Origin of the sequence: Cupriavidus sp. Met-2, assembly GCF_049843575.1 — a bacterium.
GTDB lineage: Bacteria > Pseudomonadota > Gammaproteobacteria > Burkholderiales > Burkholderiaceae > Cupriavidus > Cupriavidus metallidurans.
Window position 1 is genome coordinate 57,194 of the sequence record NZ_JBBHZL010000004.1, and the last position, 115,343, is coordinate 172,536.

The window sequence follows — 115,343 nt, forward strand, 5'->3', positions numbered from 1 at the left end:
CTGGACTGGACGCTGGATCTGGTGGGCAAGGCCGAGTCGGTGGTGATGATCCACCGCCGCGATGGTTTCCGTGCCGCACCGGCATCGGTGGCCAAGATGCGCGAGCTGTGCGAACAGATGGAAATGCAATTCATGGTCGGCCAGATCGGCGGCTATGAAGAGAAGGATGGCGTGCTCACCGAGATCAAGGTGACCGGCGCCGACGGCGTGACCCGCCGTATGCCCGTCGACGACATCCTCGTGTTCTTCGGCCTTTCGCCGAAGCTCGGCCCGATCGCCGAATGGGGCCTGGACCTCGAGCGCAAGCAGATCAAGGTGGACACCGAGAAGTTCGAGACGAACATCCCGGGCATCTTCGCGGTTGGCGACATCAACACCTACCCGGGCAAGAAGAAGCTGATCCTGTCGGGCTTCCACGAAGCCGCGCTGGCTGCTTTCGGCGCCGCGCCGTACATCTTCCCGGACAAGAAGATCCACATGCAGTACACGACGACCTCGCCGAAGCTGCACAAGGTGCTTGGCGTGGAGACGCCGGTTTTCGACTGAGATCGGAACCGAAACAAAAAAGCCGCCTCCGGGCGGTTTTTTTGTTTGCATAAATCGAAAAGCTGGCTATAATGCGGCCTCGCTGCTAAACACGGCAACGCTGCAAAAGGTGGAAACGCCCACTGCAAGCCGGTTTCGAGGCGAACCAGAGTTCTGGCAACAACTTCTAGCGAAAACAAAACGTTAAAAAGTTGTTGACGAAACGAAGAGAAGCTGGTTATAATTTCTTTCTCAGCTGTTCCCCGATAGCTCAGTCGGTAGAGCGCCGGACTGTTAATCCGTAGGTCCCTGGTTCGAGCCCAGGTCGGGGAGCCAACCGATAGAAGAGGAAGGCCGATGCGAAAGCATCGGCCTTTTTCTTTTTGCGCGTCCGACACCCCTCCCCTGCACAAACGTTCCAGAGCCTTCGCATCAGACTGTATAAGATGCCCGCTCAAGGAACCGAAACGCAAAAATCGCTGTGAGCCCCCAAAGCTGGATCGATCTCAGGCAGGATGCCAGCACTGGCATCGAGACGATTCGCGCCCATTTCACTGGCCACGCCTACGATCCTCACTGGCATGACAGCTACCTGGTCGGATACACCGAGCAGGGCATTCAGCAGTTCCACTGTCGCCGCGAAGTCCAGCGCAGCACCCCCGGCAAGGTGTTCACGCTGGAGCCTGGCGAGATCCATGATGGCTACGCGGTGGCGCCGGAAGGCTTCACCTACTCGATGCTCTATCTCGACGCACAGTGGATGGAGCGCGAGCTACGCGCCGTATTCGAGGACGCCCCAGCGCACTGCCAACCCGGCTTTGCTCAGACCCTGAGAGAAGACCCTGCGCTGATCTCGGCCATCGGTAGCGCCTATACGGTCCTGCAGCAGCCCGAATTGCGCATCGTCCGTCAGTCGGCACTCGATGCGCTGCTCGCCCAACTGACAGCGCATCTGCATTGGCGCGCGCATCACGCATTCGACCCGCGCTTGCCCCTGGTGGCACAGCGGGCGCGCGACTATCTCCACGACCACCTTGATCACGATATCGGGCTCGATGACCTGGCTGCGATCAGCGGCGTGGATCGCTATCGACTGACACGCGCATTCAAAGCGGCATTCGGCATCGCGCCGCATGCCTATCTGGTGCAGATGCGTCTGGCGCGCGCACGACACCTCCTGGCCCGAGGCGCAACGCCAGCCGATGTCGCCGTCGCGCTCGGCTTTGCCGACCAGAGCCATCTGGGACGCTGGTTCCGGCGCGCCTATGGCCTGACACCCGCGCACTACCGCAAGCGCTGCTCAAATCTTCCAGACGCGTGAGACATCGGCCGCAACAATGGCCACATGCTCGACACGCTCCCTTTCCTTCCTTTCCTGCTTTTCGCGATCGTTGCGTCGATCACGCCCGGCCCGACCAACGTCATCGTACTGAGCCACAGCGCCCGCCGCGGAATCGTGGCAACGCTGCCAATCATCATAGGCGGCTGTGGCGGCGCAGCCTTGCTGGTACTGGCCGTCGGCATCGGCATTGGCGATGCCTTGACTGACCATCCGCAGGTCCAACGCGTGATGGCCTGGAGCGGCGTGCTCTGGCTCTCCTGGCTGGCGTGGCAGATCTGGAGCAGCCCGGCGGCAAGTGTCGAGGTCGATAGCAAAGACAAACGGTCACTCGGCCTCGCAGGCGCGGCCGCCTTGCAGCTCGTGAATCCGAAGACCTGGATGATGGCGCTGGCCGTGGTAAGTGTTTTCGCGGGCCACAGATCAGACCAGTCGCATCAGGTGATCCTGCTGTCACTCACCTTCTTTGTCGTCTCGCTGCCCTGCATGGGCGTATGGGCGGCCCTCGGCGCGGGTGCCACCCGCTTCATCCGATCGCCCGCCATGATGAAGCGCTTTGACCGCCTCATGGCGCTTGTACTACTGATCTCGGCATGGTGCAGCCTGTTGCAGTAACGCCAATCCCTCGTTTGGCGGTCCTCGCGCACATTTCCTGGTGTATGATCTCAGATTACCCAAGTTTACTTGACTCACCCCCGGTATACCTGTAAAAGCTTACCGGCGTATTTCTTGCGCAATATTCACGGAAACAGGTAGACCGCCAAGTTTTTACCTAGCTAGGAAAATTTGGCCCATCACCCCTGACACAGGCAGTACGGATTTCGGTCCACAGCAGGTTCTAGGGGCGCACCACGGCATTCGCCGCTGTGTGCAATACCACCGTCGCGAAAGGCTCCGGAGCCTGACATGACACGTTTCCCCCTATGAACCCACCGCCCCAGGCGGTAATTTCCGAAGGACTGAATTGACTAAGATCGTTCTGAAACCGGGCGAGCCCGTTGAAGTTGCAATGCGTCGTTTCCGTCGCGCCATTCTGCAGACTGGCCTGATCGTGGAACTGAAGAGCCGCACCGCCTACGAAAAGCCGACGACCGAGCGCAAGCGCAAGAAGAAGGCTGCCGAGGCCCGTCTGCGCAAGCGTCTGCGTATGCAAATGCTGCCGAAGAAGCTCTACTGATTCGCGCATTGCCAAAAAAAACCGCCAGCAAGCTGGCGGTTTTTTTTCGTCCCTGCGGCACCGCCTAGGAACGCGTGGCGATCAGCGCGCCCGCCCCAATCAGCGTAATGCCGCCGGCACGCTGCATATTGGCCTGCGCCCGTCGCGTGGTCAGCCGAGTCGCCAGCGAACGCGCCAGCAGCGCATAAACCGTGGCATTGGCACTCGCCAGCACAACGAAGGTCGGGATCAGCACCACGGCCTGCGACCAGAATGCCAACTTCGCATCCATGAACTGCGGCACAAAGGCCACGAAGAACACGATGCTCTTCGGGTTCAGCGCCGTGACCAACCATGCCTTGGCAAAGCGCTGGGCACCGCTGCCGGACTGCGGCGCCACCTCGAGTTCCCGGGCCTGATTCGCGGTACGCAGCGCCTGCACACCGAGATAGACCAGATAGGCCGCCCCAACCCACTTGAGGGCCGTGAAAAGCGTGGCAGAGGCCGCCAGCACCGCTCCCAGGCCGGCCATCGACAGCGTGAAGGCCGTCAGGTCGCCACAAGCCACACCAGCCACCGTGGCATAGGCGCTGCGGCCGCGGTGCGCGAGCGCATCGCCGATCACAAGGAGGATCGTCGGCCCTGGAATGATCAGCAGGATCACGCTGGTCAACACGAACGTAATCCAGTGTTCGAAAGTCATCACGGCTCCTTTGAAGTCCGGCTTCGGAAATATTAAGAGTAAGCCGAACGTCGCGCGTTAGCCAACCTACACTCCGGCAAATGGAATTGTCTCGCCGTGATTCGCGCAACAATGCGCCGAGCGATGCCCTGCATAATGGCAGATATCGCATCCTCGGGACCTCGCCTTGACCGCAATCCTCCAGATGCGCAATGTGCGCAAACTCTATGGCGACCACGTCGTGGTCGACAACCTGGACCTGGAAGTCCAGCCCGGCCAGTGCTTCGGCCTGCTCGGCCCGAATGGCGCCGGCAAGACCACCACACTGCGGATGTTGCTGGGCCTGACTACGCCAGCATCCGGCACGCTGATGCTTTGCGGTGAACCGATTCCGCAACGCGCCCCACAGGCGCGGATGCGCGTGGGCGTAGTGCCGCAATTCGACAATCTCGATCCCGACTTCTCCGTCATCGAAAATCTGCGCATCTTCGGGCGCTACTTTGGCCTATCCTCCGCCCAGATCGCGGAGCGAGTGCCGAAGCTGCTCGAGTTCGCGCGACTGGAAAGTCGTGCAGACGCGCAGGTACGCGATCTCTCTGGCGGCATGCGGCGGCGCCTGACCGTGGCGCGAGCGCTGATCAACGACCCTGACCTGCTGATCATGGACGAGCCGACCACGGGCCTCGACCCGCAGGCCCGACACCTGATCTGGGAGCGACTCAAATCACTGCTCTCGGCCGGCAAGACGATTCTGCTGACCACCCACTTCATGGAGGAAGCCGAACGGCTCTGCAACCACCTGTGCGTCATCGACGCGGGTCGCAAGATCGCTGAAGGCAAGCCACATGAACTGATCGACAGCGAGATCGGCTGCGATGTGGTGGAAGTCTACGGCGATGAGCTCGAACCGCTGCGCGACACGCTGACGCCGCTGGCTGAACGCACCGAAATGCGCGGCGAAACGCTGTTCTTCTACGTGCGAGAGCCGGCTCCGCTGCTGGCCGCCCTGCATGGCAAGGGCGGCGTGCGCTACCTGCATCGGCCCGCCAACCTCGAGGACGTGTTCCTCAAGTTGACCGGCCGCGAGATGAGGGATTGAAATGAGCGAACTGGATCCACCACGAAGCACTGACGCGATCGTCGCCGGCGCGCCGCCCGTCGTGCAAACCCACCAGCGCTACCCTCAGCCGCTGCTGCCACGCAACGCGCGCAACTGGATGATGGTCTGGTACCGCAACTACATGGTCTGGAAGAAGCTGGCCGTGCCGTCATTGATCGGCAACCTGGCGGATCCGATGATCTACCTGTTCGGCCTGGGTCTCGGGCTTGGGTTGCTGGTCGGCAATGTGCATGGCGTGTCGTATATCGCGTTTCTCGCGGCAGGCACGACGGCGTCGAGCGTGATGATGTCCGCTAGCTTCGAGTCGATGTATTCGGCATTCTCGCGCATGCATGTGCAGCGCACTTGGGAAGCGATCATGCACGCTCCGCTGACGCTGGGCGACGTGGTGCTGGGCGAGGTGCTATGGGCAGCCAGCAAGGCCGTGCTGTCCGGGGTGGCGATCATGCTGGTGGCCGGTCTTCTGGGCTATGCGCAGTTTCCGAGCGCGCTCGGGGCGCTACCGGTCATCGTGCTGGCGGGTGTGACGTTCGCCAGTCTGGCAATGATCGTGACCGCGCTGGCACCGAGCTACGACTTCTTCATGTTCTACCAGACGCTGGTCATGACGCCGATGCTGCTGCTATCGGGCGTGTTCTTTCCGCTCGAACAGTTGCCGGAAGGCGCGCAGGCCGCCACGCAGGTGTTACCGCTGGCGCACGCGGTGGCATTGATTCGCCCGTTGATGTTGGGGCGGCCGGTGGAGAATGTCGCGCTGCACGTCGGTGTGCTCGCGGCGTATGCAGTCGTGGCGCTGACGGTGGCGCTGGTGCTGCTGAGGAAGAGGATGCTGCGGTGAAGCCCCCCTCGCCCAGTCATGGGCAAGGGGAGAAAAACCAACCGCTTACTGGCCCAGGCCGCGCAGCAGATCGGCCTTGAGATCCTCCACGGACTCCAGGCCAACGGCCAGTCGGATCAGCCCTTCGCTGATGCCGGCGGCGGCCTTGGCTTCAGGCGCCACGCGACCGTGGGTGGTGGTGTACGGATGGGTGATCGTCGTGCGCGTGTCGCCGAGATTGCCGGTGATCGAGCACAGCTTCGTGCTGTCGATCACGCGCCACGCAGCAGCACGCATGGCTTCGGGGCTATCGCCCTTCAACTCGAACGACACGATCGCGCCGCCCCCGCTCTGCTGGCGTTGGGCGATCTCGTACTGCGGATGCGACTTCAGCGCCGGGTGGAACACACGATTCACGGCCGGATGTGACTCGAGGAACTCGGCAATCGCCAACGCGCTCTGCGAGTGACGCTCCATGCGGATCGCCAGCGTTTCCATGCCCTTGAGCATCACCCACGCGTTGAACGCCGACAGCGTCGGGCCCGCCGTACGCACGAACGGGAACACCTTGCCCATGATGAAATCGTGCTTGCCGACCACCGCGCCGCCAAGCACGCGGCCCTGGCCATCGATGTGCTTGGTGGCCGAATGCACCACCACATCGGCACCGAACTTGATCGGCTGCTGCAAAGCCGGTGAGCAGAAGCAGTTGTCGACCACGAACAGCGCGCCGGCATTGTGCGCAATATCGGCAACTGCCGCGATATCGGACACCTCGGTCAGCGGGTTCGACGGCGTCTCCAGGAAGAACAGCTTCGTGTTCGGCTTCACAGCGGCACGCCAGGCAGCCAGATCGGTGCCGTCGACGTAGGTCGTCTCCACACCGAACTTGGCCAGGATCGAGTTGAACAGCGTCATCGTCGAGCCGAAGATCGAACGCGAGCTGACCAGGTGATCGCCGGCCTGCAGCGTGGCGAGCGCCACCGACAGAATCGCGCTCATGCCCGAAGCCGTGGCCATGCAGGCCTCCGCGCCTTCCAGCGCGGCCAGGCGCGACTGGAACATCGACACGGTCGGATTCGTAAAGCGCGAGTAGGTGTAACCCTCTTCCGAGTTGGCGAAGCGTGCGGCGGCTTCGGCTGCACTGTTGAAGCAGAAGCTCGAGGTCAGGTACATCGCCTCGGAGTGCTCCATGAATTCGCCAGTGCGCAGCGTGCCGGCGCGCACGCCGAGGGTATCAATGCCGTAGGCGTCAGGGTTGAACGGTTCGCTCATGCTGCTTTGCTGCCTTCCGAAGATTCTTGTCTCTTGTTATTCGTTGCCGCCCGAGCGCTGCAGATGCAGCTGCGAACGTTCGGTTTCACCGCCGTTGGTGCCTTCACGATCGGCCAGGCTACGCGCGGTCTCGAGGCGCTCCAGATAGGCGTCGTCGATATCGCCGGTAACGTACTTGCCGTCGAAGCACGACGCATCAAAGTCACGCAGGTTCGGGTTGATGTCGCGCACAGCCTGCTTCATCGCTTCCACGTCCTGGTAGACGAGCTGGTCGGCGCCGATCATGCGCGCCACTTCTTCGTCCGTGCGACCATAGGCCACCAGTTCGGCACGCGTGGGCATGTCGATACCGTAGACGTTCGGGAACTTCACCGGCGGCGCTGCCGACGCGAAGATCACCTTCTTCGCACCTGCGTCACGCGCCATCTGCACGATCTCGAGCGACGTGGTACCACGGACGATCGAATCGTCGACGATCAGCACGTTCTTGCCCTTGAACTCGACACCCATCGCATTGAGCTTCTGGCGCACCGACTTCTTGCGCACTGCCTGGCCCGGCATGATGAACGTACGGCCCACGTAGCGGTTCTTGAAGAAGCCCTCGCGGTACTGCACGCCGAGCGCATTGGCCACCTGCATGGCGGCCGGGCGGCTCGAATCGGGAATCGGCATGACCACGTCAATATCGCCAGCCGGCACTTCGCGGCGGATCTTTTCGGCCAGGTAGTCGCCCATGCGCAGGCGGGCATCGTAGACCGGCACGCCGTCAATGCACGAATCCGGACGGGCCAGATAGACATACTCGAAGATGCATGGCGTCAGCACCGGATTATCCGCGCACTGCTTGCTGTGGAACGAGCCGTCCAGGTCGATGAAAATCGCCTCGCCCGGCGCCACATCGCGCTCCATCTGGTAGCCGATGCCTTCCAGGGCCACGGATTCCGAGGCGATGAGGTATTCCTTGCCGGTCGGGGTGTCGACGCTGCCAATACACAGCGGGCGGATGCCGAACGGATCGCGTACGGCCAGCAGGCCGTAGCCGGCGATCTGCGCGGTGATCGCATAGGCACCCTTGACGCGGCGATGCATGCCCGCGACGGCCTTGAAGATTGTCTCCGGGTCCAGTTCGTTGCCGCTGCTGGCGCGTTGCAGTTCGTCGGCCAGCACGTTCAGCAGCACTTCGGAGTCCGAATGCGTGTTGATGTGGCGGCGATCGCGACGGAACATTTCCTCGCGCAACTGTTCCGAGTTGGTCAGGTTGCCGTTGTGGGCGAGGATGACCCCGTACGGCGCGTTCACATAGAACGGCTGTGCTTCTTCTTCGCTCGACGCGGAACCGGCGGTCGGGTAGCGCACCTGGCCGATGCCCGACGTGCCCGGCAGGCTGCGCATGTTGCGCGTGCGGAACACGTCACGCACCATGCCGTTGGCCTTGTGCATGTGAAAGGTGCTGCCATTGGCCGTGGCGATGCCGGCTGCATCCTGTCCGCGGTGTTGCAACAGCAGCAGGCTGTCATAGATGAGTTGATTGACAGGGCTGGTGGAAACCGCACCGACGATACCGCACATGCCGAACTCCCAGGAAAGGCAAATGATTCAGGGGCGCAATCCCGTCAAGGGAGAACGGGATCTGCGTTTTCACTGTCGCCGCGGGTGCGCTCTGTCGAGCAACGCCCGCAGGCGCTCACGTCTTCACATATTTGGCCAGGTCCGGCGGCAGCCAGTGCCGCAGCTCGTCCATGGCCTGCATCACATAGGGGCGCGACACCGCGTCACGCCAGAATGGCTCTTCTGGCAGCCTGGTGAGGCCCGCCAGCACGACGACCAGCATCACGATCAGCGCGCCACGCGCCAGCCCGAACAACAGCCCCAGGCCGCGATCCGCCGGCTTCAGCCCGGTGGATTCCAGTAACTGGCCCAGAATCGCCCCCGCCAACGCGGCGACGATCCACGTACCAAAGAATACGGCGAGAAAGCCCAGCGCGCTGCGCGTCAGTTCGCCGCCAGGCAGCGACTCCGGCATCCATTGTGCGGCCATGCCGCCGAAATGGTATGCCAGCACGAAAGCCACGACCCAGCCCACCAGCGCGAGCACTTCGCGCACCAGGCCACGCAGTATGCCAACCAGGCCCGAGGCCACCACGATGAAGGCCACCGCGTAATCGAAAAAAGTAAAAGCCATGCGTCCTGGGCGGTCCGATGCGTTCCTGTCAGATGGGGGCAGACTGCCGGATTGCGATACGTCGCGGCACACCACGTGCCCACTCGCCGACGCATCGGCTTAGAGGCGCTATCAAAATGACGCTGGCGTCGTTGCGCGGCCTTGGCCAGTCCACTTGTACTGTCTGCGTCCGCGCGGCTAGCCAGCACCGCTTCGCTTCATGTTGAAAGCGCCTCTTACTGCTCCACGATCTTCGAAGTGAGTCCGATCGCCTTGACCTTCTTCTCCGCCGCCTCGGCGGCGTCGCGACTGGTGAACGGACCCGCCCGCAGCAGGTTCCGCTCGCCATCGGCCAGCGTCTTCTTTTCCACATAGGCCGGCACCTTGCTCTCCTTGAGCTTGGCCAGCCAGTTCTTCGCGCGTTCTTCCGACGAGAACGCGCCAATCATAATCAGGTACTTCGTGCCGGCAGCGGCAGGCTTGTCCGCCGGCTTGCTATCGGCAACCTTGGTGTCAGGCTTCGCGTCAGCCTTCGGCTTGTCGGATTTGTCGGACTTATCCGAAGCGGGTGCGGTGACGATCTCCTCGCCCGCGTCTAGCGCCGCATCGTTGCGATTGGCATTGGCGGATGGTGGCAGCGGCTCGGCCTTGCGTGCCTCGACCTTCGGCTTTTGCGTGGCGCCCTGCCCGTTGGCCACGCTGACGGCCACATCCTCCGAAACCGGACGCGGCTTGTGCTCGAACATGATCGGCAACACGATGATCGCGGCCGCGAGCAGCACCACGGCACCGATCAGACGACGCCGCGCGCGTTGCTTCTGGGGAAAATCGGGGTCAAGGGTATCGTCAGCGTATTCGTCCGCCGTCCGACGCGACGCGCCGATGCCAGCGCTCGATTCCGCGCGCGTGCGGCGACCGCGTTCGGGTGCCGGGTCAGTGCCCTTACGGGACGAGAACAGCGAAAGCAGGCCCATAGATGCCCAAAGTATGGTGTTCGGTGCGATGCCGTTCCGGCTCAGTTGGCCTGCGTGGCACGATATGCCATCACGCCGGCCACTGTGTAGAACGACCCGAAGACCAGGATTCTATCATTCTCGGTAGCGCGCTCGACAGCATCGCGATACGCAAGTTCGGGGCTGGAAAAACATGCAACGGTGTTGTCCGGGCCCTCACGGAAGCCAGTTGCCTCAAGCTTCTCGCGCAATTCCGCGGCAGTAGCGGCCCGGTCGGTCGGCAGGTCGCACAGGCACCAGTGGTCCACCTTGTCGGCCACGTGTTGCAGCACGCCGGCGATGTCCTTGTCGTGCATGGCGCCGAACACCGCATAGGTGTAACGGAAGAACCCCATATTCTCAAGGTTCTGTCCAAGCGTCGCTGCGGCATGGGGGTTGTGCGCGACATCGAGGATCACGGCCGGTCGGCCCGGCAGCACCTGGAACCGTCCCGGCAACTCCACGAACGCCAGGCCGTTGCGCACTTCCTGCGCGCTCACAGGCAGGCGCGAACGCATGGCCTGCAGCGCGGCCAGCGCCGCAGATGCGTTGAGCAGCTGGTTGGCGCCACGCAATGCCGGGTAGCCCAGGCCATTCAGCTTGCGGTCGCGGCTGGCCCAGTCCCATTGCTGGCGTTCCTGGCCCTGCGCGGCCTGGTGGCGGAAATCGCGTCCCACGAGCCAGAGTTCGGCGCCGATCGCCTCGGCGTGATCGATCACCGACTGCGGTGGCAAGGGATCGCCGACGATCGCCGGCACGTGCGGGCGGAAGATGCCGGCCTTCTCGTAGCCGATCTTCTCACGTGTGTCGCCAAGGTACTGGGTGTGGTCGATATCCACACTCGTGATGATCGCGCAGTCCGTATCAATCACATTGACCGCATCCAGGCGGCCACCGAGACCGACTTCCAGAATGATCGCGTCGAGTCCGGCTTCGGCAAACATGTGGATGATCGCCAGCGTCGTGAACTCGAAATACGTCAGGCTGACCGGATCGGCAAAGCTCGTGCGTGCGCGCTCGACGGCCTCGAAATGCGGCAGAAGCTGGGCGTTCGTCGCCTGCTCGCCATTGAGGCGGGCACGCTCGTTGAACTGGATCAGGTGCGGCGAGGTATGCAGGCCCACCTTGTAGCCCGCTTCGAGCAGGATGCGCTCCAGGATCGCGCAGGTGGATCCCTTGCCGTTGGTACCGCCCACCGTGAAGACCACGGCGTCGATACGCAGGCCCAGCGCTTCCTTGACCCGCGTGATGCGGCTCAGGCCCATGTCGATGCCCACGGGGTGAGCGGTTTCAAGATGTGCGAGCCAGTCGGGGAGATTGTGGAAGATGGGCATACGGATTCAGAACTACAAAAGCAAAATGGCGCGGGTATTCGGCACCCGCGCCATTGTCCTGCAAATTTGCTTGCCGCGTCAGGCTACCGCGTCAGCCGGCTGCTTCTGCAGCAGCGCCAGCAGTTGCGCCAGTTCGGCGCGCAGGCGGCGGCGGTCCACGATCATGTCGATCGCGCCCTTCTGCATCAGGAACTCGGCACGCTGGAAGCCTTCCGGCAGCTTTTCGCGCACGGTCTGCTCGATCACACGCGGGCCGGCAAAACCGATCAGCGCCTTCGGCTCGGCGATGACCACATCGCCCAAGAACGCGAAGCTTGCCGAAACACCACCCATCGTCGGATCGGTCAGCACGCTGATGAACGGCAGCTTGGCATTCGAAAGCAGGTTCAGCATGGCCGTGGTCTTGGCCATCTGCATTAGCGACAGCAGGCTTTCCTGCATCCGCGCCCCACCAGTGGCGGTTACGCAGATGAACGGCACCTTCTGCTCCAGCGCCGCCTGGGCGCCACGGGCAAAACGCTCGCCCACCACCGAGCCCATCGAACCACCCATGAACTCGAACTCGAAGCAGGCCACGACCACGGGAATGGTGTGGATCGCGCCACCCATCACCACCATCGCGTCGGTCTCGCCGGTGTCATCCATGGCGGCCTTGATACGGTCCGGGTACTTCTTGGTGTCCTTGAACTTCAGGGCGTCCACCGGCACGATTTCCTGGCCGATTTCATAGCGGCCTTCGGCGTCGAGCAGCTTGTCCAGGCGCTCGCGCGAACCGATGCGCATATGGTGGTCGCACTTCGGGCAGACGTGAAGATTGGCCTCGACGTCGGTACGGTACAGCGTGGCCTCGCACGACGGGCACTTGACCCACAGCCCTTCCGGAATGCCCTTGCGGGTGGAGGGGTCGGTCTGTTGAATCTTGGGAGGCAGGAGTTTATCCAACCAGCTCATGAAAGCTCCTTTCGGATAACTGCCGTCCGCACGCAGGCCTCCTTCGGGAGGGGCGAATACAGGAACGGCAGGGAATCAGGCCGCGAATTTACCATGCCCGGGCCATCGGACCGAAGCAAAACGCGCCATTTGTGCAGCAAGAATCATAAATGGCGCGATTTTCTCAGCGGTACGTCAAGCGTTGGACCAGAAATCAGGCGTCCAGTGCCTGACGGATGTCGGCGATAAAGGCACGCAGGGAGTCCACGGCCTTCTCGCGCGGCGCATCCTCAAGCAACTGCACCAGGCGGCTGCCAATCACCACGGCGTCGGCCACGCTGCCGATGGCACGTGCGGTTTGCGCATCACGGATACCGAAACCCACGCCCACGGGCAGGTTCGCGTGCTGCTTGATCAGCGGCAGACGCGCAGCCACGCTCTCGAGGTCGAGCGTGGCCGAGCCGGTCACGCCCGTGAGCGACACGTAGTACAGATAGCCACTGGCCACCTTCGCCACCGCGGCGATACGGTCGTCGGTCGAGGTCGGCGCCAGCAGGAAGATCGGGTCCATCTGGTTCGCGCGCATCAGCGCGGCGAAAGACTCGCACTCTTCGGGCGGGTAGTCGACCACGAGCACGCCGTCCACGCCGGCCGCGCTGGCCGCCTTGGCGAAGATTTCCTCACCCATGCGCTCGATCGGGTTGGCGTAGCCCATCAGCACTACCGGCGTGGTCGCGTTCGTCTTGCGGAACTCGGTCACCCAGGCCAGCACCTGCGTCAGCGAAACGCCCTGGGCCAGCGCGCGCTCGGAGGCGCGTTGAATCACGGGGCCGTCGGCCATCGGGTCCGAAAACGGCACGCCAAGCTCGATCACGTCGGCGCCGCCAGCCACGAGGGCGTGCATCAGGTCGACGGTCAACGCGGGAGCCGGATCGCCGGCGGTGATGAACGGAATCAGGCCCTTCTTCTGCTGCGCGGCCAGTGCCGCGAAAGTCTTCTGGATACGGGACATGTCAGTGGCAATCAGATAAGGCGTTGCACGGGCGATGCCGCTTCATTGGCATCGTCATTGGCGGCGTCGGCGGTATCGGCGACATCGGACGCTTGCGGCTTGAGCGGCGCATACACGGGCTGCGCGGCGGTCACGCGCTCGCGCACCAGGCCGGCGTACTCCGGATTCATCTCGAATCCGACGAAACTGCGGCCGTGCCGGACGCAAGCCACGGCGGTCGTGCCGCTGCCCGTGAATGGGTCGAGCACGATGCCGCCCGGCGGACAGCTGGACAGCACCATGCGCTCGACGATCTCGAGCGGCTTCTGCGTCGGATGGTCGGCCCGCTCCGGGTCCTGGCGGTGAATGCGCGGCACGCTCCACAGGTCCTTCGGGTTGTACCCCACCTCGAGCCATTTCTTGCCCTCGAAGCGCGGCCGGCTGCGCGCCTTCTTGGTCTCGGCGTCGTACGGAATCCGTACCGGATCGAGATCGAAGAAGTAGTCGCGCTGACGAGCGAAGAAACCGATGTTGTCGTGCACCGACGAGAACTTTCGCGTGGTGCCGCCCATGCTCGGCACGCGGCGATCCCAGATGATCTCGTTGATCATCGTCATGCGCCGCTTGAGCATGACGAACAGCTCGGGCGAGTACTGCCAGGTGCAGAACAGGTACAGCGTGCCGCGTGGCGCGATCTTGGGCACGATCGCGTCCATCCAGCGCTCCGACCACTCGAGATAGGCATCGCCCGACAGCAGGTCGGAATCGTTGCCGTAGTCCTTGCCAAGGCCATAGGGCGGGTCCGCCACGACCAGGTCGATCGAGCCGTCGGGGATACGCTTGATCCCTTCGAGCACGTCTTCCTGATAGAGGCGCATGGTTGCCGTATCGAGAATATCGAACGGTTCCGAGCCCGCCCCACCCGCTTCGGACTGGGGCAGCGTCGTATTGGGAGGCAGCGTACGCATCAGAGCTTCAACCCCGCGCGTTCGGCCACGGTATGCATGTCCTTGTCGCCACGCCCGGACAGGTTCACGAGCAGCAGCTTGTCGCGGCCCAGCGTCGGCGCCAGCTTGCACGCATAGGCGATCGCATGGCTCGATTCGAGCGCTGGGATGATGCCTTCGATGCGGCAGCAGTCGTGAAACGCCTTGAGGGCCTCTTCGTCGGTGATCGGCACGTACTGCGCGCGGCCCATGTCCTTCAGCCACGCGTGCTCGGGGCCGACGCCGGGGTAGTCCAGGCCTGCCGACACCGAGTGCGTCTCGATGATCTGGCCGTTGGCGTCCTGCAGCAGATAGGTACGGTTGCCGTGCAGCACGCCCGGGGAACCGCCGATCAGCGCAGCAGCGTGGCGACCCGAATCCAGGCCATCACCGGCCGCTTCCACGCCGATCAACTGCACATCCTTGTGTTCGATATACGGATAGAAGATGCCCATCGCGTTCGAACCGCCGCCGACGCACGCGATCACGGCGTCGGGCTGGCGACCCGCGAGTTCGGGCATCTGCACCTTGGCTTCCTCGCCGATCACGCACTGGAAATCGCGCACCATCATCGGGTAGGGGTGCGGGCCGGCCACGGTGCCGATGATGTAGAACGTGGTCTCGACGTTGGTCACCCAGTCGCGCATCGCTTCATTGAGCGCGTCCTTGAGCGTGCGCGAGCCGCTTTCCACAGGCACCACGGTGGCGCCCAGCAGCTTCATGCGATAGACATTGGCCGCCTGGCGGCGCACGTCCTCGGAGCCCATGTAGACCACGCACTCCATGCCAAAGCGCGCCGCGATCGTGGCCGTGGCCACGCCATGCTGGCCCGCGCCGGTTTCGGCAATCACACGCTTCTTGCCCATGCGCTTGGCAAGCAGCGCCTGGCCGATCACGTTGTTGATCTTGTGCGCGCCAGTGTGGTTCAGGTCTTCGCGCTTGAGGTAGATCTGCGCGCCACCGAGCGTCTCGCTCCAGCGTTGCGCGTGATAGATCGGCGACGGGCGGCCAACGAAGTGCTTCAGTTCGCGGCGATACTCGGCGTCGAAATCAGGGTCCTTCTGGTATCGCGCGTAGGCGTCGCGCAACTCGTCCAGCGCGTGAACCAGGGTTTCGGAAACGAAGGTACCGCCATAGGGGCCAAAGTGGCCACGGGAATCGGGCAGGTCGTACATGTCCAGGCTCTCAGGAAGCGCGTCAGCCATGGGATGACGCGCGGGGTATCGGGGTCGGCGCGGCCGTGAGCCACGGAAGGCGGAGGGAATTATCCTGCGGATCGCCCTGCGTCGGCCTGTCGAACGGCGCGCACGAATGCGGCAATACGGGCGTGGTCTTTCACACCCTTGCTGGCCTCCACGCCGCTGCTGACATCCACAGCGTAGGGCCGCACGCGCTCAATCGCTCCAGCGACGTTTTGCGCGTTCAATCCACCACTCAAAACGATGCGAGGAGCGTCGTTTGCGCAGGGATTGGCAGGATTGGGCGGAAGCCATTGGGCAGGAATCAGGGTCCAGTCGAAAACGTGGCCGCCACCGCCATAGCCTTCCACGAAGGCATCGAGCAGCAGGCCGGAAGCGTCACGATATTGATTTGCGAATTCTACCAAATCGAGCCCCGGGCGGACACGTGCGGCACGCATGAATGGCAGCCGGCAGCGCCGGGCGATCTCGGTGCACTGCTGGGGCGTCTCGTCGCCGTGAAACTGAAGCAACGTCAACGGCACACGCTCGGCCACATGGGCCACCTCTTCGGCATCTGCATTGACGAACAGGCCAACCACGGACACGAACGGCGGCACCAACTCGGCCAGGGCCGCGGCGTGGGCCACATCCACGTGGCGTGGGCTCTTGGCGTAGAAGACCAGACCGATCGCATCGGCACCGGCGTCCACGGCGGCGCGCACGTCCTCTTCGCGCGTCAGGCCGCAGATCTTGATGCGCGTGCGGGGCTCAAGCGCCATCGTGGCTGTCATCGACAAATACTCCGTGGAAGAAGCTGGCGGCCGGGTCCGCCTTGGGCAACTGGTATGGCTCAGGATACTTCACGTCGACCAGATAGAGCCCGTCCGGCATGAAGGTTGGCGCGGCCTTCTGGCGATTGCGCCCTTCCAGCACTTCCGCCATCCACTCGGCAGGATATCGGCCACGCCCCACCGCCACGAGGCAGCCCATCAGGTTACGCACCATGTGGTGCAGGAAAGCGCTGGCCCGGAAGCGCAGGAACACCCAGTTGCCATCCGCCTCGATCGTCACGTCGTACATCGTCTTGACGGGCGACTTGGCCTGGCATTCGGCGGCGCGAAACGCCGAGAAATCATGTTCGCCGAGCAGACATGCCGACGCCCGGCGCATCGCCTCGGTATCGAGCCGCTGCCCGTGCGGCAGCATCAGGTAACCGGCACGGCCGTGAATCATCGGTGCGCGATGCGGCCCCGTGTACAGCGCGTAGTAATACATGCGCTCGTAGGCCAGGAAGCGCGCGTGGAAGTTCTCGTCGACGGGCTCCGCCCACTGCAGCGCGATCGACGGAGGCAGGAAGGCGTTGACGCCGCGAACCCATGAAAAGCGGTCGCGGTCGAGTTCGGTGTCGAGGTGGATGACCTGCCCCAGCGCGTGCACACCTGCATCCGTCCGCCCGGCTACCGTGGTCAGCAGTCGCACGCCTGCGAAGCGCTCGATCGCGTCCTCGAGGTGGTCCTGCACGGTATTGCGATGGGGCTGCGACTGCCAGCCGGAGTAGGCCGAGCCGTCATAGTGGAGGCCGATGGCGATGCGGTTCACAGGCAAGAAACAGTTTCCTGATGGCACAAAAACAAAATGCGCCGGAAGGGACGCTTCCGGCGCATCGCTTCGGGTTGCGGCAAGGCATCTGCCGCAAACCCTGCATCATACCGACCTTTAGGGCTGCCCCTCGGCCGTCTGTCGCAATGGATCAGGCCACCTCGCGCAGCAACGAGCGGGCTTCCTCCTGCAGGGAATCTTGCGATTGATCGACCACCTCCTGCAGCAGTTCGCGGGCACCTTCCTTGTCGCCGATCTCGATATAGGCGCGCGCCAGATCGAGCTTGATCTGCATATCGCGGCTGCCATCCATCGTGGTGACCGACAACGTGCTGGCGGACATGCCATTCGAATCGCCGTGCCTCCCCTCCGACGTCACGCGCGACAGATCGATCGGCTCGACGAGCTTGCCGCCCTGGAGCATCGTCGGCGCGGGCAGTGGCACCGTGGATTCGTCCAGTGACTGCGCCATACCGGACAGCGGCTTGGCGGAGTCCTGCTCCAGTTTTTCCGGATTCAGGTCCAGCGACAGGCTCGACATATCGAACTCAAGCGGACGCGAACGGGTCGGCGTATCGAGCGCCGGCACGCCAGCATCGTGACGTTCGTCGAGTGCGTCGTCGAGACGCACAGGCTCCGACTCGAGATCGTTACCGAATACCAGCGAAGCGGATTCGGGCGCCACGATGGGCTCCCCCGCCGCCGGTGCCGGGAAGGCATCGAGCGGCAAGGCCAAGTCCGGCATGGCCGGCGGTTGCGTCAAGTTCGCGGCGGGATCCTGCGTGCGCCATTGATCGGCCACCGGGGTGGTCGTATCCGCCTCGACCGACGTATCCGGCGCGACGGACAGGTACAACGCGTTGCTCGGATCCAGCTTGCGGCCCATTTCGGCGGCCTGTAGCCAGTCCGCGCCGTGCCCACCCGTCTGGGCGAACATTTCTTCTGCGATCACTCGGAAACCTTCCACATCCTGACGAGTGCTGTAAATCTCCATGAGCTTCAGGCGAATGGCCTGGCGCTCCGGATTCTGCTGCAACGCTTCGCGCAGGATTTCCTCCGCCTGCACGTCGCGCCCATAGGCGATGTAAACCTCGGCCTCGGCGATCGGATCGACTTCCGTCGCCTCGGGCGAGTTGTTGCCAATGCGGAAGTCCGCGCCAAACACGCTGTGCTGCGACGTATCGACGCTCTGTCCACCGGCAGTGCCGAACAGCGAGTGGCCACCGGCCATCACCGTGCTTTCCTGCGACAGGATACTGTCGCCAAAGCCAGTGTTCTCGCCAGACTTCTGCTTCTGGCGGCGGCGATAGTACGCATATCCGCCCAGCAGCACAACCATCAGTGCAGCACCCGGCAGCAGCATCGGGTTGGCCAGCAGACCGTCGAGCAGCGAAGGCTGCGGCAACGGCTCGGGCTTGGGCAGGGCAACGGGCTTCTTCGCGGCAGCCGGGGCCGAAGCTGCGGCGGCCGCAGTTGCTGCCTTCGGAGCCGATGCCGCGGCAGCGGCGGTAGCGGGAGCAGCGGCCTGAGCATCCGAAGCCGATGCAGCCTGGGCTTGCGGTGCCGATGCGGCTGCCGTGGCTGCCGGAGCAGGCTCGGGCGTGGCGGTGCTCGGGGCCGCTGCGGTCGTCGTGGCTGCCGCCTTGGCCGGCTCTGCCGGCACCACGGCCGGCGCGGGAGCCGATTCGGCCGCCTTGCCAGCCGGCGCAGGCGCCTTGGCTGCCTGATTGGCCTGATTCAGCTTCGCGATCTCCGCGTTCTTCAGCTCCATCAGGCGCTGCATGTCGGAGATGTTCTTCTCCAGGTCAGCCACGCGCGACTCGGCTTCCTTGAGCTTGCGCTGGCTGGCCACGTCGGCTTCGGCCTGCGCCTGGGCTTTGCCCTGCGCGCCACGGTCCGCCTTGGAGAGCTTCAGTTCGTCACGTGGGCCCGCTGCGGGCACGGTGGTGTCCTGCACGCGCGCCGTCACATTGCCGGACTGCTCGCGGCCTGAACCGGGCTCCACCGATTTGGCGGCGGCGGCAGCGGCCAGACGGCTGCGATAGCTGTCGAAACCCTGCGTGCGGGCGACCACTTCACGGCGGGCCTCACGCGGGCTGACGGCCTGTGCCTGCTGGGCGCTCGGCACCTTCAGCACTGCACCCGACTTGACCCGGTTGATATTGCCGCCGATGAATGCGTTGGGATTGTTGCGATACAGCGCCAACAGCATCTGGTCGAGCGACACGGAATCCTGCGTCTGGACCGCATCGCCGGCGATGGAAGAGAGCGTGTCGCCACGCTGCACCGTATAGGAACCATTGGCGGCGGCACCTGCGTTCGCCACCGGAGCCGCGGCGGGCCGTGGCTGTTGCTGGGCGCGAGGCTGAGTCGACGCCGCAGGAGCCGGACGCGCGGCCTCGGGGGCGGCTGCCACCGGTGCCGGCGCGGGCGCCGACCGGGCTGGAGCTGGCGCTGGAGCCGGAGCCGGTGTTGCATCGGGCGTGGCCGCCTGCACCACCGTGGTCGGGGAAAAAGTCTGGTTGGACGGCTTGGCACCGGCCGGATCCAGCAGGAACGTGTACGCCCGCGTGACCTTGCCGCTGGACCAGCTCATGTCGACCAGAATGTCCACGAACGGCTCGCTGAGCGGCTGGTTCGAGCGGACGGTCGCAACATAGCTGCCGTTCGGGCGTTGCTGCACATCGAGCTTGACGCTCGAGATGGCTGGCAGGTACGTCAGCCCTGCGCGCGCATAGGCGGACGACGGGGCAAGCTTGACAGTCAAACTGCCCGCTTCCTCGGCCGACACACCGGTGATATCGATTTCGGCCTGGAGCGGCTGCCCCAAGTTGGACTGTACCCGTAGTTGCCCGAACCCCGCGGCATACGCGGCCGGCTGGACAAGCAGCAGGCCGAGAGCCGTGACGGCCAGCGTTGACCAGCGCTGACGGACATTAGGCGCATCTTTCCGGCGATGTAGGCTCACACTCACCTCGTGCTCCGTTATGTTTTTAGTAGCAAAAGTTAACCCGACCCCAAAACGCATGGCAGGCAGCGCGGTACCGGTTCCAATCGAATATCTACCCGGACGCACATCACTTCTCGTCACCTCGCATCCCGGACGCTGGGTGACGCTGACCCCGTTGGCCTAGCTCATGCCGGCTGTATTGTGACGCAACCCCGGGGAAAATAGCCACCCGGATGCAACAACGCCGCGCTGTGGCGCGGCGTTGCAGGCAAAGCAGCAGATTCTGTTGCCTCGCTGCAACGATGCGGCGAGGCAAGTTCGGGAATCAACCCTCGATGAGAATGCGCAGCATACGACGCAGCGGCTCGGCGGCGCCCCAGAGCAACTGGTCGCCAACGGTGAACGCCGAGAGGTATTCGCCGCCCATCTGCATCTTGCGCAGGCGACCGACCGGAATCGTCAGCGTGCCGGTCACGGCGGCCGGCGTCAGGTCCTTCATGCTGGCCTCACGCGTATTCGGCACCACCTTGGCCCATTGGTTGTTGGCGGCCAGCATGCCTTCGATCTCGTCCAGCGGCACGTCCTTGCGGAGCTTGATCGTCAGTGCCTGCGAGTGGCAGCGCATCGCGCCGATCCGCACGCACAGGCCATCCACGGCGATCGGGCTGGCGCCGGTGGCGCCCAGGAAGCCTTCGCCACGACCCAGAATCTTGTTGGTCTCGGCGCCGCCCTTCCATTCCTCGCGCGACACGCCGTTACCGAGGTCCTTGTCGATCCAGGGGATCAGGTTCCCGGCCAGCGGCACGCCGAACTGCTTGGTTTCGTCGGCAGACAGGCCGTGCTGGGTCGACAGGATCTGACGGTCGATCTCCAGGATGGCCGAGGCCGGGTTGTCCAGCAGCGGCTTGACCGCGGCGTTCAGCGTGCCGAACTGGGTCAGCAGCTCGCGCATATGCTGGGCGCCACCGCCCGAAGCGGCCTGGTACGTCATCGAGGTCATCCACTCGACCAAGTCATGCTCGAACAGGCCACCCAGACCCATCAGCATGCAACTCACGGTGCAATTGCCACCGATGAAATTCTTGACGCCCTTCTTCAGCGCGTCCTTGATCACACCCATGTTCACCGGATCGAGCACGATGATCGCGTCGTCCTTCATGCGAAGCGACGATGCGGCGTCGATCCAGTAGCCATTCCAGCCGGCTGCGCGCAGTCGCGGGAAGACGTCGTTGGTGTAGTCGCCGCCCTGGGCGGTGAGCACCACGTCGCACTTCTTCAGCGCTTCGATGTCATTCGCGTCCTTCAGCGTGGTTTCATTCTTGGCCATGGCCGGAGCCTTGCCACCCGCGTTGGACGTGCTGAAGAAAATGGGTTCGAAGTGGTCGAAATCACCTTCTTCCTGCATGCGCTGCATCAGGACGCTGCCGACCATTCCTCGCCAACCGACGAGACCTACAATCATGACTTACCTCGGATGTGATGTGAACTTCCCCGCCATTTTCCTCGCCCGGCGTGGCTGCGCGGGGAAGACGGGCAGGCACGACGAACGATCTAGGGGATCGTTTTGGTAATAGTTTTAATCGTCGTGGTGGTCAGGCCGAACGAATCCACGCCAATCGAGCCGCGCTTGGCGGTACGAGCAGCGAATGCAGTCAGAAGGGACTGGTGGAATCGGGCCATAGCGGGACAGTCTACACGAATTTGCGGCAGCGCCGCAGGGGAAATAATGGGTGTTTTGTAGCTTCTGGAGGGCTTTCTCCTCTCTCCCACACGTGGGAGAGAGGTCGGGGAAGACGGTAATCGGCAACAAATTGCGAATTCGCATCTTGCACCGCCCGGCCGTCCCCCGCTGCCCCGCTCCCGCCTTGCGGGAAAGGGGAAGCAAACCACTCGGCGCCTGGCCTTACAGCGCCGCCAGCACCGCCTCGCCCATCTCGCGCGTGCCAACCTGCTTGCAGCCCGGCGTCACGATGTCAGCCGTGCGATAGCCTTGGGCCAGCACCTTCTTGACAGCGTTCTCGATGCGGTCAGCCTGTTCGGCGCGGTTCAGCGAATAGCGCAGCATCATCGCGGCGGAGAGGATCGTGGCCAGCGGATTCGCCACGCCCTTGCCGGCGATGTCAGGCGCCGAGCCGTGCGACGGCTCATACAGACCCTTGTTGTTGGCATCGAGCGACGCCGACGGCAGCATGCCGATCGAACCGGTCAGCATCGCAGCCTCGTCGGACAGGATGTCACCGAACATGTTGCCGGTGACGATCACGTCGAAGCTCTTCGGCGCCTTGACCAGCTGCATCGCGGCGTTGTCCACGTACATGTGCGACAGCTCGACGTCCGGGTACTCCTTGCTGACGTCGATCACGATGTCTTTCCAGAACTGGAAAGTCTCGAGCACGTTGGCCTTATCGACGCTGCACAGCTTCTTGCCGCGCTTTGCAGCGGCCTGGAACGCCACATGCGCGATGCGGCGGACTTCCGGCTCGCTGTAGCGCATTGTGTCGAAGCCTTCGCGGGCACCCTTGAACAGGCCATCCGGCGCCTCGCGCACGCCGCGCGGCTGGCCGAAGTAGATGTCGCCGTTCAGCTCGCGCACGATCAGGATATCCAGGCCAGCCACCAGTTCGGGCTTCAGGCTCGATGCGCCGGTCAGTTCCGGGTAGCAAATGGCCGGACGGAAGTTGGCGAACAGCTGCAGATGCTTGCGCAGGCCGAGAATGGCCTGCTCGGGACGCAGCGGGCGATCCAGGCTGTCGTACTTCCAGTCGCCCACGGCGCCGAACAGGATGGCGTCGGCTTCCTTGGCCAGCTTCAGCGTGTTGTCCGGCAGCGGATGGCCTTCGGCCTCGTAGCCAGCGCCGCCGACCGGCGCGGTTTCCATCTCGAATTTCTCGTCCAGTGCGTTGAGCACCTTGACGGCTTCAGCAACGATCTCGGGGCCGATGCCATCGCCCGGCAGAACTGCAATCTTCATCTTTCTGATCCTGTAGTTTGTCTTGCCTCAGCCAACCACGCGGTTGCCCAGCCACGGCATCTTCGTGAGGCGCTCGGCCTCGTATGCCTTGATCTTGTCCTTGTGACGCAGCGTCAGGCCAATATCGTCGAAGCCGTTCAACATGCAGTACTTGCGGAACGGGGCGATATCGAACGAGTAGTTGTCGCCGCCCGGCGTGACCACCACCTGGCGATCCAGATCGATCGTCAGCTTGTATCCAGGGAACGCGTTGGTCTCGTTGAACAGGTGGTCGACCTGAAGGTCCGTCAGCACCACCGGCAGCAGGCCGTTCTTGTAGCAGTTGTTGAAGAAGATATCGGCGAAGCTCGGCGCGATGACGGCACGGAAGCCGTATTGCGTGAGTGCCCACGGTGCGTGCTCGCGCGAGCTACCGCAACCGAAGTTGCTGCGCGCCAGCAGGATCGAAGCCCCCTGGTAGCGCGGCTGATTCAGCACGAAGTCCGGGTTCAGCGGACGCTTGCTGTTGTCCTGCCCCGGCTCGCCGACGTCCTTGTAGCGCCACTCGTCGAACAGGTTCGGGCCAAAGCCCGTGCGCTTGATCGACTTCAGGAACTGCTTCGGAATGATCGCGTCGGTATCGACGTTTTCACGATCGAGCGGCGCCACAAGGCCGCTATGTACGGTGAACTTTTCCATGTGATGTCCTTACTTCTTCGTCGCCGCGCTCTCGAGCGAACGGCCCGCGGCCTGCGTGTCCTTGCCCAGGCCGGCCATGGTGTTGCAGCCGGCGATTTGCAGCATGCCCAGACATGCCAGCAGCGTGATCACGAACTTTTTCATATGTCTCAATGCCGATCGGCGCAGGCTCAACCGAGCTTGCGAATATCGACGAAGTGCCCCTCGATCGCGGCCGCGGCAGCCATCGCCGGGCTCACCAGGTGCGTGCGGCCACCGGCGCCCTGACGGCCTTCGAAGTTGCGATTCGACGTCGACGCGCAGCGCTCGCCCGGATCCAGGCGGTCAGCGTTCATCGCCAGGCACATCGAGCACCCCGGCTCGCGCCATTCGAAGCCGGCAGCCTTGAAGATCTTGTCCAGGCCTTCGCGCTCGGCCTGTTCCTTCACCAGACCCGATCCCGGCACCACCATCGCCAGCTTCACGTTCGACGCGACCTTGCGGCCCAGCTTCTGAACGACCCACGCGGCGGCACGCATATCTTCGATGCGGCTGTTGGTGCAGGACCCGATGAACACCTTGTCGATGTTGATCGACTCCATCGGCACGTTCGGCTGCAGGCCCATGTACTCGAGCGCGCGCTCCATCGCGTTGCGCTTGTTCGAGTCCTTTTCCTTCTCCGGATCCGGAACGCGGTCCTCGATGCTGATGACCATTTCGGGCGACGTGCCCCAGGTCACCTGCGGACGGACTTCTTCGGCACGCAGCTCCACAACCTTGTCGAAGTGGGCGCCGGCATCCGAATGCAGCGTGCGCCAGTACGCCACGGCCTGGTCCCACTCCACGCCTTGCGGCGCGAATGGACGGTTCTTGACGTATTCGAGCGTGACATCGTCCACGGCCACCAGGCCGGCACGCGCGCCGGCTTCGATTGCCATGTTGCAGACGGTCATGCGGCCTTCCATCGTCAGGTCGCGAATGGCCGAGCCGGCGAACTCCATCGTGTAGCCCGTGCCGCCCGCCGTGCCGATCTTGCCGATGACGGCCAGCACGATGTCCTTGGCGGTGCACCCGCGGGGCAGCTTGCCTTCCACCTTGATCAGCATGTTCTTGGCCTTCTTGCCCAGCAGCGTCTGGGTGGCCAGCACATGCTCCACTTCCGACGTGCCGATGCCGTGGGCCAGCGCACCGAACGCGCCGTGCGTGCTGGTGTGCGAGTCACCGCAGACCACGGTCATGCCGGGCAGCGTGGCGCCCTGCTCCGGCCCGATCACGTGAACGATGCCCTGGCGGTGATCGTTCATCTTGAACTGGGTGATGCCATAGGCATCGCAGTTCAGGTCGAGCGTGTCCACCTGGAGCTTCGAAATCGGGTCTGCGATGCCTTGCGAGCGGTCGGTGGTCGGCACGTTGTGATCCGACACAGCCAGGTTGGCGCTGATGCGCCAGACCGGACGCTCCGCCAGCTTTAGTCCTTCGAACGCCTGCGGGCTGGTCACTTCGTGAAGCAGGTGGCGATCGATGTAGAGCAGCGTGGTGCCGTCTTCCTCGACGTGGACGGTGTGGTCATCCCAGAGTTTGTCGTAGAGCGTCTTGGCCATGATGCGAGTGGCGAACCGTCCGTACTGCCCATCCTGGGCAGCAGCGGCGCGTGTCCGCGCATTGGTTTGCAGGGGAATTGTTTTCCGGATGCCTTCGCGGGCAAGCAGGTATTTTGCTGCGATTCCGGCGAGGCCGGGGATTGCTTGACATCGCAATCGATTATGCCATGTGGGCCGGCCGCCAGCGGGTCGGAGAGACCGCCCGGGCGGCGGTCATTGGCGAAAGGGGGATTTCGCGGATGGCGAAGGGGCCTTTGACGTGGGCCAGTCTGCCTCCCCTCTCGCGCGGACGAGAGAGGGGAGAAATCGGCACCTTACCCGCCCAGATACGCCGCGCGGATGCGGTCGTTGGCCAGCAGGTTCTGTCCGGTATCGGCCAGCACCACCTTGCCGGTTTCCAGCACATAGCCCCGGTCGGCCACCTGCAGCGCCTTGTTGGCGTTCTGCTCGACCAGGAACACGGTGACGCCCTCGTCACGAATCGTGCGAATAATGTCGAAGATCTGCGCGATGATCAGCGGGGCCAGGCCAAGCGTCGGCTCGTCCAGCAACAGCAGGCGCGGCTTGCTCATCAGCGCGCGGCCGATCGCCAGCATCTGCTGTTCGCCGCCCGACATCGTGCCAGCGCGCTGGCTAGCGCGCTGATTCAGACGCGGGAACAGCTTGAACACGTGCTCGATGCCTTCCTCGATCTCGTGACGGCTGGCGAAGAACGCCCCCATCTTGAGGTTCTCCAGCACGGTCAGGCTCGGGAAGACACGGCGGCCTTCCGGCGAGATGGCCATGCCCATGCGCATGATCTCGTGCGTGTTGCGCCGCGTGATGTCCTGGCCCTCGAACGACACCCGGCCGCTGGACGCGCGCGGCGTGCCGCACACCGTCATCATCAGCGTGGTCTTGCCGGCCCCGTTGCTACCGATCAGCGTGACGATCTCGCCCTTGTTGACCTCGATCGACACACCCGACAGCGCCTCGACCGCGCCGTAGTGGGTATGGACGTTTTCCAGCTTCAGCATCAGTCCTCTCCCAGATAGGCCTTGATCACGCGCGGGTCGTTGCGCACTTCCTCGGGCTTGCCAACCATGATCGGCTTGCCATGCTCCATCACCAGAATACGATCGGACACGCCCATCACCAGGCTCATGTCGTGCTCGATCAGCAGCACCGAGATATTGAACTCGCGACGCAGCTTGTCGATCAGCTGCTGCAGTTCGATCTTCTCCTGCGGATTCAGGCCAGCGGCCGGCTCGTCGAGCATCAGCAAGCGGGGCTTCGTGATCATGCAGCGTGCGATCTCAAGCCGGCGCTGATGGCCATATGACAACGTGCCCGCCTCGCGGTTGGCCACGCTCGTGAGACCCATGCGCTCCAGCCATTCGGCGGCACGGCCCAGCGCCGCGCGCTCGGCGTGGCGATAGGCTGGCGTGGCCAGCAGGCCATGCAGCAAACCTGCCTTCACCTGCAGGTGCTGCGCGACCATGAGGTTCTCCACCACGGTCAGCTGCTTGAACAGGCGAATGTTCTGGAATGTGCGCACCAGACCGCGGCGTGCAACCTGATGGCTCGGCAAACGCGCGATCGAGTGGCCGTCGAGCATGATCTCGCCGGCCGTGGGCTTGTAGAAACCGCCCACGCAGTTGAACACGGTGGTCTTGCCCGCGCCGTTCGGGCCGATGATGGCGAAGACCTCGTCACGACGCACATCGAACTCGATACCGTCGACGGCCAGCAGACCGCCGAAGCGCATCTGCAGGCCGGATACTTTCAGCATTTCTGCGCTCATCGCGGCAACTCCACGTGGGGACGGCTTGCGGGCAGCAGGCCCTGCGGACGCCACATCATCATCAGCACCATCACCAGGCCGAAAATCAGCATCCGGTACTCGGCAAAGTCACGCGCCACCTCGGGCAGCACGATCAGCAGGATGGCAGCCAGGATCACGCCAAGCTGCGAACCCATGCCACCGAGCACGACCACGGCCAGGATCAGCGCGGACTCGATGAACGTGAAGGATTCCGGAGTGACCAGCCCCTGGCGCGCCGCGAAGAACGCGCCGGCCAGACCGGCGAACGATGCGCCCAGCGTGAACGCGGACAGCTTGATGCGCGTGGGATTCAGGCCCAGCGAGCGGCACGCGATCTCGTCCTCGCGCAGTGCCTCCCAGGCACGGCCCATCGGCATCCGGATCAGACGACTGGTTACGAACAGCGTGAAGCCCACCAGCAGCAGCCCGAGCAGGTACAGGAAGATCACCATGTGCTGGCCGGTATAGGGAATACCGATCAGGTCATTGAACGTCTTCGCCCCTTCCACGCTGGCGCTGCGTGCCAGTTCGATACCGAACACGGTCGGCTTCGGAATACCCGAGACGCCATCCGGACCGCCGGTCAGGCTGGTCAGGTTGTTCAGCAGCAGGCGAATGATTTCGCCGAAGCCCAGCGTCACGATGGCCAGGTAGTCACCACGCAGCCGGAGCACCGGGAAACCGAGCACGAAGCCGAACGTCGCGGCCAGACCAGCGGCCAGCGGCAGGCACTCCCAGAACGTCAGGCCGAAGTACTGGTTCAGCAGCGCGTAGGTGTAGCCACCCACGGCGTAGAAGCCCACATAGCCCAGGTCGAGCAGACCGGCAAAGCCCACCACGATGTTCAGGCCCAGGCCCAGGATCACGTAGATCAGCGCCAGCGTGGCCACGTCCACCGCGCCGCGCGAGCCGAGGAACGGAAACACCAGCCCCACGGCCAGCAGCAGCCACACCGCCCTGCGCTGCCGCTGCGCGCCCATCGCGGGCAGCGCCGGCAGCTTCACGGCGCCGCGCGCGCGCGTCAGCATCGGCTTGAACAACTGGAAGATGAACACCACGGCCACGGCGATCCATACCGGACGCCAGTGCGGCTCGAGCACCACCTTGTAGCCATCGAGCTTCAGTTGCAGCCCGAGCAGCGGCACGCTCAGGATGGCCGTCAGCACGGCGGCCGTCACCGCGTTCTTCAGCGTGTCGGAGACCGACGTTTGCGGGACGGACGCCCGCGAAATCGAAGTCGCTTGAGTCATGTCGTCCTCCCCTTAGACCTTTTCCACGTCGGGCTTGCCGAGCAGGCCCGTGGGACGGAAGAGCAGCACCAGGACCAGCAGGCCGAACGCCACCACGTCCTTGTACTCGGCCGGCATGTAGCCGGAAGCGAAGGTTTCGGCCAGACCCAGCAGCACGCCGCCGAGCATGGCGCCCGGGATGCTGCCGATGCCGCCAAGCACCGCCGCCGTGAAGGCCTTGATGCCAGCGATGAAGCCGATGAACGGATTAAGCTTGCCGATCGTCAGACCAATCAGCACGCCACCCACGGCGGCCAGCATCGCGCCGAGCACGAACGTGAACGAGATCACGCGGTTCGTGTCGATGCCGAGCAGGTTAGCCATGCGCATGTCTTCCGCGCAGGCGCGGCAGGCGCGGCCCATGCGGGAGTGGCCGATGAACAGCGTCAGCACGATCATCAGCACTAGCGTCACGCCCACGATGAGCAGCCGCGAATACGGCACGGTCACCGTGAAGTCTCCGCCCATCTGGAATTCGATCGCGCCAGAAATCAGGATGGGCACCGACACGTCGCGCGCGCCCTGCCCGATCTGGACATAGTTCTGCAGGAAGATGGACATGCCGATCGCCGAGATCAACGGCACCAGGCGCGGCCCGCCACGCAGGGGGCGATACGCCACGCGCTCGACGGCATAGCCGTAGCAGCCTGTCACGGCGACGGAGACGATCAGTGCCGCACCAAGCACCAGCGGCAGCGGATAACCCGCCTGCGCGCCAATGGCGGTCAGCGTCACGAGACCCACGTACGCGCCGATCATGTAGATCTCGCCGTGGGCAAAGTTGATCATGCCGATGATGCCGTAGACCATCGTGTAGCCGATGGCGATCAACGCATAGATCGCACCCAGCGTCAGGCCGTTGACCAGCTGCTGAGTGAACTGTGGAAGAAATTCGTTCATGCGAGGGACCTTGTGGATCGGGAAGCCCGATGCGGGGAGTTGACCGCCGTCATGTGGCGATCTATCAACATCGAACCGATACCAAAACGCCCCGCTCACCGGGTCGGGAGCGGGGCGTCTCGCCAGAATGGCGCCGGGATTTAGTTGGCGGCGGTCTTCGTGGCGTCCTTGTGCCACGTGTAGACGACGAACTTGAACGACTTCAGGTCGCCCTTCGCGTCATATTCAACCTTGCCGATCGGCGTGTTGAACGCGTTCTTGTGCATGTAGGCGGCAACCTTCGTCGGGTCCGTGCTCTTGGCGCCCGTGATGGCATCGCCAATGATCTTCACGGCGGCATACGCAGGCATCTGGAACGGACCGTTCGGGTCACGCTTCTTGTCGGCGAAAGCCTTCACCAGGGCCGCGTTGGCCGGATCGGCCGAGAAGTCGGCCGGCAGCGTCACCAGCATGCCTTCCGATGCCGGACCGGCGATGGCCGTCACGTCCTTGTTGCCAACGCCCTCGGGACCCATGAAGGTCGCCTTGACGCCCTGCTCACGCGCCTGGCGCAGCAGCAGGCCCATTTCCGGGTGATAGCCACCGAAATAGACGAAGTCCACGCCTTGCGACTTCAGCTTGGTGATGACAGCGGAGTAGTCGGAATCGCCGGCGTTGATGCCTTCGAAGACCGCCACGGGAATCTTGGCCGCTTCGAGGTCCTTCTTCACCGAGCTGGCGATGCCCTGGCCGTACGACTGCTTGTCGTGCAGCACGGCAACCTTCTTCGGCTTGACCTTGTTGATGATGTACTGGGCGGCTGCGGGACCTTGCTGGTCATCACGGCCGATCGTACGGAAGATGAAGTTGCGCTTCTTCGTTTCGGTCAGCTGCGGCGCGGTAGCCGACGGCGTGACCATCACGATGCCTTCGTTCTCGTAGATATCCGATGCCGGGATCGTCGAACCCGAGCACACGTGACCAATCACGTAGTGGATGCCCTGGCTCACGATCTTGTTGGCCACGGCCACAGCCTGCTTCGGTTCGCAAGCGTCGTCCATCATGACGGCTTCGAACTTGTTGCCGTTGGCGCCGCCGGCGGCATTGATCTGTTCGATGGCGGTCAGGGCACCTGCCTTGACCATGTCGCCGTACTGGGCGACCGAGCCGCTCATCGGGCCGGCAATGGCGATCTTGATGGTTTCGGCGTTGGCCGAAGTAAAGGCAGCGAGGCCGGCAGTGGCAAGCACGGCGGCCATGGCAGTGGACGTGAGACGGGACAACGTCATCAGGAGCTCCTCGATTATGTATTGGTCATCCGGGCAGAGTCGGCATGACCGGCGCAATCGAACAACACCCGCGGGAATGCGCCGCCTGACGTGGCGAACGGTACGGCCCAGAGCGGAAGTCGGGCCTGCGGTGAAGAGTTGATGCTTGTGCGGGGCCCGGCATGTGTCGGCGCCCGCCAGACGACGGTCGCCAAAAGTTCGGAAAGACAACGTTGATGCGTTCTCTATTGCGCAAGCGCTTCGCCTGCCCCGCTTTCCAACACGGCTGGCCGGAAGGGTGGCCCGGCTGCCGGTCGGTAAAGCAGCCCGCATTATAAAGGGAAAGTTGCAACCAGATAGAGTGAAGTTCTTCGAATTTGGGGAAAACCCGACAACTAATGAAGACCGTTGCAACCCGCCGACGGCAGGATTCGCCGCCAAAAGCTGATTTCACAACAATTGTGCACAGCGGCATCTGTGGCGTGCCGGTGGCATTGGGCCACCTATGGCAACCGCAGGGCCAGCGCCCCCTACCAGGACATGAGATCACGCGAGTCAATGATCGGCGCCTGCCTCAGGCTTAGCAGCCGCGCTGCCCCGCTCTCGCCAGTGCGGCGCAACACACAAAGCAAAAAAAAACGCCCCGGCGGACCGGGGCGTTCTTCAGCTTGCGTGGCAGCAACCAGATCAGCGCTTGGCCAGATCCGGCACTTCGCGTGCGGCGGCGCCGTTGAACAGCTGGCGCGGACGACCGATCTTGTATTCCGGATCGGTGATCATCTCTTCCCACTGCGAGATCCAGCCCGGCGTGCGTGCCAGGGCGAAGATGCAGGTGAACAGCGAGGTCGGGATGCCCAGCGCGCGCTGCACGATACCCGAGTAGAAGTCCACGTTCGGGTACAGCTTGCGGCTGACGAAGTACTCGTCTTCCAGCGCGATCTTCTCGAGCTCCATGGCCAGCTTGAACAGCGGGTCGTTGTGCAGACCCAGTTCGTTCAGCACTTCATAGCAGGTCTCGCGCATCAGCTTGGCGCGCGGGTCGTAGTTCTTGTACACGCGGTGGCCAAAGCCCATCAGGCGCACGCCCGAGTTCTTGTCCTTGACCTGCTTGATGAACTCGCCAATGTTGTCGACGCTGCCGATTTCTTCCAGCATCTTCAGCGCGGCTTCGTTCGCGCCGCCGTGAGCCGGACCCCACAGGCAGGCCACGCCAGCGGCGATGGCTGCGAACGGGTTCGTGCCCGACGAACCGGCCAGACGCACGGTCGAGGTCGACGCGTTCTGCTCGTGGTCGGCGTGCAGGATGAAGATGCGGTCCAGCGCGCGCTCGAGCACCGGGTTCACGGTGTACGGGGCGCACGGCGTGGCGAACATCATGCGCATGAAGTTGCCCGAGTAGGACAGGTCGTTCTGCGGGTAGATGTACGGCTGACCCATGGTGTACTTGTACGCCATGGCGACCAGGGTCGGCATCTTGGCGATCAGGCGGATGGCCGAGATCTCGCGCTGATGCGGATCATCGATGTCCATCGCGTCGTGGTAGAACGCGCTCATCGCGCCAACCAGGCCCGTCAGGACGGCCATCGGGTGCGCGTCACGGCGGAAGCCGCGCAGGAAGAACTGGAGCTGCTCGTGGACCATCGTGTGGTTCATCACCGAGTTCACGAACTCTTCCTTCTGCTTGGCGTTCGGCAGCTCGCCCTTCAGCAGCAGGTAGCAGGTCTCGAGGTGATCGCACTTCTGTGCCAGTTGCTCGATCGGGTAGCCACGGTACAGCAGTTCGCCCTTGTCACCGTCAATGTAGGTGATCTTGGAGTTGCACGAAGCGGTCGACATGAACCCCGGGTCATAGGTGAACTTGCCGGTTTGTCCGTACAGCTTGCGAATGTCGATCACATCCGGGCCAACGGTGCCCTTGTAGATCGGCAGCTCAACGCTGGGGGAACCATCGGAAAACGATAGCGTGGCTTTCACATCGGACGGCGTCATGTCGGTTCCTTCAAATACTGTGAATAATAGTGTTGACCAAACTCAGACCGAACGCAGCAGGCTTATAAGCCGTTGCATCGGGGGCGTGTCGAGCTCACCGTCCAGCTCCTTGCGGGCAAGCAGCAGGTCCATCAACTCGTTGTCGCTAAGCTCGAACAGATCGCTCAGCGATGCCACGTCCTCGTCGGACAGGCTCTCCTCGTAACGGTTGAAAAAACGTTCGACGATGATGTCGTTCTCCAGAAGGCCGCGGCGGGCGCGCCAGCGTAGACGGGCACGTTTGTGCGGATCGGCCTGATGGGAGAAAGTGGTGGAAAGACTCATGGTCAGCCTTCTTGCGACCGGCGCGCCACCCGATTGATACCGCATCGGGCTGACGCGCCGCTTACTTCAACTACAGACTGTCTGTGTTCGTACGGATTCCGCCCGGTACGCACAAGGCAGTTTATACCGGCAGATTAAACAGCGCGGCGAACCATCAATTCCTTGATCTTGCCAATCGCCTTCGTCGGGTTGAGGCCCTTCGGGCACACATCGACGCAGTTCATGATGCTATGGCAACGGAACAGACGGTACGGGTCGTTCAGGTTGTCCAGCCGCTCGCTGGTGGCCTGGTCACGGCTGTCCGCGATAAAGCGGTAGGCCTGCAGCAGACCGGCCGGGCCAACGAACTTGTCCGGGTTCCACCAGAACGACGGGCACGACGTCGAGCAGCTTGCGCACAAGATGCACTCGTACAGGCCGTCCAGCTCGTCACGTTCCTGCGGCGATTGCAGACGCTCCTTCTCGGGCGGCGGCTCGTCGTTGATCAGGAACGGCTTGATCGAGTTGTACTGCTTGAAGAAGTTCGTCATGTCGACGATCAGGTCGCGCACCACGGGCAGGCCGGGCAGCGGACGCAGCACGATGCGGTCCGGCAGTTCGCGCATGTTCGTCAGACAGGCCAGGCCGTTCTTGCCGTTGATGTTCATCGCGTCCGAACCGCACACGCCTTCACGGCACGAGCGACGGAACGAGATCGTCTCATCGAGCTTCTTCAGCTTGACCAGCGCATCCAGCAGCATGCGCTCGTGACCGTCGAGTTCCACCTCGTAGGTCTGCATGCGGGGCGCGGCGTCCTTGTCCGGATCGTAGCGGTAGACTTCGAAAATACGCTTCATTTCTGTGGGTCCTGTTTTCTCTACGACGCGGGTATCAGAACGTACGGGCCTTCGGCGGAACTGATTCCACCGTCAGCGGTTGCATCTTCACCGGCTTGTAGTCGAGGCGGTTGCCTTCGCTGTAGAACAGCGTGTGCTTGAGCCAGTTCTCGTCGTCGCGATTCGGGAAGTCGCTATGGGCATGGGCGCCACGCGATTCCTTGCGGGCTGCGGCCGAGATCATCGTTGCCTTGGCCACTTCCACCAGGTTCGACACTTCCAGGGCTTCCACCAGTGCGGTGTTGAAGACCTTCGACTTGTCCTTCAGGTGGATGTTGTTGGCGCGCTCGGCCACTTCCAGGATGCGCTCGACGCCTTCGTCCATCAGCTTCTGCGTACGGAACACGCCGGCGTGCGATTGCATGTTGCGGCGGATATCGTTGGCCACGTCCTGGGTGTATTCACCCGAGGTCGTGCCCTGCAGCTTGGCCAGACGGGCCATGGCTCGGTCGGCGGCATCTGCCGGCAGCGGCTTGTGTTCCTTCTGCTTCATCGCGTTGGCGACGATGTGGTTACCGGCCGCACGGCCGAACACCACGAGGTCGAGCAGCGAGTTCGTGCCCAGGCGGTTGGCGCCGTGCACCGACACGCATGAGCATTCGCCGATGGCGTAGAAGCCGTTGACCACTTCGTTCGGGTTGCCGTTCTTCGGCACCACGACCTGACCGTGGAAGTTCGTCGGAATGCCACCCATCTGGTAGTGGATGGTCGGCACCACGGGGATCGGTTCCTTGATCGCGTCGACGTTGGCGAACTTCATGCCGATTTCGCGGATCGACGGCAGACGCTTCATGATCGTCTCGGCGCCGACGTGCGTCAGGTCGAGCAACACGTAGTCGCCATTCGGACCGCAGCCGCGGCCTTCCTTGATTTCCTGGTCCATCGAACGCGACACGAAGTCACGCGGAGCCAGATCCTTCAGCGTCGGGGCATAGCGCTCCATGAAGCGCTCGCCATCCTTGTTACGCAGGATACCGCCCTCGCCGCGCACGCCTTCCGTGATCAGCACGCCCGCGCCGGCCACGCCGGTCGGGTGGAACTGCCAGAACTCCATGTCTTCCAGCGGGACGCCGGCACGTGCCGCCATGCCCAGGCCATCACCGGTGTTGATGAAGGCATTGGTGGAAGCCGCGTAGATACGGCCGGCACCGCCGGTCGCGAACAGCGTGGTCTTGGCTTCGAGGATATAGACTTCGCCGGTTTCCATTTCCAGCGCGGTCACGCCCAGCACGTCGCCGTCCTCGTCGCGGATCAGATCCAGCGCCATCCATTCGACGAAGAAGTGGGTCTTGGCGCGAACGTTGCGCTGGTACAGCGTGTGCAGCAGCGCGTGACCGGTACGGTCAGCGGCCGCGCAAGCGCGTTGCACCGGCTTTTCGCCGTAGTTGGCGGTGTGGCCGCCGAACGGACGCTGGTAAATCGTGCCATCGGCGTTACGGTCGAACGGCATGCCGAAGTGTTCGAGTTCGTACACGACCTTCGGTGCTTCACGGCACATGAACTCGATGGCATCCTGGTCACCCAGCCAGTCCGAGCCCTTGATGGTGTCGTAGAAGTGATAGTGCCAGTTGTCTTCGCTCATGTTGCCGAGCGAAGCACCGATACCGCCCTGCGCCGCCACGGTGTGCGAGCGCGTCGGGAAAACCTTCGACAGCACGGCCACGTTCAGGCCGGCTTCCGCGAGCTGGAGGGATGCGCGCATCCCGGCGCCGCCCGCCCCGACGATGACCACGTCAAATTTGCGACGCGGCAATCCAGTCTTGACTGCGACCATTTATTACACCCTCCAGAGAATCTGAGCAGCGTAGCCCGCGCAACCGACGAGCCACAGAATCGTTAGAACTTGCAGCACGAGGCGCACGGCCATCGGCTTCACGTAGTCCATCCAGATATCGCGCACGCCGATCCACGCATGGAACAGCAGGGACAGGATGGTCAGGAACGTCAGGATCTTCATCCACTGATTGGCGAAGAGACCCGACCAGCCTTCGTACGAAGGGTTGCCGAAGGCGAGATACACGGCGGCGAGCACCACGGTGAACACCACCATGATGACCGCGGTAACGCGTTGCGCGAGCCAGTCTTTCAGACCGTAGTGCGCACCGACAACCAGACGCTTGGGACCGATATTATTGTTTGCCACCTTGATTCTCCTCAGAACAGACCGAACAGCTTCAGACCGAAGATCAGGGTGAGCAGCAGGCTGACCACCAGCACCGTGACAGCCGACTTGGCCGAGGCAGGCTTGGTTACGCCAACGTGCACATCGAGCAGCAGGAATCGGATGCCGGCACAGAAGTGATGCAGGTAACCCCAGATCAGGGCCAGGATCACAACTTTGATAAAGCCGTTGGACAGCAGGGCCGAGAACTTGGCGAAGCTCAGTTCGGAGGTGACGCTCTGCTCAAACAGGTACAGAACGAAAGGAAGGAGGAGGAACATCATTGCGCCGCTTACGCGATGCAGGATGGATACCTTGCCGGCCCAGGGCAACCGGTAGCGCGAGATTTGCGCGATACCGATGTTCCGGAACTCCGGCCTGGCTTGTTTGACGGCTTCAGCCATGCGAGACCCCATTTGCGGTGAAAAGAAAACAGCAAAAGTACGACACTGCCATTGCTCCCGATTGCATTGGCGCGCCACAGCGGGTACCGTGGCTGCACCGGATTGCATCAAGCGTGTGGGTGACACTGGATGCAAATGAATGCAGTGGAGCAAATCCAGATGATTTTAGCGCCTTTGTTGCGCGGCGCACCAATAATTTTCGCCTATCGCGCACCAACACGGCGTGCCCGACAATCGCACGCGACAGTGTTTGTACCGTTTCAGGCGGGAAAAATCTGGCCATTCCATTCACGCTCGACAATGGTTGAAGCAGGTCCCATACACGCGCCACAATAATCGACGCCCTGGACCGCTCTCCCATCGCCATCGCGCATTAACTCAAGTCGTTTTGGTAATAGTGCCGCGTCGTGACATACAGACCGCGGCGGACTTCCACCGGGCGGTCACCATATGTGAATGAGACACGCTCCACCGATAGCAGCGGTGAGCCCGGTGCCACCGACAGCAATTCCGCCGCCGTATCATCGGCAACCACCGCACGGATCTTCTCCGTGGCGCGGATCATCCGCGTACCGAACTCGCCCTCGAAGAGCGCGTACATCGGGCCCTTCCACTCGTTGAGCTTTTCGGCCGTCAGGCCCTTGAAGTTGGCGCCCAGCAGCCAGATCTCGTCCAGCACCGTGGCTTCATTCGAGAAAGTCAGCACGCGGCGGATCTGCACCACGCTATCGCCAGTGCGAATATCGAGCAGGCGGGCGATCTCGGCAGGCGCACGCAACCGCTTGCATTCGAGCACGCGGCTGGAGCCGTAATGGGGTTCGCCCTCGTCGGGTACCAGACGGAGGAAGCGGAATTTAACCACGTCCTCATAATGGGTAGTCACGAACGTGCCCTTGCCCTGACGACGCGCCACCAGATTCTCGGCGGCCAGTTCGTCGATGGCCTTGCGCACGGTGCCTTGGCTCACCTTGTAGCGGGCAGCCAGATCCATCTCGCTCGGAATCATTTCGCCCGGCTTCCACTCGCCCGTCTGCAGGCTTTGCATGATCAGGGCCTTGATCTGCTGGTAAAGTGGGCTGAAAGTCGGCGACGGCGCGGCCGTCGGGGGGGCGACTGCAGCGCCCGGCGCGTTCGTGGACGGCTGCGTCCCGGCGCCGCTTTGGGGGGCGCCCGATTCCGGCGCGCCATTGGCGGCGGCTGCGGGCAGGGACGTAGGCAGGGATGACATAGCCCGGATTCAACCACAAAAGCGAGAATCACGTCCAGCACGCTATGAAATGTCTTATGTCTTATATAAGACATATGAATTGACATCAATCAGGGCTCACCCTACACTCGCGCAGGTCCGTGCCGTTGCTCCCGAATACCCCTTTGCGGGATGCGACGCACCACTCAGCAGTAGTAGACTTACGCCTTGTCGCCCACGACGCCTGCACCTGGCCGGAAGCGCACTCTCGTTGCCCGGTCACGCGCGAATGCCCGCGGGTTCCGCGGCGGACGCCCGCCTGCCTTCGTGGCGACACGCGACCAGCACCCGGTGACGCGCCGGGCCGCTCCATACCCTGGAGACCCAAGCGCCACCGACCGGTTACCCCCTCTTTTCGTTTGGAGACTTACTCATGGCTAAAGCCCCAATGCGCGTCGCAGTCACCGGCGCCGCTGGCCAGATCGGCTATTCCCTGCTGTTCCGCATCGCCAATGGCGACATGCTCGGCAAAGACCAGCCGGTCATCCTCCAACTGCTCGATCTCCCGCAAGCCCAGGCCGCCGTCAAGGGCGTGGTGATGGAACTGGAAGACTGCGCGTTCCCGCTGCTGGCCGGCGTGGTCATTACCGACGACCCCAAGGTCGCCTTCAAGGATGCCGACGTTGCCCTGCTGGTGGGCGCGCGTCCGCGTAGCAAGGGCATGGAACGCAAGGACCTGCTCGAAGCCAACGCCCAGATCTTCACGGTGCAGGGCAAGGCCCTGGACGAAGTGGCCAGCCGCGACGTCAAGGTGCTGGTGGTCGGCAACCCGGCCAACACCAACGCCTACATCGCCATGAAGTCGGCGCCGAACCTGAAGCGCGAGAACTTCACCGCCATGCTGCGCCTGGACCACAACCGTGCCCTGTCGCAAATCGCCGCCAAGACTGGCAAGCCGGTGTCGTCGATCGAGAAGATGTTCGTCTGGGGCAACCACAGCCCGACGATGTACGCCGACTACCGCTATGCCACCGTCGACGGCAAGAGCGTCAAGGACATGATCAACGATCCGGTGTGGAACAACGACGTGTTCCTGCCGACCGTTGGCAAGCGCGGCGCCGCCATCATCGAGGCCCGTGGCCTGTCGTCGGCCGCTTCGGCTGCCAACGCCGCCATCGACCACGTGCACGACTGGGTGCTGGGCTCGAACGGCAAGGTCGTTACGATGGGCATCCCGTCGAACGGTGAATACGGTATTCCGAACGATGTGATGTTCGGCTACCCGGTCACCACGGCCAACGGCAAATACGAAATCGTCAAGGGTCTGGAAATTGACGCGTACAGCCAGGAGAAGATCAACATCACGCTCAAGGAACTGGAAGAAGAGCGTGCCGGCGTGCAACACCTGCTGGGCTGATCCTCCGCGAGCCAACCCGCTCATGAAAGACCGGGGTTCCGCATCGATTCTCGAAAATCGGCGCGGACCCCGGTTTTTCTTTTGGGCGCGTAAATCCCACTTTTGAATAACCCTACATTTTCTCCGTATTTAACGTGCATCCATCCGAGGTCTTGTTCCAGGGCGAAGCCATTCCGGTGCAACTGCCGGTATGTGACCACTATGCCGGTAGCGAAAAGCTCATGCGCAAATCGCTTGCCCTGCAGCAAGCGCTCGGGCCCGTGTTCGATATCACGTTCGACTGCGAGGACGGCGCGGCGGTCGGGCTCGAACGCGAGCACGCCACGCTGTGCGCGCAACTGATCAACAGCGCCGAAAATGCGCACAACCGTGTGGGCGTGCGCATCCACGATCCGGCGCACCCGTGCTGGCGCGAAGACGTCGACATCCTGGTGAGGACCGCCGGGGCCCGACTGGCCTATGTCGTGGTCCCGAAAGTAACCGACGTGGTGGAAGTGGCCCGTGTGACCGATCACGTGAACCAGGTAGCGCGCGCGTCCGGCATCGCCCGCCACATCCCAATACACGTGCTGATTGAGACACATTCGGCGCTCGAGCAAGTCTTCGACATCGCCTCGCTCGTGCAGGTGGAGTGCCTGAGCTTCGGGCTGATGGATTTTGTCTCGGCGCACCACGGCGCGATTCCGGGCGAGGCCATGCGCTCGCCCGAACAGTTCGAGCATCCGCTGATCCGCCGGGCCATGCTCGAGATTTCGGCAGCCTGCCACCGCCATGGCAAAGTACCGTCACACAATGTCAGCACCGATGTGCAGAACCCCCAACGCTCGGGCGACGACGCATACCGGGCGCGCGCCGAGTTCGGCTATCTGCGTAAATGGAGCATCCATCCGGGCCAGATCGAGCCGATTGTGTCGGCCTTCCGCCCCGGGGACAGCGAAATCGGCGCAGCAAGCCAGATCCTGCTTGCGGCGCACGAGAACAACTGGGCGCCGATCCGCCACGACGGCCAGCTCCATGATCGCGCAAGCTATCGCTATTACTGGTCGCTGCTGCAGCGTGCCCATGCCACCGGCACGAAACTGCCCTCGCCGGTGACGGAGTTGTTCTTCGACTGACACCAGTCCGAAGCACGCGGACTGCTCATTTTTACCTTGAAGTGGCCGATGACAAACCGTCCGCGAACAATTGTGTAACCAATGACTGACGGGCTTCGCCCCGTGGGGCAAATCGTAGAGAATAGCGGCGGAAAGTTGTAGCCGGAGCGCCCCCCGGTGCTCCCCAGCGGACCGTACGACAAATAGCCGCTTTTGATTATTCAGAAAACCGGAAGGAAGACACAATGAAACACATCGTGCTGGCCGCCTGCCTTGGCGCCCTGACCCTGACATCCGCCGGCGCCGCGCTGGCCCAGGAACCGGCCAAGAAGCCGGCCGCTACCAAGAAGACGGCCTCGAAGAAGACCACCAAGAAGACCGAGGCAGCCGCCCCGGTTGAAGCTCCGGCCGGCGAAAAGTGGCAATGCGAACTGGGCCATGCGCTCTACATCACCGGCAACATGCAGCGTGACGAGGTGATCGGCGTGAACTGGGAAGGCAAGGTCTACCGCCTGCCGCGCCAGAACACCGTGACCGGCGCCGACCGCTACTTCGACCAGCGCACCGGCATGGACCTGGTAGTGATCCCGAGCAAGGCCATGCTGTTCAACCGGAACCTCGGTCAGCGTCTGGCGGACGAATGCCAGACGGCAGACATGCAGGCCGGCGGCTCCGCGCCGACCGTTGCCGGCGCACTGCGCGCCCCGGTGACCACGCCGCTGCTGGTGGCTCCGTCGCAACCGGCCCAGCCGGCAGATGCGCAACCCGCATCCGCACAATCCGCACCGAAGCAATAATTCCGCAGTAAAGTCCTGTTTTACCTTTGCCTGACCCGCTCGGGGTCAGGCCGAGTCGTGGTAACGGTGCGCGTCCGGTCCCGCCGGCCGCGCCGCTTGCATGGCGGCGGAACCCAATCGCGCACCGGGGTCTTAAGAATAAGAATGTTCAAAAGCGTCCCGCGTCACCCTTCGATTGGAGTCAGGCAATGCCCCACAATCTCAATAACACCCTGAAAGAATTCAAGCTCGGCACTGGCGGCCGCGGTCAGTACTATTCCCTGCCCCAGCTGGGCAAGGCCCTGGGCGTGAAGATCGAACGCCTGCCGGTGTCGATTCGTGTGGTCCTGGAATCCGTGCTGCGCAACTGCGACGGCAAGAAGGTGACCGAGGAACACGTCCGCCAACTGGCTAACTGGAAGCCGAACGCCGAGCGCGTGGATGAAATCCCGTTCGTCGTGGCCCGCGTGGTGCTGCAGGACTTCACGGGCGTGCCGCTGCTGGCCGACCTGGCTGCCATGCGCAACGTGGCCGAGAAGATGGGCAAGAACCCGAAGAAGATCGAGCCACTGGTTCCCGTGGACCTGGTGGTCGACCACTCGGTGCAGATCGACCACTTCCGCGAAAAGAACGCCCTGGACCTGAACATGCAACTGGAGTTCAAGCGCAATAACGAGCGCTACCAGTTCATGAAGTGGGGGATGCAGGCATTCGACACCTTTGGCGTGGTGCAGCCCGGCTTCGGCATCGTGCACCAGGTCAACCTGGAATACCTGGCGCGCGGCGTGCACAAGAAGGATGGCGTCTATTATCCGGACACCCTCGTCGGCACCGATTCCCACACCACGATGATCAACGGCATTGGCGTGGTCGGCTGGGGCGTGGGCGGTATCGAAGCCGAAGCCGGCATGCTGGGCCAGCCGGTCTACTTCCTGACCCCGGACGTGGTGGGCGTGGAACTGAAGGGCCGGTTGCGCGAAGGCGTGACCGCCACCGATCTGGTGCTGACCATCACCGAGATGCTGCGTCGCGAAAAGGTCGTCGGCAAGTTCGTGGAATTCTTCGGCGAAGGCACGGCCAGCCTGACCACGCCGGACCGCGCCACTATCGGCAACATGGCGCCCGAGTACGGCGCGACGATGGGCTTCTTCCCGGTCGACGAGAAGACGATCGACTATTTCCGTGGCACAGGCCGCACCGACGAGGAAATCGCCGCGTTCGAGGGCTACTTCCGCGCCCAGGGAATGTTCGGCGTTCCGCGCGCTGGCGAGATCGACTACAGCAAGACGTTGACGCTGGACCTGGGCACCGTGGCCCCGTCACTGGCCGGCCCGAAGCGCCCGCAGGACCGTATCGAGATCGGTCACGTCAAGGAAACGTTCAAGTCGCTGTTTGCCAAGCCAGTGGCCGAGAACGGCTTCAACAAGGACGTCGCCGACCTGGACCGCGAGTACACGAACGCCGACGGCGTGAAGGTGCACAACGGCGATGTGCTGATTGCCGCGATCACGTCGTGCACGAACACGTCGAACCCCAGCGTGCTGCTGGCCGCCGGCCTGCTGGCCAAGAAGGCCGTGGAAGCCGGCCTGAAGGTCGCGCCCCACATCAAGACGTCGCTGGCCCCTGGCAGCCGCGTGGTCACGGAATACCTGAAGGCCGCCGGCCTGCTGCCGTACCTGGACAAGCTCGGCTTCGGCGTCACCGCGTACGGCTGCACCACCTGTATCGGTAACGCCGGCGACCTGACCCAGGCGCTCAACGACACGATCGTGCAGAACGACATCGTGGCCGCCGCCGTGCTGTCGGGCAACCGCAACTTCGAAGCCCGGATCCACCCGAACATCCGCGCCAACTTCCTGGCATCGCCGCCGCTGGTGGTGGCTTACGCCATCGCCGGCAACGTCACGCGCGACCTGATGACCGAGCCGGTGGGCAAGGGCAAGGGTGGCAAGGACATCTGGCTGGGCGACATCTGGCCGACGTCGGAAGAAATCCATGCGCTGCTGAAGTACGCGATGGACGCCAAGACGTTCAAGGGCAACTACGAGCAGGTCAGGAAGCCGAGCAAGCTGTGGGCAGCGATCAAGGGCACGAAGGGCCAGGTCTACGACTGGCCGAAATCGACCTACATCGCCGAGCCGCCGTTCTTCCAGGACTTCGCGCTCGAGCCGAGCGGCGAGGCCGTGACCGTCCGTGGCGCCCGCGCCCTGGGTGTGTTCGGCGACTCCGTGACGACCGACCATATCTCCCCGGCCGGTTCGATCAAGGACACCTCCCCTGCCGGCAAGTACCTGCTGTCGCATGGCGTGCTCAAGGCCGACTTCAACAGCTACGGCTCGCGCCGCGGCAACCATGAGGTGATGATGCGCGGCACGTTCGCCAACGTGCGCATCAAGAACCTGATGATCCCGGCCAAGGCCGACGGCTCCCGCGTGGAAGGTGGCATCACGCTGCACCAGCCCACCGGTGAAGAATTGTCGATCTATGACGCCGCGATGATGTACATCGCCGAAGGCACGCCCACAGTGGTGTTCGGTGGCGAAGAGTACGGCACGGGCTCGTCGCGCGACTGGGCGGCCAAGGGCACCCAGCTGCTGGGCGTGAAGGCCGTGATCGCACGCAGCTTCGAGCGTATCCACCGTTCGAACCTGGTGGGCATGGGCGTGCTGCCGCTGCAGTTCAAGGGCAACGACAGCGTGCAGTCGCTCGGCATCGTCGGCAACGAAACCTTCGACGTGGAAGGCATCGAAGGCGACCTGAAGCCGCAGCAGGACGTGACGCTGGTTATCCACCGCGCCAACGGCGACACGCAACGCGTGCCGGTGCTGCTCCGCATCGACACGCCGATCGAGGTCGACTACTACAACCACGGCGGCATCCTGCCGTTCGTGCTGCGTCAACTGCTCGCCGCCTGATTCGCCAGCTGCTGACCGAAACCGCCGCCCCGGCTTGCAAAGCGGGGCGGCGGTTTTGTTTTTGCGGGTAATCCCCACCCCGTCGCGTAAGTTTTGCGCAAGCCTGCACTGCCAGACTCGCCCCACACGGATTCAGCGTGACTTATACCAAGACAAAGACGGAGACATCACATGGTGAAGATTCTGATCGCTTTTGTAGTCGTGGCGGGCGCCTGCCTGTACTTGCTGACCAAGGGCGGCGGCGAGGTTTCGATGGCTGGCGAGTCGCACAGCACCGAATCGCACGCACCGGCGGCTCAAAAGTAATCCAACAATTCAAACAACAGCCTGATTGAGGGTTCGCGAGGACTGCACCCGCCTGCGCAACGAGTAGAATACCGTTTTACGAAAAACGGACGTTCTCTACATATATGGCAGGTTTTCGCCCCAAGTCTTCCGCCAGACTCTCTCCTGACGCCGAACGGCTGGTGGCCGACGCGCTCGCCCTGGATGCATCGGGCAGCCGCATGGAGGACGGGTATTGGGAGCGTCGGCTGTCGCAGCGGCTCCATCGCCTGCTGAAAAACGGCAGCCAGACCGCGCTCGACGCCGCGCTCGAACACCTGTTCAAGCACAACGCCGATGCGTCCGACGTGCTGGCCGAACAGGCCGAAACCTTGGCCGAATCGGCCACTATCGAAGTCGACGGCGCCAAGCTGGATGTGCTGCTGATCGCGGCACCGATCCTGGCCCATACACGCTACGCAATTCCGTCGGGCGCGCTGAAGCCGGAACTGGCCCAGACGCTGGCCGTGCATCTGCAGGCGCATGTGCTGGCCACCGGCACCAAGGTGGCGCTGTCGCCGTACCTCTACAGCATCGACCAGCTGCCGCGCAGCCATAGCGACACCTTCGCGCTGACCCACAAGCTGGCTACTGCCGCACTGGCCGGGACCATGCCGAAGGTGGACCTGCGCGATCTGCCCGAAACCGCGCCGATCCTGGCCGACCCGCGCTACCTGCTGGCCGTGGTGGTGGCCCCGCACGAAGGTGCGCTGTTCCGCTGGCAAGAGGATGCCAAGGAGCACCACGCCGAGCGTTCGGTCTGCCTGGAACAGTGGCGCCAGCAGGTGCAGCCGACCGTCGCGCTCCTGCTGCCCGGCTGCGAGTTCGAACTGTTGCTGCCGGATGCCTTCTTCCTGTCGTGCCGCGAATCGGACAAGAGCATCCGTCCGCTGACCGTGCGCGCCGCCGTGAACTACCTGTGCGGCACGCTCGATGTGCCGGCCGGCCAACTGGCTGCCGTGGTGGCCGGGTTCGGCGAGGAAGTGGTTGAGGAATATCGCGTCGGCTTCACGATGCGTGGCGAGAAGGAAGTGATCTACGGCATCGTCTGGCCTGTCTATGGCCGCGAATCTGGCGAGGCCGATGCCGAGGAAAAGGGCAATCCGGTCGAGCAGATCTGCGAGGAGCTGCGCAACGCCGGTGTCGAGGACATCTTCCGCCATGCGGCGCTGTTCGATCCGGAATATTGCGAGGATTGCGGCACCCCGCTCTACGCGGACCGCTCCGGCGAAATCGTCCACGCGGAACTGCCCGAGGACGCGCCGACGCAACAGCCGCTGTTCCACTGACCGCGCAGTCCGAAAATGAAAAACCCGCCAGATCTGGCGGGTTTTTCATTTCATCCGACGCTCATCGAACGCTCACGCAGCGCCACAAGCCATGCCCTGACGCCGCGTACTTGCGCTCGAACGGCGTCATTGATGCCTCCGGCTGCCACGATTCGGTTTGCGTCGGACGCCCCACCATCGTCAGCGCGGCCGCGAACTCGTCGATGTAGATCTTCCAGTTGCTGCGGCATTCGAGATAGTCACCGCACGCCGCCAGTGCGGGAAATACGGCGTGTCCATGCCAGCGCCGGCTCAAATGGCCAATCTTGGGCCACGGGTTCGGATACAGCACATAGTGCCGCGTGACCCGCACACCCGTGCTCTGCACCAACCGCCAGAAATCGACCAGATCCGCGCGCGCCCAATGAAAGTTCTCGGGCAGGGGCCCATCCCACCAGTCCTTGCCGGCCGTCAGGCGCTTTTCCGATTGATCCACACCGATGACATAGTGATCCGGAAATGCCGTAGCGAGACGCAACGTGCTTTCCCCGACACCGCAGCCCGCATCGAGAATCAGCGGCGCGCTGCCCGCCCGCTGCCATGCGTCGATGGCCGCGTCGAACGCGTGCTGGCTCGGCGCGCCAATCGGCTTGCGGAATGGCTCGGCCAGATGACGCTCCACCAGCGTGGCCAGATGCTCATGGATATCGGACTGTGCCGACGAAATCGTGCGGGAATTGGCAAACATGGCCGCGATTGTACTGGGTCTGCAACGATGTATAGTTACCGGCACAATATGGCCGAACACCGTACGAGGAGCCCACCGATGATCCGCCGCACGCTGCTGCAAGCATCCCTTTCGATTGCGTTGAGCGCCACCGCGCTCACGCTGTTGCCCGCCCAGGCGGCTCATGCCGAAGACCTGCGCATCGGCCTGGCCGCCGACGTGACGTCCATGGACCCGCACTGGAACAACTCGGGCCCGAACAACGCCATCGCACTCCATATCTTCGAGTCGCTCGTGTTCATGGACAAGAACGCGCGCTACATTCCCGGCCTCGCGCTATCGTGGAAGCCGCTCAATGCGATCACGTGGGAGATCAAGCTTCGCCCGAACGTGAAATGGCATGACGGCTCGCCGTTCACGAGCGAGGACGTCAAGGCGTCACTGGAGCGCCCCGAAAAGCTGACCAACGCGCCGGGGTCGTTCACCAGCTACACCAAGCCGATCGCCCGCATCGACACGCCCGACCCGCTGACCGTGCGCCTGACCATGAGCGTGCCGAATTATGCGAACCTGGCCAATGATCTGAACAGCGTGCCGATCATGCCGAAGAAGATTGCCGCGAATCTGACCCAGGCCGATTTCGATTCGGGCAAGGCGATGATCGGCACGGGTCCGTTCAAGTTCGTGCGCTTCGCGCGCGGCCAGGAAATCGTGATGGCGAAGAATCCCGACTACTGGGGGCCAAAGCCCGAATGGGACCGCGCAATCTTCCGGATCCTCACCGACAACGGCGCGCGCTCGGCCGCCCTGCTTGCCGGCGATGTGGACGTGATCGAAAGCGTGCCATCCGCCGACGTGGCGAAGCTCAAGCAGAACCCGAAGTTCAAGATTGAGCAGACGGTGTCGTGGCGCACGATCTTCTGGCAGATGGACCAGTCACGCGACAACCCGCCGTTCGTCACGGACAAGGCAGGCAAGCCGCTCGGCAAGAATCCTTTCAAGGACGCGCGCGTGCGCGCGGCGATCAGCAAGGCCCTCAACCGCGACGCCATTGTCAGCCGCATCATGGAAGGCTTGGCGGTGCCGGCCTCGTCGATCGTCTCGCCGCAGATCTTCGGCCATCCTGGCACCAAGCCGGACGCCTATGACGTGGAAGGTGCGAAGAAGCTGCTGGCCGCCGCAGGCTATCCGGACGGCTTCGGCCTGACGCTGCACGCCACGAACAATCGCTATCTGAATGACGCCCAGGTGGCGCAGGCCACGGCCGGGATGCTGACGCGTATCGGCATCCAGACCAAGGTTGAGACGCTGCCCGTTGCCACGTACTTCACGCGCGCGCGCCAGGGGGACTTTGCATTCGAGATGCTAGGCTGGGGATCGGCCGCTGCCGACGTGGCGCTGCGCTCGATCACGGGCACCCCGAACCCGAAGACCGGCTACGGCACGTGGAACTGGGGCAAGTACAGCAATCCGCAGCTCGATCAGCTGATCGAGAAATCGCTGACGACGATCTCCAGCGACAAGGCCCGCGAGGAGAATGCCCGCGCGGCGGCCAAGTTCGCGCTGGCCGACCACGCGATCATCCCGTCGCACAGCCAGCTTGCAATGTGGGCGATGCGCAAGGGCCTGCGCTATGAGGCGCGCACCGACGAGTGGTCGCTGGCGCAGTTCTTCCATAAGGAATGATGCTGGCCTGGCTCCCCTCTCCCACCTGGTGGGAGAGGGGATAAAGCGCGACGTCAGATCGCCAGCCGCTCTTCCTGCCGCGCATTCGCCGCGCGCAGCTTCTTCACCCAGTCCTTCGCCGGCAGCTTCGTGGTGGACTCCACCACTTCCGCCCTCGCCTCCAGCGTTTCCCAAGACACGTCGATCGCCGGCCCGTTGAACGCCAGCGCGATGATGTTGCCGTCATGCACTTCGGGAAACACCAGCACGCGATTGTCGAACGCGTCGCAGATACGCACGATGTTCTTCGGGAAACTCTCGTGGTCTCCGAACAGGTTGATCGTCATCACGCCAGGCGCCTTGAGCACGCGACGGCAGGCACGATAGAACGCCGTGGTATCGAGGACCGGGCCACGCGCGGTGGCGTCGTACAGGTCGACCTGCAACGCGTCGATCGACGCTGTCTGCGCGCCATCCATCACGAAGTCCCATGCATCCTGCTCGCGCACGGACAGGCGCGCATCGTCCTCGCGCAGGCCGAACATGCTGCGGCCGGCCACGATCACGGCGGGATTCAACTCGACGGCCGTTACCTTCGCACGGGCGAATTGGCGATGGCAGAACTTGGTCAGCGCGGCGGCGCCCAGGCCCAGTTGCGCCACGTGGAAATCCGCAGCCGACGGCGACAGGAACAGCAGCCAGGCCATCATCTGCTGGGCGTACTCGAGTTCGATGGCATCGGGCTTGCGCAGGCGCATCGCGCCCTGCACCCACTCGGTGCCGAAATGGAGATAGCGCACGCCATCCATTTCCGAGAACGTCACCGGCGCGAAGCGCGGCGTCATGCGCTTCTCGCCGGCATTGTCGACATCGCCGGCGTCGCCGGACAGCTTCCTGCGCGAGGTTTCACGTTCGCCGCGCGCGGGGCGGCGCGAGGCCACGGCCTCGATAGATTTGCGTTTCAAAAGCGTCATGGAGGAATACAACGCGCTCAAGGCGCGGATCATTGGCCCAGCGCGACCTGCGCGCGCTGGAGCCATTCGCGATTGTGCTCGCGGGCGTGACGCGGCCAGTGGCGCGCGTCGTGAACAATTTCCGAGTACAGCGACTTGGCGCGCTCACGGTCGGCTGCATCACCCTGGCGGGAAAGCCAGTCGGCATACAGACAGCGCGGCGCGGCATCGCTGGCGCAGGTCAGCGAGCGCTCGAAGGCGTCGCGCGTGCCGGGCGCATCGAGCGCGGACAGCGCACGCGCGTAAAGCAATGCGGGTTCGGCCTGGTCCCGCGCCTGCGGATGCGCGGCAAACAGCTTCTCAAGCGTGGCCTGCGCATCGGCATGGCGGCCCGTGGCAACCTGGGCGCGCGCCAGCCCCTCAAGCAATGCCGGATCGGACGCAAACGGGCCGTTGGCCGCGGCCTGATAGTGCTCGAGCGCCTCGGCCGCGTTGCCCACTTCCAGCAAGGCAGCACCCAGGCGCATGCGGTGATCGACAGTCGGCGCCCGGTCGAATGCCTCGCGCGCTTCGCGTACGGCCCGGTTCGGATCGACGATCTGCTTGATCGCCCGCGACGCTGCCCGCGCCCCGCGCGAGTCGCGCAGGCTAGGCAAATAAACTGCGAAGAAATAGACGATGCTGCCCAGGCCCGGGAACAGGAATAGCAGCAGCAACCAGTACATGTTCTGGTGGGTGCGAACGGCGTGCACGGCGAAGAAAATCGCCACGATCACGTGCAGGCCGATGCCGCCGATACCGAGATTGGACATATCAAATCAATCCTGAAGAAGAACGACCAGAAGAATGCATGGCCGCGATTGTGACAGATGCCGAAGGAAGCCAGTAGGACAGCGGCGATGGCACTAAAGTTTTGCCAGCGCCGGCCGATCAACGGATTGGCTCTCTTCCGATCGGAAACCAGAACATGACGTCCATCACCAGCGTTACACCACAAGTCTTCACCGCCAGTGGCGCCGCAGTCACCACTTCGGCGTCGCAGGACGGCACGGACAGCACGGGCAAGGCCAGCGCACAGGATTCCAGCGCGTCGGCAAACGGCCGGGTAAACGGCGCCGCATTCAGCGGCAAGGCTGGCGGCGCCGGCGGCGCTGCGGCTGCCGGCGGCACGGACAGCTCCAGCAGCAGCGACACCGAATCGGCGGTCATCAAGGCGATCAAGCAGCAGATCGAAACGCTTCAGAAACTGCTGGCCACCCAGATGCAGCAACTCCAGGCCGCGCAGAACGCCAAGACCGACGAAAGGACCAAGGCGAGCACCGTCGCTACCCTGCAGGGCGCCGTGTCCTCCACCAACGCCGCGCTGTCGCAGGCGTACGCCAAGCTGGCCGAGGCCATGCAACAAGAGAGTGGCTCGAGCACCGGCGGTGTGGTCAATACGACGGCCTGAGGGGTTCTTGCGCCTTGGAAAGTTAGTTCGGCCGGCTGGACCGTTAAGGGCCAGCCAGGCCATCTCCGCCCGCGTCAAGAAAGTGCATTAAGCGCATCACGCAGCCTACTGGAGAACTGGGAGTCCGATCCGTGTGTCATCACAAGCTGTCGGGTTGCCCGGGTCATAGCCACGTAGAGCAGGCGAGCCTCTTCCTCCGTCGATTCGTTCTTCTTGTGAGGCGCTCCGATAGCGGGGATGCAAACCAATGGAAACTCGAGCCCCTTGCTGCTGTGCATGGTCACCACCTTCACGCTATCCGCACTGGGCACGAAGCGCTTGGTCAGTTGCGGACACTCGAAAGGAATGCCCTCGCGCCTTAGCGTGTCGGTAATTTGTGCCATGACATCCCAATGCCGATAGAGCACGGCCATCTCTGACCAACGCGTGCCGGACCGATGCTCGTCCAGCAGAACTTCGGCAATGCGTGTGGCCTCCGCACTCAACGTCGGCAGTTCGACCAGCAAAGGTCGCGGGCCCTTTCGTCCCGCCGCCACCGGGTGGACGGTAGGCGCCTCATCCTCATCCGCCACCCGTTCCACCAGCAGATCATCAGCCAGCGCACGCGCGACCGCCAGGATCTCTCGCGTATTCCGGTAATTCAACTTCAGAACGGTGGTTCGGCCTTGTGCCTTGATGCCGACACTGGCGAAACTGAACTTCCGCTTCTTGTTTCCGCCGTAGATGGATTGCGCGTCATCGTAGAGAACCAGCAGAGCATTGCTATCAGGATTGACCATCTGCACGACCAGCTTGAACCACTCAGGCTGGAAATCATGGCCTTCGTCGATCAGCACTGCGTCGTATTGGCCTGACGGTATTGCCTTTCGCTCAACACCGCGCACAACACGCTCGACCATCTCATTGAACAGCACTTCATTCGGCAAGCCCTTGGGACGGTCGATGCTGTAGGCATCGAGTTGGCGCCCGCACCAGGCATGGAAGTTCAGGACATGCACCTTATCGGCGATCCCCTTCTCTCCCATGGTCGCGGCAAGCACTGACGCGAGTGTCTTGTTGAAGCAAAGCACCAGGATGGGCTTCGCTGACGTACGCGCCAGGTACTCGGCGCGATAGCCCAGGATCATGGTCTTGCCCGACCCCGCCACGCCGTGAATCACGCGATGCCCGTCACCGAGGCTACGTGCCAGTTGCTCCTGTTGCAGGTCCATGACGCGCAGGATGTCGGGGATGTCCTCGGCTCCCGCAGCGGCATCCGCAAATAGTGATCGCTGCTCCGGCATCCGGATCTTAGGGAACAGGTGCCAGCGCACGCGATCGATCTGCGGCAGTGAGAGCTTGTGGGTGAACTTGATCGGAAACATCTCCCAAAGGCGCTTTTGAAACGCTTCGGGATCCACACTCTCGAACATCTCATCCTGGCAGATGACCAGGTGAGCCGGCAGTACCTCTCCAAGGTCCCCCTTTTCGAAAGCCGCGCGGGAGATATTGGTCAGCACCACTCCATGACCATAGGGAAAGAACACCTTGCCCTTGAGTGAACCGGTTGGCCAGACGAGCTGCGGGTCCCGTTGCAACAGGTCGGTCACATGGAACATGTACTGACGCGCCTGCACCAGCGGATTCGTGTCAGCCACGAGTCCGCGGTTGGTCATCAGCAACACATCCTGCTTGTCGATCTGGCGAATGGTGTCGAGGTTCCAGTCCTTGACCTCCAGTACCAGCAAGCCGCGGCTTGGATGAAATACGACGAAATCCGGATGGCGGCTTTTCTCGCCGATCGAAACGTCGTACCAGCACAGGTAGTCGTCCTCGAGCTTCGCCTCGAGCCTTTGCGCGAACCGTCTCTCCCCCGAAGTCATGCGAGACGAGACAGAGCCCATTGCAGGAATCAACGTCGCCATGTTCCTTCTTCCTTTCCTTCAAGAATCGCCGGTGTGCACATCGCCTCGGCAGCTTGCTCGCGGCGTTGGCGCGGCATCATTTTTAGCATTAATTGTAATCCCGACGTCGCACATCACCCACCCGACAGCCAGCCCACCGCAGTTGTAACAGCCCTTGAACTTCATTTAACCAATGAGTTAAATGAGCGCATGTCCAATTCCAACGACCCGCTCTCCTCGGTTTTCGCCGCCCTGGCCGACCCCACCCGTCGCGCGATTCTTGCGCGGCTGGCGGAAGGTGAAGCCCCTGTGAGCGAACTCGCCCGTCCGTTCGACATGTCGGCCCCGGCCATCTCCAAGCACCTGCGTGTGCTGGCCGATGCCGGGCTGATCGAGCGGGAAGTCAACGCGCGTTGGCGCATCTGTCACTTGCGCCCCGGTGCGCTTCGCGACGCGCATGGCTGGCTGGAAACGTATCGGCGGCATTGGGAGGACAACCTCGACAGGCTCGTCGCCTTTGTCGAGCAGGCGCATACAGTCACCGATGACAAGGGGTTCAAGTCATGACCGAAGCAGCTACGTTTCATCTGGAGATGACCCGCCAGATTCGCGCGCCGCGCGAACGGGTCTTCGATGCGTTCACGGACCAGGCGGCGCTCGCGGCCTGGCATTGCCCGCGCGGCATGCGCGTGCTGGAAGCCAGCGCCGATGCACGGGTCGGCGGGCGCTATCGGCTTGTGATGGGCAGCCGTGACGGGTCGCAACACATGGTCGGCGGCGAGTACCAGAAGATCGACCGCGCCAATTTCCTGGCCTACACCTGGCAGTGGGAAGGTGGCGAGTTGCCCGAAGGCACCCGCACGCTGATCGAGGTGACCCTGACGGACAAGGACGGCGGCACGCTCCTGCATATGCGTCACAGCGGCTTCCCGGACACTGCCACACGCGATGCACACACCAGCGGCTGGCAATCGGTATTCAACCGCCTGAGCGACTATGTGGATGCCGAAGGCAGCGCGGGTACCGTCACCGTCTATGGCGATGGCCGCAGCACCTATGTCCGCACCGTGCGCATGGCGCTGGCGGAGAAGGGCATTGCGTACAAGCTCGATCCTCTGACGCCGCGGGACCCCGAATTGCTGAAGCACAACCCGTTCGGCCGCATTCCGGCCTTCACCGACGGTCCGCTGGAGTTCTTCGAGACACGCGCCATCCTGAGCTATATCGAGGAAGCATTCGATGGCCCAAGCCTGATCTCGCAGGCCGGCCCCACGGCCCGCGCACGCTGCGAGCAATGGATCAGCCTCATCAACTGCCACGCGTATGACGCCATGGTGCGCCGCTACGTGCTGCAGTACGTCTTCCCGAGTGGCGAGAACGGCCAGCCTGACCGCAAGACGATCGACGCCGCCCTGCCCGACATCGCCAAACAGCTCGATGCGCTCGAGCATGCCTATGGCGGTCGCGATTTCCTGGCGGGCAACACGCTGACGATGGCCGATCTGTTCTTCGCCCCGATCGTGGAGTACCTGGGACGCTTTCCGGAAAGTGCCGCGATGCTGGAATCACGCCCGAACATCCGGCGGGCTCACGCAGCAATGCGGGCACGGCCCAGCTACGCGGCCACACAGCCGAACTTCGGCTAACCAGAGCCCCGACAGCGGGCAGCGGGAGGCGCCGGCCTCCCGCTACCCCCGTTCGTCAGTTGTTCTCAGGCCGTTTTGGCTGAGACGCTGCGCCAACTGACTTGCGCACCTTCGCCACCTGCTCCGCGCTTACCGGCGGCGCCTGATTCCCCCAACTCGTCCGCACGAACGTCAGCACATCGGCGATATCCCGATCCGTCAGACGCTTGGCAAATCCGGGCATCCCGTAGTGCGTCGGGCCGGTCTTCGTCCACGGCATCTCGCCACCCATCAGGACGATGTGGATCAGCGACGTCGGATCGTTGCTATTCACGGTTGAGCTGAGCGCGATCCTCGGGAACGTACTCTCGTAGCCACTGCCGCTCGTGCGGTGGCACGCGGCGCAGTTGTCGACGAAAGTCAGCGCGCCGTTGCTGCGATCCGTTCCGGCACGCAGCTTGTCCGTCGCACTGGCGTTAGCCGTCAACACGGCCGCACTGGGATTCACTGGCGTCAGCGTCTTCAGGTATGCCGCAATCGCCGTCAGGTCAGCATCGTTCACGTGCTGCATGCTGTTCTCGACCACTTCCGACATGCCACCGAATGCCGCCGAATGCTTAGTGCGCCCGCTCTTCAGAAACGCGAAGATCTCGTCCTGCGTCCACGTGCCGAGACCATCCTTCCGGTCGCCACGTAGGTTCTTCGCCAGGAAGTTATCGATCACGCCCCCCGAGAGATAGGTCTTGCCGTCATCGCTCAGTGCCTTCTCCTGCAATCCCCAGCCACGAGGCGTGTGACAAGCGCCGCAGTGCGCGAGCCCCTCCACCAGATAGCGGCCGCGCGCCACCGGGTCATTGGATACCGGTGGGTCGTCGGTGGCCACCTCCGGGGCGAAAGCCATGCGCCAGAAACGCAGTGGCCAGCGCATCGACAGCGGCCACGGAATATCGGTCGCCTTGTTGGCCCGCTCGATTGGCTGCACGCCATGCATGAAGTACGCGTATAGCGCCTGCATGTCGGACGGCTTGACCTTCGCATACGAGGCATAGGGCATGGCCGGGTACAGCGTGGAGCCGTCCCTGGCGATGCCGTGGCGCACGGCGCGATCGAAATCGTCGTAGCTGAACTTGCCGATGCCGGAGCTTTTGTCCGGCGTGATATTGGTCGAATAGATCCGGCCAATCGGCGATTCGATGCCAAGACCGCCTGCGAACGGCTTCCCGTTCTTCGCCGTGTGACACGCCGCGCAGTCGGCCACCGTCGCGAGATAGCGGCCTCGCTCGACCAGTTGCGCATCGGCGCCCGATGCTTGCACGGCAGTCGCCGAATCGCCCTGCCGGTCATCGGCGAACGCACCGATGGTCCACGCCGACGCCGCCAGCAGCGCCGACGCCGCCACCATCATTGTTGCTTTCTTGCTTGCTTTCATGGCCATCACCTCAAGCCTGAACCAGCGGCGCCGGGTGCTTCAAGTACTGCTCGCGGATAGCCTTCGCGGAGTGATAGGCAAGCGCGACTACCAGACCGGTCGGGTTGTAGCCCATGTTCTGCGGGAACGCCGAGGCACCCATGACGAACACGTTGTGTACATCCCAGCTCTGCAGATACTTGTTGACCACGCTGGTCTCGGGCGACGATCCCATCACGGCGCCGCCTGTCGTGTGCGTGGACTGATAGACGCGCGTGTCGTAGTGCTGGCCCTTCTTGCGGATGGCCTTGTAGTACGCCTCGGGCTTCATCGCCTTGGCCACCTCTTCCATGCGGGTGCCCATGTAATCCAGCATGGCGTACTCGTTGTCGTGCCAGTCGAAGGTCATGCGCATCAGCGGCAGGCCGTTGGCGTCGCGGTACGTCGGATCGAGATCGAGGTACGCATCGCGATACGGCATGACCGAGCCCGAAATGCCGATCGTCATATAGCGCTGGTACGCATCGACCACTCCCGCCTTCCACTTGCTGCCCCACGCTGGCGTGCCGGGGACAGTCGGCGTCTGCTTGATGGGCCGGCCGCCATAACGTATATGGCGAATACTCGCCCCGCCGAGAAAGCCGAGCGGACCATGATCGAACTGGTCGCCATTCAGGTCATCCAGCCCTACCCCGCCGGCACCCGTCCCGATGAACGGATTGAGCAGCGTGCCCTTGGGCAGCATCACGTTGACCGCGCCGTTCATCTGATACGCGTAGTTGCGGCCAACGACGCCCTTGCCGGTTTTCGGGTCATACGGCGTGCCGATGCCGGAGAGCAACAGCAGACGCACGTTGTGCAACTGGTACGCCGCGACGATCACGAGATCGGCGGGTTGCTCGACCTCTCGCCCCTGGGCATCGATATACAGCACGCCAGTCGCACGCTTCTTGTCGGAATCGAGCAGGATCCTGGTGACTTGCGCCTTCGTGCGCAACTCGAAGTTGGGCTTCTTCAGCAGGACCGGCAGGATCGTCGTCTGCGGTGACGCCTTCGAATACATGTAGCAGCCGAAGTCCTCGCAGAAGCCGCAGAAATTGCACGGCCCAAGGCGCACGCCGTAGGGGTTCGTATAGGGCTCGGACGTATTCGCCGCCGGTGCCGGGTACGGGTGGAAGCCCGCCTCGCGCGCGGCCTTTTCGAACAATTGCGCGCCGAGCGAATTCTTCAGCGCCGGGGTCGGGTACTCGCTCGACCGGTGGCCTTCGAGCGGATTGCCGCCCGGCTGGATCTTGCCATTCAGGTTACCGGCCGTCCCCGACGTGCCGAACACCTTCTCGGCAAAGTCGAAGTGTGGCTCGAGTTCGTCGTACGTGACACCGAAGTCCTGTACCTGCATCCCTTCGGGAATGAACTTCTTGCCATAGCGATCCACGTAGCGGCTGCGCAACTGCAGTTCTTCCGGCAGGACGCGATAGTGCATCCCGTTCCAGTGAAAGCCCGCGCCACCCACGCCATTGCCAAGCAGGAACGAGCCGTTTTGCCGATACGGCACCGCCAGGTCATCCACGCCGTGACGGATCGTGACCGTCTCCCGGGAGAGATCCTGAAACAGCTCTCCGCGCACGACGTACTTCAGTTCGTCGACGACTTTCGGATACTCGGCATCGGTCGGGGTATCGCGCATCGCGCCACGTTCGAGCGCCACGACGTCGAGCCCCGCGTCGGTCAGCTCCTGGGCGAGAATCGCGCCAGTCCAGCCGAGACCGATCACCACGCAATCGACCTTGTCCTTCTTGATCGCCATGCTTATCCCCTCCGTCCGTCGATCGACACCGGACCATAGGGATACTTCACCCCTGGCTGATCGATCCAGTCCGCGAAATCCGCCCGTGCGCCGGGGAAGCCGACCATCTTCCAGCCCACCATGTCCTTGTTGCCGCCGTAGATCGGATCGGCAAAGAAGCCCTCTTTCGTGTTGTTCAGCAGATAGGAGAAGAACGTCCTGGCCGGTACCGCATCGAACGAGAGCTTGGCGTGTTCCATCTGGCCAAGCACGCTTTCCTGGTCTTCCTTGGAGAGATCGGCAAATGCCTTGCCGCCATACTGTTTCTTGCAGTATTCGTCGCAAGCCTTCACGCCGAGACGATATATGTCGCGCGGTGCGAGATTCATCTGGAAGCCAAGCTCTGCGGGCACATCGGGATGAAATGGCCCCTGCATGTACCAGAGCTTGCCGTGCCCGTAGGGCGTGTCCATCTGTCGGTCGATATATTCCGGAACGCCCGCTTTAAGCCCACCTGGCCCCAGTTCATCCTCCGGAATCAGCCGGTCGACCGCCGCCTGTACGAATTTCCATTCGCCGGCGGTGAAATAGTTGGGCTTGTAGGGCCCGACATTTCCGGCATTTGCAGATTGCGGTCCGGGAGACTCCGAGCACGCGGATTGTGATATCGCGGCACCTGTCGCAACGGATGCAGCGGGCACGACTGCCAGCATCTGCCGAAAAAATCGGCGACGCGGTTCTTGTTCCTGGGACATGGTCGTCTTCTCGTGTGGGGTACTTCGTAATGCCTTGGGGAAAAAAAACGAAACACGTGGTGGAGCCTTGCACCATTAAAGAAACGGTCATGCCTGGGCGAGCATGACCGAATCATTGACTTATCAATTGAATATGATAGTCAATGATTCGACCGAGGATTCTGAATATTTCCAGTAGGCGAATTGATTTTTTTGAATTGGGTGCCCGATTTGCGTTGCATCAAATCGAGGTCTCGCCTACGTACGAGCGCGTGTGCCAACCATGCGCCCGAGATGCGCACGGCCGTACGGCAGAATTCAGCGTCGACGGATCAGTCGAGCCAGTCGCGCAGGCTCTCCCAGGCCTTGCGTTTTTCCGCATAGGCCAGCGTGTAAGCCGGGCTGCTCGATGGCAATCGCAGGATCGCATGGCGATCGCCATGGTCCGCAAGCGTCTTCTCGCCGATCTTCGCGGCGGTGCCGCCATTGAATGCGATGGCCTTGAGCGTCGGCAGCGTCGCGATCAGGCCGATCAGATCGTTGCCCTGATGGTCGCGGATGCTGCTATCGAGGCTGCCCTCGCGCCGTGCCTCGGCCACAACGTCCCACAGGCCGACACGATGGTCGAGCAGTGTCTGCAGCCTTGCTTCGTACTCGAGGCCGACCAGATCGACGCCGAGCACATCGCTCATCAAATGCCAGAAACGATTCTGCTTGTGCGCGTAGTAACGCGACTGCGCGAGGGAGACCTCACCCGGCAAGCTGCCGAGCACAAGCACGCGAGTGTGAATGTCGACGACCGGAGGAAAGCAGCGCTTGGTGGTCATCGGGAAGGGGTATTGGAAGCGTGAAAGTCCTGCCCTCCCCCGCGATACCCTTTCCCATGCGCGGGAAGAAAGGTCGGGTGAGAGGGCAGGCGTTTCATACGACGATACCGAAACGACGATACCGATCAGGCCAGCAGTCGGTTCACCCGCTGCACATAGGCAGCCGGATCGTCGAGCATGCCGCCCTCGGCCAGCAACGCCTGGTCGAACAGCACGCGCACACGGTCGCCGAAGGCTTCGCCATCCGGCAGATCGCGCAGCTTCTTCACCAGCGCGTGCTCCGGATTCAGCTCCAGGATCGGCTGGGCATCGGGCGCCTTCTGGCCAGCCTGCTTCAGCAGACGCTGCAGGTAGCCGCTCATGTCGCCATCGTCGGACACCAGGCACGATGCCGAATCCGTCAGGCGCAGCGTCACGCGTACGTCCTTGGCCTTGCCTTCGAGCACGGACTTCGCGCGGTCGACCACTTCCTTCCAGTCAGCGCTGGCCTTCTCCTGCTCGGCCTTCTCGGTCTCGTCGGCCAGCGCGCCCAGGTCCAGGTCGCCACGGGCCACCGATACCAGTTGCTTGCCGTCGAATTCATGCAGGTAAGACAGCAGCCATTCGTCAACGCGGTCGGTCAACAGCACCACTTCGATGCCCTTCTTGCGGAACACCTCGAGGTGCGGGCTCGACTTCGCGGCCACCCAGGTATCGGCCGTGACGTAGTAGATCTTGTCCTGACCTTCCTTCATGCGGCCCACGTAGTCGACCAGCGAGACCGACTGTTCAGCCGTGTCGCCATGCGTGGTCGCGAAGCGCAGCAGCTTTGCGATGCGTTCGCCGTTGCCATGGTCTTCGCCAACGCCTTCCTTGAGCACCTGACCGAACTGTTCCCAGAAGGTCTTGTACTTGGCGCGTTCGGCTTCGTCTTCGCTATCGGCCATCGCTTCCAGCATCGACAGCACGCGCTTGGTGCAGCCCTCGCGGATCGCCTTCACATCGCGGCTCTCCTGCAGCAGTTCACGCGACACGTTCAGCGGCAGGTCCGCCGAATCGACCACGCCCTTGACCCAGCGCAGGTACGCCGGCAGGAGCTGGTCCGCGTCATCCATGATGAACACGCGCTTCACGTACAGCTTCAGGCCGGCCTTGTGATTACGGTCCCACAGGTCGAACGGCGCGCGCGCCGGGATGTACAGCAGCTGCGTGTACTCGCTGCGGCCTTCCACGCGATTGTGGGTCCAGGCCAGCGGCGCCTCGTGATCGTGCGCGATGTGCTGATAGAACGCCTGGTATTGCTCGTCCGTGATATCCGACTTGCTGCGAGTCCAGAGCGCGCTGGCCTGGTTCACGCTTTCCCACTCGCCCGTGACCTTCTGCTGCTGCGCCTCGGCATCCCATTCCTCCTTGGGCATCCGGATCGGCAGCGAAATGTGGTCCGAGTACTTGCGGATGATGTTCTGCAGGCGGTACGACGACAGGAAATCGTCCTCGCCCTCGCGCAGATGCAGCGTGATCGTGCTGCCGCGCTCGGCACGGTTGATCGCATCGATGCTGAACTCGCCGTCGCCGGCGCTTTCCCAGCGCACGGCCTCGTCGGCGGCAAGACCCGCGCGACGCGTTTCCACGGTGACCTTGTCGGCCACGATGAATGCCGAGTAGAAGCCCACGCCAAACTGGCCAATCAGCGCGGCGTCCTTCTGCTGGTCGCCGGAAAGCTGCTGGAAGAACTCCTTGGTGCCCGACCGCGCGATGGTGCCGAGATTGCGGATCGCCTCGTCACGGCTCATGCCGATGCCGTTGTCGGTGATCTTCAGGGTGCGGGCCGCGGGATCGGCTTCGATCCGGATCGCCAGGTCGGCATCGTTCTCGAGCAGCGCGGGATTCGCGATCGCCTCGAAGCGCAGCTTGTCGGTGGCGTCGGAAGCATTCGATACCAGCTCGCGCAGGAAGATCTCCTTGTTGCTGTACAGCGAGTGGATCATCAGGTGCAGTAGCTGCTTCACTTCCGCCTGGAAGCTCATCGTTTCGTGCGGTGCGGTCATGGTTCTCCTCTTGAAAACGAAAACGGGCGCGTATTTGCCCTGGTCCGTGCGTCCGGACCGGGATCGATGCGTGTGGAAATAGGGATCGGCAGCCGGTTTTTCAAGCCCCGGCGTTGACGGGCAGGCCAGACAGGCCCGATTGGCCGGACAAGCGGTCCATCTGGCCGGCCAGGAACCGGAGCATGCCCGGATCGCTGCTGCTGGCCACGTTGAAGCGCGTCCACGTGGACGGCATCTGCGATGGCGAGAACAGGCTGCCCGGCGCGAACAGATAACCTTCCTCGTGCCCGGCCGTGGCGATCACGTTGGTGTCCACGCCGGTATCGGCCCACAGGTAGATACCCGCATGATTGCCCGGGAAGATGCGCAAACCCAACCGCTCGAGCTGCTCGCGTGTCTCGTCGCGCGCCCGGTCCAGCCGGCCGCGCACGCGCTCCACGTGCTTGCGGTAGTGCCCTTCCGTCAGCACCTTGTAGACCACGCGTTCGTTGACTTCGGGCGAGGCCATGCCGGTCACGAGCTTGCTGTCGGTCAAGGTCACGGCCAGGTCCGGACTGGCGGCGATAAAGCCCACGCGCAGGTTGGCGGCCAGCGTCTTGGAGAAGCTGCCCAGGTAGATCACGCGCTTGAGCTGGTCCAGGCTGGCCAGCCGCGTGGCGGCGTGGCCCGGAGGGCAGAGATCGCTGTAGATGTCATCCTCGACGATCGTGAAATCGTACTGTTCGGCCAGTTGCAGCAGCCGGAAGGCGCGGGCGGCGGACAGCGACGTCCCGGTCGGGTTGTGCAGCACGGAGTTGACCACCAGCAGCTTCGGCCGGTGGGCCTGGACGATCCGCTCCAGCGCCTCCACGTCGGGGCCCTCCACGGTATAGGGCACGCCGATCACGTTGGCGCCCTGCGTGGCGAAGCGGGCGAACATCACGAACCAGGCCGGGTCGCCTACCACCACCGTGTCGCCCGGCTGCAGGAACTGGCGCGCGATCAGGTCGAACGCCTGCGTGATGCCGGAAGTCATCACGATCTGGTCCGGCGTGACGCCGATCTCCAGTTCTTCGAGCCGCGTGCGCAGTTGCTGCCGCAGCGGCAGAAAACCCTGCGGCGTGCCGCTGACCAGGAAATGGCTGCCGGGCTGACGGCCCAGGCTGCGCAGCGCGCCCGACACGAGCTCCCCGTCCAGCCATTCGTTGGGCAGGAAGCCCCAGCCGGGCGCTTTGTGGCTCTCGGCCGAATGGAACATGCTGCGCAGCAGCCAGGTGACATCGACGTTGCGGATCGCGGGCGTGGCCGGTGGCGCCACGGTGGACGCGAGCGGCGTGCGCTCTCGGACGTAGAAACCCGAGCCGCGACGCGATTCAAGGTAGCCCAGCGCCACCAGCCGCTCATAGGCCTCCACCACGGTAAAACGCGAAATGCTCTTCTCGGTCGCCAACTGACGGATCGACGGCATACGCATGCCAGCCCGGAACACCCGTTCGTCGATACGCAGCCGCGCCCACTCGGTCAACTGCTCCACGAGCGTCATCTGGGCCGACGGAATCGGGTCCGGAAGCTGCTCGAGCCCCGTCGCCGGCATCACGAGCCGCAACGGCCGTGTGCCGCCTGCGGCACTGCCAAGATCCCCCCGGCTATCCTTCTGGCTACCTTCCATGTGGCGCTCCCGCAACTGTACTGAAGACGATCTGCCCAACTGTATCGGTACTGTACCGACGAGCTTGACTAACATCAACCGACCATGACACTCGCCATCGACCATCTCGTGATTGCCGCGCCCGACCTGGACTCAGGCGCCGAGTATGTGGCCAGCGCGCTCGGCGTCGCTCCACAAGGCGGCGGCACGCACCCGCGCATGGGCACGCACAACCGCGTGATGGGCCTCTACGGTGGCCTGTACCTCGAAGTCATCGCGATCGATCCGTCGGCGGCGGCACCTGATCGGCCACGCTGGTTCGGCCTGGATGGCGACCTGATGCGCCAGCGGCTGCGCGATGGCCCGTTCCTGGCGCACTGGGCGGCCCGCGTCGAGCGTCCGGCCGATCTGTCGCGCTGGCAGGCGCAGTACCCGGACCGGATCGCCCCGGTCATTCCCATGACGCGCGGCGACCTGCGCTGGCGCCTGACCGTGCCTGACGACGGCAGCCTGCCCGCCTGGACCGGCGAGGCGGCGAATGCGGGCGATGGCCTGTTTCCCACACTGATCCAGTGGGACGTGGCAAACCATCCGGCAGTCAGCCTGCCGGGCCACGACCTGGCGTTGCGCCGCCTGCACGGCCAGCATCCGCACGCGGAACTGTTGCGCCAAGGACTGGCGTGGATCGGCGCCACGGACCTGATCGAGATCGAACAAGGCGACGGCCCGCCTCTGCTGGCCGCCGACATCGAAACCCCAGCGGGCATCAAGACCCTGCGATAAACGACACACACCAAAGGAGCTCCCCCGATGCCCGCCACCACACAAAAGCGCTTCGACGACGACGCCTACCTGGACCACTGCCAGGCCACGGTGCTGGCCGTCAGCGAAGCCGGCATCGAACTCGACCAGACCGTCTGCTACGCGCGTAGCGGCGGACAAGCGGGCGACACCGGCACCCTGACCACCGCCGACGGCCGCATCGTCACACTGGCCGATACCGTCTACGCGGACGACCGCCAGCGCATCCTGCACGTCCCCGCCCCCGACGCCCCGGCGCTGCAGGCCGGCGACCGTGTCGAAGTGAAGATCGACTGGACCCGCCGCCACCGGCTGATGCGCCTGCATACGTGCCTGCATCTGCTCGGGTCGCTGATCCCGGTGCCGGTGACGGGCTGCGGCATCTCGCCTGACTCCGCGCGCATCGACTTCGACCTGCCCGAATCGACGCTCGACAAGGCCGTGCTGACCGAACAGCTCAACGCGCTGATCAACGCGAAGACGCCGGTCACCATCGACCGCATCACGCCCGAAGAACTGGCCGCCCAGCCCGACCTCGTGCGCACGATCGGCGCGGCGCCGCCGGCCGGCACATCATCGATCCGCATCATCGAGATTCCCGGCGTGGACCGTCAGCCCTGCGGCGGCACGCACGTGGCCAACACGGGCGAGATCGGCGCGGTGACCGTGACCAAGATCGAGAAGAAAAGCCGCACGAACCGCCGTGTGGTCGTGAACTTCGCATAACAGCACCCCCGAAACACAGAATATGGAAGCCTGGCTCACGGGGCTCTCGACAGCCCAGTTCCTTGCATTGGTCACGCTGCTCGCGGTGGGCGCCTTCACGCCCGGCCCGAACACGACGATCGCCGCCGTCACCGGCGCCAACTTCGGCCTGCGCGCCACGCTCCCGCATTGCATCGGGGTGTCGTTCGGCTTCGCCAGCATCGTCGCGCTGTGCACCACCGGCGTCGGCGCGCTGATCCTGGCCAGCCCGATGCTGGCCACCGTGATTCACGTGGTGGGCGTGCTCTATCTGCTGTGGCTGGCGTATCGCATCGCGCGCAGCACGTCGCTGGCGGAAAAGACCGTGCTCAAGCCGATGAATGTCTGGCAATCGGCGGCACTGCAGTACGCCAACATCAAGGCATGGATGCTGGCGCTGGCGGTGGCCGCGTCGTACATGGCGGGCGCCCCCTCGCCGGGGCAGCGCGTGGTGCTGGTCAGCGCGATATTCGCGCTGTTCGGCTTCTTCAGCAATGGCGCCTATGGCGTGCTTGGCGCGTCGCTGCGGCGCTGGCTGATGGGAGGCAATCGCGTGCGCTGGTTCAACGGCGCGATGGGCCTGGCACTGGCGCTGACCGCCATCTGGATCGCCATCGCAGGACAACCGCATTGAACATCATGAAGGACCCAATTCACTCCCCTCCCTCCGGCGGCATGCTGCTCGGCTTCATCGGCGTGGCGATCTTCAGCCAGACGCTGCCTTTCACGCGCATGGCCGTGGCCGAGCTCGATGCGACATTCGTCGCGCTCGGGCGCGCCGTGATCGCCGCCGCGCTGGCGCTCGCGCTGCTGGCGATGCGCGGCGCCCTGGCATCGGGCCGGCGACCGCGCGGTGGCCAATGGCTCCGGCTGGCCGTGACCGCGCTGGGCGTGGTGGTCGGTTTCCCCGTGTTTTCGTCGCTGGCCATGCGCGAAGTGCCGTCCGGGCATGGCGCGATCGTGATCGGCCTGCTGCCGCTGGCCACCGCGGTGTTCGCCGCATGGTTCGGCAATGAACGGCCGTCGCTGGGCTTCTGGCTGTCCGCCTTGGCTGGCAGCGCGCTCGTGGTGGCCTTCGCCCTGTGGCAAGGCGCGGGCGGGCTGCAACATGCCGACTGGTACCTGTTCCTGGCGGTGGTGCTCGGCGCGCTCGGTTATGCCGAAGGCGGCAAGCTCTCACGCGAACTGGGCGGGCTGGAGACGATCAGCTGGGCGCTGGTGGTCTCGCTGCCCGTGCTGGCGCCCGTGGTGGCCTGGCTGGGGCTGGAACATGCCGCATCCATCGCCGCCGCGTCGCCCCGCGCGTGGCTGGGCATGGCCTATGTGTCGGTGTTCTCGATGTTCATCGGCTTCCTGTTCTGGTACGCCGGACTCGCAAAAGGCGGCGTGGCGCGCGTAGGCCAGATACAATTGCTCCAGCCGTTCCTCACGCTGGCGGGCGGCGCGCTGATCCTGGCCGAGCCCCTCGATGCCGCCACCGTCGCTTTCGCAGTGGCGGTGATCGCCGTGGTGGCCCTTGGCCGACGCGCCGCAGTGCGCAACACCGCACCCGCCATGCCATTGGCATCCGCCGCCGAGGAGGCGCCCCCTATCCTTCCAGGACGACTTCACTGACAGGAGACATGCATGTCCGTCTATGACACCCTTGCCCGTCTGGGCGTGGAACTGCCCTCGGCCGGCGCCCCCGCCGCTGCCTATGTCATGGCAGCGACCACCGGCAACACCGTATTCCTGTCCGGCCATATCGCCAGGAAGGATGGCAAGCCTTGGGCTGGCAAGCTCGGCAAGGATATCGACACCGAATCCGGCAAGCAGGCCGCGCGCGCGATCGCCATCGACCTGCTGGCCACGCTGCACGCCCATATCGGCGACCTGAACCGCGTCAAGCGCATCGTCAAGGTGATGAGCCTGGTTAACTCGACGCCTGAGTTCACTGAACAGCATCTGGTCACCAACGGCTGCTCGGAGTTTCTGGCCGAGGTGTTCGGCGAGAAAGGCAAGCACGCACGCAGCGCGTTCGGCGTGGCGCAGATTCCGCTGGGCGCCTGCGTCGAGATCGAAATGATCGTCGAGATCTGACGTCGTCGAAAACCACGTAAACAGATAATGCCGCGCCGCCTCTTGCGGAGGCCGGCGCATTGAATTCCCCCACCACGAGACCAATCATGAAATGGGCCATCTCCCGCCGGGCGCAGCAACTGACCAGCTCGGCCATCCGTGAAATCCTGAAAGTCACCGAGCGTCCGGAAGTGATTTCGTTCGCCGGCGGCCTGCCCTCGCCGGCTTCGTTCCCGGTAGCGGCCATGGAAGCGGCGGTGGCCCGTGTATTCGCCGACAACCCGCAAAGCGCGCTGCAGTACGCGGCCACAGAAGGCTTCATGCCGCTGCGCGAGTTCGTGGCCAAGCGCTACAACGTCGATGTGGAACGCGTGATGATCACCACGGGTTCGCAACAGGCGCTGGACCTGATCGCCAAGGTGATGATCGACCCGGGCAGCCCGGTGCTGGTGGAAACGCCGAGCTACCTGGGCGCGCTGCAGGCATTCTCGCTGTTCGAGCCGGAATTCGTGTCGATCCCGTCCGACGAAAAGGGCCTGATCCCCGAGGCGCTGACGCCCGAGCTCACCGCCGGCGCGCGCTTCCTGTACGCCCTGCCGAACTTCCAGAACCCCACCGGCCGCCGCCTGCCGCTGGAGCGCCGCCAGGAACTGGTCAAGCGCGCCAAGGAACTCGGCGTGCTGCTGGTCGAGGACGATCCGTACGGCGAACTGAGCTACTCGGGCAACCAGTTGCCGTCGCTGCTGTCGATGAACCCGGACGGCGTGATCTACATGGGCTCGTTCTCGAAGATCCTGGCGCCCGGTATGCGCCTGGGTTTCGTCATCGCCCCGCCCGACCTGCATTTCAAGCTATGCCAGGCCAAGCAGGCCTCGGACCTGCACACGCCGACGTTCACACAGCGCATCGCCTATGAAACGATCAAGGACGGCCTGCTCGAACAGCACATCCCGACCATTCGCGAGCTCTACGGCAAGCAATGCGCGTTCATGCTGGACGCGCTGAAGCGCCACATGCCGGCCGGCGTGACCTGGAACGCGCCCGAGGGCGGCATGTTCATCTGGGTGGAGCTGCCTGAGGGTCTGGACAGCATGAAGATCCTGGAAGAAGCCGTGCGCCGCAACGTGGCCTACGTGCCGGGCGCGCCGTTCTACGCGGGCAGCCCGCGCAAGAACACGCTGCGCCTGGCGTTCGTGACCGTATCGGCCGAGCGCATCGAGCAGGGCGTGTCGATCCTGGGCGAGGTGTTCCGCGAAGCGATCGCGCAAGCCGCGCCGCAGGCACGGGCGGCCTGAGCCGGCACGCTACAACCAACCCGAGGAGCCATCGAACATGCTTCGCATCTGGGGCAGGCTGTCGTCAATCAATGTCCAGAAGGTGGTCTGGTGCGCGCGCGAGCTGCATCTGGACCACGAGCGCATCGACATCGGCAATCAGAAGGGCGAGCTCGATACCGAGGCGTACGTGCGTCTCAACCCGAACCGCCTGATTCCGGTGATCGAGGATTTCCGCGACACCGACGTGGCCGGCGAGCCGTTCGTGCTGTGGGAGTCGAACGCGATCGTGCGCTACCTGTGCGCGCGCTATGGCGAGGACACGCTGTGGCCTTCGGACGTCAAGGCGCGCGCCTCGGCAGACCGCTGGATGGACTGGCAGACCACGACGTTCAGCCCGGCGATGGTCCAGGCGTTCCTGCAACTGGTTCGTACACCGGCGGACAAGCGTGACGAGGCCGTCATCGAGAAATCGTGCGAGCGCACCGAGCCGCTGGCGAAGATGCTCGACGACGCGCTGGAAGGCCGCGAGTTCATCGGTGGCGATCGCTTCACGATGGCCGACGTCTCGCTGGCCTGCGCGGCGCACCGCTGGATGGGCATGCCAAAGGCCCACACGGCCCGGCCTAACCTCGAGCGCTGGCTCGCGGCCATGCGGGCGCGTCCGGCGGCCACTGGCATCCTCGAACTGCCGCTGAAGTAATTCGTTGTATCGCGGTCACCGTCGCCCAGCCGGCCGGTGACCGCCTCCTCTCCCTCCCCCTGCCTGTGCGGAACAAGTCACTACGCCAGCCCGCGTTTTCAGGGACCACGGCGTTGGTTTTACGCCCTTCCCTCCACATCCCCTATTTCGAACACTCGTATTAAGGAGTAGTCTCGCGCGAGAGTGTGAGGTGCTTCAGCCTGCCCCCGAGCAAACCCTGATCCCTGAATCCGGCTCATCATTCCGATGATCCGATTTAAGGCAGGCGGCCCGGAACCCATCCTTACAATCCCCCTTCTGTCCACTTTGGGGCGCTATCAAAATGAAGCGGAGCGGTTCTGGCCAAACGTACGGCGGCAGACTGTAGAAGTCGTACGGCAAGGCCGTGCAACGACGCCTGACTCATTTTGATAGCGCCTCCCAGGGGCGCTATCGTCGCTTGAACGGGCATTTGCATTCCGGCAGCCCAGGCCCGTCAGAGGCAAGCTGTCGTTTCATTCCAGAGGAGGATTCAATCGTGTGGAGTCAAGTGTATGACCCGCTCGGCAGTATGGCGTTGTCCACTATTGCCGCCGCGGTTCCGGTTGTCGTGCTGCTCGCAGCGCTGGCGTTCTTTCACATGCAGGCCCACCTGGCGGCCGGGCTGGCGCTGGTCGTCGGCGTCGTCGTGGCGTCATTCGTGTTCGGAATGCCTCCGGAAATGGCTGGCAAAGCCGCCGGGCTCGGCATCATCTCCGGCTTGTTCCCGATTGGCTGGATCGTCCTCAACATCATCTTCCTGCACCGGCTGACCACGATAAACGGGTCATTCAAGGTGTTGCAGAACTCGATCTCGGGCGTCACCGAAGATCGCCGCCTGCAGCTCCTGCTGGTGGCATTCAGCTTTGGCGCGTTCTTCGAAGGCGCGGCCGGCTTCGGCACGCCCGTGGCCGTGACCGGCGCCATCCTGATCGGCCTGGGCTTCTCGCCGCTGGCCGCATCGGGCCTGGCGCTGATCGCCAACACCGCGCCGGTGGCATTCGGCGCGCTCGGCGCGCCGATCATCGGCCTGTCCTCGGTGACCGGCATCGACCAGGTGCAACTCTCCGCGATGATCGGCCGCCAGTTGCCGTTTTTCTCGGTGCTGGTGCCGTTCTGGCTGATCTGGGCGTTCGCGGGCTTCCGCGGCATGCTGGCGATCTGGCCGGCGATCCTGGTGGCCGGCGTCAGCTTCGCGGTGCCGCAGTTCCTGGTGTCGAACTTCCACGGCCCGTGGCTGGTGGACGTGATTTCGGCGCTGGTCTCGATGGGCTGCCTGACCGCCTTCCTGAAGATCTGGCATCCGAAGGAAATCTGGACCTCGACGCGCATCCTGGGCCGTCACGACGATTCCAAGGTCGACAATGCCGAAGCCCTCGAAGCCGATGCCAAGGCCAACGCCGCATCGGCCAACATCTCGGTGATCAAGGCGTGGATGCCGTGGGTGATCCTGACCGTCTTCGTGTTCGTCTGGGGCATCCCCGAGTTCAAGAAGCTGATGGACGGCGTCTGGCAATGGAAGTTCGCCATCCCGGGTCTGGACAAGGCCGTGCTCAAGGGCCCGCCTGTGGTGGCGAAGCAAATCGCCGAGCCGGCCGTGTTCGCGTTCAACGTGCTGTCGATGGCGGGTACCGGCATTCTGGTGTCGGCCCTCGTCGGCGGCCTGCTGATGGGCTATTCGATCCCGCGCCTGATCAAGGAGTACTTCGAGACGATCAAGCTCGTGCGCTACTCGCTGTTGACGATCTGCGCGATGTTCGGCATCGGCTACCTGACCCGCTACTCGGGGCTGGACGCCACGCTGGGTCTGGCTTTCGCGCAGACCGGCGTGCTCTACCCGCTGTTCGGCACGATGCTGGGCTGGCTGGGTGTGGCGCTCACCGGTTCGGACACCGCATCGAACGTGCTGTTCGGCGGCCTGCAGAAGACCACGGCGGAACAGCTTGGCCTGTCTCCGACCCTGATGGCCGCGGCCAACAGCTCGGGCGGCGTGATGGGCAAGATGATCGATGCACAGTCGATCGTGGTGGCTTCCACCGCCACCAAGTGGTATGGCCACGAAGGCGAGATTCTGCGCTACGTGTTCTTCCACTCGATCGCGCTGGCGCTGATGGTCGGTATCTTCGTGACGCTGCAGGCGTACGTGCATCCGTTCACGCTGATGGTGATCCACTGATCCACCAGCCATCATCCGCTGCAGTCTTCAAGCCCCGCCCTCGAGCGGGGCTTTTTCATGGGCGTATCATGATCGGCTCACCCGGCAGACATGACGAGGATCGCCCCCCATGCTGATGCGCCGTCTGGAAAGACTGATCGACCCGTTCCGCGGCCTGCCCGACAGCCAGCCGCCGGAAAGCGTGTGGCGCTTCTATGCCCATTTCCTGCGCGAAGTCCGCGGCGTCTTCGCGGCGTTGCTGATCGTCGGTCTGATCGGCGCGCTGGTCGAGGTCGCGCTCTTCAGCTTTCTCGGCCGGCTGGTCGATCTGGCGCGCGAGACGCCCGACGGGTCGTTCTTCGCTCGTCACCAGAACGAATTGCTGTGGATGGCGTTCGTCGCGCTGATCCTGCGCCCGCTGATGATCGGGGCTCACGACGTGCTCGTGCACCAGGTGATCAACCCGAGCCTGGCCAACATGATCCGTTGGCAGAACCACCGCTACGTGCTCAAGCAGAGCCTGTCGTTCTTCCAGAACGACTTCGCCGGCCGCATCGCGCAGCGGATCATGCAGACCGGCTACTCGCTGCGCGACTCGGCCGTGCAGGCCGTGGATGCGCTCTGGCACGTGATCGTCTACGCGGTCAGTTCGCTGGCGCTGTTCGCCGAGGCCGACTGGCGGCTGACGATTCCGCTGCTCATCTGGATCGTCGGGTATATCGCCGCGCTGGCGTGGTTCACGCCCCGCGTCAAGCAACGCTCCGTGGTGGCCACCGACGCGCGCTCGCGCCTGATGGGCCGCATCGTCGACGGCTATACGAACATCACCACGCTCAAGCTGTTCGCCCACTCGCAGCATGAGGAGACCTACGCGCGCGATGCGATGGCCGACCAGACCGACAAGGTCCGGCAGGCCGGCCGGATGGTCAGCGCGATGGACGTCACGGTGACCACGCTGAACGGCCTGCTGATCGCTGGCACCACCGGCATCGCGCTGTGGCTGTGGAACCAGGGGCTGGTCACCACGGGCGCCATTGCGTTGTCCACAGGGCTGGTCATCCGGATCAACAACATGTCCGGCTGGATCATGTGGGTGGTCAACGGCATCTTCGAGAACGTGGGCCAGGTGCAGGACGGCATGAAAACCATCGCCGTGCCACGTCGCGTACTCGACCGGCCCGATGCGCAGCCGCTCGACATCCGCCAGGGCGAGGTCAGGTTCGACCATGTCGGCTTCCACTACGGCAAGGGCAGCGGCGTCATCGACAACGTGAACCTCGTGGTGCGGCCCGGCGAGAAGATCGGACTGGTCGGGCCGTCGGGCGCGGGCAAGTCGACGCTCGTCAACCTGCTGCTACGGCTCTACGACGTGGAGACCGGCCACATCCTGATCGACGGCCAGGACATTGCTGGCGTGACGCAGGAGAGCCTGCGCGCGCAGATCGGCATGGTCACGCAGGACACATCACTGCTACACCGCTCGATTCGCGACAACCTGCGCTACGGCAAGCCCGACAGCACGGAGGCCGAGTTGCACGAGGCTCTGCGTCAGGCCCGCGCCGACGACTTCATGGACCTGCTGGTCGACTCGCACGGCAATCACGGGCTGGATGCGCTGGTCGGGGAGCGCGGCGTGAAGCTCTCGGGCGGGCAGCGGCAGCGCATCGCCATCGCGCGGGTGCTGCTGAAAAACGCACCGATCCTGATCCTCGATGAAGCAACGTCCGCGCTGGACTCGGAAGTGGAATCCGCGATTCAGGAAAGCCTGGAGGCGCTGATGCATGGCAAGACCGTAATCGCCATCGCGCACCGGCTATCGACGATTGCCCGAATGGATCGTCTGGTAGTACTCGACGGCGGCCGCATCGTCGAAAGCGGCACGCACGCCGAATTGCTGGCGGATGGTGGACTGTATGCGCGGCTTTGGGCGCACCAGACCGGGGGCTTCGTCGGCGTCGATTGATCCCGCCGTCAGACCAGCCCCAGAAGCCCTGCCCCGGCGCCAAGCGCCACCAGGGCCAGCGGGTGCACCTTCGTCTTCAGCATCAGCCCCACCGTCACCAGCGTCACGAGCACGGCCGTCCAGCTATGGTCCACGCTGCCGGCCAGCACCCAACCCGTGGACATAAGCAGGCCGATGGTCAATGCAGACAGGCCGCGTCGGATCAGGCCGGGCCATACCGCGTGCGGCGAACGACCCGCGAAGTATTCGAAACCGAGCGCGATGACGCTCGACGGCCCACAGATGCCGGCCATCGACGCGAACGCGCCGGCCGGCCCGGCCACCTGCCAGCCGAATAGCGCCACGAACAGAATGTTGGGTCCGGGAGACGCCTGCGAGATGGCATAGAGCGCGGCAAACTGCTCATCGCTCATCCAGCCATTCGCTTCGACCAGGAAGCGATGCATGTCGGGAATCACGGATCCGCCGCCACCGACAGCCAGCAACGAGAGCATGCCGAAGTGGCCAAGCAGGCTGCGCAGGATCTCGGGCGACGTCATGCGCCCCCCTTGCGCATCGCGCGGTATTCGAGCACCAGCGCAACGGGCACCAGCACGGCCATCACCGGCAACAGCGGCCAGCGCAGCAGGCCGATCGCAACGAACGCGGCAACCCCGACGGCAATCGCGCGCACGGTGCGCGGCTGGCTCTGCGCCAGCTTCACGCCCGTCGACAGCACCAGCCCCGCCGCCACCGCGGTCATGCCCGCCAGCATCTGCCGCACGGCGGTCACATCCTGGAAGCGCAGGTACAGGCCCATCGCGCAGAGCACCACGACCAGCGGCATCAGCACCAGTCCGGCGAATGCGGCCAACGCGCCGCGCAGTCCGGCGAAGCGCAGGCCGAGCATCAACGCCAGGTTGATCACGTTCGGCCCCGGCAGCACCTGCCCGAGGCTCAGGATCTCGACGAAATCGCGGTCATTGAGCCAGCGGTTGCGTTCGACGACGGACCGTCGCACGAATGGCAGCACGCCGCCAAACCCTGACAGCCCCATGCGAGCAAATTCGATGAACAACGTACGGGGCGTGGGAGCCGGCGCAAGCTCGGACTCAACGGGAATCGGCGTGGAGGACATGGTCGTGATGATCTTCTTATGCCCGCGCACTGGAGGAATTGGGGGCAGCCGACATGGTACGGCAATCCCGCACGGCGGCACGCACGCGGGGTCATCACGGATTGGAAAGAGGGGGTCTCGATTGGCGATGCCGCAGGATGGGAGTGATGCGTGCAGTGTCGCGGATTATGCGACTTGCCCTGTCCCGCGGGGCCGGAGAGGTGAGAGCCCCGACAGCAACTCACATGCCGAGGGTTCGCTCCCCTCTCCCGCCCAGCAGGAGAAGGGCCGGATCAGAGAATCAGAGGACCAGCGCCGGAGTCACCGACGCCGTTCCCCTTTACTCCCCAACCTTTACCGGCTCGATCTTCACTTCCTTGAGGCGCGGCTCGATCGCCTTGCCTTTGCGGGCGCGCTTGCCCACGTAAGGGATCAGCGTCTTGCCGGCCAGCTTCTGCGGCGGCACCTTGCCGCCACGAACGCCGATGCCCGAGATCATCAGGCCCGGCGCGCCCACGGCCACCGCCTGCATCAGCGTTTCCTTCGGTTCCAGCTCCATCAGGATCACGCCGCGGCCACCGGCCGACAGCACCTTGACCTCGTCCAGCCCCGCCAGCAGCAGGCGGCCATTGGCCGAGAAGCAGGCCACATGCGTGCACTCCTCACCAATCGGCGTCGGGGCCAGCAGCGTGTCACCCTCGTCCAGCGTCACGAAGGCCTTGCCTGCCTTCTGGCGGCCGATCATGTCGCCAACCTTGGTCACAAAGCCATTGCCACCCGCCGTGGCGATCAGCATCCGTTGCTCGGCGGCACCGGCGAACGTATGCGCGATCTGCGTGCCGGCGGCCAGGTCGATCAGCGTCGTCACAGGCACGCCATCGCCTCGCCCGCCCGGCAGGCCCGACACGGCCACCGAGTACACGCGGCCATTGCTGCCGAAAGCCAGCAACGTGTCGATGGTGCGGCATTCGAAGGTGCCGTAGAGGTTGTCGCCCGCCTTGAACGTGAACTGCGACGCATCGTGGCCGTGGCCCTGGCGCGTGCGCACCCAGCCCTTGCCCGACACGATGACCGTCACCGGCTCGTCGATCACCTTCACCTCGGCGGCGGCGCGGCTGGCCTCCTGGATCAGCGTGCGGCGCGGATCCTTGTCTTCCGGGCTGTACTGCTTCGCGTCCTGCTCGATTTCCTTGATGATGCGACGGCGCATCATCGTCTCGGACTTCAGCAGCACGTCCAGTTCGGCCTGCTCGTCGCGCAGCTTCGCCAGTTCCTGTTCGATCTTGATCGCTTCCAGGCGCGCCAGCTGGCGCAGGCGGATTTCCAGGATGTCCTCTGCCTGGCGGTCGCTCAGGCGGAACGCCTCGATCAGCGCGGGCTTCGGCTCGTCGCTTTCGCGGATGATGCGGATCACCTCGTCGATGTTCAGCAGCACCAGCATCCGGCCTTCCAGGATGTGGATGCGGTCCTCTACCTTGGTCAGCTGGAAGCGCGTGCGGCGCGTCACCGTGGCAAAGCGGAACTCGATCCACTCGCGCAGGATTTCCTGCAGCCCCTTCTGACGCGGACGGCCATCGGTGCCGATCATCACCAGGTTGATCGGCGCGCCCGATTCCAGGCTCGTATGCGCGAGCAGCGTCTGGATGAAGTCCTGCTGCTCGGTGTTCTTGCTCTTGGGCTCGAACACCAGGCGAACCGGCGCATCCTTGCCCGACTCGTCGCGCACCGCGTCGAGCACGGACAGCATCGTCGTCTTGAGCTGGGTCTGCTCGGGCGTCAGCGCCTTCTTGCCGGTGCGGATCTTCGGGTTGGTGATTTCCTCGATTTCCTCGAGCACCTTCTGCGCCGACGTGCCCGGCGGCAGTTCGGTCACCACCATCTGCCACTGGCCCCGCGCCATTTCCTCGATGGTCCAGCGCGCGCGCACCTTCAGGCTGCCACGGCCGCTTTCGTAGATCTGGGCGATCTCGGACGCCGGCGAAATGATCTGGCCGCCGCCCGGGTAGTCCGGCCCCGGCATCAGCGCCAGCAGGTCCGCCAGCGAGATACTCGGGTTGCGGATCATCGCCACCGTGGCACCTGCCACTTCGCGCAGATTGTGCGGCGGAATTTCCGTGGCCATACCCACCGCGATACCCGATGCGCCGTTCAGCAGCACGAATGGCAGTCGCGCGGGCAACAGCTTCGGCTCTTCTTCCGAACCGTCGTAGTTCGGCAGGAAGTCCACCGTGCCCATGTCGATCTCATCGAGCAGCAGGCGCGAGATCGGCGTCAGGCGGGCTTCCGTGTAACGCATGGCCGCCGCGCCATCGCCATCGCGCGAGCCGAAGTTGCCCTGGCCGTCGATCAGCGGATAGCGCAGCGAGAAGTCCTGCGCCAGGCGTACCAGGGCGTCATAGGCGGACTGGTCGCCGTGCGGGTGGAATTTACCGAGCACCTCGCCGACCACACGGGCCGACTTCACGGGCTTGGCATCGGCACGCAGGCCCATCGCCTGCATGGCGAAGAGGATGCGGCGCTGCACGGGCTTCTGGCCGTCGGCCACTTCGGGCAGCGCGCGGCCCTTGACCACGCTCACGGCGTAGTCGAGATAGGCGCGCTCGGCGTAGCGAGCAAGCGTCAGCGAATCGGCAGGCTCGTCGGCCTGAAACGTAATGTCTGGTTGATCCATGTTTGGCAAGATTTCGGCCCGGCAGGCACCTGCGCGCCCGGCAGCCGGCTGTTGCAGTCAGCGTGGGATTCTAAAGGAAGTAGATGGCGATACCGCCGCAACCTCTGGCCGCGTGGCAAATCCATCTCAGAAAGCGGCATCAGGCGCCCGCATGTCAGGGCATGGGCCGGCGACCGCCGATCACCATCCTGACCCGCTCGGCCGCCATGCCGGTCCGCACCACGCGCGCCTCGGACGCCTCGCCCGGCTGGTACAGGCGATAGAACTCCAGCACCGTGGCGACATACTGCTGCGTCTCGGGATATGGCGGGATCTGGTTGTTGTAGCGTTGCACGGCGCCCTCACCGGCGTTGTAAGCGGCCAGCACCAGCTCCAGGTTGTTCGGGAACAGCTCCATCAGCCAGCGCAGGTACCGCACACCGGTGGTGATGTTCAGACGTGGATCGGCCAGTTTCTGCTCCACGGTCCCGCGCTTGTCTGCGGCGATGCCGAAGCGCGCGCCCGTGTCCGGAATCACCTGCATCAGCCCGATCGCGCCCTTCGGCGACACCGCCGTCGGATTGAAGCCGCTCTCCACGGCCATCACGGCCTTGACCAGTGCTGGGTCCACGTTCTGCGCCGCAGCCGCCTTCTGGATGATCGGATCGACCATCGCCAGGTTCGGATGGTTGAGCACGTAGCGGTACAGCTTCTCGCGTTCGGGGTCCAGCTTGCCGCCGGGCAGGCCACCCCGGGGCAGATTGCGCATGTTGCTCGAATCGAAGCTGCCGCCATCCTTCATGAACAGCTTGTAGCGCGCATCGAGCTTCGCATCGGCAAAGTGCGCCACGCCATCGGCGTCGATAAAGCCCCAGAGCTCCGCATGGGCAGGCGCGGCAAGGCAGAGCGACGCCAGCGCGGCAAGCATTCCTGCCACCCGCGCTGCCACCCGCGCCACCATTCGCCCAGATCGGCGGAATCGATCGAATCGTCCGATGTTGTTGCTGCCCTGCCTCATTTGCGCATCGCCGTCAGATGTCGGCCTCCACTTCGTTGCCCTTCTCTTCCAGCCAGCTGCGTCGTTGCGAGGCCTCGCCCTTGCCCATCAGCATGTTCATCATCGTGACGGTCTGCGGCATGTCGAACTCACCCAGCGACACCGGCAGCAGCCGGCGCGTATCGGGATTCATCGTCGTCTCCCAGAGCTGCCCGGCGCTCATCTCGCCAAGGCCCTTGAAGCGCGAAATCTGCCACGCGCCTTCCTTGACGCCATCCTTGAGCAACTTGTCCTGGATGGCTTCAAGCTCGCCTTCGTCCAGCGCATAGAGCTTCTGCGCCGGCTTCTTGCCACGCGCCGGCGCATCCACGCGGAACAGTGGCGGGCGTGCCACGCAGACGTTGCCGTTGGCCATCAGTTTCGGGAAGTGGCGGAAGAACAGCGTCAGCAGCAGCACCTGGATGTGCGCCCCGTCGACGTCCGCATCGGACAGGATGCAGATCTTGCCGTACCGCAGGTTCGACAGGTCGGGCTCGTCGTCCGGGCCATGCGGGTCGACGCCGATCGCCACCGCAATGTCATGCACTTCGTTGTTGGCGAACAGGCGGTCGCGCTCGGTCTCCCAGGTATTGAGCACCTTGCCGCGCAGCGGCAGGATGGCCTGGAATTCCTTGTCGCGGCCCATTTTGGCCGAACCGCCGGCGGAGTCGCCCTCCACCAGGAAGATCTCGTTGCGCTCGACATCGGTCGATTCGCAATCGGTCAGCTTGCCGGGCAGCACGGCCACGCCGGAGCCCTTCTTTTTCTCGACCTTCTGCGCGGCACGCGTGCGGGCCTGAGCCTGGCGAATCACCAGTTCCGCCAGCTTCTTGCCGAAATCGACATGATGGTTGAGCCAGAGTTCGAGCGCCGGGCGGCTGAACGTGGAAACCAGACGCACGGCATCACGGCTGTTCAGGCGTTCCTTGATCTGGCCCTGGAACTGCGGATCGAGCACCTTGGCCGACAGCACAAACGATGCGCGCGCGAACACGTCTTCGCTCATCAGCTTCACGCCCTTTGGCTGCAGCGAGTGCATCTCGATAAAGCTCTTCACCGCCAGGAACAGGCCTTCGCGCAGGCCGGATTCGTGCGTGCCGCCGGCTGGCGTGGGAATCAGGTTGACGTAGGATTCGCGCACCGGCGCGCCTTCCTCGGTCCACGCCACCACCCACGACGCGCCTTCGCCTTCGGCAAAGCCTTCCTCGCCGGCGTTCTTGTCCGGGTCGGCAAAGTGCTCGCCCTCGAACATCGGGATCACGAGTTCGGCGCCGCTGCCCTGGGCCAGGGCCTCGACCAGATAGCCCTTCAGACCCTGCTCGTACTGCCACACCGTCTGCTCGCCAGTCTTCTCGAGCACCAGCGTGACCTTCACGCCCGGCAGCAGCACGGCCTTGCTGCGCAGCAGGCGCTGCAGTTCGGCCATCGGGATTGCGGCCGAATCGAAATACTTCGCATCCGGCCACACCTGCACGCGCGTGCCGCTCTTCTTCTCGCCGCGCTCGATCTTGCGCGTCGCCAGCGGGCGGGTCACTTCGCCGCCATGCTCGAACGTCAGCGTGGACACCGCCCCGTCGCGCCAGACCGTGACGTCCAGGCGCGTGGCCAGCGCGTTGGTCACCGACACGCCCACGCCATGCAGGCCGCCCGAGAACGCGTAGGCGCCGCCCTTGCCCTTGTCGAACTTGCCGCCCGCGTGCAGGCGGGTGAAGACGATTTCCACCACCGGCACCTGCTCTTCCGGGTGGATGCCCACCGGGATGCCACGGCCATCGTCTTCCACGCTGATGCTGCCGTCACGATGCAGCGTGACCAGGATTTCGGTGCCGTAGCCGCCGAGCGCTTCGTCGGACGCGTTGTCGATCACCTCCTGCACGACATGCAGGGGGTTATCGGTACGGGTGTACATGCCGGGCCGTTGCTTGACCGGCTCCAGACCCTTCAGGACCCGGATGGAAGATTCGCTGTACTGACTGGTTTTGCTCGCCATGGAGTCGTTTTGCGGAAAGTGGGACGCCCGGCCGTCGGCGGCCGGAATGCGCAGCATTGTAATGGATGGGCGCGGGACGAATCCCGCGCCGGCAAGATTGAATGGCGCGGAGTAAACTCGCCGGACCGCGCATACGGCACCTCCGCAGTCGCTATAACAGCCGTCGACATAACAATAGAAACAATACCTACCGAGCCCGACATGACTGACCGCAAACTCTCCCTGACCACCGTCCTCGTGTGCGGTGGGCTGCTCGTGACGCTCTCGATGGGCATCCGGCATGGCTTTGGCCTGTTCAACCTGCCGATCACACAAACCCATGGCTGGAGCCGGGAGACCTTCGCCTTTGCCCTGGCACTGCAGAACCTGATGTGGGGCGCCAGCCAGCCGATCACCGGTGCGCTGGCCGACAAGTTCGGCGCCCTGCGCATCATGATCATCGGCGTGGCGCTCTATGTGGCCGGGCTGATCGTCATGGGACTGGCCACCAGCGGCACCGCCTTTGCCACGGGCGCCGGGGTGCTGATCGGCATCGCGCAGTCCGGCACCACGTACAGCGTGGTCTATGGCGTGATCGGCCGCGTGGCCAGCGCGGAGAAGCGCGTCTGGGCCATGGGCATCGCGGCAGCGGCCGGGTCTTTCGGTCAGTTCCTGATGATTCCGGTGGAACAGACGCTGATTTCCACCATGGGCTGGCAAAACGCGCTATTCATCCTGGCATTCCTCGCGTGCTTCATGCTGCCTCTGGCACTGACGCTGCGGGAACCGAAAATGGTCGCGACGACCACCGGCCATCACCAGACCATCGGCGAAGCGACGCGCGAGGCGTTCGGCAACCGCAATTTCCAGTTGCTGACGCTCGGCTACTTCGTCTGCGGCTTCCAGGTGGTGTTCATCGGCGTGCATCTGGCCCCTTACCTCAAGGACCGGGGCTTCACCGATCCCAAGGTCGCCACGGTGGCGCTGGCGCTGATCGGCCTGTTCAATGTGTTCGGCACCTATACGGCCGGGTCGATGGGCCAGCGGATGCCCAAGCGCTACCTGCTGTCGTTCATCTATATCGCGCGCTCGGTGGTGATCGCCGGCTACCTGCTGATGCCGCTGACGGCGGCCAGCACCTGGGTGTTCGCGGCGCTGATGGGCTTCTTGTGGCTGTCGACCGTACCGCTGACCAACGGGATCATCGCCCAGGTGTTTGGCGTGAAGTACCTGTCGATGCTGTCGGGTGTGGTGTTCTTCTCGCACCAGATCGGCAGCTTCCTGGGCGCATGGCTGGGTGGCTACCTGTTCGACAAGACCGGCAGTTACAGCACCGTATGGATGATCGCGATCGCGCTGGGCTTGATGGCCGCGGTAGTCAACCTGCCGATCCGCGAGCAGGCGCTGGTCCGTCCACAACCCGTGGGGGCCTGAGATGAGACTGGCCAAGGGCCTTGGATTCCTTGCCCTGGCGGCGCTGCTGACGCTGGGATTTCTGGCTTACCTGCGCCCAGCGTTCATGGTCGACCTGACCAATATGGTGCTGGCGTGGTGCGGATGAGTGGATTGACTACCGACCAGCCCCTCTCTCCCACGCCGTGGGAGAGAAGGTGAAAACCAAGGGCAACGCTCAAGCGCCCTCGCCCTTCGTCTTCTTCTCCAGCACTTCCCAGCGCTCGAGTGCTTCAAGCAGTTCCATCTCGATCTCGTCGTGACGCGTGGCCAGATCGGCCGCCCGCTTCGGATCGGTGGCGTACATCGAGCCGTCCTCGAGTTGCGCGCCGATGGTCTTCTGCTCGGTCTCCAGCGACTGGATACGTTCCGGCAGACTGTCGAGTTCGCGCTGCTCCTTGTACGACAGCTTGACCGTGCGATTCGCGCCCCGCGCCTCGCGCGCGGCCGACTTTGGCGCCTCCGTAGCCTGCTTGGATTCAGCGCGGGCAGCCTGCAACGCCTGCGCACGGGCCGACTGTTCCAGCCAGTCCGAGTAACCGCCTACCGATTCGCGCCACATGCCATCGCCTTCGGCAGCGATCGTGGAGGTCACCACGTTGTCCAGGAACGCACGATCGTGCGAAACCAGGAACACCGTGCCGCTGTAGTCCTGTAGCAGTTCTTCCAGCAGTTCGAGCGTGTCGATGTCCAGGTCGTTGGTCGGTTCGTCCAGCACCAGCACATTCGCGGGCCGCGCGAACAACCGCGCCAGCAGCAGCCGGTTGCGCTCGCCGCCCGACAGCGACTTGACCGGCGACCGCGCGCGTTCGGGCGCGAACAGGAAGTCGCCCAGGTAGCTCATCACGTGCTTGCGCTGGCCGTTGACCTCGACCCAGTCGCTGCCCGGGCTGATGGTGTCCGCGAGCGACTTCTCCAGATCCAGCGAGGTACGCATCTGGTCGAAGTACGCCACCTGCAGATTGCTGCCGTTGCGCACCGTGCCGCTGTCGGGCGGCAGTTCACCCAGAATCAGCCGCAGCAGCGTGGTCTTGCCGACGCCGTTCGGCCCGATCAGGCCGACCTTGTCGCCGCGCATGATCGTCGCGGTGAAGTCGCGCACGACTGCCTTGTCGCCATAAGCCTTCGACACGTTAGTCAACTCGGCCACGATCTTGCCCGAACGCTCGCCCTGCGAAACCTCGAGCTTGACGTTGCCCTGCACCTCGCGACGTGAGGCGCGCTCCGCCCGCATCGTCACCAGCCGCTGCACCCGCGCCACGCTGCGGGTACGGCGTGCTTCCACGCCCTTGCGGATCCACACTTCTTCCTGCGCCAGCAGCTTGTCGAACTTGGCTTGCTCCACGGCCTCGTTGGCCAGCAGTTCGGCCTTGCGCGTCTGGTAGGCGGCAAAGTTGCCCGGGAACGAAACCAGCCGGCCCCGATCGAGTTCGACGATGCGGGTTGCCACGCGATCCAGGAACGCGCGGTCGTGGGTGATCAGCAGCACGCTGCCGCGGAATCCGAGCAGCAGGTCTTCGAGCCAGCGGATGGCCTCCACGTCGAGGTGGTTGGTCGGCTCGTCGAGCAGCAGGATGTCCGGCTCGGCCACCAGACCCTGGGCCAGCGCCACGCGCTTCTGCAGACCGCCAGAAAGCGCGTCCACGCGCACATGCGGGTCGAGCGCGAGCTTTGCCAGCGTGGTTTCCACGCGGGTGCGCAACTGCCAGGCGTCGGCGGCATCAAGTTCGGCCTGCACGCGATGCAGTTCGGCCAGGGTGGCCTCGTCGTTGTGGGTTTCCAGCTTGGTGAGCGCGGCGTCATAGCGCAGCAGCAGATCGTGCGCTGCGCCCATGCCCTGGCTCACCGCATCGAATACGGTCAAGCCCGGCGCGAACTGCGGCTCTTGCGCCACATAGGCGCACGTCACGCCGCTCTGGCGGGAGATCAGGCCATCGTCGGGCGCTGACATTCCGGCCACGATCCGCAGCAGGGACGACTTGCCCGTGCCGTTGCGGCCGATCAGGCCAACACGTTCGCCGGCTTCAAGGGAAAAATCGGTGTGGTCGAGCAACGCCACGTGGCCGAAAGCCAGCTGGGCATCGGTAATGGAGAACAGGGCCATGGTGGGTCCGACTGAGTAGGCCCAAGATTGTAGACGAGTCGCAGGCGTCGGCACCCATAAGGTGCCCCGAGAAAAGAAGTTCATTGCCGATCTGCATGACCGCCTGGAAACAAAAAGGGCCAACTGCCCACCGTCAACCGCTTTGATCCTGGCCGCCAACCATCGCTGATGACGGTCTACGTGCTCAAGAACGGCCTCAAGGCGCCGTGGGACTGGGACTGCCAGCACTCGGGCTCCGCCAGCGGCGCGCGGCGTCAACGTTCACAGAGCGCAAATTTGCGGGCCACGATGATGGCCTCGTAGCGACTTGTCACCTGCAGCTTGACGAAAATATTCTTGAGGTTCCACTTCACGGTCTGCACGCTGATATTGAGCGTCAGTGCGATCCGCTTGTTGGACATGGATTGCTCCAGCAGCGCAATGACTTCCAGCTCACGGCGCGTCAGCACCGGTACCGGCATATCGTCGTTCGCGCCGCCCACTCCTTCGTCGTTCGACTCGATGGGGATCGGTGGCCAGGTCACTCCAGCGCTTTCGAGCACCGGACACTCACCCATGAGCCCCCTCACGTATTCCACAAGTGCGGCACCGCCTCCCACGCCAGCGCGCAGCAGTATGCCGTGCAGCCCCTCCCCCTCCTCGATCAGCGTCCGGTGCAGGCCCAGCCGATAGCACGCTGCCAGCGCCGATTGCATGCAGGCGTGCGCCTCTGCCCTCCTGCCCAGCGCCTCCAGGGCCCGGGTCTGGAGGAAATCGCTCACGGCAAGCAGGCGGCCGTTGCTCATCGCACCGATGAAGGGACGGGCAGCGTCCAGCGCGATCAAGGCCTCCCGCGCGAGCCCCATGGCAAGCAGCAAGCGCGTGCGTGACATCGCTACGACGGCACCAACTTCGGCGAACTGCGGGTCGGTGTCCGCGTGGGTGCTGGCAATCTCGTCCAGCGCAGTCTGCATGGACCGCGCATGGCGCCAATCGCCGTAGCTCAACACAATGCGCTGCTGCTCCGCCAGCATGCATGCCACCCCTCGGTGCGCGCCAATGGCCCGGAAGTGCACTTCCGCCCTGGTGAAGTAGGCCAGCGCATCCTGCGGTGATTCGCGCAGGCTCATGATCCGCCCGAACACCTGCGCCGCACGCAGCCGTAGGTCGGCAGAGGCGGCCCGCAGGGCCGTCCGGCAGTGCAGCAAGGCCTCGCGGGCCTCATCGACGCGGTCGAGCTCGTACCAGGCCTGCGCCATCACGGCAGTACAGGTCACGGCGCAGAGCGAGCGGTCCCCGTGTATGGTCCGCGCGCGGCGCAGGACCATGGCGCCGATGCGCTCGGCCTCCAGGGCGTCCCCCTCGCGCATCGCCACGCCGGCGACGGTCGCCGCTGCGACCAGCGCAAGTTCACCGCGGCCCGTACGCGTGCTGCGCGCGGCCGGCGAGTGGTAAAGATCGCGCGCGCGCAAATGCTGACCCTGCACGGACAGCCAGCGCATACGCAGCGCGAGCTCAACGTCCTGCAAGGCGTCGGGCGTGGACCCCGGCTCATCGGTCTGTAGCACCTGGAGCGCCTGTAGCGCCGTCAGCGCCGTCAGCGCGGCGGCACCATCGTCGCGATGGGTGGCAATCAGCGCCCTGAGCAGCAGGACATGGCGGGCAGCGGCCGCATCGGTGCCAGTCGAGCCCGACTGTTCCACGCTTCGCAGCCACTGCTCCGCCAGGTCGTGCCGTCCCGACAACGCACAGGCCCATGTGCCCATGGACAACAGCCGAGGGTGGCCGGCCAGCCGTTCGCAGCCGACGCTTTCCAGCCAGCGCGAAAAGACTCCGAGCTGCGCCAGGCTATGCGGCGGCGGCAAAGCACGGTCTACCAGCTGCGTCACCAGGCCGAGATCGTCACTCAGGACCGCGCTGCGCATGGCTTCGGCAAAACGTCCGCGCTGTATGAACCAGTGCGCCGCCCGGTAGTGAAGCGGCCTGGCATCGATGCCGACGCTCGCGCGCCGCTTGCCGAGATACGTGCGAAAGATGGGATGGAAGCGATACCACCGCTGGCCGTCGCGTCGCTCGACCGGCAACAGAAACATATGCTGCGAGAGAATTTCAGCCAGGTACCCCGCAGCATCCGCGCAGCCGGTGACGCTGGCGGCCAGATCCGCGTGGAAGCAGCGCAGCACCGAAACCTGGAGAACGAAGTCAAGAAGTTCGGGCGACAACTCGTCAATCACCTCTTCCGACAGGTAGGCGTCGAGATTGTCACTGTCGCAAACACACTTACGCGCCGTCTTGCCATCCGGAAACTGGCTGCACATAGCCCGACTGGCCAGGCGCACACCGACCGGCCAACCGTCCGTGATGTCATGGATTTGCCATGCCGACTCGGGGCCGAGCCGGACATCCGGCCGAGCTTTCAGGAAGGCCTCCGTTTCATCCAGGTTGAACAGCAGTTCGGCACCATCAACGGCGACCACATCTTCCATGGCCAGCAAGCGCCCCAGCCGCAGGGCTGGCTTGGTGCGAGACGCAATCACAAGATGCAGGCCCGGGAGCATGGCATCGGCCATGGCCTGCACCAGTCCCACCGTCGCCGGATCGCCGACGTGATGGAAGTCGTCGATCATCAGGTACGATTCGCCAGGTGCTTGTGCCAGGGCATCAAGCAGGGCTGCCGCGAGATCGAATTCGTCAGAAGAATCTTCGGTAGTGACCATCTTCGCCGGCGCCACGGACACGCCGGCACGACCCAGCGCGCTTTCCAGGACCGCACAGAATTTCGGCAATGTCCCGTCGCCAGCGGCCAGCGTCACCCACAGCACGCGCGCGCCGGCCTGCTCCAGGTGGTGATGCCATTGCGCCATCAGGGTCGTCTTGCCGAAGCCCGCGCCAGCGGTCAGCAGAAAGAGTTTTCTGTCACCTGCCGCATGCAGCTTGCCAATCAGACGTTGGCGGATCGTCGTGCCGCTACCCAGACGTGGCGGCACGATCTTCGGCAAGATGCGCGAAGGCAGACTCATCGCTTCAGGACTCCTTGCGGTATCGGCACGGGCAGGTTGTCCCGGAGATGCAGGCGCCCCGGGACGCCAAAGCTGCTCCCCTGCGGCATTGCCGCCGCCGGGGAGCGCGGTTACTTCCAATGGCGCTTGCGCAGCTCGTTCTTGAGCACCTTGCCGACGCTCGACAACGGCAGCGCATCGACGAACTCGACGCTGCGTGGGATCTTGTAGCCGGCAATCCGCTCACGGCAATGGGACTGGATCGACTCGAGCGTAGCGCTCTCGCCCTGCCGGAGAACCACCACCGCATGCACGGACTCACCCCACTTCTCGTGGGGCACACCGATCACAGACGACTGCGCGACGGCCGGATGACTCGCCAGCGCCTTCTCCACCTCTGCGGAATAGACGTTCTCGCCACCGCTGATGATCATGTCCTTCAGGCGGTCGACCAGGAACAGGAAGCCGTCCTTGTCCATGTACCCACCGTCGCCGGTATGCATCCAGCCATTGCGGATCGCCTCCGCGGTGGCCTGCGGCTGGTTCCAGTAGCCGAGCATCACATTCGGGCCACGTACGATGATCTCGCCCACGGTACCGCGCGGGACCTCGTTGCCCCTGGAGTCGACCACCTTGACCTCAACGGTATGCGCCGGGCGGCCGACTGAATACATCTTGCCGCTCGCCTGCGCCGCCGCGTCGTGATACTCCGGGCCAAGCATTGTGGCCACCGGTGCCAGCTCGGTCATGCCATAGCCCTGCGAAAAGCGCACCGCTGGGAAGGTCTGCCTGGTGCGCTCCAGCAGCGCAGGGGTCATCGGCGAGGCGCCATAGCGCAGGCTGTTCAGCGACGACAGGTCCAGCTCGGCCGCGCGCCCCGGATGCCGGTCCATCCAATCCAGCCCCATCTGGATCATGGTCGGCGCCAGCAGGACGGCCGTCACCCTGTCCTGCGCAATCCCCTCCATCATGCGGCCAGGATCGAAGGCGGATATCGCCACATGCGTGCCGCCGACGAGGAACACAGCGTTGATCGACGCGAAGCATGCCAGGTGGAACATCGGCATCACATGCATCATCACGATGGATTCATCCACCGTGCCCGACATCGGCTGGTTGCATGCCGACGAGATCAGGTTCGCATGGCTGAGCATCACCCCCTTCGGGAAGCCGGTGGTGCCTCCGGTGTAGAAAATCCCCGCCAGGTCGTCGCCGTGACGGTAGGCGTCTTCCATCGGAGCGCTGTCCGCAATCAGGGTTTCATAGTTCAGCATGCCTGCCGGGGTCTCTCCGTCACCGGCATAGATGACGTGGCGCACGGTCGTGCACTCGGCCGCGACCTTCTGCGCAACCTCGGTGAAGGGGTCGTCGACAATCAGCACCGCAGTGCCGGAGTCCTTGAACGAATACGCGATCTCTGCCGCACTCCAGCGGAAGTTGACAGGGTTGAGCACGGCGCCTGCCCACGGTACCGCCATGTAATACTCGATGTAGCGCGCCGAGTTAAGCGAGAACATTGCTACACGTTCGCCTTCGGCCACGCCCAGCTTGCGCAGCGCACCGGCCAGCCGCGCGACGCGATCACCGATTTCGGCGTAGGTCAGCGCACGGCCATTAAAACGTACTGCGACCTTGTCTGGTCGCTGCTGCATCGAGCGGTGCAGCGCCTGGGTCATATACATGTCGTTGTCTCTGCATTCGTTATCCGCACGTGCGGCAGCGAGCCTCTTGAAGGGCCGCTTTGGCAGCCAGGCGCGCCTTGCCCGCCACCGGCAGGCAAGGCTGTGGCCCCGATCCGATCAGAAGTTTGCGCCAGGGCCACCGCCACAGTACAGAACCTGGCCGGACAGGAAGTTCGACTCCGGCGTGCAAAGCAGATAGACAGCGCCAGCTGCCTCTTCGGCCCTGCCCGCGCGGCCGACCGGAATCATGCGGCTGGCACCGTCGAGCATTGCCTGCTGCACGCCGACCTTGATCTCACGGCCTTCGATACTGACGCTCTTGCTCTGGTCCGCCGCCAGCGCCTGGGTGAGGCGCGTTTCGATCAGACCGAACGCCACGGCGTTGACGTTGACCTTCAGGCGGCCCCACTCCTTGGCCAGCGTCTTGGTCATGCCCAGGATGCCGGCCTTGGCGGCGGAGTAGTTCGACTGCCCGGCATTGCCACCGGCCGCACCCGAGGAAATGTTGACGACCTTGCGGAAGACTTCGCGGCCTTCGGCGGCTTCGGCCTTGGCCGCAGCGCTGATGACGGGCTGTGCGGCACGCAGGATGCGGAACGGTGCGGTCAAGTGGCAGTCGAGTATGGCGTACCACTGCTCGTCGGTCATCTTCTGGATCACGTTGTCCCAGGTGTAGCCGGCGTTGTTGACGATGATGTCGATGCCCTTGAAACTGTCGACCGTGGTCTTGATGAGGCGGTCGGCAAAATCAGGCGCGGTCACGCTGCCGACGCAGGCCACGGCTTCGCCGCCGTTTGCACGGATCAGCTCCACCACTTCTTGCGCCGGATCGGCGTCCAGGTCGTTCACGACCACACGGGCGCCTTCTGCCGCCAGTTTCATTGCGACTTCACGGCCGATGCCACGGCCCGAGCCGGTGACGATGGCGGACTTTCCTGCGAGCTTGCTCATTGCATGGTTCCTTTCGATGCTGGATGCGGGGGCCACGTCATGGCCCGTCCGCGAATGGATGGCAGTTCGGCCTGGTGACTCAGTGCAGCGCCACCACGGCTTCGCCAAGCAACTTCTCTTCGCCGTACTGGTTCGTGCACTTGAGCGCGACCTTGATACGTTTCTCGCCGCTTTCCTCGTACTTCTCGGTGACCACGCCCGTGCAGGTTGGCTGGTTGCCCAGATGGGTGATGCCGGTGAACCGGATCGACACATTGCGCACCTGCGACTGCGGCACCCAGCCGGTCAGCAGGCGGCCAAGGTACGCGGCCGACAGCATGCCGTGCGCGAACACATCCGGCATGCGCGCCTTGCGGGCAAAGTCGATGTCGATATGAATGGGATTGTGGTCGCCGGAGGCACCGGCGTAGAGCGCCAGCGTAGTGCGGTTGATCGCCGGCAATGCCAGCGCAGGCAGCTTGTCGCCAATCTTCACGTCATCGAAACGGGGGGATTGCATGGTTCTCTTCTCCTTGTCGATGGTCAGCCGCGACGTTCCACGAGCGTGCCGCGCATGTCGGCGACGTGCTCGCCGTTCTGGTTGGTGACGCGCGTCGTGGTGACAACGAAGTGCAGCGCTCCGCCCTTCTTGTCGTAGACGTCGGTGAGGGTCGTCTCGAATTGCAGGACGTCGCCGGCATAGGCCATACGGTGGTAGTCGAATGCCTGCTCGGCGTGCAGGATGCGGCCCAGGTCCAGTTGCAGCACTTTCATGCGGTCGATGCCGGAAGCGGCCGCGACATCGCTGTTCAGGCACATGAAGAAGGTGGGCGGAACTGGCAGCGAACGATGGCCGGCGTCGCGCGCAGCGGATTCATCCACGTATTCCGGACTGGTCTCGCCGGTCGCCTTGGCGAAGAAGCGCAGGCGCCCTTTCTCCACGTCGATCGACCCCTTGCCGAGGTCCATCCCAATCATGCTCTTGTCAGCCATCTGATGTTCTCCTCTCGATAGTCATGGCCGGACGCGGGCCATACCCGCTCCCGCGCCGATCTGGCCTTATGCGCGGCCGTACAGCGTCACCACGCAGGCGCCGCCGAGGCCAAGGTTGTGCTGCAATGCAAGCTGCACGCGCTCCACCTGCGTCGCCTCCGCCGTGCCCCGGATCTGGCGGGTCAGTTCGTAGCACTGCGCCAGGCCGGTGGCGCCCAGCGGATGGCCCTTGCTCAGCAGACCGCCCGACGGGTTGATCACGACCTTTCCGCCGTAGGTGTTGTCGCCGTCTTGCACCATCTTCTCGGCCTCGCCGATCTTCGCGAAGCCCAGCGACTCGTAGGTCAGCAGTTCGTTCTGCGCGAAACAGTCGTGCAATTCGCAGACCTGGATATCCGATGGGCTCACTCCAGCCGCCTCGTACACGGCCTTCGCGCCGCGCTCGGCCATATGGAAGCCGACCAGGCCGATCATCGACGGTGGATCGAAGCTCTGCGCCACATCGGTGGTCAATGACTGGGCCAGGATGCGCACATCGGTGCGGAGGTTGTGCTTCTTCGCGAAAGCTTCCGTGCAGACGATCGCGGCCGCGGCGCCGCTGGTGGGTGGGCAGGCCATCGAGCGGGTCATGACGCCAGGCCACATAACCTTCTCGTTCATCACGTCTTCCTCCGTCACCACGGTGCGGAACACGGCCAGCGGGTTGTTGGCGGCATGGCGGCTCGCCTTGGCGCGGATCTTCGCGAAGGTCTCCAGCTTCGTGCCGTACCTTTGCATATGCTCGCGACCGGCGCCGCCGAACATCGTCAGTGCACTGGGCACACCGGCATCCAGCGCATCCTGCACCATCGGCGCCGAGATTTCCGTGAAGCGCGCCATTGCACGCTCACGGTCGGTCCAGACGCTCGTCAGTGCGCCCGGCTGCATGAACTCGAAGCCCAGCGCCAGCGCGCATTCCACCGCGCCGCTTTCCACCGCCTGGCGAGCCAGGAACAGAGCGCTGGAACCCGTGGAGCAGTTGTTATTGACGTTGACAATGGGAATGCCGGTCACCCCGACCTTGTACAGCGCGGTCTGGCCGCAGGTGGAGTCACCGTACACATAGCCGACATAGGCCTGCTGGATCCTGTCATATGGCAGGCCTGCATCCTCCAGCGCGAGCCTGGTCGCCGTGGCACCCATGACGCTGTAGGAATCGCTCTGACCCGGTTTCTTGAACGGGATCATGCCGACCCCGGCTACCACCACATGCTTGGACATCGCTGTTGTCTCCTCGCTGAAATCGCCGTCGTTACATCTTGCGCGTGATGATGTCGCGCATCACTTCATTGGACCCGCCGTAGACGCGCGCCACGCGCATGTCGACAAAGGCGCGGGCGATCGGATACTCGAGCATGTAGCCGTAGCCGCCATGCAGCTGGACCATGTCGTCAATGCATTTCCACTGCACTTCGGTGGCGTGCAGCTTGGCAATGGCGGCTTCTTCGCCCGACAGCCGGCGGCGCATGTGCTCGCCCAGGTAGTAGTCCACCATGGTGCGCAGCGCCACGGCATTGGCCTTGACATCGGCCAGCTTGAACTTGGTGTTCTGGAAGTCCCAGACGGTGCCGCCAAAGGCCTTGCGGTCCTTCACATACTCGATGGTCTGTTCCAGCAGGCGTTCGATCTTGGCGGCAGCCGTCACAGCGATGATGAACCGCTCCTGTGCCAGGTCGTGCATCAGGTAGCCGAAGCCCTTGTTCACTTCGCCCAGCAGGTTGCCCGCCGGCACGCGCACGTTGTCGAAGAACAGCTCGGCGGTATCCTGCGAGTGCATGCCCACCTTGTGCAGCTTGCGGCCGCGGCGGAAGCCTTCTCGGTTGGTCTCGACCAGGATCAGGCTCACGCCCCTGGCGCCGGCCGCGGGGTCGGTCTTGCAGACCACCATCACCATGTCCGAGCAGAAGCCGTTGCTGATGAAGGTCTTGCTGCCATTGATGACCCATTCGTCGCCGTCGCGCACCGCCGTAGTCCGGCAGGCCTTGACGTCCGAGCCGCCTCCCGGCTCGGTGATGGCAACGGCGAGGATGGTCTTGCCCGCGCAGATGTCGGGCAGCCAGCGCTGCTTCTGTTCCTCCGTGCCCAGGCGGGCAATGTAGGGCGCCACGATATCCGAGTGCAGCCCGAACGACACGCTGACACCGGCATAGGCCATTTCCTCGGCGATGATGGCCGCGTGGCCGAAGTCGCCACCGCCGCCGCCATACTCGGTCGGCAGTGCCGTGCAAAGAAGCCCTTCGCGCCCGGCCTTGAGCCAGGTTTCGCGGTCGACGATGCCGTCGGCCAGCCATTGTTCCTGGCGCGGTACGCATTCGCGCTCCAGGAAACGGCGCACGGTGGTGCGGAACTGCTCATGATCTTCACGATAGACACTGCGAACGACTTCCACGACGTCTCCTCCCTGTCAGGTATTGGCGTAGCCGGCAGGTCAAACGATCCGGCCGGCTCTCGGTGAACGGATGATGCGCCGCGAGCCCCACCACCCCCCCTCCCCGATATGGGTAGTCCGGACACCCCGCTGCACGCCGGGGCGGAACCGGGGCCAGCCCCTACCCAACTCGGGGAGGCGTTCGCCTACAGGCTGGCCGCCATCATTTCCCGCAATGGCAGCGAGTGCGGTGACCACCGCCCTGCCCTCAGGCAACCAGGACCAGCAAGGAGATCACTGTGGACATCACCCGTACCGTGTTCCGCGAGGACCATGAGATGCTGCGCGACAGCGCGCGGCGCTTCTTCGAGCGCGAATGCGCGCCACACCAGGAGGCGTGGGACCAGGCCGGCCGCGTCGACCGCGAAACCTGGCTCAAGGCCGGCCGTGAAGGCCTGTTGTGCGTCGCGATCCCGACCGAGTACGGCGGTGGCGGCGGCGACTTCGGGCACTCCGCGGTGGTGCTGGAGGAAATGCACCGCGCCGGCATCTCGGGGGCCGGCTTCTCTCTGCACTCTGACATCGTCGCGCCGTACATCAACCGCCTGGGTACCGAGGAACAGAAGCAGCGCTGGCTGCCCGACATCTGCGCAGGCAAGACCATCCTGGCGGTGGGCATTACCGAGCCGGGAGGCGGCTCGGACGTCAAGGCCTGCCGGACTACGGCGGTGCGCGACGGCGACGAATGGGTCATCAACGGCAGCAAGACCTTCATCTCCAACGGCATGAGCGCCGACCTGATCATGCTGGTCTGCAAGACCGACCCCGCAGCCGGCGCCAGGGGCGTGAGCCTGATCCTGGTCGAGACCAACCGAGAGGGTTTCCGCTGCGGCCGCAAGCTGCACAAGGTCGGCCAGCCGGCTGCCGACACCGCCGAACTGTTCTTCGACAACGTGCGCGTGCCGGCGGGCAACCTGCTGGGCGAGCCAAACCAGGGCTTTGGCTACCTGATGCAGGAGCTGGCGCAGGAGCGCCTGATCATCGCGCTGTACGCCGCCACGGCACTGGAGCGCCTGCTCCGCATCACGCTGGAATATGTGAAGGACCGCAAGGCTTTCGGCGGCACCGTCTGGGACTTCCAGAACACCAAGTTCAAGCTGGCCGATGTCAAGGCCAATGCCGTGGCGCTGCGCACCATGGTGGACTACTACCTGGGCGAACACATGCGCCGCAAGCTCACCGTCAATGAAGCGGCCATTGCCAAGCTGTATTCGACCGAAACGCTGTGGAAGTGCATCGACGACATGGTCCAGCTGCACGGCGGTTACGGCTACATGCTCGAGTACCCGATCGCGCGGGCCTTTACGGACTACCGCGTGTCCCGCGTGGTGGGCGGCGCCAACGAAGTGATGCGCGAACTGATCGCACGCAAGCTCTGAGCGCGACGCGAACGATCACGGTGCTACCTGCCCGCAAGCCGCGGGCCAATTATCTGGAGAAGACAAGATGAGTGAAAAAGTACTGGTTGGCGGCGTGGGGATGATTCCCTTCAGCAAGCCGGGCGCCAGCCCCAGTTATACCGACATGGGTGCGGAGGCAGTCCGGCGGGCGCTGGCCGACGCCGGTATCGGCTACGAGCAGGTGCAGCAGGCCTACGTCGGCTATGTGTACGGTGACTCCACCTGCGGCCAGACGGCGTTGTACGAAGTCGGCCTGACCGGCATTCCTGTGGTCAACGTCAACAACAACTGTTCGACGGGTTCCACCGCGCTCTACCTGGCCCGCCAGGCCGTGGCGCTGGGCGACGCCGACTGTGTGCTGGCACTCGGCTTCGAGCAGATGCAGGCCGGCGCGCTGAAGTCGCACTGGGACGACCGCCCCAAAACACGCGCCCGCTTTGCGCACGTGCTGCAGGATCTGACCGCCGACGTAGCTGACCTGCCGCAGGCACTGCGCACGTTCGGCGGCGCGGGCCGCGAGCATATGCAGAAGTACGGCACAAAGATGGAAACCTTTGCCGCCATCCGCGCCAAGGCCAGCCGCCACGCCGCCAACAACCCGCTGGCGCTGTTCCGGAACGTGGTCACCACCGAAGAGGTCATGAACGACAAGGTGATGTGGCCCGGCGTCATGACTCGCCTGATGGCCTGCCCGCCGACCTGCGGCGCCGCCGCCGCGCTGATCGTCTCGGAGAAGTTCGCGAAGAAGCACGGTCTGCGCACCGACGTGCAAATCCTGGCCCAGGCCATGGCCACGGATCCAGTCGAATCGTTCGATCCGCCCTCCATGATCAGCTATGCCGGCTTCCACATGGCGCAAGCCGCTGCCAACAAGGTCTACGAGAAAGCAGGCGTGAACCCGAAGGACATCCGAGTCGCGGAGTTGCATGACTGCTTCGCCCATAACGAGTTGCTGAGCTACGAGGCGCTGGGCCTGTGCGGCATTGGCGAAGGCGAGAAGTTCGTGATGGACGGCGACAACACCTACGGCGGCCGCGTTGTGACCAATTCCTCCGGTGGCCTGCTGTCGAAGGGCCACCCGCTCGGCGCGACGGGCCTCGCCCAGTGCTACGAACTGACCCACCAGTTGCGCGGCACCGCGGACAAGCGCCAGGTGGAAGGCGCGAAGCTCGCGCTGCAGCACAACATCGGCCTGGGCGGCGCCTGCGTGGTGACGCTCTACGGCAAGGCCTGACCAACGGTCACGAATGCGGCGGCTTCGTGTCGCCGCCCCTCGAAATCTTGAAATCCCACAGCGGGAAACATCCAGCAGGAGTATGAACATGAGCAGGAAACTGGAAGGCAAGGTTGCCATCGTCACTGGTGCAGGGCGTGGTATCGGCCGCTGCATCGCCCTGAAGTTCGCCAGCGAAGGCGCCGGCGTGATTGTCAACGATCTTGATGCCGCACCGGCCAATGATGTGGTGGAGGAGATCCGCCGCAGCGGCGGCAAGGCACTGGCCTTTGCCTGCAATGTCACCGAGCCGGACTTCGGCGAACGCCTGGTCAAGGCCACACTGGAGGCGTTCGGCGGCATCGACATCATCGTCAACAATGCTGGCTATACCTGGGACAACGTCATTCAGAAGATGAGCGACGAACAGTGGGACGCCGTCATCGACTGCCACCTGAAGGCGCCCTTCAACCTGCTACGGGCGGCCCAGCCCTACTTCCGCGAAGTCAGCAAGGCCGAGGCCGCCGAGGGCAGCGAGGTCTTCCGCAAGGTGGTCAATATCTCGTCGATCTCCGGTACGCAGGGTAACGCCGGGCAGGTCAACTACTCCGCCGCCAAGGCGGGCGTGATGGGCATGACCAAGACGCTGGCCAAGGAATGGGGCCGGATGAAGGTCAACGTCAACTGCGTGGCCTTCGGCTTCATCTCCACCCGCCTGACCGAGGCCACCACCGAAGAGAAGACCGTGAGCATCGAAGGCCGCGACATCAAGGTCGGCGTCAATCCGGAGCGCATCGCGCAGGCCAGCAAGGAGATGGCGCTCGGCCGCCCCGGCACGGCGGAAGAAGCCGCCGGCTCGGTCTACATGTTCTGCATTCCCGAATCGAACTACGTGACCGGCCAGACCATCATTTGCGGCGGCGGTCGCGGCGGATTCTGAGGCAGGGGCAACGGGGCTGCCTGTAGAGAGTCCCGCCTTGCGGCAACCCCGATTGCCAAAGGCGCCGGCAAATTGGGGAGCGGATCGCGCGGACGTCGACGGCCTCAGCGAGGTCTGGGGGCGCCGAGGTCTGGCGTATCGGCGGCCAGATCGCGCAACAGAGCCACGGCTTCATCTCTACCGGACACGCCGAGCTTGATGTAGATGTTCTTGAGATGCCACTTCACCGTCTCCGGCGAAATGGAAAGCGTGCGCGCCACCATCTTGTTCGACATCGCCTGCGCGATCAGCTTCAGGACTTCAGCCTCGCGCTCGCTGAGCGTCCTGATAGGCGTGGAGCGGCGCACGGCGGAAGCTGGCGCCACCGCGCGGCCGCGCCATCGGCTCGACGCTTCCAGCAGGCGCCTGGCATAAAAGGCCACGACCGGGTCGAGCCCCTGCTCGTCCAGCAACCTGCGCATCAGCCCCTGTCCGCCTGTCGCTGCGTCGAGAAGGCTGCGCACCAGACCAAACCGCTGGCCATGGCGCAGCGCCCCACAGAGGTGCTCCCGTGCAGCGCGTGCATTGCCGCGCCCGTCCTCGGCCACGGCGCACTGAACCAGCACGGTGGCGAAGTGCCGGCCTCGCGCGGCAAGCTCCACGCTGTCCAGGAGTGGCCTCAGGCGTGCCATGGCGCCATCGTAGTCATGGCGGTGCAGGGCCAGGCCGCTGGCGGACAGTTGCGCCACGACGTCGATCTCCCACACCGAAGCGCGGCCGGCCCCCGCTTCGGTCGACAGCTTCTGCGCGCGGGCGACGGTTGCTTCGGCCAGGTCGATCTCGCCCTCCTGCAACTGCCAGCGTGAGCGCACGGCCAGGGCCAGGGCCAGCAGACGGTCGAGGTGGTGCCGCACGGCGTAATCCTCCAGCCGGTCCAGGTAGGCAGCGGCCTCCAGGCGCCGCCCGGCGACACGATGGGACAGCGCAAGCATGAGCAGGGCACGCAGGACCGCGTCGGGGACCGAAACGGCTTCCAGTTGCTCGATCCGATTCTCCAGCAATTCGCAGACGGAATCGATCTCATTGAGTTCGTAGAAGGTCTCGCTCAGCAGCACTGCGGCCATGTGCGCGGCGCCCACATATTCGCCGCCAAGCTGCTCCGCCTCGTTCAGCACCTGGCGGAGCACCGGCTCGGCTTGCAGGATCTTGCCTTCCATCAACAGGCTGAGCCCGGACAGACAGCGTCCGACCAGACCGCTGACCATCGCGCCACCCCGCAGCGTGCTGTCGGCCAATACTTGCCGCGCCCGCTCGTGCTCGCCTCGGTGCATGTGGAGCCAGCCCACCACATTGCCGCGCGCGGTCAGCAGGAAATCGTCCGCATCCGCGGGTACACGCTCCAGTTCCGGCAACAGGACTGCCGCAGCACCGATGTCATCCTGCATCAGGGCCATGCCGCCCCGCAGCACCGTGACAGCGTAACGCTCGCGCAGCCCCAGCGTGGCGGCCTGCTGCGCAAGGCGCCCGATTGCCTGCGCGGCCGCATCTAGCCGGCGCGCACGCAGGTTGATGTGGGCCTGCATCAGTTGCAGCGAGAAGCGCGACTCGACCTGCTCGGGCGGCAGCATGCGCAGAAGGCTGGTCAACTGGCCGAGGCCCCCGCGTGCCAGCAGTTCGGAAGCACGCGCCTCGATCGCATCGGCGGCCGCGTTCGCCTCGCCGGCGAGCACGGCATGCCGGACTGCCTCTTCCACCTGGTCGCGCTGCTCGAACCAGCGCGATGCCGCCGCATGGAGCGCTTGCTGCTGTGCGACCGGCATTGCCTCCACCCGCGCAAGCAGCACTTCGCGCAGCAGGGGATGAAGGCGATACCAGCTTTCGTGCTCATGGCCGCTGACCTGGATGATGAACAGATTGCTGCTGTCCAGCCTGACCAGCCGCGTGGTCATGCGCGCAACGGCGTGCGGCTCGCCGACCAGGGCCGCGCACAGGGGTGCGCAAAAGCGGCTGCAGATCGCCACGCAGGTCAGCAGCTTCTGGTCGTCCTCGGCGAGCTTCTGCAAGACCTCGCGCTCGAAATACTCGGCGAAGGCACTCGCATCGCGCAATGCAGTGGGCGAAAAGCCAGCCCCTTGCTTCGCCTTGATATCCAGCGCGAACAATTGCAATCCGGCGACCCAACCGTCGGTCAGATCGTGCAGCCGGCGGGCGTCGCGCGGGCTGATCCCGCCAAGCTGGTCACGCAGGTAGGCTTCCGATTCCTCGGGGCTGAAACGCAGGTCGCGCAAGTCAAACTTCGTGACGAGGCCTTGCGAGTGCAAGCGCGCCAGCGACAGTGACAACTCGCCGCGCGAGCACAGCACCAGGTGCAGGTGCGGCGGGGCGTAGTCGAGCAGCCATTGCAGCGCCTGCCAGATGCGCGCGTCCTGGATGTGATGCACATCGTCGAGCACGAGGACCAGGTCCCGTGGCTGGCTGGCAATTGCCTCGATCAGCGTGACCACCCAATGCTCGACCCTGGATGCGTCGCTGCCGTCCCCGATGAGGTTCGCGGCCTTGCGCGCAATCTCGCCCTCGACCAGCCCGATGCTGGCGAGCAGGCAGTCGAAAAAGCGGCCCGGCTCGTCGTCCTCTTCGGCCAGCGACAGCCATGCCACTTCGAAGCCCAGTGATACCAGCACCTGGCGCCAACTCACCATCGTCGAAGTCTTGCCGCATCCGGCTGGGCCCTGGATCACCACGCAACGCTGGTGCCGCGCTTCCAGCAGCCGCGCCAGCAGCGCCTCGCGAGCCAGTGGCCGCCGTGCAGGACGTGGCGGTACCAGCTTGGTGCCGGCAATGGGCTCGAATACGTGCGAGTGGATGCTTGCCAACGGTGTCTGCCCTGATTGGTACGAAGACATGATTCTGTGGTGCCGGACTCATCACGCAGGCAGCGGCCCGGCGACGGGAAGCTGGACATTATAGTGACATGTTCCGCGCACCAGCCAGTAAGAGGATCTCGGTAGTTCCGCCGTTCGGCAGGCTCCGTGCACGGCTCGGCATGCTGCATCGCGGCGCAAATACCCCCCATTCTTTACTCCGTTCGGGTAGGCAGTGGTCTCTGTCGGCCCATGCATGATGATGACTTCTGCCACAGCACCGGGAACCCGGGAATGAGCCATGGCCGCCCTGCCTTCCGGCCGGCCGAGCAACCCATGACAAGATGCGGCGGACACCAGCCGCGACAAGGAGACTGCAACGATGATCCGCAAGAGATGGACGTGCATGCTGGCGCTGGCGCTGGTGCTGGTGAGCCAGTCGGCTTCGGCACAGCCCACCTACCCGACCCGGCCGATCAGCTTCGTGCTGCCCTTTTCCGCAGGCGGCGCCGCTGACACTGTCTCTCGCATGCTTGCCGAGGAAATGAGCAAGCGCCTGGGCCAGCCGATCATCGTCGAGAACCGTCCGGGTGCCGCCGGCGTCATCGGCACAAACGTTGCAGCCAAGGCTCCGGCCGACGGCTACACCGTATTGCTGACACTGACGCAGGCCATCCTCACCAACCAGTTTCTGTTCACCAAGCTTCCCTACGATCCCCGCAAGGAACTGGCCTTCGTCACCGAGGTCTGCGGCGGTTCCGTCCTTCTTGTGGTCAATCCCCGCATACCAGCAAAGGACGTCAGCGAACTGCTCAACTGGGCCGCCAACAACCGCGCCTCATTCGGCTCGTGGGGTACGGGCTCCTACGGACACCTCACCAGTGCCTACCTGAACCGCTCACGCAAGATCGACCTCACCCATGTCGCCTACAAGGGCGAAGCACCGATGATCCAGGACCTGGTGGGCGGGCAGATCGACATCGCCTTCGTTACCGCGTTCTCGGCCAAGCCCTTTATCGACTCGGGCAAGCTGCGTGTTCTGGCGGTGACGGGTGAGCGGCGCCTGCCCGCCCTTCCCAATGTGCCGACGCTGGCTGAAGCCGGGCTGACAGATCCGGAATTCCAGTCAACGGGCAAACTCATCATGATGGTGCCCGCCGGCACCCCCGCGCCAATCGTCGAACGCATCGAGAGTGCGGCACGCGCCGTGATCGGCACCGAAGCGATCCGCAACCGCATGCGCGGCATCGGCATGGAGCCGATCGGCAACAGCAGCAGGCAGGCGCTGGCCAATTATGAGGCGATGTATCCGGTGCATCAGCGGCTCGTTCAGTTGACCGGCGCGAAGCTGGACTGACGCCTCTCCCGCGCTGCTGCTCGCCCGGGACCGTCCCGGGCCGCAAGACCACTTTCCCGTACTCCGCACCGACGCCACCCCGCCCCACCTCCCCAATGCGGGGAGGCCGGTCGGGCGCCAACGCGCCCTAAGCTTGGCTGGCCTGCCGTCCGGCACCGGCGCCGCAGCGACTGACACGTGCCAGCGGCTTCACCTCGGAGAACGAAGAACATCATGCTGTCTGGCATCAGGATTGTGGAAATCTGTGGGATCGGCCCGGGCCCGTTTTGCGCAATGCACCTTGCGGACCTCGGCGCCGACGTGATTGCGATAGAGCGCACGGCCTCCGGAGAGTCCGGCGCTCCGGCAGACGGCAGCGTGCTCAATCGCGGCAAGCGTTCAGTGGTTGCCGACCTGAAGACGGCCGAAGGCCGGGAGCTGGTGCTGCGCCTGATCGAAGATGCGGATGCGCTGATCGAAGGCATGCGTCCGGGCGTCATGGAGCGCCTCGGGCTCGGGCCTGACGTGCTCCAGCAGCGCAACCCCCGCCTGGTCTACGGCCGCATGACAGGCTGGGGCCAGTACGGTCCACTGGCACAAGCTGCCGGGCACGACAACAACTACATTTCGCTCTCAGGCGCGCTCTACTACAATGGCGCCCCTTCCGAGCCGCCCTCCTCAGCCATCACACTGGTCGGTGATGTGGGCGGCGGCGCGCTCTACCTCGCAATTGGCCTGCTGTCCGGCATCCTGAACGCACGAGCGACCGGCAAGGGTACGGTGGTCGATGCGGCCATCACCGATGGCTCGGCCCACATGCTGCAACTACTGCTTGCCACGCGCCAGAAGGGCCTGGTGACGGGCGTGCGTGGCCAGAACGTCCACGACAGCTCGCACTTCTTCGCCACCTATCGCTGCGCCGACGGCCACTTTGTCACGCTGGGCGCGCTTGAGCCGCAGTTCTATGCCTTGCTGCTGCAAAAGCTCGGCCTAGCCGAAGACCCGCGCTTCGCCCGGCAATGGGATCGCCAACGCTGGCCGGAACTGCATCGCCACTTTGCCGAGTTGTTTGCCAGCAGGACGCGCGCGGAATGGTGCGCGCTGCTCGAGAACACGGATGTCTGCTTCGGGCCGGTACTGAGCCCTGAAGAAGCCGCGGCGCATCCGCACAACGTCGCTCGCGGCGTGTACTTCGAAAGCGACAGACAACTGCAGGCTGCGCCGGCACCGCGCTTCGACGGCCAGGCCCGGCGACCGGGGCCGATACCGACGCCCGGCCAGCATACGGAAGAGATCGCGGCCATCCTTGCCGGCAAGGATGCGCACGGGCTATGGCATTCCCCCCGTGCAGGCTGACCGGAGCCACCGCATGCGCCGCAGCACATACGCGGACAGTGCACGGGATTGCGCCACGGCGCAACGCGGGCGCCTGCAGCCCCGGCTGTCCGCGCTGATCGCCGAAGTACGCGCGCTGCGTCGCGAGCTCGAACTTATGCTGGCGCTGTACGCGATGCCCGATCCCCGCGAGGTGATGGCATGCCGCGCGCAACTGCTCGACCAATGGATCCAGCAGGCGCAGGGCCGGCGGCAGCTGGTCTGCCTGGCCTGCGCGGCCGAAGAAGGGGTACTCACCCGGCACCATCTGGAGCTTGGCCAGCAGACCGCGTCGACCACATCCGACCGCGCGCTGCGCGCCTTGTACTGGGCAAGTGTCCAGCGCTGGAGTCGCCTGCCTGTTGCTGGCCAGCCCCGAACGAGCGCACCCGTGGTGCGGCGATACACCTCGAACATCGTGGCAGCCGATATGTGCGAGAAGTGCTGTGAACTCAGGCATGACGCCAGGCGCTTCGCTCCGCACGAGGCACTGGCCCCACTGGCCCCACTGGCCCTTGAGCACGACGAGATGCACCGGACTGACCAGGCAGTGACGATGTCCCGGTATGGCTGCATGGCCTGCGCTACGCGGTGGGTTCGACGGGTCTTGCCATGGGAGCCGTTTGTCTCCTGGAGCGTCGTGCAGTCCGATGTTGCTTCGGCTGCGACGCCGCCGGGCCCTCTTCACGCGCTGACCGCAATGGCAGTGGGTAAGCATTCCGGCCTCGTGCCATCCAGCCTGTAGACCACAACAACCCGGTCCAGCTCCCTTCCGTCACCACACCGCGAAGAAAACAAAAAAAACCGGCCAACGGGCCGGCATGAAAATACCTGCCGGCAAGGACACCCGACAGGCGTGGAGAAGGAACAGAACCAGCAGGACGGCGCGCCACGCGCGTCGACGCTCCGTGCACTGGCAGCCAGTTCGACACCAGCGTAGCGGCTCAACCCGACTTTGGCGCCACCCCTGAAGGGTAGTCGCCGACAACCCCGTATTGCATGGAGATGGCACACCGCTGCCGCGCAGCGTCCACCGAGAACATCAGGGTCAATACGGATGGGTAGTGCGCGAATACGACACGCTGGCCATTTGGAGTGGTCTTCCTCGCCGCGCTTCTGCGCTCTACTTTGCCTGCGCTAGCTGCCACGACCTGCAACAGGCAGCACAGGCACGCGCCCGAGAAACAGCGCGACCGGACGGGCCGGAACCACACCTCGTGTACCTGCCGCCGGAATCCAAAAACGATACGGAGACCCTCAAGCATGAAAAGGAAGTTCCTGACCCTGGCGGCATTGGCGCCTGCTGCAGTCACTGCCCATGCGCAGACCAGCGTGACGCTTTACGGAGTGATTGACGGATCCGTCGAGTACGTCAACCGGGTGGCCGCTGGCGCGGCCACGCCCACGCAGGGCGGCAGCCGCTTCGGCATGCCTAGCGTTGGCGGCCTGTCCGCCTCGCGCTGGGGCCTGCGCGGCGTGGAAGACCTGGGTGCCGGCAACTCGGCGATGTTCGTGCTGGAAAGCGGCTTCCAGTGGGATTCCGGAGCCCTGCAAAGCGCCCCGCTGTTCAACCGCCAGTCCTACATCGGCTTGCAGAACAAGGAATACGGCAAGCTCAGCTTCGGGCGTCAGTACACTTCTTTCTTCGATGGCATGGCCAACTTCGCGCCGCTGCGCTTTGCCGCCACCTACGAACCGGGGATCTGGTGGATGGGCCTGAACTACCGCGAAGACAATATGGTCAAGTACACCGGCCAGTTCGGACCGCTGCAGGCCGTGGGCCACTTCTCGTTCGGTACCGGCACGGCAGTGCAGAACGCCAACATCGTGTTGGCCAACGGCGGCGCGGGTGAAACACCGGGTAATTTCACCGACAACACCGCCTACGGCGGTTCGCTGATGTACCTGGACAGCAGCGGCCTGGGATTCTCAGTTGCCGCGGACATCTGGCGCCCGGCCGCCGTAACGGGCCAACCGGGCAGGGTGAACAAGTATGGCGCCGCCGCGCTCTACAACACCGGGCCGTTCAAGTTCACGGCGGGGTACCGCTACAACAAGGGCGAGTTCTCCAATGGCGCCACCGTGCTGCGTGACGACTACTGGTGGGCCGGCATCAACTACCAGGCAACGCCCGCGCTGGGCCTGTCGTTGGCGTACTACTACGCGGACATCAAGAGCGCACGCACTGCGGCCACGTCGCCGGAGACCAACCCGGCAAATATGCAGCAGGTCAGCTTCATTGCCGACTACAACTTCAGCAAGCGCACGGACGTGTACCTGTCCGTTGGCTATGCCCACAACGGTGGGTTGAGCTTCGACAGCACCGCCACTGCCTTTGCGTTCAAGTACCCGACCATGACCGGTCAGCAAAATATGGTCGGCGTGACGGTGGGCGTACGCCAGGTCTTCTGACACAAGACGGCGGGCACCCGATACGCCGGACACTTTCGTCCGGCGTCCGGTACGCGGGATTTCCCGCTACCCGCTACCCGATTATGGGGGGTCGCAGAGCAGGCACGTGCGTACATCATCCTCTCAGGATGAGCAAGCCTGAAGGGCAACGCATGGAACCAGAGACTCCGAACCAGCCGGAACGCACGCTGCGGCATACCCGCCAGATCCTTTGCCGCGGCTACCTGCGCGACGACGGCCTGTACGACATCGAGGCCGAACTGCATGACATCTCCCCAGTGCCGACCGAACTGCCTTTCATCGCGCTTCCGGCCGGTGGATCCATCCACCAGATGCGCCTGACCATGACGATCGACGCGGAACTGGTGATCCGGCACATGTCGGCCCGTACCGATACCGGCCCCACGCCCTACTGCGCCGAGATCAACGCGGCCTATGCGGTGCTGGAGGGACTGCGTGTCGGCAGCGGCTTCCGGCAGGAGGCAAAGGCGCGCCTGGGTGGCGCCAGGGGCTGCACACACCTAACCGAACTGCTGGGCCCGCTCGCCACCACCGCCATGCAGACGATCATGTCCATGCAGCGCGAGACCACACCCTGGCACGCGCGGCTGGAAGGCGACGCCCCCATACCCCAACCCTGGGTACTGGGCACCTGCCACGCCTATCGCCTCGACGGCGAAGCCGCCAAGGTCATCTGGCCGATCGACCGCCGCGCGCGCAAGTAGGCCGGACCGCCTGACTACCCACTTCGCGGAGGGCTGCCATGCCCTGCCGCCGTGATCATGCCTGCGTGCGATGCCCGTGACGGGGCGCCATTGCCATCCAATCCAATCCGGCCCGTCCCGAGAGCCCAGTAGAGATAGCCGAGGCGGTGCGCCCAGCCGCGGGCTGCTACCAGCACGCCTGGCGCCGACGACGATGCGCAGGCGTTGGCGTTGGCGTTGGCGTTGGCGTTGGCGTTGGCGTTGGCGTTGGCATTGTTCTTGCGTGTCACCGCCGGATAGATACTCCCCATTTCTGCCGAAGCAAAAAAGAAGGGCCCGTTCCTTCACGGGCCCAAGAGTCTCTCCTCGGTGCCCTGCTCGCAAGGCACGGCTGAAGAATAGCCATTCGGCTGAGCCACAAGAAGTCGGATAACTCCGTAAGGGAAAGCCCCCGTCAACGCGGGTTGGGTCGAAGCGTTGCGTTACGGGGACGCCGCCATTGCGTAGCGCACGTCTGCCGGCGTTTGCAGTTGTGTCACCGCCGCCCCCCGTGGAACAATCAGCGCCATCGGAAACATCCGATCGCACAACAAGAAGCAGCACCACGAAGCACGACAGAGCCGGACCGATCCGGCCAATTGGTGATCGGCGGATGGCCAGGGCGGCCAGCGCCGCCACGGTTATTTCTGACTAATTTTCGACGGGTGTCATCATGACCAATTCGGGCCTGCCACGCCGCGCCTCGTTCGGGGGCGTCGCGTCTGTCTTCCTTTCCCTTGCCGCATTGCTGACGCCGGCCGCCATCCCGGCGGCGCAGGCGGCATCCAGTCCGGTTATCCAGCGCATCCAGCAGACCGGCACGATCCGCATCGCGCACCGCGAAAGCTCCGTGCCGTTCTCGTTCATTGCCGACGGCAAGCCGGTCGGGTACGCCGTCGATCTGTGCCTGAAGGCGGCTGACGCCGTGCGCGCCCAACTGAAAATGCCGCAGTTGCGCGTGGAGTGGGTGCCCGTGACGCCGGCCACGCGCATCCCGGCCATCGTCGATGGCAAGGCCGATCTGGAATGCGGGTCGACCACCAACAATCGCGAGCGTCGCGAACAGGTCGCCTTCACGATCCCGCACTACATCGCCGGCAGCCGCATGCTCGTCAAGTCGGATTCCGGCATCCGCCGCTGGAGCGACTTGCGCGGCAAGACCGTCGTCTCCACCACCGGCACCACGCCGCTGGCCATGATCCGCAAGATGGACGAATCCGGCGCGATGGGCTGGAAGGTCCTGGAGGCCAAGGACCATGCCGAGGCGTTCGCGATGGTGGAATCGGGCCGCGCCGATGCGTTCGTGATGGACGACGTGCTGCTGTTCGGCCTGCGCGCAAACGCGAAGAACCCGGCTTCGCTGGCGGTGACCGGCGACCTGCTGACGATCGAACCCTACGCGATCATGCTGTCGAAGCAGGACGCCGAGTTCAAGAAGATCGTCGACAAGGCCCTGGTCAACGCGATCTATGACCAGGAAACCCAGAAGCTCTACCGCAAGTGGTTCCAGCAGCCGATCCCGCCCCATGGGATCACGCTGGATATTCCGATGAGCTACCTGCTGCGGGACTCGTTCAAGTTCCCGAGCGACAAGGTGGCGGATTGAGGCGCTGACGCCGACCACCGGTCTTGCTCCTCTCTCCCACTTGCGGGAGAGAGGAGAAAACAGAACACCACTCCGGTCATCCCGTGCGAAGATACCGCCCGTTGCCCTCGGGCCCGCACCGCACGACCCACCATGACCGCAGCCCCCCTCAAGCTGTCCGACCTGTCCGTTTCCACCACGGTGGCCGGGCTGATCGCCATGCTGACCGGCTACACCAGTTCGCTGGTGCTGATGATCCAGGCCGGACAAGCCGCGCACCTGACCGATGCCCAGATATCGTCCTGGATCTGGGCGCTATCGATCGGCATGGGTGTCACCACGCTCGGACTATCGCTGCTGATGCGGGTGCCGATCGTGATTGCATGGTCCACGCCCGGGGCGGCGCTGCTGATCGCATCCCTGCCCGGCGTGCCCTACCCGGAAGCGATTGGCGCGTTCCTGATGGCGGCCCTGCTAATGACGGCGGCCGGCCTGACCGGCTGGTTCGACAAGCTCATGAAGGCGCTACCGGCCAGCATCGCTTCGGCCTTGCTGGCCGGCATCCTGTTCCGCATCAGCGTCGACGTATTCGTCCAGGCCCAGCACCAAACGCTGCTATTACTGGTGATGTTCGCCGTCTACCTGTTTGGACGGCGCTGGTGGCCGCGTTATGCGGTGCCCGGTGTGCTGGTGATCGGCGTCGCGCTGGCCGGCGTACTCGGCCAATTGCACTTCGAGCAGTTTCACTTCGCCGTAACCATGCCGGTCTGGACCACACCTGCGTTCTCGGTATCGGCATTCGTCAGCATTGCCGTGCCGCTGTTCATCGTGGCGCTGGCGTCCCAGAACATCCCTGGGCTGGCCGTGCTGCGTGCCGATGGCTACCACGTGCCGGCCAGTCCGCTGATTGCGGTCACGGGCGTGGCGTCGGCCATCCTGGCGCCGTTCGGATCGCACGGTATCAATCTGGCGGCCATCACGGCCGCGATCTGCACCGGCCCGCAGGCTGACGCCGATCCGCGCCGCCGCTACATGGCCGCCGTGGTCTGCGGTATCGGCTACCTGGTCATGGGCATCATGGCAGCCAGCATCGCCGCATTGTTCGCGGCCTTCCCAAAGGCGCTGGTGGTGGCCGTCGCCGCCTTTGCGCTGCTTGGCTCGATCGCCAATGGACTGACGGTGGCCATGCAGACGCCGGTCGAACGGGAATCGGCCCTGCTGACGTTCATGATCACGGCGTCCGGCATGACGCTGGCAGGCGTCGGCTCGGCGTTCTGGGGCGTGGTGGGCGGCATGCTCGCGCTGCTGGTGCTCAAGCCGCGCGAGCCAAAGTCCGCTTGATGGTCGCCTGATCGTCGCCTGATGGTCGCCGGGCAACGGCCCAAGCTCAAAGACCCGATCTGCTAGAGCAGCAGGAAGGCAATGTCCCCCACGCCGATCTGCGTGAGCGACATGCCCTTGCGGCGCTGGAACAGCACATGCTCGAGCACCCGGTCACGGTGCTCGGCGAACACAGCGGGATCGAACCGCAACGCGGCGGTGGCGTAGTGCTCCGCCAGCAGTTTGTAGACGCGATGGCGCACCAGCAGCAGTTCGTTGTCGGTTTGCAGGCGCGACATCTCGACGCTGTGCTCATCCTCGAGCTGCCGCATGCTGACCACCACGCGCGCGTGCATCCCTCGATAGCGATCGATCTCGGCATGAGCGCGGCGCAGTTCGTCGCGCAGCGTCCGCACTTCCTGCATCAGTTTCAGATTTTGCTGCACGCCTCGCTGAATGCGGGAGGCTTCTTCCAGCGCGTGGTCGGCTGCGGCAATCGTGTTCTGCCAGACGCCCTCTCCCGGATCGCGCCCGGGATCGGACTCCCCCTGCAAATGGCCGAGTCGCGTGGTCGGCCAGGCCGTTACCCCGTCAAGCTCGTTGTTCATGATGCTCCCCTTGATCCCATCTACAACCTCGCCAGCCGCCGGCGTATGTTTTGGTGCCGGCATGGTCAGGCCAGATTGGATACTGCCGCGACATTCTGGAGGCGCCTCTTGTGTATTCCCGGGCGCCCCGTGCGTTTTCAGCGCATACCATCATTCAATTCCCCTATCCCTTGCAGGGCAACCACCGCGTGGGAGGGTAATCGATCACCTGAAATTACTATGACGCCAGGATTCTCGGCAATTCGTCCCATGGTTTGCAGCCCCGTTTGGGGGTGATCGGGGGCGCGGATTGCATAATATCGAATCCGCGTGCCGCAACAGTCTCTTTTGATCAATTCATGAACGGATATCTGCTCCTCGCCCTGGCCATCGTTGCCGAAGTCATCGCCACCAGCAGTCTCAAGGCCGCCGAGAACTTCACGCGCCTGGTCCCCAGCGTCCTGGTGGTGACCGGATACGTAGCGGCGTTCTGGTTACTGATGCAGGTGATGAAAACAGTGCCAGTCGGTGTGGCCTATGCGATCTGGTGCGGCGCCGGAATCGTGCTGGTGACGCTCATCGCATCGGTGCTCTACCGTCAGGTCCCAGACCTGGCGGCCTGGCTCGGCATCGGGCTGATCATTGCCGGCGTGGCGGTGATCCAGCTTTTCTCGAAGATGTCGCATTGATTCCGGCAGCACCCTGCCCGGCTGCGCTCACCCCTTCGGTGGCAGCGTACGCAGCAGCCGGTTGACCTGTGCCAGCGTCTCGCATTCGTCAGCCTTGCGCTGCCGGCGCTGCTCGACGATTTCCAGCATGGCGCGGATCTGCCCATTCTTGGCCTCGCAGGCCTCGCGATTCGGCTCCGCGCACGGGACCTCCAGTTCACCCCGCAAGCTCTCCTGCACGATATTGATCAGCGCCGTGCAGCCCGATGTATCGGCCAGCGCCGGATCGGACGCCGGTGGCACCGCCAGAGCCGGCATCGCACCCATCAGGACAAGCAGCGGCAACCGGCAAAGATTCGCGCGGACGGATGACATGGGTAGGCGGAAGCTGGCCAAATGTGTCCTTGTTTGCGGCGTGAAGCCGACATCATAGCCGGTCGCTGAATCGGCCAATCGGAAATGTCCACAAGGTAAACGGATCGCGTCGAGAGACGCCACGTTTCGCCCGAACAGAGAAATTCAATTTATTACTATTCAAACACCAACAGCTACACCGGTAGAGTAATAACTTAACGAGACTGGCTTTGACGCATGACATCGAATGCACCGCGATTGCAGTCACCGTTCCCTTCAATCTCAATAGATGGACCGCGGCGCGGAATCTCAGTCCCGGTGCGTTTCCATCGGCGACAAGTTATTGCCCATGCTTGAACCTCTCATCAGACATTTTCGGCACACCGGATGGAACCCGACGCGGCCCGGGCTTATCCGCATCACCCTCCTCGGTGGTTACATCTTCTTGACCCCAGTCCAGCCAGTGTCCGCAGGTTCGATCATCTATCCAAGCACCGCAGGGACCCCGTTCAGCCTGTCATTTGGGACGTCGTTGACGTCTTCGCGAGACCAAGGAGTTGGACGGCAACTGGCAACCGCGTGGCAAAACCCCGGCCTTAGACTTTCCGATGTTAGGTGCCCAGTAACGAAAACAACGAGTGTCAGTGGGATTCCAGTGCCAGGAATGCCCAATGCGTACCAGACCAATCTGGCGGGCATAGGTATGCGTTTTGCAATGACCGACGGCTGGACGGGGGGTTTGGCTGCAGCACCATCGAGGACGACGTTTTCTCCACCGAGTCCAAACGCCGCCGCCGTGGACTACTTCTCGGCTGAACTCATCGTGACTGGTCCCATCAAGTCCGGCGCATTGACCAGCCTGCCCTCCATGACCGTCCAGTTCTCGGGCAGTTGCTTCGATACAGTCACCCGAACCATCACGATCACACCCGGTACGCGAGTCATGGCCAACAGTTGCACCGTCACGACACCGCACGTCGAGGTGCCGCTGCCCCCGGTCAGGCTTGCGAGCCTGCTGCCGGTCGGCAGAGTAAGCACCGAACGCGCCGACTTCAACATCAGCTTGTCGTGTCCAACCGGTATCGGCATCCATATCACGTTGACGGACGCAATCCGGCCCGTCAACAGGACAAACGATCTCACGCCGGCGCTTGATTCCACGGCGCGCGGCATTGCGCTTCGACTGTCGAGAGGCGGCACGCCAATCACCTTTGGCGCCGATTCCGCTGCACGAGGAAACCCCGGGCAATGGTACGTGGGGCCGTCTGCCGCCACCACCCTTGTGCCCTTGACCGCGCGCTACGTTGCAACCGGAACCGTCAGACCCGGCGCTGTCAGAGCGCTGGCAACGTTCACGCTCAGTTATCAATGACCGGCGGGCGCGGACACTGGCCAAATTGAAAACAGACCATCGTGAAATGGCCTGCCAAAAGGTGGATAGGTAGATCAGCGACGGGCCAATCAGTCGTCTCCCCAACGCCAGCGTGGCGGCTCCCCCTTGATCCAGCAAACGACAAACAGCGCCAGGCTCAGGATCACCACGAGGAAGACAAAGACAACGGGACGGTGGTCAACGCGGAAGAAGAAGACAGCCAGCGCTAGCAACGCGAAGTACGCGCCGTAGGCTATCCAACCTTGCCAGCAAGTCGGGAGCCCCCACCCCCAGCCATAGCGCTTGGCGTGAAACCAGTATTCAGGGTCGGTCTGCATGGTCAGGCTCTGTATACCGCATGGACGTCAGCGCAATGTACCCGCGCATGACTTGATCCTCAACGATACGCCTGCCCCGTGGACCTAACGGGGTGCCGTCGCAGGAACGACTGTGGTCCCCGGAGGCGCGATGCTGCCGTTGGCCACGTCGCGTGGCAGCAACTACGGATAGTTCATGTACAGCGCCGCAATGGCGCTGACGCTTCCGCTGGTGACGACCTGCCCCGCCTGGAAATACGTAGGGAGCCCCCAACCCAGCCGTGGCCGCCTGGCGCGAGATCAGGACACACGCTAGTAGTGCGGGCCACCTTGCCAGCGATCCCGGTCACTATCGTTATCCCGGTGATCGCCCCGATCACGATCTCCGTGATCGTGATCTCGATCGTATTCAGATCGACCATCTCCGCCGTAATACCCACCGCCTCTGTGATCGCCATGATCGGGGGTAATGACGCACCCACCGAGCAGCGCCACGGAGGTGACGAGAAGCACAAGAATGGGCTTCATATGGCACTCCTGTTCAGCCTTTTCCTTTCTCGAGCATATGCATTGGACTACCGGCACGATGTAGGAGCGAGGACATTCCGCAGCAAGGCGTTCTCCTACAGCGAGAGACGGCGCGGCGCGAAACGATCGGAAGAAACGATAAAGGGAGAGGCCAGTGCAGACTGAATGATGGTCCCGCCGACAGGAATCGAACCTGTATCTAGCGCTTAGGAGGCGCTCGTTCTATCCATTGAACTACGGCGAGCGGACCGTCTGCCTGGGGCTCGCGCCGCATCGGGGCAGGCGAGCCAAAAGACGGGGCGCAGTATAGCAAACTCGGGCGCAGGATCGGCGGCAGCCGCTATGCTGGACATATGGAGAACACAACAGCGTTCCAGTGGGAATCCGCCGCGCACACGGATGTTGGGCTCGCGCGGGCGCGCAATGAGGACGCGTGGCTCGCCGCGCCCGGCCTCTGGGTAGTGGCCGATGGCATGGGCGGCCACGCGCATGGCGATTTCGCCAGCCGCTCGATCGTGGAGGCACTATCGACGCTATCGCTGCCCGGCGATCTCGATCAGGCCATCGCCGATACACGCGCAGCCATCCTCGGCGTCAATCAGTTGCTGATGGATGAAGCACGGCATGCGCGGGTACGCGTGATCGGCAGCACGGTAGTAGCGCTCGTCTCGCGCGGGCATCAATGCGCCTGTCTCTGGGCAGGCGACAGTCGGCTCTACCTGCTCCGCGACAACCATCTGCAACAGCTCACACGCGACCACAGTCACGTGGAGCAATTGCGCGCGCGTGGCCTTATCACCGCCGACGAAGCGAAACACCATCCCGCCCACAACGCGATCACACGCGCCGTAGGGGCGGCCGCCACGCTTGACCTGGAGACCCTCACGCTGGACGTCCGGGACGGCGACATGTTCCTGCTCTGCAGCGATGGCCTCTACAACGACGTCGACGATACGGACATCGCCACGGTACTGGCCTCCTGGGATTGCCGGCACGCGGCAGATGAACTGGTGAGACTGGCGCTGGCGCGCGGCGGTCAGGACAACGTCACAGTGGTGGTAATCCGGGCCAGCGAAGCTGACGGCAGCTCGGAATTGTACTTGTCGCCGGACACTACGGGCTGACCCGCCGGACCTGGCGCATCGCAAGCAGCGCACCAAATGCGCCTCAAATAGAAAGCCCGCCAACTGAGTGGCGGGCTTGGGTTGCGGACGGGCCCGGACCTCCTGGGTCTGCGTCGCCGGCAATTCCGGTCATTCCTGTGCCAAGCATGTTTCCCGTGATTCCGCCCATGACGCGGACGTCCATCCGGACCACCCGGACAGTCGAAGAAAACCTGGCAATGGCAACAATGACCGCAATGCCGGGGCCGAGTGGCAAGCCAACCTTGCCAAAGGCAGGATCAGCGGGACTTGTCGTCGTCCGCCCCGTACGAGCATCGATGCTCGCGCTCTGGAGTATAGGCAGCAAGGCCGGACATGCAAGCCATGTGCGCGATACATCCCGTTACCTTTTCGGACTTTTCGCACCGCAACAAAATATTCGGTGTTCTGCTATACTCCGCGCCGTGAGTTTCGCACTGTGAGTTCCGCAACTCGCCCGGCTTTCAACGCTGTGGCGTATCCGCTACCTCCCAAGCTCTGCTCCCTGCCTCTGTCATTTTCTCGGAAGTATCGCTGACAGGTGCCTGGCCAGAACGCACCACTCACCTGACGCTGCCTCGTCTCCGATCCTGAAGAACAGCCCGATTGTTAGCTGTTTGCCTGCCAGGGTTCCGGTTGGTTTCTCGATAACCAGTCGCCCCTGCCTGCCGCCGTTTTGCCAGCTGAGTCTGTCGAACGGCCCACCGATTGGCGCCGAAGCCTTTTTAAGACTTTGCACTGCGCCCACCCCTTCGCGCACATCTGCCAGGGGTGCCATGCATTTTTAAGACGTACGACATGACCCAGCACGATTTCCGTGCGGAGCAGCCTATTGCCTCCGCCACCGACGCATTCGCCACGCCCGCCGATACCGCCAGCCCGCTCGACAAGCTCGACGCCATGCTGAACGCTGACGCCGCACCGGCCGTGGAAGCCTCGGAAAACGGCTTCGCAAAACTCGGCCTCGACGCCGCTATCCTGCGCGCACTGGCCGAAGCCAACTACAACACACCGACACCGGTGCAGGCGCAGGCCATCCCCGCCTTCCTGGCCGGCCGCGACCTGCTGGTTTCCAGCCAGACCGGCTCGGGCAAGACCGCCGCGTTCATGCTGCCCGCAATCCAGCGCATCAGCGAAAAGCCGGCCACGCATCGTCCGACCGAACCGGCCAAGCGCATGAAGGGCAAGCGCCCCCGTCCGTCTCCGGCCCAGCCGTCGCTGCTGGTGCTGACGCCGACGCGTGAACTGGCCCTGCAGGTAACCGAAGCCGCCGCCAAGTATGGCCGCCATCTGCGCCGTATCGTCTGCGCCAGCATCCTGGGCGGCATGCCCTACCCGAAGCAACTGGCCATGCTGGCCCGTATGCCGGACATCCTCGTGGCCACGCCGGGCCGCCTGCTCGACCATATCGAAGCCGGCCGCATTGACCTGTCCGCGCTGGAAATGCTGGTGTTCGACGAAGCCGACCGTATGCTCGACATGGGCTTCGCCGACGACATCGACGCCATCGTTGCCGCCACGCCGGCATCGCGCCAGACGCTGATGTTCTCGGCCACGCTCGACGCCCGCATCGCCCAACTGGCCTCGCGCCAGCTCCGCGACCCGCAGCGCATCGAGATCGCCGCCGCGCGCGCCGACCACAGCAACATCGAACAGCGCCTGCACTTCACCGACGACATGTCGCACAAGGAGCGCCTGCTCGACCACCTGCTGCGCGATGCATCGCTCAAGCAAGCCATCGTCTTCACCGCTACCAAGCGCGATGCCGATTCGCTGGCCGAGCGCCTGTCGGACACCGGCTTCTCCGCCGGCGCGCTGCATGGCGACATGACTCAGGGCGCGCGTAACCGCACGCTGACGGCCCTGCGCCGTGGCAACCTGCGCGTGCTGGTGGCCACCGACGTGGCCGCGCGCGGCATCGACGTGCCCGACATTACCCACGTGGTGAACTTCGACCTGCCCAAGCAGGCGGAAGACTACGTGCACCGCATTGGCCGTACCGGCCGTGCCGGTCGCTCGGGTGTGGCGATCAACCTCGTGAACCACGGTGACATGTTCCAGTGGCGCCGTATCGAGCGCTTCACGAACAACCGCATCGACGCCTCGGTGATCGAGGGCTTCGAACCGCGTCGCTCGCCGAAGCCGCGCTCGAACTTCGGCGGCAAGCCGGGCGGCCGCGACGGCTTCCGCGGCAACGGTGGCACCGGTGGCGGCTATCGCGGCAACAACGGCAGCGGTGGCTATCGCGGTAACCGCGAAGGTAGCGGCGACCGCAACTTCGGCGAGCGCCGATTCAGCAGCGACAACCGTGGTTTCGGCGATCGCGCCCCGCGTCCGTTCGGCGACGACAACCGTGGTGGCTTCGGCGATCGTGGTGAGCGTGGTTTCGGCGACCGTAGCAATGGCAATAGCAATGGCGGCTACCGTGGTCAAGGTCAAGGCCAGGGTCAAGGCCAAGCTCAGCAGCGCAGCTTTGGTGGCGAACGCAGCTTCGGCAACCGCGACTTCGCACAGCGCGATGGCAACCGTGACGCCACGCAACGTGACGGTAACCGCAGCTTTGGCGGCAACCGTGACGGCCAGCGCGACGGCAACCGTAGCTTTGGCGATCGCAGCTTCGGCGACCGCAAGTTCGGTGACCGCGGTGGCGATCGCGGCGGCTTCGGCGGCCAGCGCAACAGCCGCTCGCGTTACGAGCGATAAATAAAAAAGGCACCTTCGGGTGCCTTTTTTTATGCCGCCGGCTTGCGTGCGACGAGCGCGAGCCGCTGATACCCCCTCACACCGCGCACGTCCTGAACCCGACGAACGACACATCGTCCTCGGGCAACAGCGCGGTTCGCGCACGCGTATGGCGCAGTCGCGCAGGGCTCGCAAACGACACACCTCGCACCACCTGATGGGTGCCGAAGCGGCCGACGATCTCGCCGTCCGTCGGCTCCGCGCTGAAGCCCAGATAGGGCTCGTATGGCGTGGCGGTCCATTCGCGCAGCGCGCCCCACTGGAGTCCGCGATTCTGCGTGGCCGCCAGTTCCCATTCGATTTCCTGCGGCAGGCGGCGACCCGCCCACACGCACCATGCCTGCGCCTCGAACAGGGTTACGTGCCGCACCGGCTCATCAGGGTTGAGTGTGCGCTCGGCTCCGAAGCGCGATACCACCCAGCTTCGCGTCACGGCATGGCGAGACCAGTAGCGCGGCGCGGACCGCTCCTGCATCATCAGCCACTGGCGGCCCGCCGCGGACCAGTACGCAGGATGCTCATAGCCGCCGTCCTCGACGAACTCGAGGTATTGCGCGTTGGAGACCAGTGCCGCATCCATCTCGAACGCCGGCACATAGACCTTCTGGGGCGGCAGTTCATCGGGCCATGCGAAACCATCTGCATCGCTCCAGCCTTGCGTGAAGTTTCCGCCCGGAAAATGCAGCGCGTCGTTGTGAGAGACCGATGCCGCCAGGCCCACGGATGCCGGCTCAGCCGGCGCTACGCCCAATGATTGCAACAATGCCGCGATGGTCTCCCCCTGCACATCCTCGTGGTACAGCGCGCGGCGGAACGGGTACAGCGTTGCATCATCGTCGTTGGCCAGCAGCGCGATGCGGCGCAGCAATCCATCCAGCACTTGGGCCGCGTACTGCTTGACGCGCGATACATCTGGCAGCGCGATTTCCCAGCGCTCGTCAGGACCAATGCGCTCGGGATCGAACCATTCATCAGCACCATCAAGCAAGGATGGCTCGCTGGCTACCGGCAGGCGGATACCGCCCTGCTCCAGATGGCGCACACCGCGCAGACACCACCACTCGGCGTGCCAGGCGACGTGGCCCAGCGTCCACAGCGGCGGGTTGCAATCGTACTGGCGCGGGACGGTCCAGCCACGGCGTGTCTGACCGAACGCACCCAGCCACGCCAGCGTGCGGTTGCGCGATTCCACGAGTGCCTGCGCCAGCCCCTCGCGCGGCAGACGCCGCGCATCGGGCCACGCCGCCTTGCCGCCGGTAAAGTGGAGATCGGGAAGCATGGAGAAGCCGCTCATCGCAAGGTCCGTGACTGAGGGTGAAAGAAAAGCCGGACACGCCGGCTGCGCGCATTATGACACCGGCGAGCCGGTGCCATTTCCCGCGCGCCCTATCCCCCTGCCGGCGCCGCGGCTTCTCCGCTGGCGCTCAGCCGCGCGCGTGGAAAAC

Annotated in this window: 103 protein-coding genes and 2 tRNA genes (2 of these 105 running past the window's edge); 44 read left to right on the forward strand and 61 right to left on the reverse strand. The window is 64.1% G+C overall.

Annotated elements, in window-relative coordinates:
* From WD006_RS10790 to rpsU, 5 genes are all read left to right on the forward strand, one after another.
* Positions 1–546, forward strand: partial view of an NAD(P)/FAD-dependent oxidoreductase gene (locus tag WD006_RS10790; RefSeq protein WP_008648409.1) — the end only. It extends 558 nt beyond the left edge of the window; only the last 546 of its 1,104 coding nucleotides appear in the window; its start codon lies off the left edge, out of view; its stop codon occupies positions 544–546.
* 239 nt (positions 547–785) lie between these two features.
* Positions 786–861: transfer RNA gene (locus WD006_RS10795), tRNA-Asn, on the forward strand.
* Between the two features lie 145 nt (positions 862–1,006).
* Complete coding sequence (locus WD006_RS10800; protein WP_011517045.1) at positions 1,007–1,846, forward strand: AraC family transcriptional regulator; 840 nt, start codon at positions 1,007–1,009, stop codon at positions 1,844–1,846.
* A gap of 24 nt (positions 1,847–1,870) precedes the next feature.
* Positions 1,871–2,479 carry a LysE family translocator gene (locus WD006_RS10805; protein ID WP_029307389.1) on the forward strand — a complete coding sequence of 203 codons (609 nt, stop codon included), beginning with the start codon at positions 1,871–1,873 and terminating at the stop codon, positions 2,477–2,479.
* Positions 2,480–2,828: 349 nt separating this feature from the next.
* Positions 2,829–3,041 (forward strand): 30S ribosomal protein S21, encoded by a 213-nt coding sequence (gene rpsU, locus WD006_RS10810; protein ID WP_008648415.1) that lies wholly within the window; start codon positions 2,829–2,831, stop codon positions 3,039–3,041.
* A 64-nt stretch (positions 3,042–3,105) separates the two neighbouring features.
* On the opposite strand, the gene WD006_RS10815 is transcribed toward rpsU, so the two are convergent.
* Positions 3,106–3,723, reverse strand: coding sequence for a LysE family translocator (locus WD006_RS10815; RefSeq protein WP_011517047.1), 618 nt, complete (start codon positions 3,721–3,723; stop codon positions 3,106–3,108).
* A 184-nt stretch (positions 3,724–3,907) separates the two neighbouring features.
* Between WD006_RS10815 and nodI the strand changes: the two genes are divergently transcribed.
* Positions 3,908–4,801 carry a nodulation factor ABC transporter ATP-binding protein NodI gene (gene nodI / locus WD006_RS10820; RefSeq protein WP_017514830.1) on the forward strand — a complete coding sequence of 298 codons (894 nt, stop codon included), beginning with the start codon at positions 3,908–3,910 and terminating at the stop codon, positions 4,799–4,801.
* Position 4,802: 1 nt separating this feature from the next.
* A complete protein-coding gene (locus WD006_RS10825) occupies positions 4,803–5,660 on the forward strand; it encodes an ABC transporter permease (RefSeq protein WP_024569914.1) in 858 nt (285 codons plus the stop codon).
* A gap of 45 nt (positions 5,661–5,705) precedes the next feature.
* Here the strand turns inward: WD006_RS10825 and WD006_RS10830 are convergent, their stop codons facing one another.
* From WD006_RS10830 to sdhC, 28 genes are all read right to left on the reverse strand, one after another.
* Positions 5,706–6,914 (reverse strand): O-succinylhomoserine sulfhydrylase, encoded by a 1,209-nt coding sequence (locus WD006_RS10830; RefSeq protein ID WP_011517050.1) that lies wholly within the window; start codon positions 6,912–6,914, stop codon positions 5,706–5,708.
* 36 nt (positions 6,915–6,950) lie between these two features.
* A complete protein-coding gene (gene purF / locus WD006_RS10835; RefSeq protein ID WP_008648427.1) occupies positions 6,951–8,483 on the reverse strand; it encodes an amidophosphoribosyltransferase in 1,533 nt (510 codons plus the stop codon).
* Positions 8,484–8,598: 115 nt separating this feature from the next.
* Entirely contained in the window at positions 8,599–9,096 is a 498-nt protein-coding gene (locus WD006_RS10840; protein ID WP_011517051.1) for a CvpA family protein, read from the reverse strand.
* A 215-nt stretch (positions 9,097–9,311) separates the two neighbouring features.
* A complete protein-coding gene (locus WD006_RS10845; protein ID WP_011517052.1) occupies positions 9,312–10,049 on the reverse strand; it encodes an SPOR domain-containing protein in 738 nt (245 codons plus the stop codon).
* 41 nt (positions 10,050–10,090) lie between these two features.
* Complete coding sequence (gene folC / locus WD006_RS10850; protein WP_029307387.1) at positions 10,091–11,401, reverse strand: bifunctional tetrahydrofolate synthase/dihydrofolate synthase; 1,311 nt, start codon at positions 11,399–11,401, stop codon at positions 10,091–10,093.
* A gap of 78 nt (positions 11,402–11,479) precedes the next feature.
* Positions 11,480–12,352 (reverse strand): acetyl-CoA carboxylase, carboxyltransferase subunit beta, encoded by an 873-nt coding sequence (accD, locus tag WD006_RS10855; protein WP_011517054.1) that lies wholly within the window; start codon positions 12,350–12,352, stop codon positions 11,480–11,482.
* 193 nt (positions 12,353–12,545) lie between these two features.
* Positions 12,546–13,343: a tryptophan synthase subunit alpha gene (gene trpA, locus WD006_RS10860; RefSeq protein ID WP_029307386.1), complete on the reverse strand. Its 798-nt coding sequence runs from the start codon at positions 13,341–13,343 to the stop codon at positions 12,546–12,548.
* Between the two features lie 11 nt (positions 13,344–13,354).
* Entirely contained in the window at positions 13,355–14,290 is a 936-nt protein-coding gene (locus tag WD006_RS10865; RefSeq protein WP_011517056.1) for a DNA-methyltransferase, read from the reverse strand.
* Entirely contained in the window at positions 14,290–15,483 is a 1,194-nt protein-coding gene (gene trpB / locus WD006_RS10870; RefSeq protein WP_008648451.1) for a tryptophan synthase subunit beta, read from the reverse strand. Before trpB ends, WD006_RS10865 begins: the two co-directional genes overlap by 1 nt.
* Before the next feature lie 89 nt (positions 15,484–15,572).
* Complete coding sequence (locus WD006_RS10875; protein ID WP_029307385.1) at positions 15,573–16,280, reverse strand: phosphoribosylanthranilate isomerase; 708 nt, start codon at positions 16,278–16,280, stop codon at positions 15,573–15,575.
* Complete coding sequence (gene truA / locus WD006_RS10880) at positions 16,258–17,088, reverse strand: tRNA pseudouridine(38-40) synthase TruA (RefSeq protein WP_029307384.1); 831 nt, start codon at positions 17,086–17,088, stop codon at positions 16,258–16,260. The genes WD006_RS10875 and truA overlap by 23 nt, the downstream gene beginning before the upstream one ends.
* Positions 17,089–17,239: 151 nt before the next feature.
* Complete coding sequence (locus tag WD006_RS10885; RefSeq protein ID WP_029307383.1) at positions 17,240–20,062, reverse strand: FimV/HubP family polar landmark protein; 2,823 nt, start codon at positions 20,060–20,062, stop codon at positions 17,240–17,242.
* 301 nt (positions 20,063–20,363) lie between these two features.
* Positions 20,364–21,500 (reverse strand): aspartate-semialdehyde dehydrogenase, encoded by a 1,137-nt coding sequence (gene asd, locus WD006_RS10890; protein ID WP_008649390.1) that lies wholly within the window; start codon positions 21,498–21,500, stop codon positions 20,364–20,366.
* 441 nt (positions 21,501–21,941) lie between these two features.
* Complete coding sequence (gene leuB, locus WD006_RS10895) at positions 21,942–23,009, reverse strand: 3-isopropylmalate dehydrogenase (RefSeq protein WP_011517061.1); 1,068 nt, start codon at positions 23,007–23,009, stop codon at positions 21,942–21,944.
* Positions 23,010–23,036: 27 nt separating this feature from the next.
* A complete protein-coding gene (leuD, locus tag WD006_RS10900) occupies positions 23,037–23,687 on the reverse strand; it encodes a 3-isopropylmalate dehydratase small subunit (RefSeq protein ID WP_029307382.1) in 651 nt (216 codons plus the stop codon).
* A gap of 9 nt (positions 23,688–23,696) precedes the next feature.
* Positions 23,697–23,831, reverse strand: a complete 135-nt coding sequence (locus WD006_RS10905; RefSeq protein ID WP_008649378.1) for an entericidin A/B family lipoprotein — start codon at positions 23,829–23,831, stop codon at positions 23,697–23,699.
* A 26-nt stretch (positions 23,832–23,857) separates the two neighbouring features.
* Positions 23,858–25,267, reverse strand: a complete 1,410-nt coding sequence (leuC, locus tag WD006_RS10910) for a 3-isopropylmalate dehydratase large subunit (protein ID WP_011517063.1) — start codon at positions 25,265–25,267, stop codon at positions 23,858–23,860.
* A 314-nt stretch (positions 25,268–25,581) separates the two neighbouring features.
* Complete coding sequence (locus tag WD006_RS10915; RefSeq protein ID WP_029307381.1) at positions 25,582–26,283, reverse strand: ABC transporter ATP-binding protein; 702 nt, start codon at positions 26,281–26,283, stop codon at positions 25,582–25,584.
* The gene (livG, locus tag WD006_RS10920) at positions 26,283–27,050 is read right to left on the reverse strand and encodes a high-affinity branched-chain amino acid ABC transporter ATP-binding protein LivG (RefSeq protein ID WP_008649372.1); all 768 of its coding nucleotides are present in this window, start codon (positions 27,048–27,050) and stop codon (positions 26,283–26,285) included. Before livG ends, WD006_RS10915 begins: the two co-directional genes overlap by 1 nt.
* On the reverse strand, positions 27,047–28,321 hold the full coding sequence (locus tag WD006_RS10925; RefSeq protein ID WP_425648200.1) for a high-affinity branched-chain amino acid ABC transporter permease LivM: 1,275 nt from the start codon (positions 28,319–28,321) through the stop codon (positions 27,047–27,049). The genes livG and WD006_RS10925 overlap by 4 nt, the downstream gene beginning before the upstream one ends.
* 12 nt (positions 28,322–28,333) lie before the next feature.
* The gene (livH, locus tag WD006_RS10930) at positions 28,334–29,260 is read right to left on the reverse strand and encodes a high-affinity branched-chain amino acid ABC transporter permease LivH (RefSeq protein ID WP_011517066.1); all 927 of its coding nucleotides are present in this window, start codon (positions 29,258–29,260) and stop codon (positions 28,334–28,336) included.
* A gap of 140 nt (positions 29,261–29,400) precedes the next feature.
* Positions 29,401–30,528 carry a branched-chain amino acid ABC transporter substrate-binding protein gene (locus tag WD006_RS10935; protein WP_008649366.1) on the reverse strand — a complete coding sequence of 376 codons (1,128 nt, stop codon included), beginning with the start codon at positions 30,526–30,528 and terminating at the stop codon, positions 29,401–29,403.
* A gap of 666 nt (positions 30,529–31,194) precedes the next feature.
* On the reverse strand, positions 31,195–32,496 hold the full coding sequence (gene gltA, locus WD006_RS10940) for a citrate synthase (RefSeq protein ID WP_008649364.1): 1,302 nt from the start codon (positions 32,494–32,496) through the stop codon (positions 31,195–31,197).
* A gap of 42 nt (positions 32,497–32,538) precedes the next feature.
* Complete coding sequence (locus WD006_RS10945) at positions 32,539–32,820, reverse strand: succinate dehydrogenase assembly factor 2 (protein WP_080710369.1); 282 nt, start codon at positions 32,818–32,820, stop codon at positions 32,539–32,541.
* A gap of 134 nt (positions 32,821–32,954) precedes the next feature.
* On the reverse strand, positions 32,955–33,656 hold the full coding sequence (locus WD006_RS10950; RefSeq protein ID WP_008649360.1) for a succinate dehydrogenase iron-sulfur subunit: 702 nt from the start codon (positions 33,654–33,656) through the stop codon (positions 32,955–32,957).
* Between the two features lie 34 nt (positions 33,657–33,690).
* Entirely contained in the window at positions 33,691–35,469 is a 1,779-nt protein-coding gene (sdhA, locus tag WD006_RS10955; protein WP_011517068.1) for a succinate dehydrogenase flavoprotein subunit, read from the reverse strand.
* Positions 35,470–35,472: 3 nt separating this feature from the next.
* On the reverse strand, positions 35,473–35,838 hold the full coding sequence (sdhD, locus tag WD006_RS10960; RefSeq protein WP_008649354.1) for a succinate dehydrogenase, hydrophobic membrane anchor protein: 366 nt from the start codon (positions 35,836–35,838) through the stop codon (positions 35,473–35,475).
* Positions 35,839–35,849: 11 nt separating this feature from the next.
* Complete coding sequence (gene sdhC, locus WD006_RS10965; protein ID WP_008649352.1) at positions 35,850–36,260, reverse strand: succinate dehydrogenase, cytochrome b556 subunit; 411 nt, start codon at positions 36,258–36,260, stop codon at positions 35,850–35,852.
* Between the two features lie 17 nt (positions 36,261–36,277).
* On the opposite strand from sdhC, the gene WD006_RS10970 reads away from it, so the two are divergent.
* Positions 36,278–36,568, forward strand: coding sequence for a hypothetical protein (locus WD006_RS10970; protein ID WP_141192879.1), 291 nt, complete (start codon positions 36,278–36,280; stop codon positions 36,566–36,568).
* Between the two features lie 65 nt (positions 36,569–36,633).
* On the opposite strand, the gene WD006_RS10975 is transcribed toward WD006_RS10970, so the two are convergent.
* Positions 36,634–37,488, reverse strand: a complete 855-nt coding sequence (locus WD006_RS10975; protein ID WP_029307378.1) for a GntR family transcriptional regulator — start codon at positions 37,486–37,488, stop codon at positions 36,634–36,636.
* 391 nt (positions 37,489–37,879) lie between these two features.
* Between WD006_RS10975 and WD006_RS10980 the strand changes: the two genes are divergently transcribed.
* The 6 genes from WD006_RS10980 (at position 37,880) to WD006_RS11005 (ending at position 45,261) form a co-directional block, all read left to right on the forward strand.
* The gene (locus WD006_RS10980; protein ID WP_008649349.1) at positions 37,880–38,863 is read left to right on the forward strand and encodes a malate dehydrogenase; all 984 of its coding nucleotides are present in this window, start codon (positions 37,880–37,882) and stop codon (positions 38,861–38,863) included.
* A gap of 134 nt (positions 38,864–38,997) precedes the next feature.
* Positions 38,998–39,978: an HpcH/HpaI aldolase/citrate lyase family protein gene (locus WD006_RS10985; protein WP_011517069.1), complete on the forward strand. Its 981-nt coding sequence runs from the start codon at positions 38,998–39,000 to the stop codon at positions 39,976–39,978.
* A 224-nt stretch (positions 39,979–40,202) separates the two neighbouring features.
* Positions 40,203–40,754, forward strand: a complete 552-nt coding sequence (locus WD006_RS10990; protein WP_011517070.1) for a hypothetical protein — start codon at positions 40,203–40,205, stop codon at positions 40,752–40,754.
* Between the two features lie 188 nt (positions 40,755–40,942).
* Positions 40,943–43,648 (forward strand): aconitate hydratase AcnA, encoded by a 2,706-nt coding sequence (gene acnA / locus WD006_RS10995; RefSeq protein WP_029307377.1) that lies wholly within the window; start codon positions 40,943–40,945, stop codon positions 43,646–43,648.
* A gap of 171 nt (positions 43,649–43,819) precedes the next feature.
* A complete protein-coding gene (locus WD006_RS11000; protein ID WP_008649342.1) occupies positions 43,820–43,954 on the forward strand; it encodes a hypothetical protein in 135 nt (44 codons plus the stop codon).
* 104 nt (positions 43,955–44,058) lie between these two features.
* Positions 44,059–45,261: a DUF2863 family protein gene (locus tag WD006_RS11005; protein ID WP_029307376.1), complete on the forward strand. Its 1,203-nt coding sequence runs from the start codon at positions 44,059–44,061 to the stop codon at positions 45,259–45,261.
* A gap of 61 nt (positions 45,262–45,322) precedes the next feature.
* On the opposite strand, the gene trmB is transcribed toward WD006_RS11005, so the two are convergent.
* Positions 45,323–45,988 (reverse strand): tRNA (guanine(46)-N(7))-methyltransferase TrmB, encoded by a 666-nt coding sequence (gene trmB / locus WD006_RS11010; RefSeq protein WP_029307375.1) that lies wholly within the window; start codon positions 45,986–45,988, stop codon positions 45,323–45,325.
* Between the two features lie 78 nt (positions 45,989–46,066).
* Between trmB and WD006_RS11015 the strand changes: the two genes are divergently transcribed.
* Entirely contained in the window at positions 46,067–47,653 is a 1,587-nt protein-coding gene (locus WD006_RS11015; RefSeq protein WP_017511415.1) for an ABC transporter substrate-binding protein, read from the forward strand.
* A 53-nt stretch (positions 47,654–47,706) separates the two neighbouring features.
* Here WD006_RS11015 and WD006_RS11020 read toward each other — a convergent pair whose 3' ends face one another.
* A complete protein-coding gene (locus WD006_RS11020; protein WP_029307373.1) occupies positions 47,707–48,606 on the reverse strand; it encodes a spermidine synthase in 900 nt (299 codons plus the stop codon).
* A gap of 29 nt (positions 48,607–48,635) precedes the next feature.
* A complete protein-coding gene (locus WD006_RS11025; protein WP_011517075.1) occupies positions 48,636–49,397 on the reverse strand; it encodes a tetratricopeptide repeat protein in 762 nt (253 codons plus the stop codon).
* A 155-nt stretch (positions 49,398–49,552) separates the two neighbouring features.
* On the opposite strand from WD006_RS11025, the gene WD006_RS11030 reads away from it, so the two are divergent.
* Entirely contained in the window at positions 49,553–50,035 is a 483-nt protein-coding gene (locus WD006_RS11030) for a hypothetical protein (protein WP_011517077.1), read from the forward strand.
* Between the two features lie 74 nt (positions 50,036–50,109).
* On the opposite strand, the gene WD006_RS11035 is transcribed toward WD006_RS11030, so the two are convergent.
* Positions 50,110–51,939, reverse strand: coding sequence for a 3'-5' exonuclease (locus WD006_RS11035; protein ID WP_029307372.1), 1,830 nt, complete (start codon positions 51,937–51,939; stop codon positions 50,110–50,112).
* Between the two features lie 189 nt (positions 51,940–52,128).
* On the opposite strand from WD006_RS11035, the gene WD006_RS11040 reads away from it, so the two are divergent.
* Together WD006_RS11040 and WD006_RS11045 are read left to right on the forward strand one after the other, a co-directional pair.
* Entirely contained in the window at positions 52,129–52,485 is a 357-nt protein-coding gene (locus WD006_RS11040; RefSeq protein WP_011517078.1) for an ArsR/SmtB family transcription factor, read from the forward strand.
* Positions 52,482–53,564, forward strand: coding sequence for an SRPBCC domain-containing protein (locus WD006_RS11045; RefSeq protein ID WP_011517079.1), 1,083 nt, complete (start codon positions 52,482–52,484; stop codon positions 53,562–53,564). Before WD006_RS11040 ends, WD006_RS11045 begins: the two co-directional genes overlap by 4 nt.
* Positions 53,565–53,619: 55 nt before the next feature.
* Here the strand turns inward: WD006_RS11045 and WD006_RS11050 are convergent, their stop codons facing one another.
* The 6 genes from WD006_RS11050 to WD006_RS11075 form a co-directional block, all read right to left on the reverse strand.
* On the reverse strand, positions 53,620–54,972 hold the full coding sequence (locus tag WD006_RS11050; RefSeq protein ID WP_029307371.1) for a c-type cytochrome: 1,353 nt from the start codon (positions 54,970–54,972) through the stop codon (positions 53,620–53,622).
* A gap of 10 nt (positions 54,973–54,982) precedes the next feature.
* The gene (locus WD006_RS11055; RefSeq protein WP_029307370.1) at positions 54,983–56,758 is read right to left on the reverse strand and encodes a GMC family oxidoreductase; all 1,776 of its coding nucleotides are present in this window, start codon (positions 56,756–56,758) and stop codon (positions 54,983–54,985) included.
* A gap of 2 nt (positions 56,759–56,760) precedes the next feature.
* Positions 56,761–57,492, reverse strand: coding sequence for a gluconate 2-dehydrogenase subunit 3 family protein (locus tag WD006_RS11060; RefSeq protein WP_029307369.1), 732 nt, complete (start codon positions 57,490–57,492; stop codon positions 56,761–56,763).
* A 311-nt stretch (positions 57,493–57,803) separates the two neighbouring features.
* Positions 57,804–58,298, reverse strand: coding sequence for a DNA-deoxyinosine glycosylase (locus tag WD006_RS11065; RefSeq protein WP_029307368.1), 495 nt, complete (start codon positions 58,296–58,298; stop codon positions 57,804–57,806).
* Between the two features lie 125 nt (positions 58,299–58,423).
* Positions 58,424–60,325: a molecular chaperone HtpG gene (gene htpG / locus WD006_RS11070; RefSeq protein ID WP_029307367.1), complete on the reverse strand. Its 1,902-nt coding sequence runs from the start codon at positions 60,323–60,325 to the stop codon at positions 58,424–58,426.
* Between the two features lie 100 nt (positions 60,326–60,425).
* Complete coding sequence (locus WD006_RS11075; RefSeq protein ID WP_029307366.1) at positions 60,426–61,973, reverse strand: PLP-dependent aminotransferase family protein; 1,548 nt, start codon at positions 61,971–61,973, stop codon at positions 60,426–60,428.
* Between the two features lie 84 nt (positions 61,974–62,057).
* On the opposite strand from WD006_RS11075, the gene WD006_RS11080 reads away from it, so the two are divergent.
* The 9 genes from WD006_RS11080 to WD006_RS11120 all read left to right on the forward strand — a co-directional run bounded on the left by WD006_RS11080 (position 62,058) and on the right by WD006_RS11120 (position 71,668).
* A complete protein-coding gene (locus tag WD006_RS11080) occupies positions 62,058–62,735 on the forward strand; it encodes a VOC family protein (protein WP_008648089.1) in 678 nt (225 codons plus the stop codon).
* A 27-nt stretch (positions 62,736–62,762) separates the two neighbouring features.
* Positions 62,763–63,479: an alanyl-tRNA editing protein gene (locus WD006_RS11085; RefSeq protein ID WP_029307365.1), complete on the forward strand. Its 717-nt coding sequence runs from the start codon at positions 62,763–62,765 to the stop codon at positions 63,477–63,479.
* A 22-nt stretch (positions 63,480–63,501) separates the two neighbouring features.
* Entirely contained in the window at positions 63,502–64,131 is a 630-nt protein-coding gene (locus WD006_RS11090) for a LysE family translocator (RefSeq protein WP_029307364.1), read from the forward strand.
* A 5-nt stretch (positions 64,132–64,136) separates the two neighbouring features.
* Positions 64,137–65,111: a DMT family transporter gene (locus WD006_RS11095; RefSeq protein ID WP_035832534.1), complete on the forward strand. Its 975-nt coding sequence runs from the start codon at positions 64,137–64,139 to the stop codon at positions 65,109–65,111.
* Between the two features lie 12 nt (positions 65,112–65,123).
* Positions 65,124–65,576 (forward strand): RidA family protein, encoded by a 453-nt coding sequence (locus WD006_RS11100; protein WP_008649984.1) that lies wholly within the window; start codon positions 65,124–65,126, stop codon positions 65,574–65,576.
* Between the two features lie 86 nt (positions 65,577–65,662).
* Positions 65,663–66,850, forward strand: a complete 1,188-nt coding sequence (locus tag WD006_RS11105) for a PLP-dependent aminotransferase family protein (RefSeq protein WP_029307362.1) — start codon at positions 65,663–65,665, stop codon at positions 66,848–66,850.
* Between the two features lie 37 nt (positions 66,851–66,887).
* Complete coding sequence (locus WD006_RS11110) at positions 66,888–67,532, forward strand: glutathione S-transferase family protein (protein WP_011517089.1); 645 nt, start codon at positions 66,888–66,890, stop codon at positions 67,530–67,532.
* 517 nt (positions 67,533–68,049) lie between these two features.
* Complete coding sequence (locus WD006_RS11115) at positions 68,050–69,726, forward strand: L-lactate permease (RefSeq protein ID WP_011517091.1); 1,677 nt, start codon at positions 68,050–68,052, stop codon at positions 69,724–69,726.
* Positions 69,727–69,835: 109 nt separating this feature from the next.
* A complete protein-coding gene (locus tag WD006_RS11120) occupies positions 69,836–71,668 on the forward strand; it encodes an ABC transporter ATP-binding protein (protein ID WP_011517092.1) in 1,833 nt (610 codons plus the stop codon).
* Positions 71,669–71,676: 8 nt separating this feature from the next.
* Here the strand turns inward: WD006_RS11120 and WD006_RS11125 are convergent, their stop codons facing one another.
* The 5 genes from WD006_RS11125 to WD006_RS11145 form a co-directional block, all read right to left on the reverse strand.
* Positions 71,677–72,207 (reverse strand): chromate transporter, encoded by a 531-nt coding sequence (locus tag WD006_RS11125; RefSeq protein ID WP_011517093.1) that lies wholly within the window; start codon positions 72,205–72,207, stop codon positions 71,677–71,679.
* Positions 72,204–72,785, reverse strand: a complete 582-nt coding sequence (locus WD006_RS11130) for a chromate transporter (protein ID WP_011517094.1) — start codon at positions 72,783–72,785, stop codon at positions 72,204–72,206. Before WD006_RS11130 ends, WD006_RS11125 begins: the two co-directional genes overlap by 4 nt.
* A 319-nt stretch (positions 72,786–73,104) precedes the next feature.
* A complete protein-coding gene (gene parC / locus WD006_RS11135; RefSeq protein ID WP_029307361.1) occupies positions 73,105–75,435 on the reverse strand; it encodes a DNA topoisomerase IV subunit A in 2,331 nt (776 codons plus the stop codon).
* 154 nt (positions 75,436–75,589) lie between these two features.
* Positions 75,590–76,375, reverse strand: a complete 786-nt coding sequence (locus WD006_RS11140) for a lytic transglycosylase domain-containing protein (RefSeq protein WP_029307360.1) — start codon at positions 76,373–76,375, stop codon at positions 75,590–75,592.
* A gap of 70 nt (positions 76,376–76,445) precedes the next feature.
* Positions 76,446–78,440: a DNA topoisomerase IV subunit B gene (locus WD006_RS11145; RefSeq protein ID WP_008649957.1), complete on the reverse strand. Its 1,995-nt coding sequence runs from the start codon at positions 78,438–78,440 to the stop codon at positions 76,446–76,448.
* Between the two features lie 201 nt (positions 78,441–78,641).
* Here WD006_RS11145 and WD006_RS11150 point away from each other — a divergent pair, with 201 nt between their 5' ends.
* Together WD006_RS11150 and WD006_RS11155 are read left to right on the forward strand one after the other, a co-directional pair.
* On the forward strand, positions 78,642–79,853 hold the full coding sequence (locus WD006_RS11150; protein WP_011517098.1) for an MFS transporter: 1,212 nt from the start codon (positions 78,642–78,644) through the stop codon (positions 79,851–79,853).
* A 1-nt stretch (position 79,854) separates the two neighbouring features.
* Positions 79,855–79,980, forward strand: coding sequence for a hypothetical protein (locus WD006_RS11155; protein WP_008649954.1), 126 nt, complete (start codon positions 79,855–79,857; stop codon positions 79,978–79,980).
* A 69-nt stretch (positions 79,981–80,049) separates the two neighbouring features.
* Here WD006_RS11155 and WD006_RS11160 read toward each other — a convergent pair whose 3' ends face one another.
* The 8 genes from WD006_RS11160 to WD006_RS11195 all read right to left on the reverse strand — a co-directional run bounded on the left by WD006_RS11160 (position 80,050) and on the right by WD006_RS11195 (position 90,986).
* The gene (locus tag WD006_RS11160) at positions 80,050–81,975 is read right to left on the reverse strand and encodes an ATP-binding cassette domain-containing protein (protein ID WP_029307359.1); all 1,926 of its coding nucleotides are present in this window, start codon (positions 81,973–81,975) and stop codon (positions 80,050–80,052) included.
* A gap of 254 nt (positions 81,976–82,229) precedes the next feature.
* Positions 82,230–84,974: a LuxR C-terminal-related transcriptional regulator gene (locus tag WD006_RS11165; RefSeq protein ID WP_029307358.1), complete on the reverse strand. Its 2,745-nt coding sequence runs from the start codon at positions 84,972–84,974 to the stop codon at positions 82,230–82,232.
* A gap of 110 nt (positions 84,975–85,084) precedes the next feature.
* Entirely contained in the window at positions 85,085–86,635 is a 1,551-nt protein-coding gene (locus tag WD006_RS11170; RefSeq protein WP_011517101.1) for a long-chain-fatty-acid--CoA ligase, read from the reverse strand.
* 117 nt (positions 86,636–86,752) lie between these two features.
* Positions 86,753–87,586 carry an SDR family NAD(P)-dependent oxidoreductase gene (locus WD006_RS11175; protein WP_029307357.1) on the reverse strand — a complete coding sequence of 278 codons (834 nt, stop codon included), beginning with the start codon at positions 87,584–87,586 and terminating at the stop codon, positions 86,753–86,755.
* Between the two features lie 79 nt (positions 87,587–87,665).
* Positions 87,666–88,085 (reverse strand): MaoC family dehydratase, encoded by a 420-nt coding sequence (locus WD006_RS11180; protein ID WP_029307356.1) that lies wholly within the window; start codon positions 88,083–88,085, stop codon positions 87,666–87,668.
* A 23-nt stretch (positions 88,086–88,108) separates the two neighbouring features.
* Positions 88,109–88,558, reverse strand: coding sequence for a MaoC family dehydratase N-terminal domain-containing protein (locus WD006_RS11185; protein WP_011517104.1), 450 nt, complete (start codon positions 88,556–88,558; stop codon positions 88,109–88,111).
* Positions 88,559–88,624: 66 nt separating this feature from the next.
* Entirely contained in the window at positions 88,625–89,818 is a 1,194-nt protein-coding gene (locus WD006_RS11190; RefSeq protein WP_011517105.1) for a lipid-transfer protein, read from the reverse strand.
* A gap of 31 nt (positions 89,819–89,849) precedes the next feature.
* Positions 89,850–90,986 carry an acyl-CoA dehydrogenase family protein gene (locus tag WD006_RS11195; RefSeq protein WP_011517106.1) on the reverse strand — a complete coding sequence of 379 codons (1,137 nt, stop codon included), beginning with the start codon at positions 90,984–90,986 and terminating at the stop codon, positions 89,850–89,852.
* A 278-nt stretch (positions 90,987–91,264) separates the two neighbouring features.
* On the opposite strand from WD006_RS11195, the gene WD006_RS11200 reads away from it, so the two are divergent.
* From WD006_RS11200 to WD006_RS11210, 3 genes are all read left to right on the forward strand, one after another.
* Positions 91,265–92,404 (forward strand): acyl-CoA dehydrogenase family protein, encoded by a 1,140-nt coding sequence (locus WD006_RS11200; RefSeq protein WP_011517107.1) that lies wholly within the window; start codon positions 91,265–91,267, stop codon positions 92,402–92,404.
* 67 nt (positions 92,405–92,471) lie between these two features.
* Entirely contained in the window at positions 92,472–93,659 is a 1,188-nt protein-coding gene (locus WD006_RS11205) for a lipid-transfer protein (RefSeq protein ID WP_011517108.1), read from the forward strand.
* A gap of 88 nt (positions 93,660–93,747) precedes the next feature.
* Positions 93,748–94,578, forward strand: coding sequence for an SDR family NAD(P)-dependent oxidoreductase (locus WD006_RS11210; protein WP_029307355.1), 831 nt, complete (start codon positions 93,748–93,750; stop codon positions 94,576–94,578).
* Positions 94,579–94,682: 104 nt separating this feature from the next.
* Here the strand turns inward: WD006_RS11210 and WD006_RS11215 are convergent, their stop codons facing one another.
* A complete protein-coding gene (locus WD006_RS11215) occupies positions 94,683–97,460 on the reverse strand; it encodes a LuxR C-terminal-related transcriptional regulator (RefSeq protein ID WP_029307354.1) in 2,778 nt (925 codons plus the stop codon).
* A gap of 364 nt (positions 97,461–97,824) precedes the next feature.
* Between WD006_RS11215 and WD006_RS11220 the strand changes: the two genes are divergently transcribed.
* The 5 genes from WD006_RS11220 to WD006_RS11240 all read left to right on the forward strand — a co-directional run bounded on the left by WD006_RS11220 (position 97,825) and on the right by WD006_RS11240 (position 103,265).
* Positions 97,825–98,775 (forward strand): Bug family tripartite tricarboxylate transporter substrate binding protein, encoded by a 951-nt coding sequence (locus tag WD006_RS11220; RefSeq protein WP_104670240.1) that lies wholly within the window; start codon positions 97,825–97,827, stop codon positions 98,773–98,775.
* 213 nt (positions 98,776–98,988) lie between these two features.
* Positions 98,989–100,110 carry a CaiB/BaiF CoA transferase family protein gene (locus WD006_RS11225; RefSeq protein ID WP_029307353.1) on the forward strand — a complete coding sequence of 374 codons (1,122 nt, stop codon included), beginning with the start codon at positions 98,989–98,991 and terminating at the stop codon, positions 100,108–100,110.
* A gap of 13 nt (positions 100,111–100,123) precedes the next feature.
* Positions 100,124–100,873: a hypothetical protein gene (locus WD006_RS11230; protein WP_029307352.1), complete on the forward strand. Its 750-nt coding sequence runs from the start codon at positions 100,124–100,126 to the stop codon at positions 100,871–100,873.
* 518 nt (positions 100,874–101,391) lie between these two features.
* A complete protein-coding gene (locus WD006_RS11235; RefSeq protein WP_029307350.1) occupies positions 101,392–102,540 on the forward strand; it encodes a porin in 1,149 nt (382 codons plus the stop codon).
* Between the two features lie 152 nt (positions 102,541–102,692).
* Positions 102,693–103,265 carry a DUF2889 domain-containing protein gene (locus WD006_RS11240; protein ID WP_029307349.1) on the forward strand — a complete coding sequence of 191 codons (573 nt, stop codon included), beginning with the start codon at positions 102,693–102,695 and terminating at the stop codon, positions 103,263–103,265.
* Between the two features lie 14 nt (positions 103,266–103,279).
* Here WD006_RS11240 and WD006_RS11245 read toward each other — a convergent pair whose 3' ends face one another.
* Positions 103,280–103,534 (reverse strand): hypothetical protein, encoded by a 255-nt coding sequence (locus tag WD006_RS11245; RefSeq protein WP_375198938.1) that lies wholly within the window; start codon positions 103,532–103,534, stop codon positions 103,280–103,282.
* 422 nt (positions 103,535–103,956) lie between these two features.
* Between WD006_RS11245 and WD006_RS11250 the strand changes: the two genes are divergently transcribed.
* Both WD006_RS11250 and WD006_RS11255 read left to right on the forward strand, forming a co-directional pair.
* The gene (locus WD006_RS11250; protein WP_011517117.1) at positions 103,957–104,889 is read left to right on the forward strand and encodes an amino acid ABC transporter substrate-binding protein; all 933 of its coding nucleotides are present in this window, start codon (positions 103,957–103,959) and stop codon (positions 104,887–104,889) included.
* 132 nt (positions 104,890–105,021) lie between these two features.
* Positions 105,022–106,209, forward strand: coding sequence for a benzoate/H(+) symporter BenE family transporter (locus WD006_RS11255; protein ID WP_024569936.1), 1,188 nt, complete (start codon positions 105,022–105,024; stop codon positions 106,207–106,209).
* A gap of 62 nt (positions 106,210–106,271) precedes the next feature.
* On the opposite strand, the gene WD006_RS11260 is transcribed toward WD006_RS11255, so the two are convergent.
* Positions 106,272–106,796 carry a hypothetical protein gene (locus WD006_RS11260; RefSeq protein ID WP_011517119.1) on the reverse strand — a complete coding sequence of 175 codons (525 nt, stop codon included), beginning with the start codon at positions 106,794–106,796 and terminating at the stop codon, positions 106,272–106,274.
* A gap of 338 nt (positions 106,797–107,134) precedes the next feature.
* Between WD006_RS11260 and WD006_RS11265 the strand changes: the two genes are divergently transcribed.
* A complete protein-coding gene (locus tag WD006_RS11265; RefSeq protein WP_011517120.1) occupies positions 107,135–107,464 on the forward strand; it encodes a DMT family transporter in 330 nt (109 codons plus the stop codon).
* Positions 107,465–107,491: 27 nt separating this feature from the next.
* Here WD006_RS11265 and WD006_RS11270 read toward each other — a convergent pair whose 3' ends face one another.
* Complete coding sequence (locus WD006_RS11270; RefSeq protein WP_011517121.1) at positions 107,492–107,818, reverse strand: hypothetical protein; 327 nt, start codon at positions 107,816–107,818, stop codon at positions 107,492–107,494.
* A gap of 643 nt (positions 107,819–108,461) precedes the next feature.
* Here WD006_RS11270 and WD006_RS11275 point away from each other — a divergent pair.
* Entirely contained in the window at positions 108,462–109,169 is a 708-nt protein-coding gene (locus tag WD006_RS11275; RefSeq protein WP_157139108.1) for a fimbrial protein, read from the forward strand.
* 89 nt (positions 109,170–109,258) lie between these two features.
* On the opposite strand, the gene WD006_RS11280 is transcribed toward WD006_RS11275, so the two are convergent.
* The gene (locus tag WD006_RS11280) at positions 109,259–109,507 is read right to left on the reverse strand and encodes a hypothetical protein (RefSeq protein WP_011517123.1); all 249 of its coding nucleotides are present in this window, start codon (positions 109,505–109,507) and stop codon (positions 109,259–109,261) included.
* Between the two features lie 309 nt (positions 109,508–109,816).
* Between WD006_RS11280 and WD006_RS11285 the strand changes: the two genes are divergently transcribed.
* Positions 109,817–110,179 (forward strand): hypothetical protein, encoded by a 363-nt coding sequence (locus WD006_RS11285; RefSeq protein WP_425648201.1) that lies wholly within the window; start codon positions 109,817–109,819, stop codon positions 110,177–110,179.
* A gap of 4 nt (positions 110,180–110,183) precedes the next feature.
* On the opposite strand, the gene WD006_RS11290 is transcribed toward WD006_RS11285, so the two are convergent.
* Positions 110,184–110,258 (reverse strand) — tRNA-Arg (locus WD006_RS11290).
* A 109-nt stretch (positions 110,259–110,367) separates the two neighbouring features.
* On the opposite strand from WD006_RS11290, the gene WD006_RS11295 reads away from it, so the two are divergent.
* Both WD006_RS11295 and WD006_RS11300 read left to right on the forward strand, forming a co-directional pair.
* On the forward strand, positions 110,368–111,138 hold the full coding sequence (locus WD006_RS11295) for a PP2C family protein-serine/threonine phosphatase (protein WP_029307345.1): 771 nt from the start codon (positions 110,368–110,370) through the stop codon (positions 111,136–111,138).
* 816 nt (positions 111,139–111,954) lie between these two features.
* On the forward strand, positions 111,955–113,859 hold the full coding sequence (locus WD006_RS11300; RefSeq protein ID WP_029307344.1) for a DEAD/DEAH box helicase: 1,905 nt from the start codon (positions 111,955–111,957) through the stop codon (positions 113,857–113,859).
* Between the two features lie 76 nt (positions 113,860–113,935).
* Here WD006_RS11300 and egtB read toward each other — a convergent pair whose 3' ends face one another.
* A complete protein-coding gene (gene egtB, locus WD006_RS11305; RefSeq protein WP_011517145.1) occupies positions 113,936–115,192 on the reverse strand; it encodes an ergothioneine biosynthesis protein EgtB in 1,257 nt (418 codons plus the stop codon).
* 130 nt (positions 115,193–115,322) lie between these two features.
* Positions 115,323–115,343 carry the final stretch of an L-histidine N(alpha)-methyltransferase gene (gene egtD, locus WD006_RS11310; RefSeq protein ID WP_011517146.1) on the reverse strand. Its footprint extends 1,068 nt past the window's final position, so only the last 21 of its 1,089 coding nucleotides appear in the window; its start codon lies off the right edge, out of view; the stop codon is at positions 115,323–115,325.

What these genes read in the sequence shown, in the direction of transcription:
- WD006_RS10805 (WP_029307389.1), top strand. Translation starts at nt 1,871, where the DNA reads ATGCTCGACACGCTCCCTTTCCTTCCTTTCCTGCTTTTCGCGATCGTT.
- WD006_RS10815 (WP_011517047.1), bottom strand. Translation starts at nt 3,723, where the DNA reads ATGACTTTCGAACACTGGATTACGTTCGTGTTGACCAGCGTGATCCTG.
- nodI (WP_017514830.1), top strand. Translation starts at nt 3,908, where the DNA reads ATGCGCAATGTGCGCAAACTCTATGGCGACCACGTCGTGGTCGACAAC.
- WD006_RS10825 (WP_024569914.1), top strand. Translation starts at nt 4,803, where the DNA reads ATGAGCGAACTGGATCCACCACGAAGCACTGACGCGATCGTCGCCGGC.
- WD006_RS10830 (WP_011517050.1), bottom strand. Translation starts at nt 6,914, where the DNA reads ATGAGCGAACCGTTCAACCCTGACGCCTACGGCATTGATACCCTCGGC.
- purF (WP_008648427.1), bottom strand. Translation starts at nt 8,483, where the DNA reads ATGTGCGGTATCGTCGGTGCGGTTTCCACCAGCCCTGTCAATCAACTC.
- WD006_RS10840 (WP_011517051.1), bottom strand. Translation starts at nt 9,096, where the DNA reads ATGGCTTTTACTTTTTTCGATTACGCGGTGGCCTTCATCGTGGTGGCC.
- WD006_RS10845 (WP_011517052.1), bottom strand. Translation starts at nt 10,049, where the DNA reads ATGGGCCTGCTTTCGCTGTTCTCGTCCCGTAAGGGCACTGACCCGGCA.
- folC (WP_029307387.1), bottom strand. Translation starts at nt 11,401, where the DNA reads ATGCCCATCTTCCACAATCTCCCCGACTGGCTCGCACATCTTGAAACC.
- accD (WP_011517054.1), bottom strand. Translation starts at nt 12,352, where the DNA reads ATGAGCTGGTTGGATAAACTCCTGCCTCCCAAGATTCAACAGACCGAC.
- trpA (WP_029307386.1), bottom strand. Translation starts at nt 13,343, where the DNA reads ATGTCCCGTATCCAGAAGACTTTCGCGGCACTGGCCGCGCAGCAGAAG.
- WD006_RS10865 (WP_011517056.1), bottom strand. Translation starts at nt 14,290, where the DNA reads ATGCGTACGCTGCCTCCCAATACGACGCTGCCCCAGTCCGAAGCGGGT.
- trpB (WP_008648451.1), bottom strand. Translation starts at nt 15,483, where the DNA reads ATGTACGACCTGCCCGATTCCCGTGGCCACTTTGGCCCCTATGGCGGT.
- WD006_RS10875 (WP_029307385.1), bottom strand. Translation starts at nt 16,280, where the DNA reads ATGACAGCCACGATGGCGCTTGAGCCCCGCACGCGCATCAAGATCTGC.
- asd (WP_008649390.1), bottom strand. Translation starts at nt 21,500, where the DNA reads ATGATTGTAGGTCTCGTCGGTTGGCGAGGAATGGTCGGCAGCGTCCTG.
- leuB (WP_011517061.1), bottom strand. Translation starts at nt 23,009, where the DNA reads ATGAAGATTGCAGTTCTGCCGGGCGATGGCATCGGCCCCGAGATCGTT.
- leuD (WP_029307382.1), bottom strand. Translation starts at nt 23,687, where the DNA reads ATGGAAAAGTTCACCGTACATAGCGGCCTTGTGGCGCCGCTCGATCGT.
- WD006_RS10905 (WP_008649378.1), bottom strand. Translation starts at nt 23,831, where the DNA reads ATGAAAAAGTTCGTGATCACGCTGCTGGCATGTCTGGGCATGCTGCAA.
- leuC (WP_011517063.1), bottom strand. Translation starts at nt 25,267, where the DNA reads ATGGCCAAGACGCTCTACGACAAACTCTGGGATGACCACACCGTCCAC.
- WD006_RS10915 (WP_029307381.1), bottom strand. Translation starts at nt 26,283, where the DNA reads ATGCTGAAGCTGGAAAACGTCCATACCCACTACGGCGCGGTCGAGGCG.
- livG (WP_008649372.1), bottom strand. Translation starts at nt 27,050, where the DNA reads ATGAGCGCAGAAATGCTGAAAGTATCCGGCCTGCAGATGCGCTTCGGC.
- WD006_RS10925 (WP_425648200.1), bottom strand. Translation starts at nt 28,321, where the DNA reads ATGACTCAAGCGACTTCGATTTCGCGGGCGTCCGTCCCGCAAACGTCG.
- livH (WP_011517066.1), bottom strand. Translation starts at nt 29,260, where the DNA reads ATGAACGAATTTCTTCCACAGTTCACTCAGCAGCTGGTCAACGGCCTG.
- WD006_RS10935 (WP_008649366.1), bottom strand. Translation starts at nt 30,528, where the DNA reads ATGACGTTGTCCCGTCTCACGTCCACTGCCATGGCCGCCGTGCTTGCC.
- gltA (WP_008649364.1), bottom strand. Translation starts at nt 32,496, where the DNA reads ATGACGCCGTCCGATGTGAAAGCCACGCTATCGTTTTCCGATGGTTCC.
- WD006_RS10945 (WP_080710369.1), bottom strand. Translation starts at nt 32,820, where the DNA reads ATGAGTCTTTCCACCACTTTCTCCCATCAGGCCGATCCGCACAAACGT.
- WD006_RS10950 (WP_008649360.1), bottom strand. Translation starts at nt 33,656, where the DNA reads ATGAAGCGTATTTTCGAAGTCTACCGCTACGATCCGGACAAGGACGCC.
- sdhA (WP_011517068.1), bottom strand. Translation starts at nt 35,469, where the DNA reads ATGGTCGCAGTCAAGACTGGATTGCCGCGTCGCAAATTTGACGTGGTC.
- sdhC (WP_008649352.1), bottom strand. Translation starts at nt 36,260, where the DNA reads ATGGCTGAAGCCGTCAAACAAGCCAGGCCGGAGTTCCGGAACATCGGT.
- WD006_RS10975 (WP_029307378.1), bottom strand. Translation starts at nt 37,488, where the DNA reads ATGTCATCCCTGCCTACGTCCCTGCCCGCAGCCGCCGCCAATGGCGCG.
- WD006_RS10980 (WP_008649349.1), top strand. Translation starts at nt 37,880, where the DNA reads ATGGCTAAAGCCCCAATGCGCGTCGCAGTCACCGGCGCCGCTGGCCAG.
- WD006_RS10990 (WP_011517070.1), top strand. Translation starts at nt 40,203, where the DNA reads ATGAAACACATCGTGCTGGCCGCCTGCCTTGGCGCCCTGACCCTGACA.
- acnA (WP_029307377.1), top strand. Translation starts at nt 40,943, where the DNA reads ATGCCCCACAATCTCAATAACACCCTGAAAGAATTCAAGCTCGGCACT.
- WD006_RS11000 (WP_008649342.1), top strand. Translation starts at nt 43,820, where the DNA reads ATGGTGAAGATTCTGATCGCTTTTGTAGTCGTGGCGGGCGCCTGCCTG.
- WD006_RS11005 (WP_029307376.1), top strand. Translation starts at nt 44,059, where the DNA reads ATGGCAGGTTTTCGCCCCAAGTCTTCCGCCAGACTCTCTCCTGACGCC.
- trmB (WP_029307375.1), bottom strand. Translation starts at nt 45,988, where the DNA reads ATGTTTGCCAATTCCCGCACGATTTCGTCGGCACAGTCCGATATCCAT.
- WD006_RS11015 (WP_017511415.1), top strand. Translation starts at nt 46,067, where the DNA reads ATGATCCGCCGCACGCTGCTGCAAGCATCCCTTTCGATTGCGTTGAGC.
- WD006_RS11020 (WP_029307373.1), bottom strand. Translation starts at nt 48,606, where the DNA reads ATGACGCTTTTGAAACGCAAATCTATCGAGGCCGTGGCCTCGCGCCGC.
- WD006_RS11025 (WP_011517075.1), bottom strand. Translation starts at nt 49,397, where the DNA reads ATGTCCAATCTCGGTATCGGCGGCATCGGCCTGCACGTGATCGTGGCG.
- WD006_RS11030 (WP_011517077.1), top strand. Translation starts at nt 49,553, where the DNA reads ATGACGTCCATCACCAGCGTTACACCACAAGTCTTCACCGCCAGTGGC.
- WD006_RS11035 (WP_029307372.1), bottom strand. Translation starts at nt 51,939, where the DNA reads ATGGCGACGTTGATTCCTGCAATGGGCTCTGTCTCGTCTCGCATGACT.
- WD006_RS11040 (WP_011517078.1), top strand. Translation starts at nt 52,129, where the DNA reads ATGTCCAATTCCAACGACCCGCTCTCCTCGGTTTTCGCCGCCCTGGCC.
- WD006_RS11045 (WP_011517079.1), top strand. Translation starts at nt 52,482, where the DNA reads ATGACCGAAGCAGCTACGTTTCATCTGGAGATGACCCGCCAGATTCGC.
- WD006_RS11050 (WP_029307371.1), bottom strand. Translation starts at nt 54,972, where the DNA reads ATGAAAGCAAGCAAGAAAGCAACAATGATGGTGGCGGCGTCGGCGCTG.
- WD006_RS11055 (WP_029307370.1), bottom strand. Translation starts at nt 56,758, where the DNA reads ATGGCGATCAAGAAGGACAAGGTCGATTGCGTGGTGATCGGTCTCGGC.
- WD006_RS11060 (WP_029307369.1), bottom strand. Translation starts at nt 57,492, where the DNA reads ATGTCCCAGGAACAAGAACCGCGTCGCCGATTTTTTCGGCAGATGCTG.
- WD006_RS11065 (WP_029307368.1), bottom strand. Translation starts at nt 58,298, where the DNA reads ATGACCACCAAGCGCTGCTTTCCTCCGGTCGTCGACATTCACACTCGC.
- htpG (WP_029307367.1), bottom strand. Translation starts at nt 60,325, where the DNA reads ATGACCGCACCGCACGAAACGATGAGCTTCCAGGCGGAAGTGAAGCAG.
- WD006_RS11075 (WP_029307366.1), bottom strand. Translation starts at nt 61,973, where the DNA reads ATGGAAGGTAGCCAGAAGGATAGCCGGGGGGATCTTGGCAGTGCCGCA.
- WD006_RS11080 (WP_008648089.1), top strand. Translation starts at nt 62,058, where the DNA reads ATGACACTCGCCATCGACCATCTCGTGATTGCCGCGCCCGACCTGGAC.
- WD006_RS11085 (WP_029307365.1), top strand. Translation starts at nt 62,763, where the DNA reads ATGCCCGCCACCACACAAAAGCGCTTCGACGACGACGCCTACCTGGAC.
- WD006_RS11090 (WP_029307364.1), top strand. Translation starts at nt 63,502, where the DNA reads ATGGAAGCCTGGCTCACGGGGCTCTCGACAGCCCAGTTCCTTGCATTG.
- WD006_RS11095 (WP_035832534.1), top strand. Translation starts at nt 64,137, where the DNA reads ATGAAGGACCCAATTCACTCCCCTCCCTCCGGCGGCATGCTGCTCGGC.
- WD006_RS11100 (WP_008649984.1), top strand. Translation starts at nt 65,124, where the DNA reads ATGTCCGTCTATGACACCCTTGCCCGTCTGGGCGTGGAACTGCCCTCG.
- WD006_RS11105 (WP_029307362.1), top strand. Translation starts at nt 65,663, where the DNA reads ATGAAATGGGCCATCTCCCGCCGGGCGCAGCAACTGACCAGCTCGGCC.
- WD006_RS11110 (WP_011517089.1), top strand. Translation starts at nt 66,888, where the DNA reads ATGCTTCGCATCTGGGGCAGGCTGTCGTCAATCAATGTCCAGAAGGTG.
- WD006_RS11120 (WP_011517092.1), top strand. Translation starts at nt 69,836, where the DNA reads ATGCTGATGCGCCGTCTGGAAAGACTGATCGACCCGTTCCGCGGCCTG.
- WD006_RS11125 (WP_011517093.1), bottom strand. Translation starts at nt 72,207, where the DNA reads ATGACGTCGCCCGAGATCCTGCGCAGCCTGCTTGGCCACTTCGGCATG.
- WD006_RS11130 (WP_011517094.1), bottom strand. Translation starts at nt 72,785, where the DNA reads ATGTCCTCCACGCCGATTCCCGTTGAGTCCGAGCTTGCGCCGGCTCCC.
- parC (WP_029307361.1), bottom strand. Translation starts at nt 75,435, where the DNA reads ATGGATCAACCAGACATTACGTTTCAGGCCGACGAGCCTGCCGATTCG.
- WD006_RS11140 (WP_029307360.1), bottom strand. Translation starts at nt 76,375, where the DNA reads ATGGTGGCGCGGGTGGCAGCGCGGGTGGCAGGAATGCTTGCCGCGCTG.
- WD006_RS11145 (WP_008649957.1), bottom strand. Translation starts at nt 78,440, where the DNA reads ATGGCGAGCAAAACCAGTCAGTACAGCGAATCTTCCATCCGGGTCCTG.
- WD006_RS11150 (WP_011517098.1), top strand. Translation starts at nt 78,642, where the DNA reads ATGACTGACCGCAAACTCTCCCTGACCACCGTCCTCGTGTGCGGTGGG.
- WD006_RS11155 (WP_008649954.1), top strand. Translation starts at nt 79,855, where the DNA reads ATGAGACTGGCCAAGGGCCTTGGATTCCTTGCCCTGGCGGCGCTGCTG.
- WD006_RS11160 (WP_029307359.1), bottom strand. Translation starts at nt 81,975, where the DNA reads ATGGCCCTGTTCTCCATTACCGATGCCCAGCTGGCTTTCGGCCACGTG.
- WD006_RS11165 (WP_029307358.1), bottom strand. Translation starts at nt 84,974, where the DNA reads ATGAGTCTGCCTTCGCGCATCTTGCCGAAGATCGTGCCGCCACGTCTG.
- WD006_RS11170 (WP_011517101.1), bottom strand. Translation starts at nt 86,635, where the DNA reads ATGTATATGACCCAGGCGCTGCACCGCTCGATGCAGCAGCGACCAGAC.
- WD006_RS11175 (WP_029307357.1), bottom strand. Translation starts at nt 87,586, where the DNA reads ATGAGCAAGCTCGCAGGAAAGTCCGCCATCGTCACCGGCTCGGGCCGT.
- WD006_RS11180 (WP_029307356.1), bottom strand. Translation starts at nt 88,085, where the DNA reads ATGCAATCCCCCCGTTTCGATGACGTGAAGATTGGCGACAAGCTGCCT.
- WD006_RS11185 (WP_011517104.1), bottom strand. Translation starts at nt 88,558, where the DNA reads ATGGCTGACAAGAGCATGATTGGGATGGACCTCGGCAAGGGGTCGATC.
- WD006_RS11190 (WP_011517105.1), bottom strand. Translation starts at nt 89,818, where the DNA reads ATGTCCAAGCATGTGGTGGTAGCCGGGGTCGGCATGATCCCGTTCAAG.
- WD006_RS11205 (WP_011517108.1), top strand. Translation starts at nt 92,472, where the DNA reads ATGAGTGAAAAAGTACTGGTTGGCGGCGTGGGGATGATTCCCTTCAGC.
- WD006_RS11210 (WP_029307355.1), top strand. Translation starts at nt 93,748, where the DNA reads ATGAGCAGGAAACTGGAAGGCAAGGTTGCCATCGTCACTGGTGCAGGG.
- WD006_RS11215 (WP_029307354.1), bottom strand. Translation starts at nt 97,460, where the DNA reads ATGTCTTCGTACCAATCAGGGCAGACACCGTTGGCAAGCATCCACTCG.
- WD006_RS11220 (WP_104670240.1), top strand. Translation starts at nt 97,825, where the DNA reads ATGCTGGCGCTGGCGCTGGTGCTGGTGAGCCAGTCGGCTTCGGCACAG.
- WD006_RS11225 (WP_029307353.1), top strand. Translation starts at nt 98,989, where the DNA reads ATGCTGTCTGGCATCAGGATTGTGGAAATCTGTGGGATCGGCCCGGGC.
- WD006_RS11230 (WP_029307352.1), top strand. Translation starts at nt 100,124, where the DNA reads ATGCGCCGCAGCACATACGCGGACAGTGCACGGGATTGCGCCACGGCG.
- WD006_RS11235 (WP_029307350.1), top strand. Translation starts at nt 101,392, where the DNA reads ATGAAAAGGAAGTTCCTGACCCTGGCGGCATTGGCGCCTGCTGCAGTC.
- WD006_RS11240 (WP_029307349.1), top strand. Translation starts at nt 102,693, where the DNA reads ATGGAACCAGAGACTCCGAACCAGCCGGAACGCACGCTGCGGCATACC.
- WD006_RS11250 (WP_011517117.1), top strand. Translation starts at nt 103,957, where the DNA reads ATGACCAATTCGGGCCTGCCACGCCGCGCCTCGTTCGGGGGCGTCGCG.
- WD006_RS11255 (WP_024569936.1), top strand. Translation starts at nt 105,022, where the DNA reads ATGACCGCAGCCCCCCTCAAGCTGTCCGACCTGTCCGTTTCCACCACG.
- WD006_RS11260 (WP_011517119.1), bottom strand. Translation starts at nt 106,796, where the DNA reads ATGAACAACGAGCTTGACGGGGTAACGGCCTGGCCGACCACGCGACTC.
- WD006_RS11265 (WP_011517120.1), top strand. Translation starts at nt 107,135, where the DNA reads ATGAACGGATATCTGCTCCTCGCCCTGGCCATCGTTGCCGAAGTCATC.
- WD006_RS11270 (WP_011517121.1), bottom strand. Translation starts at nt 107,818, where the DNA reads ATGTCATCCGTCCGCGCGAATCTTTGCCGGTTGCCGCTGCTTGTCCTG.
- WD006_RS11275 (WP_157139108.1), top strand. Translation starts at nt 108,462, where the DNA reads ATGCCCAATGCGTACCAGACCAATCTGGCGGGCATAGGTATGCGTTTT.
- WD006_RS11280 (WP_011517123.1), bottom strand. Translation starts at nt 109,507, where the DNA reads ATGCAGACCGACCCTGAATACTGGTTTCACGCCAAGCGCTATGGCTGG.
- WD006_RS11295 (WP_029307345.1), top strand. Translation starts at nt 110,368, where the DNA reads ATGGAGAACACAACAGCGTTCCAGTGGGAATCCGCCGCGCACACGGAT.
- WD006_RS11300 (WP_029307344.1), top strand. Translation starts at nt 111,955, where the DNA reads ATGACCCAGCACGATTTCCGTGCGGAGCAGCCTATTGCCTCCGCCACC.
- egtB (WP_011517145.1), bottom strand. Translation starts at nt 115,192, where the DNA reads ATGAGCGGCTTCTCCATGCTTCCCGATCTCCACTTTACCGGCGGCAAG.